Raw genomic sequence first — 112,214 nt, 5'->3', positions numbered from 1 at the left:
GAGCGCGGCGAACGCGCCACCATCGTCGGCGCAACCTCGGGCGATACCGGCGGCGCAGCGATCGACGCCTTTGCCGGGCGCGAGCGCACCGACATCTTCATCCTCTTTCCGAACGGCAAGGTCTCTCCGGTGCAGCAGCGCCAGATGACGACCTCGACGGCTTCCAACGTGCACGCGCTGGCGATCAACGGCAATTTCGACGATTGCCAGACGCTGGTCAAAGAGATGTTCAACGACGTGAAGTTCCGCGACGGCGTGAAGCTTTCCGGCGTCAACTCCATCAACTGGGCGCGCATCATGGCGCAGGTTGTCTATTATTTCACCGCGTCGCTGTCGCTCGGCGGTCCGGACCGGAAGGTGTCCTTCACCGTTCCGACCGGCAATTTCGGCGATATCTTTGCCGGTTACGTCGCCAAGAAGATGGGCCTGCCGATCGACAAGCTGGTCATCGCCACCAATGACAACGACATTCTGGCGCGGACGCTGAAGACCGGCCGTTACGAGATGCGCGGCGTCAAGCCCACCACCTCGCCGTCGATGGACATCCAGATTTCGTCCAACTTCGAGCGGCTGCTGTTTGAAGCCTATGGCCGCGATTCCGCTGCGGTGAAGGCGTCGATGGACGGCCTCAAGCAGTCGGGCGCGTTTGAAATTCCGCCGGCGGCGCTGAAATTCATCAAGAGGGATTTCCGCGCCGGCCGCGCCACCGAAAAGCAGGTTGCGGCCACCATCCGCGATACGCTTGCAAAGACCGGCTATCTCATCGACCCGCATACGGCAACCGGTGTTTTCGTGGCGGAAAAGCACGAAAAGGCCTCAAGTCCGATGGTGGTTCTGTCGACCGCCCATCCGGCTAAATTCCCGGCCGCTGTAAAATCCGCTTGCGCAATCGACCCGGCGCTTCCAGTATGGTTAGCTGACATTATGAACCGGGAGGAGCGTTTCGACATTCTGGATGCGGAGCTTAAAGCCGTGGAAAGCTTCATCGGCAAACATGCACGCGCCGGCAAATAGAGACGCGGAAAGACGTTGAGTATGAGAGTAAATTTGACCCGGCTTTCGTCCGGGTTGACCGTTGTGACGGAAAGAATGCCGCATCTCGAAAGCGTCGCTCTTGGGGTGTGGATTAAATCCGGGTCCCGCAACGAGACGACTGCCGAACACGGCATCGCCCATCTTCTCGAACATATGGCGTTCAAGGGCACGGCGCGCCGCACCGCCCGGCAGATCGCCGAAGAAATCGAAAATGTCGGCGGCGAGGTCAACGCCGCGACATCGACGGAAACCACCTCCTACTACGCCCGCGTCCTGAAAGACCACGTCCCCCTCGCCGTCGATATCCTTGCCGACATCCTGACGGAATCGCTGTTCGACGAAGACGAGCTGGAACGGGAAAAAAACGTCATCCTCCAGGAAATCGGCGCCGCGACCGATACGCCCGACGATGTGATTTTCGACAATTTCTCCGGCGTCGCCTATCGCGACCAGACCATCGGCCGGCCGATCCTCGGCACGCCCGACACCGTGCAATCCTTCACCACCGGCCAGATCCGGCATTATCTCGCCCGCAACTACACGACGGACCGCATCTTCGTCGTCGCGGCCGGCGCTGTCGATCACGAAAGCTTCGTGAAGCAGGTGGAAGAGCGTTTCGCCTCGCTGCCGCTGGTGCCGGCGGCAACGCCGGTCATGGAAAAGGCGATCTACACCGGCGGCGAAATCCGCGAGACTCGCGACCTGATGGATGCGCAGGTGCTGCTTGGCTTCGAGGGTAAGGCCTATCACGCCCGCGATTTCTATTGTTCGCAGATTCTCGCCAATATTCTCGGCGGCGGCATGTCATCGCGCCTGTTCCAGGAAGTGCGCGAATATCGCGGCCTGTGCTATTCGGTCTATGCGTTCCACTGGGGCTTTTCCGACACCGGCATCTTCGGCGTGCATGCGGCCACCGGCGGCAACGACCTGCCGGAACTGGTTCCCGTCATTCTCGATGAGCTGCGCAAGTCCTCGCAGACCATCCATCAGGAAGAAATCGACCGCGCCCGCGCGCAAATCCGCGCGCAGCTTCTGATGGGGCAGGAAAGCCCCGCCGCCCGCGCCGGACAGATCGCCCGGCAGATGATGCTTTACGGCCGGCCCATTCCCAACGAGGAGATGATGGAGCGTCTCGGCGATATCACCCGGGAACGTCTGACCGATCTTGCGGGACGGCTGTTTTTCGATACAGTTCCGACATTGTCCGCAATTGGCCCGCTCGAGCATCTTCCGCCTCTTTCAGACGTCACTGCGGCGCTTTCCGCGCAGCAGCCCGCAAGGATAAAGGCAAACGGATAAATCACCATGAGAGCGGGGGTTGAAGGCGAAAACCGCTCTCATTTTTCGCTATCCCGCTCAAGGGTGGCGATATCTGCCGCACAGGGATCGTGAATGCTGCGTTTTCTTTCCCGACATCACGATACGCCCGAATTGCGCAGCGCCGATCATCTTCTCAGACTGCCGCGCTACAGCGATTTCAGGCAATGGCATGTGTTGCGCTCGGAAAGCCGGCAGTTTCTGCAGCCCTGGGAGCCCACATGGCGTCCGGACGAGCTGACCGAAGCCTCCTTCCGTTTGCGCGTGGTGCGCAACGGCCAGGAATTTTCCTCCGGCACGGCCGTGTCTTTCCTGCTGTTCGAGAAGGAAACGCTGCTGGTCGGCGGCATCACCATCGGTTACATCCGCCGGGGCGCCGCACAGAGCTGCATGATCGGCTACTGGATCGGCGAGCGCCACGCCGCCCAAGGCCATATGTCTGCCGCATTAAAATTGGTAATACCATACATCTTTAACGGACTTCAGTTGCACCGTATCGAGGCAGCCTGTATTCCGGAAAACTTCAAAAGCATCCGGCTTCTCGAAAATGCCGGGTTCCAGCGGGAAGGTCTCTTGCGGGAATATCTGAAAATCAATGGCCAATGGCGGGATCATATGATGTTTTCCCTTCTTGCCGACAAGCAAAGCTCCGGCGGAACGAAGTACGATACATGACCTACACTCACACTGCGCCGTGCCTTGCGAAACGTCTGGCGGCAATTGCGCTGGCTGCGCCGTTTTTCCTGCTGTTTCTGCTTTTCTCCTCCTCTTCCTACGCCTTCGAACCGGTGAAGATTTCCCGTGACGACACGGCGCTCGATCTCACCGCCACCACCGATATCTATGCCAACCAGGGCGAAGCCTTTCAGGTTTCGACCGCGCCCGGCCCCGACGGCATCCGTCGCCGCATCGAGGTGCGCGCCAGCTCCGCCGATCATCAGGGCGACTGGGCAGTCTTTGCGCTCGCCAACGTGTCGGAAGAGCAGCTGGAACGCGTGATCGTCGCGCCGCATTTCCGTCTCGTCAATTCCAAGCTGTTCTGGCCCGATCTCGGCTCGCAGCGCATCATCGCCATCACGCCGAGCGAAGGTTTCGCGCTCGACCGGCAGCCGAGCCCGGATGCGGATGTCTTCCGCATCACGCTCAATCCCGGCTCCGTCATCACCTTCGTCGCCGAGCTTTCCACGCCGCAGCTGCCGCAGCTTTATCTGTGGGAGCCGGAAGCCTACAAGGACACGATCAACGCGTTTACGCTCTATCGCGGCATCGTGCTCGGCATTGCCGGCCTGCTGGCCGTGCTGCTCACCATCCTGTTCGTGGTCAAGGGCACCTCGGTCCTGCCGGCCTCGGCCGCACTCGCATGGGCGGTGCTCGCCTATATATGCGTGGATTTCGGCTTCCTCGAAAAGCTCATCACCGTCACATCCAGCGACCAGCGAATATGGAGGGCGGGCGCCGAAGTTGCGCTCGCCTCCAGCTTCGTGGTCTTCCTCTTCACCTATCTCAATCTCAACCGATGGCATGCGCATCTGGGTTATGCGACCTTTGCCTGGGTGGTGGGACTGGCGCTGCTGTTCGGCGTGGCGATCTACGATCCTTCGGTCGCCTCCGGCATCGCGCGTGTTTCCTTCGCGCTGACGGCAACCGCCGGCATCGCGCTCATCATCTATCTCGGCTTCAACAAATATGACCGGGCCATTCTGCTCGTCCCATCCTGGGCGCTGATCCTCGTCTGGCTGTTCGGCAGCTGGCTGACGGTGACGGGGCAACTGGACAACGACATCGTGCAGCCGGCGCTCGGCGGTGGGCTGGTGCTGATCGTGCTGCTGATCGGTTTTACCGTCATCCAGCACGCCTTTGCCGGCAGCGCCTATCAGCAGGGGCTGTTCTCCGATCTCGAACGGCAGTCGCTCGCCCTGACCGGCAGCGGCGATACCGTGTGGGACTGGGATGTGACACGCGACCGCATCGTCACCACACCCGATATTTCCAACCGGCTGGGGCTGGAGCCCGGCGCCATGCATGGTGCGGCGCGCAACTGGTTGCCGCGTCTGCATCCTGACGACCGCGACCGGTTCAAGGCGACGCTCGACGTACTGCTCGATCACCGCAAGGGCCGCCTCAACCACGAATTCCGCATTCGCGCCGAAGACGGGCATTTTCACTGGCTGCAAATCCGGGCGCGGCCGGTTCTCGGCTCCAACGGCGAAATCATCCGCTGCGTCGGCACCATCACCGACATTACCGAGCAGAAGAATTCCGTCGAGCGGTTGCTGCAGGATGCGATGAACGACAATCTGACCGGGCTTCCGAACCGGCAGGTCTTCCTCGACCGCCTGCAATCGATCCTCAACCTGTCTTCCGACAGCGACGGGGTGAAGCCGACGGTGATGGCGATCGATATCGACCGCTACAAGCTGGTCAACGATACGCTCGGCATTGCTGCCGGAGACAATATCCTCATCGCGCTGACACGGCGTCTGCGCCGCCTGCTCAAACCGCAGGATACGCTGGCGCGTCTCGGTGGCGACGAATTCGGCCTGATCCTGACCTCGGAACGCGATCCGCAGCGGGTGGCCGATTTCGCCGATGCGGTGAACAAGGCGATCATGGTGCCGATCAATTTCGCCAATCGCGAAATCATCCTCACCGCCTCGATCGGCCTCGTCTCCTGGATCGACCAGCAGGAAAGTGCGGCCGGTCTGCTCAGCGACGCCGAACTGGCCATGTACCGCGCCAAGCGCGCCGGCGGCAACCGCGTCGAGCCGTTCCGTCCCGCCTTCCGCACGTCCGGCACCGACAGGCTGCAGATGGAAAGCGACCTGCGCCGCGCCATCGAACGCAAGGAACTGTCACTCGCCTATCAGCCGATCGTGAAGCTGGATGACGGCGAACTGGCCGGTTTCGAGGCGCTGATGCGCTGGGAGCATCCCAAGCGCGGCAATATTCCGCCGAGCGAGTTCATTCCGATTGCCGAGGCCTCCGGCCTCATCGAACCGCTCGGCATGTTCGCGCTGGAACGGGCGGCGACCGACCTGATGGACTGGCAGCACGCCATCGAGAAGATGCCGATCTTCATCTCCGTCAATATTTCCAGCGCACAGCTGCTGAACAACGAATTGTACAATGACGTGCGCGGCATGCTGACCCGCACCCGCTGCAATCCGCAGCAGCTGAAGCTGGAACTGACGGAATCCGTCGTCATGGAAAATCCGGAACAGGCGCGGCTGGTGCTGTCCAAGCTCAAGGAAACGGGCTTAAGCCTCGCCATGGACGATTTCGGCACCGGCTATTCCTCGCTCGCCTATCTCACCCGCTTCCCCTTCGACACGATCAAGCTCGACAAGGCGCTGGTGGCCAATACCAGCGACAAGCGCAACGTGCTCCTGCGCTCCGTCATCGCCATGGCGCGGGCGCTCGACATGCAGGTGGTGGCGGAAGGCATCGAAACGCCGGAGGACGCGGCGGAACTTTCACGGATGAACTGCCATTTCGGCCAGAGCTTCCTGTTCGGCACCCCGGTTTCCGGCGATGCGGCGCTGAAGCTTCTGCGGGAACGGTTCCAGCCGACGAAGCGGGCTTCGTGAGTGAGACGGAGTGGGGTGATACACCTTTCGACAAATGCGACGTCATCCTCGGGCGTGACCCGAGTACCTAATCACATGTCATAAATCAAACGGCGGCAGATCCTCGGGTCAAGCCAGAGGATAACGGAGGAGAGGTTGCAGCCCTCCTCGACCTCTCGAATTTTCAAAGCCGCAAGCCTACGGGCAAGGCACGTCTGCGCCGAATTCACTGAACCGCGGCAGCTTCTTGCACCGGTGTTGACGCATCCGCCGCCACCCGCCCATGCAGCAGATCGTGAACGAACTCCATCTTCGCCACCACGGGCGGCGTCAGCACGAAGGGATAGAGGTCCGCCTCCCCCATGCTGCGCTGGATGGAATTGATGGCGACGCTGAGCGGGATCCAGGCTTTGACCAGCTGCGCGGCGCTGCGGGCGTTATAGGGATCGAACGTCACCTCCGCCGCCATTTCCTCGTGTCCGTCGGGATCGATGGCGACGCCGAAGGCGCGTGCGGTCTCGAGCGTATCGACGATGTGCAGATAATGGGCGAAACATTCGGCGAAGTCTTCCCAGGGATGAACCGAGGCATAGGAGCTTATGAAGCTTTCCTGCCAGTCGGGACGCGGCCCCTGTTCGTAATTGCGTTGCAGCGCCGCGCCGTAATCCTCGCGGTCGTCACCGAAGACGGCGCGGCAGGGTTCCAACCGGTTGCCATCGCGCACCAGCTTGTTCCAGATGAAATGCCCGACCTCGTGGCGGAAATGGCCGAGCATGGTGCGGTAGGGCTCGTTCATATTGGCGCGCACCTGCTCGCGCGTCACATCGTCGGCCTCCGCCGCGCGGATGGCGATCAGGCCCTCATCATGGCCCGTCATGGCGGGGATGACCGAACCGTCCGGCGCCACCGCATCGACCAGAAAGTCGAAGACAAGGCCGCCAGCCGGATCGGCATCGCGGTTGGGATGCGGCAGGCCGAACCGCAGGATCGAATAAAACAGATGCCGCTGCGCCTGGCTGATGCGGCGCCATTGCCCGATCCCCTCTTCGGTCGCAATATCCGGCACCAGACGGTTGTGGCTGCAGGCAGGGCAAAAGGCGCTGTCGCTTTCCGCCGGCACCGACCAGTTGCAGATGTCATTCACCTCATTGGCGCAGAAGCGCACCTGCCTTTCCGGCTGGGCGACGATCTGCCAGTTGGGTTCGCCCGCGGGTGCAAGCGCTTCCATGGAAAGGCGCTCCGGTACGAAGGCCAGACGGTGGCCGCAGGAGACGCAGAAACGATTGTCGAAATGGACCGGCTGGCCGCAGGAAGCGCAGGAGAAAAGCCTCATGGATGAAACCCTTGCGATGGTTCAGTGGGGTGAAGGCAAACATACGACATCAATGTGAACGGTGTTGCGACCCGGTCGGCATGGCCGCTCAGACGACAAGAGCGCATGTGCGGTAACACATGCGCCCCAGGCGCCGCATCGTTGGAGAGGCGTACCCCTCAGGCGGGGTTACATGCGGTCGACAGCGCCCTTGACGGCGTCCTTCGCCTTGCCGACGCCGGTCTGTACCTTGCCCTTGGCTTCCTGGGCGGCACCCTTGGCGCGCAATTCATTATTGCCCGTCGCTTCGCCGACGTTCTTCTTTACCTTGCCAGCAACTTCATTGGCTTTACCGGCGATCTTGTCAGATGTGCTACCCATTTTACTGCTCCCTAGTTGAGCCGTACTGTCTGTCCGGCTTTCCGGATTAGTAACGTCAGGGGTCAGGATTTGGTTCCCGCCAAAAACGGCGGAACACGAGAGCGCTCAGGCGTGCCCGGCATCCGTGGACAGCATGCGGGCGTCAACGCCCATCAGGGCCAGCGCCCGCTCGTATTTATTGTCCAGCCCCCGGTCGAAGATCAGCTCTTCCGCGGCCGGGCAATTCAGCCAGCCATTGTTGGCGATCTCGTTTTCCAGCTGGCCGGGACCCCAGCCGGCATAACCGAGCATCATGGTGGCCCTTTGCGGGCCGCGGCCGTTGGAAATGGCGCGAACGATATCGAGCGTCGCCGTCAGAGAAATGTCATCGCTGACGGGAATGCTGGATTCACTGAGGTAGTCATCCGAATGCAGCACGAAACCTCGGCCGGATTCCACCGGGCCGCCGCATTGGATCGGAAATTCACGGGTGCGGTTGGGCAGCATGATCGCGTCGTTGCTGTCCACCAGTTTCAGATGCAGCAGAATATCGGTGAAGGTGATCTGCTGCGGCCGGTTGATGATGAAACCCATGGCGCCGGCGTCCGAATGGGCGCAGATATAGATCACCGAACGGGCAAAATTGCCGTCGTCCAGCCCCGGCATCGCGATGAGGAACTGGCCATCGAGAAAGCCACGTTCGCGTTTGTCCATCAGGGTTGAAAAGCTCACCGGCGCCTCCAGCAGACCGCATTCCGTGGTTCGACGGAAAACGGCGTTCGCACTTCGACAAAGGACAGGATGCGGCATAGCGTGCCATCAATCAACCGAAAATGATGGGCCGCACGAATTCGTAACTGGTCCGCCGGCCGATGTTGGGTTAGACGGGACATATGAGCGTCAGGATATTGTTTCGATTTTCACATCTTCCCCTTGCGGCTGCTTTTGCCGTCTTCCTCGGCGGCGCTGACGCCGCCCGGGCCGAAATTACCGACTGGGCAAGAAGCGAAGGCGGCCAGATGCGCGTGGCGAGCCTTGCCATGGATGCCGACGGAATCATACGCGGCGTGCTGCAGATCGAACCGAAGGACGGGTGGATAACCTATTGGCGCGAGCCGGGCGAAGCCGGCATACCGCCCAAGATCACCCCCGATCCGGCAAGTGGCGTGTCGCTTGCCACCATGGCCTATCCCGTTCCCAAGCTGATCGAAAACGGTGATATCACCGATATCGGCTATGACCACGCCGTCAGCCTTCCCTTTCAGCTGAAAGCCACCGACCCGGCGGCAAGCGGGACAATCGACCTCACCGCCTTCATCGGCGTGTGCCAGAATATCTGCATCCCCTTCGAGGCGACATTCTCGATCGACCGCGGCAAGGCGGGCGACGACGACCACGAGGAGCGGCGCCTGCTGGAGGAGGCGCGCGAGACGCTGCCAGAGGCGGCATCGGACGATTTCAAGGTCACCGATTTCCACATCACGCCCGACAAGACCATGCTTGGCGTGCAGCTGCAATTGCCGGAAAACGCGCCGAAGGAAACCGAAATCTTCATCGCCGGCCCTTCTGGCTTTGCCTATTACGAACCGCAGAACATGGTGCGCGACAAGCGCAAGCTCTCCTTCTACATGAACATCAAGGGCCTGCCGAAGACCTATCAGGTACAGGGCAACAGCTGGCCCATCCTGGTCAAGTCCGGCGACCGGGCAATGGAGACGGTGCTGAATTTTCCAAAGCCATAAACGGCGTTTCGGCGGTGGAATTTACGTCGAAAACCGCATGACAGATTTCATTTCCGTGCCCTATAGTCGCGCGAACCAAACGGCCATAGGAGCATGGACATGACCATCAAGATCGGCGAAAAACTGCCTTCCGCAACCTTCAAGGAAAAGACGGCCGACGGCCCGGTGGAAACCACCACCGATCAGCTTTTCGGCGGCAAGAAGGTGGTGCTTTTCGCCGTACCCGGCGCTTTCACCCCCACCTGCTCGCTGAACCACCTGCCGGGCTATCTCGAAAACCGCGACGCCATTCTCGCCAAGGGCGTGGATGACATCGCCGTCGTCGCCGTCAATGACTGGCATGTCATGGGCGCCTGGGCGCAATCTTCCGGCGGCCAGGGCAAGATCCATTTCCTTGCCGACTGGGACGCTGCCTTCACCAAGGCGCTCGGCCTCGACGCCGACCTTTCCGCCGGCGGCCTTGGCGTGCGCTCCAAGCGTTATTCGATGCTGGTCGAGGACGGCGTGGTGAAATCGCTGAATGTCGAAGAAAATCCCGGCCAGGCGACCGTCTCGGCGGCTGCGGCGATGATCGAGCAGCTTTGAGAAAATAAAAATCATCGAAGAATAAATATTTTCTCTACAGTAAAAAATTAAGCAACCCGGTGGATAACATGTCCGCCGGGATTGACGCCTCCTATAAATCCTCGCAAATTCCATCTCAAAATAAATTAAAAACTCTTTCTATATTTTTAAAAATATATCGCAGCAGTTCAAATATATAAAAATATATTTTGATATTCTAAATATGAGATGCGTGTGCAGAGACATCCATTTGTTCCGGCTGGCATTTTATGGCCGGCAGGTGATTTTCCTCTTAGCAAATTTTTTCCAACCGGATGCGAAGGGCCGCAGACGGCATCCTTCAGCCTGAGATCGCTGCTTACCGTTGAGGGCACGCGCCGGAAAATCCATTTCAACCGTGGCTCGGCTGTAGATGCGAGCCTGCCCCACCGACGTGCAGGGTGGCTTCGCGCTTTCACAAGAACCGGAACCTCGTTCAGGCGTCTTTCTGCCCTGTCGGTTCTCGTTGCAATGATGGGATCGAACGATAGGGCGAAGGCCGGGGACCCGACCGCGTCTTCATACACCCGGACACTCAGCGACAGCCCCGGTACCATCTTCCGCGGGATCAGCGCCGATGGCTCTGTCGTGGTGGGATATTCCGTGGTCGATGGCTACCAGTTCTCATTCCGATGGACCGTGTCAACCGGTGACTTTGAATATCTCAGAAACCTTCCCGGCGTCATATACTCCGGTGCCTATGACGCCAGCGCCGACGGCTCCGTCATCGTCGGACGATACGATATCGGCAGCAGCATGCGGGCATTCCGATGGACTCCAGCAAACGGCGTCATGCAGGATCTCGGCACGCTGCCCAACGCGACGGGTTCCGTCGCCAATGCCATCAGCGCCGACGGCTCCGTCGTTGTCGGCGGATCGGGCTATCACGAGACATTGCGGGCGTTCCGATGGACCGCGGCAAACGGCATGCAGAGTCTCGGCGTCCCTCCCGGAGGGACATTGCCTATCGCCTATGGTGTCAATGCCAATGGTTCGGTTATCGTCGGGGAATATTATGCCCTGGGCACGCGGGCATTCCGGTGGACCGAGACAGACGGTATCATGCGGGATCTCGGCGCGTTGCCCGGCTCAACCGGGTCCACCGCCTGGGCCGTCAGCGACGACGGCTCCGTGGTCGTCGGAGATTCCAGGTTCGCCATCGGTCCCAATTCCCATGAGTGGCGCGCCTTCCGCTGGACCGCGGCGACCGGCGCGATGGACCCCCTCGGCGCGCTTGCCGGCGGAACCGCATCCGTAGCCTATAACCTTAGCGCCGACGGTTCCGTGGTCATCGGGCAGGCGAAATCCGGCAACGGGCAGCGGGGCTTCCGCTGGACGGAGGCCACGGGCATGGTTTCCGTCGAGGACTGGCTGCGCGGCAACGGCGTCACCGTCGACGGCGATTTCACCCTCAATGCCATGGGCGTCAGCGCCGACGGCAATATCATTGTCGGCGAGACGCAAAACGGCACATCTTATATCGCGCGTGTCGTACCCGGGGAGACCGCCGCACCGCAAGAAAGCGGCTCGGCGGGAACGAACCCGCCTCAGAGTGAAAACAATCCCTCCTCCACGGCCGGCACGCCCACGCGTTCCGCCGTGTCTACCCGTTCCGGCATCATCGACCGCGATCAATATGCCCGGACGCTGGCCACAAGGCCGAATGCCGGTATCGGTCTCGATCGCGCCAATACCGTTCTCGACGGCGCCCATGGCGCGCCGATGCGCAACCTGCTGGAGCCGGGCCGGCAATCCTTTTCCATCGTCAGCGACATCGGTTATAGCGAGGGCCAAGGGTCGGCCGGCGGTTTCGGCATTGCCGACATCGGCTACGGCATCGGTCTGGAAGGCGGCGCGACCGCGCGCATGGCCTTTGGCAGCCTTTACGAGGATCGCGACATCGATACCGGCGGCGATCTCATCCATAAGGGTTTCTACATCGCCCCCGAGCTCAGCCTGCCGCTCACCGGCGGCCTTCACGCCACCATTGGCGGTTATTATGCGCCCGGCAGGGCGTCGATCGAGCGCGGCTACATGAATGGCGGGGTGATGGACTTTTCGCGCGGGGAAGCCGATCTCGACATCTGGGCGGCGAAACTGCGTCTCGACTGGCTTGACGCGCTTGCCATCGGCAACTGGAAACTGACGCCCTATGCCGGCCTGACCTATGCAAAAGCCGAGATGGCCGCTTATACGGAAACCGGCGGCGCGTTTCCGGCCCGTTTCGATGCGAACCGCGAAAAATCCACCATCATTCGCGCCGGTCTCGATGGCATAACCGATCTCGGCGGCTCGACCCGCCTGCTTGCGCGCGCCGAAGCGGCTTACCGGCTGGAAAAGGCGACAGCGGCAACCACGGGCGCCATTGAGGGGCTGATGGGATTTTCTTTTGCCGGGCAGGAAACAGACCGTTTCTGGCTGCGCGGCGGCCTTGGCGCGGAATTCGACATTGCCGGTGGAACGGCCTCGGTGAACCTCAACGTCACCACACAGGGCGATGATCCCACCGTCTGGGTTCGCACCGGGTGGAAGATCACCTTTTGACCGCCCGTCCGTTTACACGTTCATGTCAAACACCAGAAGCCCGGCCAGACCGCCATCGGTCAGCGACACCAGGCGTTCCCCCACATCCATGTGTTTGGGATGGGCGAGATAGTCGTCGCGGGCTTCCGGGCTTTCCAGCGTCACGATGAAACCGTCGACAAAACCGCCATTCAGGCCTTCCGGCGAGATATTCTGGCCGTATTTCACGTCCACGATCCCCGGTATATCGTCCTTCAGGGCCGCAATCGCCTCGAAAATCGCGTGTTTTTCAGAGGATGCCGTCGCAGCCTTGAACCGTAGAAATACACAATGCAGGATCATGAAAATGTCTCCTCCGTTGAAACGCCGCTCGGCTGTTTGACGACAAGATAAGTCGGGTTCCCGTTTTCACAACCCCCGATCGGAATGGCGCGTCGCGGCCGTCGCGCCGACCAGCCCTGCCGCAGCAAGGCAGGCTTGCGTTACCGCCTTTTGAAAGGCTCCATGCCCTTGCGCGCCAATTCGTCGGCGCGCTCATTTTCAGGATGGCCGGCATGGCCCTTGACCCAGTGCAGGGTCACCTTGTGACGCTCCTGCGCCGCCTCCAGCGCCTGCCATAACTCGACATTCTTGACCGGCTTGTTATCGGCCGTCTTCCAGCCCTTCTTTTTCCAGCCGAAAATCCACTTGGTGATACCGTCCTTCACATAGGCGCTGTCGGTGTAAAGATCGACCTCGCAAGGGCTTTTCAATGCATTGAGCGCCGAAATCGCCGCCAGCAGCTCCATGCGGTTATTGGTCGTCTCGGCTTCGCCGCCGGACAATTCCTTCTCCACCTCGCCGTAACGCAGCACGGCACCCCAGCCGCCCGGACCGGGATTACCGGAGCAGGCGCCATCGGTGAAAATATCGACGTGCTTCATTCGCCCGCCAGCCCGTATTCGGCGACGGTGGCGATTGCGCGATGGAACCGCAGCTTGCGCAGATATTCCAGCGGGTCCTTTTTCACCACCAGCGCGCCTTCCGGCGTCGTCAGCCAGTCGTAAAGCCTGGTCAGGAAGAAGCGCAGCGCCGAACCGCGCGCCAAGAGCGGCAGCGCTTCCAGCTCCGCTTCACTCAGCGGACGCACCGACTGATATCCTTCCAGCAACGCCTTGCCCTTGGTGACGTTGTAAGCGCCATCCTTTTCGAAGCACCAGGCATTGAGGCAGATCGACACGTCATAAGCGAGCAGGTCGTTGCAGGCGAAATAGAAATCGATCAGGCCGGAGAGCTCGTCGCCGAGGAAAAACACATTGTCCTGAAACAGATCCGCATGGATAACGCCGGCCGGCAGATCCTTCGGCCAATGGGCGGCGAGATAATCGATTTCCGGACGAATCTCGTCCTTCAGGCCCTTTTCCACCTCGTCGGCGCGGGCTTCGGACTTGTCCCAAAGCACCTTCCAGCCCTCGACGGAAAGCGCGTTCGGACGCCTGATCTCGAACCCCTCGCCGGCCAGATGCATGGCCGCCAGCGCCTTGCCGACCTCCCGGCAATGTCTGGCTTCCGGCTTTCTCAGCCACATGCCTTCCAGGAAGGAGATGAGCGCCGCCGGTCGGCCCGACAGTTCCCCCAGCAGTTCACCATCCCTGCGCGGCAGGGGCAAGGGGCAGGACAGGCCCTCGGCGGCCAGATGCTGCATGAGGCCGAGGAAAAACGGCAGATCGTTTTTCTCCACGCGCTTTTCATAAAGCGTCAGGATCAGCGGCTCCTGGGTGGTGTGCAGCAGGAAATTGGAGTTTTCGACGCCTTCGGCAATGCCCTTGTAAGAGGTGAGGCTGCCGGTGTCGTACTGCGTGAGGAAATTCCTCAGATCATCTTCGGTGATGTCCGTATAAACTGCCAATTTCAAATCTCTTGATGAAGGATGGAGTGGAAATCTTGGATGAGGACGACACTGGCGAGGCGAAAAACGCCCACATCAGCGCCATCCCGTTTCAGATGCCGGCGGCGGCTTTCGGCGGCAGGGCGTTGCTGGCATTGCCGTTGACGAAAGCCATGTCGTCCGTCGTCAGCTCGATGCTGCGCAGCTCGCGATTGACGAGGAAATGTTCCGTTTCCTCAACCGTCACGGCAAGATCGAGCGTGGTATCGAAACGCGCCTTGAAGGCCTCGATGATCTCATCAACGATGACCTCGGGCGCCGAAGCCCCGGCCGAAAGGCCAACGGTGCGGATATCACCGATTTCGTTCCAGTCAATTTCCGAGGCCCGCTGCACCAGCACGGAGCGCTTGGCGCCGGCGCGCAGCGCCACTTCCACCAGCCGCTTGGAATTGGAGGAATTGGGTGCGCCGACCACGATGAACAGGTCACAGCCGGGGGCCGCCTGTTTCACCGCATCCTGTCGGTTGGTGGTTGCGTAACAGATGCTGTCGGCGGCGGGCGCCTGAATGGCGGGAAAACGTTCCTGAAGCCTGGCGATGACACCGGCGGTATCATCGACCGACAGCGTCGTCTGGGTGACGAAACCGAGATTTTCGCGGTCCACGGGTTCATATGTGCCGGCATCTTCCACCGTTTCGATGAGCGAGACGGTTCCTTCTGGCAGCTGGCCCATGGTGCCGATGACTTCCGGATGGCCGGCATGGCCGATCAGCACCACATGGCGGCCAAGGCGCTGGTGGCGCATGGCCTGCTTGTGAACCTTGGAGACCAGCGGGCATGTGGCATCGAGATAAAACAGGTTGCGCGCCTGCGCATCCTCCGGCACGGATTTCGGCACGCCATGGGCGGAAAAGACCACCGGCTGTTCGCGGTGCTCGGCGGGAATTTCGTGCAGCTCCTCGACAAAAACCGCGCCCTTGGCTTCAAGCCCTTCCACGACATAACGGTTATGTACGATTTCATGGCGGACATAGACCGGCGCGCCATAGGCCTTCAGCGCCAGCACGACGATCTGGATCGCCCTGTCCACGCCCGCGCAAAAGCCGCGCGGTCCGCACAGCCTTATCGTCAAAGGGGGTTTGGAAACGGCGATGTTCATTCCAGCTCCTTGGCGTGCTTCTCGGCCTTGCCCGATAACCTGCCTTACCGGACGGCGCGCGCTTTATTCACCCTGCGCCCTGCCGTTCCGGAAATAGGCAAAACCGGCGACGATGACAAGGGCCGCCGCCAAGCCATACCACGTTATCGCATATTGCAGGTGATTGTTGGGCAAATCTATCAACGTCACGCCGCCCTGCGGCCAGCCGCCCGGATTTGGCGCATTATCAGCATCCACGAAGAGATTGACCAGCCGGTCGGGCGGGATATCGGCACTGGATGCCATCGCCGCCTGATCCTTCCAGTAAAAGATGTTCTTGGCGATATCATTGTCCGGCAGCAGCGAGGACGGTTTTGCAACCAGGGGCGCGCGGGCCAGCCCTGTTATCGTGACCTCGCCGGAAACCTGCCCGTCAGGCCGTTTGGCCGGATCTTTCAGCTCGAAGGGCACGAAGCCGCGATTGACGAAAAGGATGCGGCCATCGGCAAGCGTCAGCGGCGTATAGATGTAATAACCGGTCTGGCCCTGATGGGTGGCGAAGAAATGCCGCTCACGGGCATGATCGAAAACCCCGGAAAGGTTGACCCTGCGATATTCGATATCGCCGCCGCTTTTCGCCATCGCCTCGATATCGGCAAGCGTGGCCGGGCTGGCGCTGCGCCGCTCCTCGATATCGGCCAGCAGGGCCTCTTTCCAGTAAAGCCGCTTCACCTGCCAGGTGCCGAGCCCGAGAAGGATGGCCAGCGCCAGGAGCACCAGCGGCGCGGCGAACCACACCCGCCTTTCCGCCGCCTTCATGTGGGACACGTCATTCACGATCAAGCCTGCCTTCACTTGCATTGTTGCGGTACTGCAGCGCAATCATGATTCCTTTCAGCTTGCGCAGCAGCACGAGGGAAACAATTACCGTGAACGGCAACCACAGCATGACATGCACCCAGACGGGCGGGGCAAAACGCTGATCGACCCAGAGCGCCAGCCCGACGACCAGAAAACCGACGATCAGCATGACGAAGACGGCCGGACCATCGCCCGCATCGGCAAAGCCGTAATCCAGCCCGCAGGCGCTGCAAGCCGGCTTCGGGGTCAGGAAACCGTCGAAAAGCCGGCCATTGCCGCAACGCGGGCAGCAGCCTTTGAGGCCCACCTTGATGGGGTCGACCGGTGCGAAATTGCTGTTTGATGGTTCAGACATGGCGACCTCCCGCTTCAGCTTGCAAAACTCCCTGCTGGAGAGGGCTTCAAGCACGAGGGGCGGCATCGCCGCCCGTGAAGTGTTGACGAAGGACTAACCTCCCTCCTCCGTCATCCTCGGGCCTGGCCCGAGGATCCAGATTGACGGCGCAGCGACACTCCGGGCAAGAACCCGAAGACGACGCAAGGCGTACCGGACGCCGTCCCGATCTCCGGGCGGCGGGCAGCGGGCGCCGCCCTTCCGCGGCCCGATCGGTTAGCCGTGCACCGGCGCGCCCCAGCCACCCCAGATATAGATGGCGAAGAACAGGAACAGCCAGACGACGTCGACGAAATGCCAGTACCAGGCAGCCGCCTCGAAACCGAAATGCTGCTTGGGCGTGAAACCGCCGGCAATGGCGCGGAACAGGCAGACCAGCAGGAAGACCGTGCCGACGAAGACGTGGAAACCGTGGAAACCGGTGGCCATGAAGAAGGTCGCGCCATAGATGGAGTTCTTGAAGTCGAACGGCGCGTGAACGTATTCGTAAACCTGCACGGTGGAGAACAGGACACCGAGGGCGACGGTGAGCGCCAGGCCGGTGATCAGGCCCTTGCGGTCATTATGCAGCAGGGCGTGATGCGCCCAGGTGACGCAGGTGCCCGACAGAAGCAGGATGACGGTGTTGTAAAGCGGCAGGTGCCACGGATCGATGACCTCGATGCCCTTGGGCGGCCATTGCCCGCCGGTATATTCAAGGCGGGAGGCCTGAATGGCTTCGTGCGGATAAAGGCTGGCGTCGAAATAGGCCCAGAACCACGCCACGAAGAACATCACCTCCGAGGCGATGAACATGATCATGCCGTAACGCAGGTGCAGCGAAACCACCCGGGTGTGGCTGCCCTCATTGGCTTCCTTGATCGTATCCGCCCACCACGCATACATGGTGTAGAGCACGATGACGAGGCCGATATAAAACAGCCAGGGATTGGCGAGTTCCGCACCGAACAGCTTGAAGGAGCCGCCCGACAGGTAACGCATGTAACAGACGCCGCCAAAGGTCAGGATGAAGGCGCCGATCGAGGCCAGAAGCGGCCACGGGCTTGGATCGATGATGTGATAATCGTGGTTCTTCTGATGCGTATCTGCCATTGCGACAATCCCCGAATGTCTCTTCCCTGACCCGGCCTCACGAAAAAGGCCAGGTCTCCTCTCACAATTTGCTTTCGCCAGATTCAGTCTTTACCGGCAAGGACGCAACCGGTTTTTCGGTTTTGGCCGGATAAAACGTATAGGACAGCGTCAAAGTATGAATGCTCTTGGTTTCGCGCGCCGTGGCGATGTCGGGGTCGACAAAGAAAACCACTGGCATTTCCAGCGTTTCGCCCGGCTGCAGCGTCGTCTCGGTGAAGCAGAAACACTCCACCTTGTTGAAATAGGCGCCCGCCTCCATCGGCGTGACGTTGAAGACCGCCGTGCCCGTGGTCGCGACTGCGGAGCGGTTGGTCGCCTTGAAGGTGACCTGCACCGTCTCGCCGATCTTCGGCGTGACCTTCTTGTCGACCGGGCGGAAATCCCAGTTGAGGCCATTCGACGTATTGGCGTCGAAGGTGACGTTGATGGTCTTGTCGAGAATGACGTCGGAATATTGCTCGACGCGCTGGGTCGTGCCGTTATAGCCGGTGACGCGGCAAAACAGGGTGTAGAGCGGAACGGCGGCATAGGCCATGCCGATCATGCCGCAGAAAAACACGAGACAGAGCACGAGGATGGAGCGATTGCTCACCCGCTGCTTGCCGGTCCCTGCCGTCTGCGTTTCCATATTCGCCATGTCCTCCTCCTCTCCCCCTCAATCAGCCCGTCAATGCGAGCCGATCTTGATGATGGTGATGATATAGAACAGCACCACCAGACCGGCGAGCAGGACGCCGAGCGCAATGTTGCGCCCGCGTCTCGATTTTTTCTGCGCCGCGCTCAGTTCCACCGTTTCCATCACAGAACTCCCGAAATCGCGGCCTTCAGGGCCGGCGCGAAATGATCGGCCAGAAGGCCGGAGAAAATCGCAAAAAGATAAAGCACCGAATAGGCAAACATCTTCTTGGCGGGCAGCATCTTCTCGTCCCCTTCGGGCATGCGCCGGACATCGAAGGAACAGTAAACGAAGATCGCGCTCAGGACAGCGGCGAAAATGCCGTAACCGGCGCTCGCCAGACCGGTGAACCAGGGGGCGACGGCCGCCGCCGCGGTGAGAATGGCGTAGACGATCATCTGGTTCTTGGTCGAGCGTTCGCCCGCCACATTCGGCATCATCGGAATGCCGACGGCGCCGTAATCGCGCATCTTGAACAGCGCCAAGGCCCAGAAATGCGCCGGCGTCCAGAGAAAGATGATGAGGAAGAGGATGATGCTGTCCAGCGAAACGCCGCCGGTGACGCAGGCCCAGCCGAGCATGGGCGGGAAGGCGCCGGCAGCACCGCCGATGACGATGTTCTGCGGCGTCGAGCGCTTCAGCCACATCGTATAGATGACCGCGTAAAAGAAGATGGTGAAGGCGAGCAGCCCGGCGGAGAACCAGTTGACCGCGAGCCCGAGGATGACCACCGAAAAGGCCGACAGGGTGAGCCCGAAGGCCAAAGCCTCGCGCGGCGCGACGCGGCCGGACGGGATCGGCCGCCTGGCGGTGCGGCTCATCACGGCGTCGATATCGGCATCGTACCACATGTTGAGCGCGCCGGACGCGCCGGCGCCGACGGCGATGCAGAGGATCGCGATGATGCCGAGAACCGGGTTGATTTCCCCCGGCGCCAGCACGAGACCCGCAAAGGCGGTGAAGACGACGAGCGACATGACGCGCGGTTTCAGCAATTCGAAATAATCGCGTGCGCCTGCCTCCGACAGTTCGGAGCTTTCTGCACCCAGCATTTCGCGATTGTCGATAACGGTCATTTCCTGTCCTGTTTTCCTGCAGATGCCACTTGCCGCGACATCCCTTGCACCGGGCCGAAAAACGAATGCGCTTTCCGGCATGCGCGATGCGTCAATTCATTGGGTCCGAACGTTTCGGCATGGGCCGCATCGGCCAGAACCGATGTCATCTGCCCGGCCTGTCACCGCGCCCACCCGCCATTCGTCTGCGCCTGCTCATTCATAAAGGCCAAACTTGGCATTTATCACATCCGGGCATGTATCATGTCGGACGACGCGCTTCGCTTGGACAAAATGTCACGCGGCGGCGGATAGGACCCACCCGCCTTCGGAAACGGCACGGACGAAACCATGCCGTCCCGCTTTTCAGCCACCGGACTGCGCAAGTCTCGCCTTGCGCCTTCCGGTCCGCGCATCAGCGAATGCGCGGAAGCTGTTCCCACTGATGGTAAGGCGGCGGCGAGGACAGCTGCCATTCGAGCGTCGTCGCACCTTCACCCCAGGGATTGTTGCCGGCGATCCGCTTCTTGGCGAAGGCTTCCCAGACGCCGAAGAGGAAGATGCCGACGGCAACGGCCGAGATATAGGAACCGTAGGACGAGACCATGTTCCAGCCGGCATAGGCATCGGGATAATCGATGTAGCGGCGCGGCATGCCGGCGAGACCGAGGAAGTGCTGCGGGAAGAAGATCAGGTTCACACCAACGAACATGACCCAGAAATGCAGCTTGCCGATGAACTCGCTGTACATGTAGCCGGTGATCTTCGGGAACCAGTAATACCAGCCGGCAAAGATGGCAAAGACGGCGCCGAGCGACAGCACGTAGTGGAAGTGGGCCACGACGTAATAGGTATCGTGCAGCGAACGGTCGAGACCGGCATTGGCGAGCTGCACGCCGGTGACGCCACCGACCGTGAACAGGAAGATGAAGCCGATCGCCCAGACCATCGGGGTCGAGAAGGTCAGCGAGCCGCCCCACATGGTCGCGATCCACGAGAAGATCTTGATACCCGTCGGCACCGCGATGACCATGGTTGCGAAAACGAAATAACGCTGCGCCTCGAGCGACAGGCCGACCGTATACATGTGGTGCGCCCAGACGATGAAGCCGACCGCGCCGATGGCGACCATGGCATAGGCCATGCCGAGATAACCGAAGACCGGCTTCTTGGAGAAGGTGGACACGATGTGGCTGATGATGCCGAAGCCCGGCAGGATCAGGATGTACACTTCCGGATGGCCGAAGAACCAAAACAGGTGCTGGTAGAGGATCGGATCACCGCCGCCTTCCGGCGAGAAGAACGCCGTGCCGAAGTTGCGGTCGGTCAGAAGCATGGTGATGCCGCCCGCCAGAACCGGCAGGGACAGAAGCAGCAGGAATGCCGTGACCAGAACCGACCAGGCAAACAGCGGCATCTTGTGCAGCGTCATGCCCGGGGCGCGCATGTTGAGAATGGTGGTGATGAAGTTGATCGCGCCGAGGATCGAGGATGCGCCGGCGACGTGCAGCGAGAAGATCGCCAGATCCACCGCCGGTCCGGGCATGCCGCTGGTCGATAGCGGCGGATACATGGTCCAGCCGCCGCCGACGCCGTAAGCGCCCGCCGGGCCTTCGACGAAGAGCGACAGGAGCAGCAGGATGAAGGCCGGAACGATCAGCCAGAAGGAAATGTTGTTGAGGCGCGGGAAAGCCATGTCCGGAGCGCCGATCATGATCGGGATCATCCAGTTGGCGAAACCGCCGATCATGGCCGGCATGACCATGAAGAAGATCATGATCAGCGCATGCGCGGTGGTGAACACGTTGAACATGTGCTTGCCGCCGTCGATGGCGGCGTCGCCCTCGAAACCGTAAACCATGGAGGCCAGACCGTGGAAGATCTGGATACCGGGTTCCTGCAGCTCCATGCGCATGACGACGGAAAGCCCGCCGCCGACGATACCGGCGATGATCGCGAAGATCAGATAGAGCGTGCCGATGTCCTTGTGGTTTGTGGACAGGAACCAGCGGGCGAAAAAGCCCGGCTTGTGGGAATGATGCGCGTCATGCGAATGATCGTCATGCGCGTGCGCATCGTGTGCGGATTGACCATGCGAGTGATGATCGTCGTGTGCGGAAGGTCCAGCCATTGTCGTCACTCCAGTCGTCAGTTGGTTTCGTTGGCGGCAACGTCAACCGTGCGCGGAGCGCCGTCGACGGAGGCCATCAGCGCCCGGTTCGCGCCGTTCAGATCGGAAGCGGCGGCGGCGTGCCAGGCATTATATTGCTGTTCGGAAACCACCCGAATGGCGATGGGCATGAAGGCGTGGTCCTTGCCGCAAAGCTCGGAACATTGCCCGTAATAAAGGCCTTCCTTCTCCGGCTTGAACCATGTTTCGTTAAGGCGGCCCGGAACGGCATCGATCTTGACGCCGAAAGCGGGCATGGCGAAGGCGTGGATGACATCGGTCGGAGCCGCCGTCACCAGCAGGCGCACGGTCTTGCCGACCGGGACGACCATTTCATTGTCCACTGCAAGAAGACGCGGATAGCGGGCCTTGTCCTCCTTGCCCGCTGCAGCGCGGTCCTGATCCTTCAGCATGTAGCTGTCGAAGGAGAGCGGCTCGGCGCCCTCGGCGGCGGCATATTCATAGCTCCACAGCCATTGCGTCGCAGTGGCCTTCAGCGTCAGGTCCGGGTTTTCCGGCTGCGTCAGCTGCGCGTTCAGAAGATTGAACGAGGGGAAAGCGAGGAACAGGAGAATGAGAACCGGCGCAAGCGTCCACACCACCTCGATCGTGGTGTTGTGGCTGGTCTTGGAAGCCACCGGATTTTTCGCGGCGCGGAATTTCAAGGCGACGATGATGAGCAGCGCAAGAACGAAAAGCGTAACCGGAACAATGAACCACAATGTATATTGTTCGAACCAGCGTATTTCGTGCATGATCGGCGTGGCGGCCTCCTGCATGCCCATTTGCCAATGCACCGGCTGATCGGCGTGGGCGCCGACAGCCGTGAGCAGACAGGTCATCCCCGCCAGTGCTGCGTAAATCCTATTCGTCACGGTACCCTCTCCCTCACGCGTCTGATCCAGATCAATCACAGACGCAGAATCCATGCTTATGGTACTAACTTCAAACCACAGTTTGCCCTCTGCCGCAATATGCGTCGGGACACGGATGCGCCCCAATTTTGCCATTGATCAATCCGCGACCGACTTTCCTGCACCCTGTATCCGAGCTGACCCACTGAGCGCGATTTCGAGCGGCCCAGATGCGACAAAGCCCCGTCTTCCAGCCGGTTTGATCGCCGGATGACGCATGACACACCGACAAATCAGAAGGCCAGGCGTGCCGACAGGTCCTATTTCCGCCCAACTCCGCTGGAATTGAAGGCCCGAGGCTTTTTTTTCCGGATTATGGCGTCAAAATAGCCGCACTGATTCGAATCCCAGAGGTATCCATGCGTCTTTCCCCGCTCGCGCGCACTTTTCTTGCCGCCGCCGGTCTTGCCATCATCGCCCCCGCCGCCACGGCGCTGGCGCAACAGCAGCCGCCCGGCACGCCGAAGTCGACGCATGGCGCATGGTCTGTCATCTGCGACAAGCCGGCCGGCGCGTCCGAAGAACAATGCGCCCTGATGCAGAACGTGATTGCCGACGACCGCCCGGAAGTCGGGCTTTCGGTGGTGGTGCTGAAGACCGCGGACCGCAAGTCGCGCATCCTGCGCATCCTCGCGCCGCTCGGCGTGCTGCTGAAAGACGGCATGGAGCTTTATATCGACAACAACAATATCGGCCGCGCCTATTTCACCCGCTGCTTCTCCGAAGGCTGCTATGTGGAAGTGGATATTGACGACGAGCTGCTGAAGGTGCTGCGCGCCGGCAAGAACGCCGTTTTCGCGCTGCGCGAATCCGTCGACCAGGACCGCGTCGGCATTCCGATCGAGCTGACCGGCTTTGCCGAAGGCTACGACGCGCTTCCATGAGCCCTCGCCGTTAACGCGCAAGCCTTGCGTCCGCCCGCTCCAGTGCCTAAATCGGTCATTGAACGATAATGACTGGAGCCTCCCATGACCGACGATCTTGTAAAACTCTTCGATTGCGATGAAACGCAATTGCGCAAGCTCGTCGGAGAGGCGCTTGCCGGCGCCGACGACGGCGAACTCTTCATCGAACATGCCCAGGCCGAATCGCTGACCTTCGACAATGGCCGGCTCAAGGGCGGCTCCTTCAACACGGATCAGGGTTTCGGCCTGCGCGCCGTTGCCGGCGAGACGGTGGGTTACGCCCATGCGGGCGAGCTTTCAGAAGGCGCGCTGAAGCGCGCCTCGGACGCGGTGGGCGCTGTCACCAGGGGTTACGCCGGCTCCTACGCCGCCGCACCCCAGCGCACCAACACGAAGCTCTACGGCGACGAAAACCCGATCGGCAGCCCCAGCTTCGAGGAAAAGGTGAAGCTGCTCACCGATATCGACGCCTATCTGCGCGACAAGAACGAGGATGTCCGGCAGGTGACGGCGACCATTTCCGCCAGCTGGCAGGTGGTGGATATTCTGCGCGCCGACGGCCATCGCGTCAGCGATATCCGCCCGATGACCCGCATCAATATTTCCGTCGTGGCCGGTGAAGGCGACCGGCAGGAAAGCGGCTCCTACGGCATTGGCGGCCGCGTCGGTTTCGGCGATTTCATCACCACGGAAAACTGGCAGCGCGGCGCGGATGAGGCGCTGCGCCAGGCGCTCGTCAACCTGACCGCCATCGATGCCCCGGCCGGCACCATGGATGTGGTGCTCGGCTCCGGCTGGCCGGGCGTCATGCTGCATGAGGCGGTGGGCCACGGCCTCGAAGGCGATTTCAACCGCAAGAAGACCTCGGCCTTTGCCGGCCTGATGGGCGAGATGGTGGCCGCCCCTGGCGTGACCGTGGTGGATGACGGCACCATCGACAACCGCCGCGGCTCGCTCACCATCGACGACGAAGGCACGCCGTCCGGATATAATGTGCTGATCGAGAATGGCAGGCTGGTGGGCTACATGCAGGACCGGCAGAATGCCCGGCTGATGGGCGCCAGGCCCACCGGCAACGGCCGCCGGCAGGGTTATGCCCATGTGCCGATGCCGCGCATGACCAATACCTACATGCTGTCGGGCGACAGGACGCCGGAAGAGATCATCGCCTCGGTCAAAAAGGGTATCTATGCCGTGTCCTTCGGCGGCGGCCAGGTGGATATCACCTCCGGCAAATTCGTGTTCGGCTGCACCGAGGCCTACCTCATCGAAAACGGCAGGATCGGCGCGCCGGTAAAGGGCGCCATGCTGATCGGCAACGGGCCGGACGCGATGAAGCGCGTGTCGATGATTGGCAACGATTCAAAACTCGACACGGGCATCGGCAATTGCGGCAAGGCCGGGCAATGGGTGCCGGTCGGCGTCGGCCAGCCGCATCTGCGCATGGACCAGATCACCGTCGGCGGCACCAAGGCGTAAGATGCCGGCCTGCGGCCGTCGGCCGGTGAGCCCGTCCATGGCTGCCATGATGCGGATTCCTCTGGCACCCTGCCGAGAAGACGATAAGATCAGCGTCACGGCAGGCCCATTCCTCCCATCGTCTGGCCTGCGCGGCAAAGGAGACCATGACTATCATACGCAATGCCCTCGTTCCTGAACTCGCCGTCAGCGATTGGCAGAAAAGCCGCGCCTTTTATTGCGACCTGATCGGTTTTCATGTGGTCTATGAGCGCCCCGAAGAGGGCTTCGCCTATCTGGCGCTGGGCGATGCGCAACTGATGATCGACCAGATCGGCGCGACCCGGACCTTCGTGACCGAGAATGCCGCCCTGGAGTTTCCGCTTGGCCGCGGCATGAACCTGCAGCTTGCCGTCCCTTCCCTGCAACCTATTCTCCATCGGCTGGAGCGGTCGTCCATCGACCTTGTCATGCCGGTGGAAGAAAAATGGTACAGACGCGGCACCGTCGAAGTCGGCAACCGGCAATTCATCGTCGCCGATCCGGATGGATATCTGATCCGTCCGTTCGAGAGCCTGGGCGAACGCCCCTTCCGGTTCGGTTGAGCGACCATGCTGCCTTTTCTGCCGCACGCCGTGGTTTTCGACATGGACGGATTGCTGATCGAGAGCGAGCGGCTTTATCGCGATTCGTTTCTGGCGGCCTCGGATGAAGGCGGCCATGGAATGAAGGTCGAGACCTATCAAAAGGTCTGCGGCAGCCCCTGGGATGTGATTACCGGCACGATCCTTGCCGACTACGGCGCGGATTTTCCCATCGACAGCTTCCGCGACGCCTGGCTCAGGCATCTGGGCGTGATGATGGCGGAGGGTGTGGCTCTGAAACCCGGCGTCATCGACATTCTCGATCTTCTCGACCGGCTCGACATACGCCGCGCCATCGCCACGTCTTCGCGGCACGATTCAGTCATCCGCCATCTCGGCCCCCACGACCTTCTCAGGCGTTTCGACACCATCGTCGCGCGCGGCGACTATACCGAGCCGAAACCCGCGCCCATGCCGTATCTCACCGCCGCAACGCGCCTCGGTCTCGATCCGGGACGCTGCCTTGCGCTTGAGGATTCCTATTCCGGCGTGCGCTCGGCCTCATCGGCCGGCATGATGACAATCATGATACCGGATGTCGCGCCGCCGACCGAGGAAATGCGGGAAAGATGCGTCGCCGTTGCGCGCGATCTTCATGCGGTGGCTGACCTTCTGCAACAGATGCGGCCCTCAGGCGCTTGAAAGCAGGCCGCAGCACCGTCACATGGCTTTCTCCATTGGCCGCTAACAGGCTTCATAGGGGGCGGAACACCAACCTGTTTCGGTCCGGTTGCCGGCACATTCATAATGCGGAGTTGTCATGCAGCTTTTTGCCGTGTCGCTTGCGACCATGATATTGCTTTTCCTTGCCGCATTGCAGATTGCGCTTGCAGCCGGTGCACCCTTCGGTCGTCTTGCCTGGGGCGGCGAGCACCGGGTTTTACCGTTGAAGCAGCGCATTGCCAGCGTCGCGGCAATCGCGATCTACGCCTTTGTCGCGTCTTTTCCACTGCAGAAGGCCGGCATCGCCACTATCTGGCCGGCAAGCTGGATCGAGCCGGGCATCTGGATCATCGCCTGCTATTTTGCCGTGAGCATCGGATTGAACCTCATATCCCGCAGCCAACCGGAAAGGCTGGTAATGACGACGGCGGCGACCGTTCTTGCAATTCTCTTCTTTATCGTCGCGCTCTCATGACGGCGCGAGGCGACCTGTCATTTCGACGGCCTGAAACGCCACTTCCGCTCGATCGCCTCTTCGATATCGAGGCCGTTGCGATGGGCGAGCAGCAGAACATGGCCGAGAAGATCGGCGGTTTCGTCGGCCAGATCCCGTTTCATCTCCTCTTCGCTGCGGCCCTTGCCGCGCCCGCGCCCCGTCAGCCGGTTCCAGGCCTGCGTCACCTCGCCGACCTCCTCCTGCAGCTTCAGCATGTACCAGTCCGGGTCGCGGACAATTCCGTTTTCATCGGCATATTTCTGCGAGGCAGACTCGAACTGATGCATCATGACAGCAAGCATTTGTTCATCCTTTGTTCTTGAGCTACTCTAACCACGATTCTCGCCCGGCGTCGATCCGAAAGCGCGTCATGCGGCGGTGAACGGAAATTTCCGCGACAGACGCCCACCGTCGCGGTAGGAACAGCTATTCGCTAAAAGTGCCTCGTCCCATGTCCTTCCTCGATTTTTTCTCATCGCTCATCACCGCCCGCAGTCCGATGCTGCTCGCCATGTTCGCGGGCGCGGCCTTTCTGGCGGGTCTCGCACGCGGCTTTTCGGGCTTCGGCGCGGCGCTCATCTTCATTCCGCTTGCCAGCGCCATTGTCGGACCGCGCATCGCGTCAGCGGTGCTGCTGGTGGTGGACGGCGTTCTGACAATCGGCATGATACCGCCCGCCTACCGCATGGCGGACCGCCGCGAGGTCTTCACCATGGCGGCGGGCGCCCTTGTCGGCGTGCCGCTTGGAACGGTGTTGCTGTCCCATGGCGATCCGCTGACCCTGCGCTGGATCATCTCGGTCATCGTCGTCATATTGCTGATGTTTCTGATTTCGGGCTGGCGTTACAGCGGCCGCCCGAAAACGCCGCTCACCTTGCTGACCGGGCTTGTCGCCGGGCTGTTTTCGGGTGCCGCGCAATTGGGCGGCCCGCCGATCGTCGCCTATTGGCTCGGCGGCGCTCTCAAAGGGGCTTTCGTGCGCGCCAATGTCGTTCTCTATTTCGCGATTTCGACCGTCATCTCAGCCGCCAGCTATTTTTTCGGCGGCCTGTTCACCGCCGAGGTCCTGATCTTTTTCCTGCTCGCCCTCCCCTTTTATGGAGCAGGCCTTTATGCTGGCGCGCGCTTGCACGGGCTTGCCGATGAGACGGCCTTCAGACGCATCTGCTACGGCCTGATCGGCATTTCCGCGATCATCGGCCTGCCGCTGTTCGATTCGCTGCTGAAATAGGCAGGCCGGACGGCCTGCCCGCTCCGCAGCCTCACGGATACATGCGGACCTTGGTCCAAGGGGCATCGGGCGTCTCGCGGCGGAACTCGATACGGTCGTGCAGACGGAACTTGCGGTCGTGCCAGAATTCGATGCTGACCGGGCGGATGCGGAAGCCGGACCAGTAGGACGGGCGCGGAATATCGCCGATGGCATATCTGGCGGTATATTCGGCCACGGCCTTCTCCAGCGCGAAACGGCCCTCCAGCGGCCGCGACTGCTTGGACGCCCAGGCGCCGATGCGGCTGCCGCGCGGGCGCGAGGCGTAATAGGCATCCGCCTCCTCGTCGCTGACGATCTCCACCTCGCCGCGCAGACGCACCTGCCGCCGCAGACCTTTCCAGTGGAAACACATGGCCGCTTTTTTCTGGCCGAGGATCTCGCGGCCCTTCTGGCTTTCGAAATTCGTGTAGAAAACAAAGCCGCGGTCATCCACGCCTTTCAGCAGCACCATGCGCACGTTCGGCAGGCCGTTTTCATCGACGGTGGCGAGCGCCACCGCGTTCGGATCGTTGATTTCGGAAGCCGTCGCATCCTTCAGCCATTCGGCAAAAAGGGCGAAAGGTTCATTTTCTTCCGTGAAGTCACTGGATGTTAACCCCGTTTCCGACATATTGACTAAAATGCTCCCGAGCTGATTTGGACCCCAGAGATGATCTCTGGTGAAAGATGGTGACCGTCATAGCAAAGTCGAACAGTCGAACAAAGAGCCTCCTTTCGTCGATCGCGGAAGTTTCCGCCGTCGTGTCAATGCTCGTGGTGCTGAGCGGATGCGTCAGCCTCGATCTGTTCGGCGGCGACAAGGTCGACCGCTCGCTTTCCACGGCCTCCGTTCCCAGCCAGCCCAACAATGCGCCGCAAACCGACGATGCGACCATCCGCAACGCCGTAACATCGGCCGATCTTGCCAAACTCGCCGACCAGCCCCTGCCCTGGGCCAATGCGGCCACCGGCAGCGCCGGCGTCGTCACCGCCATTCACGAAGACAGGTCCAGCGGCTTCGTCTGCCGCGATTTCAGGACGACGCGCCACTCCTTCGAGGGCGTCGCAGCTTATGCCGGCCAGGCCTGCCTGTCGGAAACCGGCGAATGGCTGCTCACCCGCTTCGAGCAGAAATAATCTATTTACCTTGGCGCATGGAATAAAGCCGGCCGCTGTGCGGCGCGCTTGCTGCGTAAAGGAGTGATTAGCAACTTATTGCAACAGTCGACGTTGATTAAACCGAGGGCGTGCAGGCGAATGATCGCGGCATCCCTTTTCGGAGGGGTTAGTTTCAGGATTGCGCCATGAAAGGCGGCAGGCACCTGAGCCAACGTAACTGGTGTTTCGCATGCGCGATCCATATTCGATCCTCGGCGTGAAACGTGACGCCCGCCATGAGGAAATCAAGGCCGCCTGGCGCACGAAGGCGAAAACCGTCCACCCGGACGCCAATCGCGACGATCCCGACGCATCGGCGCGATTCGCCGAGATCGGGCAGGCCTATGATCTCCTGAAAGACCCGAAAAAACGCGATCTCTACGATCAGGCCCGCAGGGCGGCCGAAAAGAAGCAGCGCGGCGAAACCATCATGCAGCAGCGGGAGGCGGCGCGCGAGGCGGCCGAACGCGCCAGAGCCGCTGAAAAGCTGATGGAGGAACTGGCCCGCGCGGATGCCCGCAACCGGGCGCAAAGCGGGCAGAAAGCCGACGCGAAGGCGGAGACGGCCGAAGATGTGGTCGAGCGGATTTTCGGCGCGGAGGCGCAGAACGATCCCAAGGTGCAGCAGGCGGCGGAAGCGGCAAAGGCTGCGGCGAGCGCAGCCAAAAGCGATGCGCCGGCAACCGGCGAGGCTTTGCAGCCAGGCGCGGCCGACGACAAGTCAGCAGCCGCCGCCTCGCTTGCCGCCAATCTCTTCAGCGCTCTGGTGCGCCGGTTCCGCACGCCGCAGCCGGTTCCCGAAAAAGCGCCGGACATCACCGCGGAAGCCACGGTCACGGTCGCCGACCTTTTGGAGCACAAGTGGATTACAGTGCCGCTCGCCGACGAACGCGAGGTTCGTTTCCAGCTCGAAGCGGGCATGACCGACGGACATGTCGTGCGGCTGAAGGGACAGGGCCTGAAGCTTCCCAACATGGCGCGCGGCGACCTTGCCGTGACATTGCTGACCGCCCGCGACGACGCCTTTTCCCTTCGCGGCTTCGATATTCACACCACGCTGGCGATCTCGCTCGGCGATGCGGTTCTGGGCTGCGACGCGAAAGTCAGGACCCCGCTCGGCGAGGAGAACGTCACGATTCCTGCCTGGTCCGGCTCCGACCGCGTGCTGAGGCTGGCCGGCAAGGGCCTTGCCGACGGCAACGGCGGCGCGGGCGATCTCGTCATCGAATTGCGCATCATCCTGCTGGAAAAACCGGATGAAAAGGTAACGGACCTGATGCGGCACATGCGCGAAGGCCTTTATTTGTGAAAGTTTTGCAAATAGCCGGGACAAAGCACCCTTTGTTACGTTCCCTAACAGTTGATGATCTTTGGCAATCTTGAACAGGATTGCAGCCTATGCCATAGGCAGGACCGATCAAAAGTACTAGGGAGCACAAAATGGCTCAGGCATCCGGCCTCATGGCTGGCAAACGCGGCCTCATCATGGGCGTCGCCAATAATCGTTCCATCGCTTGGGGCATCGCCAAGGCCTGCGCGGATGCGGGCGCGGAAGTTGCGCTCACCTGGCAGGGCGACGCACTGAAGAAGCGTGTCGAGCCACTGGCACAGGAACTCGGCGCCTTTATGGCCGGCCACTGTGATGTGACCGATCTCGAGACGATCGACGCGGTTTTTGCCGGGCTGGAAAAGCACTGGGGCAAGATCGACTTCGTCGTGCACGCCATTGCCTTTTCCGACAAGGACGAGCTGACCGGCCGTTATCTCGACACCAGCCGCGACAACTTCAACCGCACCATGGATATTTCCGTCTTCTCGCTGGCCGCGGTGGCCAAGCGCGCGGAGCCGGTGATGAATGACGGCGGCTCGATCATCACGCTGACCTATTACGGCGCCGAAAAGGTCATGCCGAACTACAACGTGATGGGCGTGGCCAAGGCCGCTCTCGAGGCCAGCGTGCGGTATCTCGCCGTCGATCTCGGCAATCGCGGCATCCGCGTCAACGCCGTTTCCGCCGGCCCGATCAAGACGCTCGCCGCTTCCGGCATCGGCGATTTCCGCTATATTCTGAAATGGAACGAATATAATGCGCCGCTGAAGCGCACCGTTTCCATCGAAGAAGTCGGCAAATCGGCGCTTTACCTGCTGTCCGATCTTTCGACCGGCGTGACCGGCGAAATCCACCATGTCGATTCCGGTTACCATACCATCGGCATGAAGGCGGTGGATGCGCCCGATATTTCGGTGGTGAAGGACTGACCACCGGCGGACATGCTTGAAACAGGGGTATCGCCTTGCTCGTCTATGTGATCCGGCACGGACAAACGGACTGGAATGCGATACGCCGGCTTCAGGGCCAGAAGGACATTCCGCTCAACGATTTCGGCCGCCAGCAGGCGGTCGGCAACGGCAGGCTTCTCGCGCGCCTGCTGGGAGACCGGGCCACGGATTTCGATTATGTGGCAAGCCCGCTCGGGCGTACGCGCGAAACCATGGAACTGATGCGCGGGGCGATGGGTCTCGATCCCGACGCCTACCGCACGGATGACCGCCTGATCGAAGTCTCCTTCGGCGATTGGGAGGGGCAGACCCTGCCGGAGCTGAAGAAAGAATTTCCGGACCGGGTGAAGGCGCGCAAGGCCAACAAGTGGGATTTCATCCCCCCCGGCCAGGATGCCGAAAGCTACGAAATCCTTTCCTGGCGCATCGGCGCGTGGCTATCCTCCGTGGAGAAACCGACAATCTGCGTCTGCCATGGCGGCGTGATCCGCTCGATCTTCCGGCTCGTTTCCGGCATGGACAAGGACGAGGCGTCGAGGACGCAGATTCCACAGGACCAGATCTTGAAGGTCGAGATTGATGGAAATACCGCGGAGTGGATTTCGTGAGGGAAGTGCGGCAACGGCTGGCTCAATCGCGGAAAGAGTCGCGACGTAAAAATCAATAGCAGCGGGCGACTTCAATCCGGCCGGTTTTTCTGAGAACTCCCTCATTCCTGCGCTTGTCACAGGAATGAGGGTGGATACCACTACTGCCTGGGAATTTACTCGACGACCTGAAGATCGTCGACCACGCGTTTCCCATCCACTTCGGTGTAGAAAACCACGACCTTCACGCCCGCTTTCAAACCTTCGAAATTGAACTCTTCCGGCACGCGATAGGTCTTGCCGTCGCTCAGCGTGATACTCAGGCCGTTCGCGTCGATCTTGCTGATCGTGCCTTCCACGTCGACACTCTGGGCGAAGCCGTTGATCGGCATCAGGAGGTTGGCGGTGGCCAGAAGGGCGGCAATCATCATACGCATCGATCTAGCTTTCGTGGATTTGCGTGAAAACCTTACATGCATGAAGAATTGCCTTTCGAATGTGGCGGAAATTGCCCGCAACCATGACATTTTCGGCCCAATTGATGAACGGATTTGGGATCGCGTTCAAGCCGTTAGTGATTTTTACACCGCATTTCGCAGCAATATTGGAAAACGTCGGATTAGCGTGGAAAACGGCGGTGCTTTTACAATTTCGTCATCCCGGCAAACCCTTGCCGGCCGCTGCGAATCGCCATCCCGCCCTCATTGCCGTTCCCCGCAACAGGTCCGGGGAACGGCAATGAGGGCGGAGACGCACCATCGTCACGCACACCGCACTTATCCCGCCGCATCGAAAGAAAGGCTTTTGCCTTGCCCGGATTTTCCACTAAGACAAATCCGCTTGTTTTAAACGGCGCCACCCGCAGGCGCCCTGTTTTCCGGTCTTGAGAATATGTCGCATAACAGCTTCGGTCATTTATTTCGCGTTACCACCTGGGGAGAAAGCCACGGGCCTGCGCTCGGCTGCGTGGTGGATGGCTGCCCGCCCGGCCTCCGCTTCACCCTTGCCGAGGTGCAGCACTGGATGGACAAGCGCAAACCCGGCCAGAGCCGTTTCGTGACCCAGCGTCGCGAGGAGGACATCGTCAAGGTTCTCTCCGGCGTGATGCTGGATGAGGACGGCGAGACCATGATCACGACAGGTACGCCGATTTCCATGCTGATCGAAAATACCGACCAGCGCTCCAAGGATTATGGCGAGATCGCCAAACGGTTCCGTCCCGGCCATGCGGATTTCACCTATGACCTGAAATACGGCATTCGCGACTATCGCGGCGGCGGACGCTCTTCCGCGCGTGAGACGGCGGCGCGTGTCGCCGCCGGCGCGATCGCCCGCAAGGTGGTGCCGAGCCTCAATGTGCGCGGCGCGCTTGTCCAGATCGGCAAGCACAGGATCAACCGCGACAACTGGGATTGGGATCAGGTCGACCAGAACCCGTTCTTCTGCCCCGATGCAGCGATGGTACCGGTCTGGGAAGACTATCTCGACGGCATCCGCAAGGCGGGTTCCTCCATCGGCGCCGTTGTCGAAGTGGTGGCGGAGGGCGTTCCCGCCGGCATCGGCGCGCCGATCTATGCCAAGCTCGACCAGGATATCGCCTCCAGCCTGATGTCGATCAACGCGGTCAAGGGCGTGGAGATCGGCGAAGGTTTTGCCTCTGCCGAGCTGTCCGGCGAGGACAATGCCGACCAGATGCGCATGGGCAATGACGGCAAGCCGATCTTCCTGTCCAATCACGCCGGCGGCATTCTGGGCGGCATATCGACCGGCGAGCCGGTGATCGCCCGCTTCGCCATCAAGCCGACGTCCTCCATTCTGACGGAGCGCCTGTCGATCGATACCGACGGCCACAATGTGGACGTGCGCACCAAGGGTCGCCATGACCCCTGCGTCGGCATTCGCGCCGTGCCGATCGGCGAGGCGATGATCGCCTGCACCGTCGCCGACCATTATCTGAGGGATCGCGGCCAGACCGGCCGGTTGAAGTGAGGTAGACTGGAAATGGCATATGATCAGAAACGTGTCGTCGACGCCATCCGCGCTTTCGAAGCCGGCGAAATCGTTGTCGTCACCGATGATGACGACCGCGAGAACGAAGGCGATCTGATCATTTCGGCGGTTCACTGCACGCCGGAAAAAATGGCGCTGATCGTGCGCCACACCTCCGGCATCGTCTGTGCGCCCATGCCGCGCGAGGAGGCCAAGCGGCTGAACCTCAACGCCATGGTGGCGGAAAACGACAGCGCCCACACGACGGCCTTTACCGTCAGCGTCGATTTCAAGCACGGCACCACCACCGGCATTTCCGCCGACGACCGCACCCTGACGGTGCGCAATCTCGCCAACCCCAATGTCGGCGCTTCCGACTTTACCCGCCCGGGCCATATCTTCCCGCTGATTTCCCGCGAGGGCGGCGTGTTGATGCGCTCCGGCCATACCGAAGCGGCGGTCGATCTCTGCCGGCTCGCCGGCCTGCCGCCCATCGGCGTCATCAGCGAGCTGGTGAATGACGACGGCAGCGTGATGCGTGGCCCGCAGGTCCTGGACTTCGCCGAAAAGCATGGCATGAAGCACGTTTCCGTCGCCGATCTCATCGCCTATCGCCAGCGCAAGGAAACGCTGGTGGAGATGGAATCCGCCTTCACCATCGACACGCCCTTCGGCCCGGCCAAGGCGCAGACCTATTCCCTGCCCTGGGATCCGATGCAGCATATGGCGGTGATTTTCGGCGACATCCGCGACGGTGTCGACATTCCCGTCCGCCTGCATCCGGAAAACGTCGCCGACGACGTGTTCGGCGACCGCCAGCCGGTGCGGCACTATATGCAGAAGATCGCCGAGGAAGGCCGCGGCGTCATCGTCTATCTGCGCGAGGGTTCCGTCGGCGTCGGCCAGGTGGCCGGGCGGCGCAAGGCGCGCGATCCCGACGAGGCGCATGCCCAGGCCCGTTCGCGCGAGAATGAATGGCTGGAAATCGGCCTCGGCGCGCAGATTCTCAAAGACCTCGGCATCAGCTCCATCAAGCTGATGACCACGCGCGAGCGGCATTATGTCGGGCTTGAAGGGTTCGGCATCAAGATTTCGGCGACGGATATCGGGTGATTTAAGGCACTGAAAGTGCCGTCACCCCGGACCCGATCCGGGGTCCAGCACGATCAAGTCCTTGATCGTGAGAGACTCTTTCGCCGCACAGACGTGCGGCGTCTGGATGCCGGGTCATCCTCGGACTTGTGCCGGGGACCGGCATGACGGAAGCAGAATTGGTGCGAATATGGCTCTAGTCCCGCCAGCCCTCCAGATAATTCACGCTCTCAACTCCGGTAAACTTCGCCAGCCTCACCAGTTCCGCGTCGAGCTTCTCCAGCCGTCCAGCCGAGGCGCGCACGCCCGGCTCCAGCCAGAGACGACGAACATCCAGCGTGCCGCCCTTGCGCTCCGCCTTCATGTCGATGCGGCCGATCAGCCGGTCTCCTTCCAGAAGCGGGAAGACATAATAGCCATATTGCCGTTTCGGCTCCGGCACGAAAACTTCGATGCGGTAATAGAAGCCGAATAGCCGCTCCGTGCGATTTCGGTCGCGCAGCAGCGGGTCGAATGGGCTCAAGACCCGGACGCGGGCGGAGGGTTCCGGTACCTCGCTCAGGTCGGCGGTGAAACCGGCAAAAGCAAAAGACGGACGGGCGGTGTCTCCGTCGCTTGCAAGAAGCGAGACCTCGCAGAGTTCATCGCGATGGCTTTTGACCCAGTCCCTCGCCTCCTGCGGGGTAACGAGGTCGAAAAAGGCGGCGATTTCGCCGTGGGTGGCAAAACCCAGCCGCTTCAGCGCCTGCCGGCAGGCCCAGTCGACAAATTCGGCATGTTCCACCTCGGTTTCGTGATGCTCGCCGGGAATGACCCGTTCGGCGAGATCATAGACCTTCTGGAAATTCACGCGTCCGGCAATCGCGAGCTTGCCGGTGTGCCAGAGATATTCGAGCGCGGTCTTGGACGGATGCCAGTTCCACCAGCCGCCGGACTGGTGCCCCTCCTCCTTCAGTTCCCGCGCCAGAACCGGTCCGCTTGCGGCAATGCGCTCCAGCGTTTCGCCGAAAGCCGCATCGAAGCCCTCGCCGTGCCACTTGCGCCAGCGCTCCTGAATGATCGGCTCACGGCGGCGGAAGCGATGTTTCCAATAGGGATAAAACTCCGTCGGCAGAATGGAGGCGTCATGCGTCCAGTGCTCGAACAGCGCCCGGTCCTTTTCCAAAAGCGTGGTCAGGTGGCCGCGCCTGTAGGTCTGGTTGCGGGAGAAGATGATCTGGTGGTGGGCGCGCTCCACCGTGCCGATGCTGTCCACCTGCACAAAACCGATATCGGTGATGAGCTGCAGCAGGTCGCTCTTGGAAAGCGCCTTGCCGGGCGGCGAGGAAAGCCCCTGCCGCGCCAGAAAAATCCGCCTTGCCGCTTCGTTCGAAACCTTGATCGTCATGGACGTGAAGGTAGAACGGCTTTTTTGCGATTGCAATGTTCTTTTTTTGTTCCTTGTTTCACTTCTGTTGATGACGGGGTATAGAACCGGAAAACGAGCGCGAGGATAGAAGCTTGGACATCCGTTTTGACGCCGCCGGTGTCGCTTTCGAGGGCCGGCAGGCCCTGCAGCCGCTGTCCCTGACATTGGCGGAACGGCGCATCGGCGTGATCGGCCTCAATGGTTCCGGCAAGACCACATTTGCGCGGCTGATCAACGGGCTGACCAAGCCGAGCGGGGGCAAGGTGACGGTCAACGGGCTCGATACCGTGACGGATGCGAAGGCAGTGTTGCAGACGGTGGGGTTCATCTTCCAGAATCCGCAGAACCAGATCATCCTGCCGATCGTGCGAGACGATGTCGCCTTCGGTCTCAAGCGGCTCGGTCTCGGCAAGGCGGAAACCGAAAGCCGGGTGAAGGCCATTCTCGCCCGGCTGGACATTTCCCATCTGGAGGACCGGCGCGCGCATGAGCTTTCCGGCGGGGAGCTGCAGCTTGCGGCGCTAGCCGCGCTTCTGGTCACCGAACCGCAGATCCTCATTCTCGACGAACCGACCAACCAGCTCGATCTCAAGAACCGGGCCATCGTGGAAAAGACCATGGCGGCGCTGTCGCAGGCGCTGATCGTCATTACCCATGACCTGCCACTGCTTCAGGGTTTCGACCGCGTGCTGGTTTTCCACGGCGGCGCGCTGATTGCCGATGCTGCGCCCGAAGAGGCGGTCGCGCGCTATCTGGAGGTGGCATCGCGATGAAATCGCTGCATGTCGAAGGCACGGGCTGGCTCTATCGCGTTTCGCCGCGCCTCAAGCTCGTGACGCTCATGGGCTTCAGCATCGCGCTGTTCCTCACCCGCGATCTGCCGGTTCTCGGATGCGCCGTGGTTCTCGCCGCCATCATCCTGCGCGAGACGCGGCTGTCCTTGCGGGAGTTCGGCCTGCGGCTGCGGCCAGCAATGCTGACCATCTTCCTCGTCGCCGCCTTCAGCTATCTGCTGCTTCCGGCCCAGGATGCCAGCGTCAATCTTTTGCGGCTGACGGCGCTGGCGCTGCTTGCCACCGCCGTCACCATCACCGTCAGCATTTCAGAGTTCATGGACGAGATCGCGCTTGCCGCGGCACCTCTGGAAAGGCTGGGGCTGGTCAAGGCCGCCGATATCGGGCTTGCCGTCGGGCTCGTCGTGCGCTTCGTGCCGGAGATCGTCAACCGTTACCATGCGGTGCGCGATGCGCATCGCGCCCGCGGTCTGCCGGTGCGGATGGCCACGATCATCGTGCCGCTTGTCATTATGACGTTGAAGGATGCCGATGCCATTGCCGACGCCATTGACGCGCGCGGTTTCAGAGGCCAAAGCTTGGCGCCAGACAACCATCCGGAGTTTTGAGCGCCATGACGACCCGCGACCTTGTGCTGATTTCGTTATTTTCCGCCATCATCATCGCACTCGGGCTTTTGCCGCCGATCACGCTCGGTTTCATTCCGGTGCCGATCACCGCGCAGTCGCTCGGCGTCATGCTGGCCGGCGTCGTGCTGGGGGCAAAGCGCGGCACGCTGGCCGTTCTGCTGACGATCCTGATCGCCGCCATCGGCCTGCCGGTGCTTTCGGGCGGACGCGGCGGCCTGTCGATCTTCACCACGCCGACGACCGGCTTCCTGATCGGCTGGATCGCGGCCGTCTTCGTGACCGGCTTCCTCTCGGAAAAATTCGTCCATCGCGGCCAGTCGGCCCTGGCGCAGGGTATCGGTTTCTTCGTCGCCAGCCTGATCGGCGGCGTGGTCGTGCTTTACGCTTTCGGCATCACCTATCTGGCCGTGGTCGTCGGGCTCGGTTTCGAAAAGGCCTTCATGGGTTCGCTCGCCTTCATTCCGGGCGATGCGCTGAAGGCCGTGCTTGCGGCGCTGGCCGGCCGCGCCGTGATGGCCGGTTATCCGCTTCTGCCGCAGCGCGCCTGAACACACTTTCTTCGGGAGGAAAAGAATGGCGACGCGTTTATACGAACATCCGATCTTCCTGGAGCATATCACGCCTTCCGGCCATCCCGAGCGGCCGGATCGCCTCAGGTCGCTGAACATCGCCCTTGAACATCCGAATTTCGAGCGGCTGAACCGCAAGCAGGCGCCGCAGGCCAATGAGGATGCGGTGCTTCTGGCGCATCCGGAAGAACATCTGCTTGCCGTCATGCGCCAGGTGCCCGAAGAGGACGGCGCGATCAACCGCATCGAGGCCGACACCTATGTTTCGCCAAAAAGCCTGCAGGCGGCGCTGACCGGCATCGGCGCTGCCATGGCGGCGGTGGACGACGTGTTTACCGGTGCCGCCGACAATGTCTTCGTCGCCGCCCGCCCGCCCGGCCATCATGCGGAAACCGCCAAGGCCATGGGTTTCTGTCTTTTCAACAATGTGGCGATTGCCGCCCGTCATGCGCAGAAGGCGCATGGGGCGGAACGCATCGCCATCATCGACTGGGACGTGCATCACGGCAACGGCACGCAGGATATCTTCTGGGACGACACCTCCGTGCTGTTCTGCTCCACCCACCAGATGCCACTTTACCCGTGGAGCGGCGACAAGAACGAAACCGGGGTGAAGAACAACGTCGTCAACGCCCCGCTTTCGCCTAATACCGGCAGCGAACATTTTCGCGAAGCCTTCAAATCGCGGGTCCTGCCGGCGATCGCCGATTTTTCGCCCGATCTCATCCTCATCTCCGCCGGTTTCGACGCGCATCACCGCGATCCGCTGGCGCAGATCAACCTGGTGGGCGAGGATTTCGACTGGGCGACGGGCCGGCTTCTGGAAATGGCCGACAAATACACATCGAACCGGGTCGTCAGCCTGCTGGAAGGCGGTTATGATCTGGAAGGGCTGGCGGAATCGGCAGCCATGCATATTTTGAGAATGATGAAGGGTTGAACATGACGGAAAATGCCAACACAGCCGATGTCAGCGGTTATTCTTTCGAAAAAGCCGTCGCCGAGCTGGAAAGCATTGTCGCACGTCTGGAACGCGGCGACGTGGCGCTGGACGAATCCATCGCCATCTACGAGCGCGGCGAAGCCCTGAAGAAGCATTGCGAAACCCTGCTGAACGCTGCCGAAAAGCGGATCGAGAAGATCCGCCTCGATCGTGCGGGCAAGCCTCAGGGCGTGGAGCCGCTGGACGGGGAGTGATTGGGCCACTCAACTCCTTCATTCCTGTGCCTGTCACAGGAATCCAGTCGACGCGCGTCTGCGCGGCGGAGAGAGTCCTTTCAGCCCAAAAACTTGGGCTGGCTGGATTCCTGTGACAAGCACAGGAATGAGGGAAGCGGTAGGTCAAGCCGCATTCAATTCGCCCCTCGCATGGGGTGACAACACACAAACACAGCGTTCGATATCCCGACACTCCCCCTCCCCATCCGTTATGCTAAACTCCGCCACTGACGATACGAGGAGCGAGCCATGTCCTTCTTTCCCGGTAACGATCCCGTCGCGGGTGATGCCTTTGCCTGCGATGCCATCGAAAACCTCATCATTCCCCGCACCAGCGATATTGGCGGCTTTGCGGTACGGCGCGCGCTTCCCACGCGGCAACGGCGGCTTGTCGGTCCCTTCATCTTTTTCGACCGTATGGGTCCGGCGATCCTGAAGGCGGGAGAAGCTCTGGACGTCAAGCCGCATCCGCATATCGGGCTTTCCACCGTCACCTATCTGTTCGACGGCGAAATCAAGCATCGCGACAGTCTCGGTACCGAACTCGTCATCCGCCCCGGCGACATCAACCTGATGACGGCCGGGCGCGGCATCGTGCATTCGGAGCGCACGCCGGAGAACCTGCGCGGCCATCCGCTATCCATGTCCGGCCTGCAAACCTGGCTTGCCCTGCCGGACCATATGGAAGAAATCGCCCCGGCCTTTGCCCATACGGCCAAGGAAGACATGCCGCTGATCGATATCAAGGGCGCGTCCGGCCGGGTGGTGATCGGTGAATTCGAAGGTCTCACTTCGCCCGTTTCGGCCTTTACCGATACGCTTTATGTCGATCTTTCGCTGGAGCCGGGGGTAAAATTTCCCTTCTCCGCCGATCATGAGGAGCGGGCGATCTATATCCTGTCCGGTTCGCTGGATGTCGCGGGCGATATTTTTGCCGCCGACCAGCTGCTCGTCTTCCGGCCGGGCGACGACATCACGCTACAGGCCGGCAGCAATGGCTGTCACATCATGATCTTCGGCGGGGCGGCGCTCAATCAGCGCCGTTACATCTGGTGGAACTTCGTTTCGTCATCAAAAGAACGCATAGAACAGGCCAAACAGGAGTGGAGAACAGGACGCTTCGACATCGTCCCCGGCGACGAAGAAGAGTTTGTCCCTTTGCCGGAGGGTTGAAATTCGATAGAAGTGTACGACATGCAGGGCTGACCCGCCGGCTTTCGCGATAGAGGGCACCCTGCGGACCACCAGAAAAGGCCGAACGATTGACCGGAATGCCACAGACACCCTTGCTCGACCGGGTAAATTTCCCCTCCGATCTCAAGGAGATCGATGATCGCGACCTGCCGGAACTGGCGCGGGAACTGCGCGACGAGATGATCGACGCGGTGTCGAAGACCGGCGGCCATCTGGGCGCCGGTCTTGGCGTGGTGGAATTGACGATTGCCATTCACAAGGTCTTCAACACGCCCGAAGACCGGCTGATCTTCGATGTCGGCCACCAATGTTATCCGCACAAGATCCTGACTGGAAGACGTGACCGCATCCGCACGCTGCGCCAGGAAAACGGGCTTTCCGGTTTCACCCGCCGCGCCGAAAGCGACTATGACGATTTCGGCGCCGGCCATTCCTCCACCTCGATTTCCGCCGGTCTCGGCATGGCGGTGGCGGCGGGGCTGGACGGCAGCGACCGCAAGGTGATCGCCGTGATCGGCGACGGCTCGATGTCGGCCGGCATGGCGTTTGAGGCATTGAACAACGCCGGCGCGCTCGATGCGCGGCTGATCGTCATCCTCAACGACAACGACATGTCGATTGCGCCGCCCACGGGCGCGATGAGCGCCTATCTGGCGCGCCTTGCCTCCGGCCGCACCTATATGGGCTTCCGCGATTTCGGCAAGAAACTGACGGCCTATCTCGGCAAGACCATCGACCGCGCCATTACCCGCGCCGTGACCCACGCGCGCGGTTACGTGACCGGCGGCACGCTGTTCGAGGAGCTTGGCTTCTATCACATCGGCCCGATCGACGGTCATTCCTTCGATCACCTCCTGCCGGTGCTGCGCAATGTGCGCGACAACCAGAAAGGCCCCGTCCTCATCCATGTGGTGACGCAGAAGGGCAAGGGTTACGCGCCGGCGGAAGCCGCAGCCGACAAATATCACGGCGTCAACAAGTTCGACGTCATCACCGGCGCACAGGCAAAAGCCAAGCCGAATGCGCCGAGCTATACCAGCGTGTTTGCCGAGGCGCTGATTCAGGAAGCGACGCTCGACGACAAGATCATCGGTGTGACGGCCGCCATGCCGAACGGCACCGGCCTCGACAAAATGGCCGAGCTTTTCCCCGCCCGCACCTTCGATGTCGGCATTGCCGAGCAGCATGCCGTCACCTTTGCGGCCGGGCTTGCAGCCGACGGTTACAAGCCGTTCTGCGCGCTATATTCCACCTTCCTGCAACGCGGTTACGACCAGCTGGTGCATGATGTGGCGATCCAGAGCCTGCCGGTGCGTTTCCCCATCGACCGCGCCGGTTTTGTCGGCGCGGACGGACCGACCCATGCCGGCTCCTTCGACACGACGTTCCTTGCTACCCTGCCAGGCATGGTGGTGATGGCGGCCGCCGACGAGGCGGAGCTGAAACATATGGTCCGCACGGCGGCGGCTTACGATGAAGGCCCGATTTCCTTCCGTTATCCGCGCGGCGAAGGCGTTGGCGTCGAGATGCCCGCGCGTGGCGAGATTTTGCAGATCGGCAAAGGCCGCATCATCAAGGAAGGCACCAAGGTTGCACTCCTCTCCTTCGGCACCCGGTTGGCGGAATGCCTTGCGGCCGCCGAAGACCTTGAAGCGGCCGGACTTTCCACCACGGTTGCCGATGCGCGCTTCGCCAAGCCGCTCGATCTCGACCTCATCCGCCAGCTGGCCAGCCATCACGAGGTGCTGGTGACCATCGAGGAAGGCTCCGTCGGCGGCTTCGGCGCGCATGTGCTGCATTTCATGGCCAGCGCCGGATTGCTCGACCATGGCCCGAAGGTCAGGACAATCACGCTGCCCGATCTGTGGGTGGAGCAGGCAAAACCCGAGACCATGTATGCCAATGCCGGACTTGACCGTGCCGGCATCGTTTCCACCGTGTTCAATGCCCTTGGCCAGCGTCAGGCCGGCGTCGGTTTCGCCGGCTGACAGCATTTGCCGGGCGGGAGACGGGATTGTTTCGCCTCCGTCTCCACCTCCGCCTCAGGCCGCAGCGCCATCGAGAAAACCGACGACATTGTCGATCCGACCGTCGGCATCGCGGCTGACGACATCGGTGCCGCCCGCAACATCGTCTCCTTCGGGTGAAATGAGACGCCATGAGAAACGGGTGAAGTTGCCGTGGCCGTCCGGCGTGCCGGCAAGAACGAAGCGATATCCCGGAAATTTCTGCCGCGCCGCCTCGATCATCGCGGCAATCCCCTGCTGTCCTTCGCTTTGCATCAGCGGATCGATATAGCGAGTATTTTCTGCCCATGCCTGGCTGACGAGATGCCTGCGGCGGTCTGCATCTTCCTCGTTCCAGGCGGCGAGATAGGTTTGGGCGATTGCGAGATGTTGCGTCATGATTGCGCTCCTTCTGGTTGACGGCCCAAACATGGCGGGGATCGATAAGCGAAACAATTACCTCAGAGGTAATCGCATTGCCGCTATGTTCTGCTAGTCTGCAGGGCATGACACATCATCGAGAACATGTCGGCCAGGTATTGAAGGAATGGCGTGCCCGTCGCAGGCTGAGCCAGCTCGATCTGGCCTTTGAAGCGGAGATATCCGCACGCCATCTGAGTTTCGTGGAAAGCGGGCGATCATCGCCCAGCCGCGACATGCTGGTCAGGCTGGCGGAGCAGCTTTCCATGCCCGCCCGCGCCGCCAACCGGCTGATGCTGGCGGCGGGCTATGCGCCGGTCCATTCCGAACGCCCGCTGGATGCGCCCGACATGGCGGCGGCCCGCCAGGCCGTCGAAACCGTGGTCGAGGGCCACATGCCCTTCCCCGCCCTTGCCGTCGACCGGCACTGGAACGTCATTCTCGCCAATGATGCGATCACCTCGCTTCTGGCCGGCGTGTCCGGGGACCTGCTGCATCCGCCGCTCAATGCGTTGCGGCTGAGCCTGCATCCGCAGGGTTTGAGTTCCCGCATCGTCAACCTTGCCGAATGGCGCCATCACCTGCTGGAGCGCCTGCACCGTCAGGTCGAGGAAACGGGAGACGAGGTGCTTTGCCGCCTGCATGCCGAGCTTTCGGCCTATCCCGCGCCGAAGGCTTCGCCCCGTGCCGCCGGAGCCGATCCGCTGGCCATACCATTGCAACTGCGCGATCCGGCATCGGGCGCCGTTCTGAGCTTCATTTCCACCACCACGGTTTTCGGAACCGCAACGGATGTCACATTGTCCGAACTGGTGCTGGAATGTTTCTACCCCGCCGATGCGGCGACGCGCGCCGCCCTGATGCCAGGCACAAAGGAGTAAGACCCGTGCACACCACCTATCTCATCGGTTTTCAGGTTCGCGCCGGACAACGTGAGCGCTTTCTTGATCTGCTGAATGCGCTTCTCGATACCATGCGGCACGAAAGCACCTTCGTGAACGCCACCCTGCATCAGGACGGCGAAAACGAGAACCGCTTCCTGCTGCACGAGACCTGGAGCGACCATCAGGATGTGATCGACGTCCAGATTCACCGGCCCTATCGCCAGGCATGGCACGATGCCATGCCCGAGCTTCTGGAAGCTCCACGGGACATCTCCGTCTGGCATCCCATGCGGGCCGATCACGCCTGATCAGGCGAGAGGCTGGCTCCCGTCGAAAATCTCGACCGCGTCTAAACGAGCGAATGCCCCGCATCTGCCAGAAGATGGGATGCTTTTTCGATATCTTTCGACTTCACCAGCAGGTGGTCTCCGTCAAATGTCGAGACCACAAATATTCCTATTTCATGGCTCGATAAGGGCTGGATCACGGACAGGACGATACCCGTCTCATCAAAGGCAAAAGGCCCCTGAAACTTGAAACAGGCCCAACCGGCATCGACCTGCACATCCTGCGGAATACGGTCCTGTCGGCAAACGACAGAAAGTTCGTCATCGCTCCGGCTGATGCTGACGAACCCGCCGCCATCGGCCCATGCCGGAATGGCGGCATCCGCATGAAGCCGCGCCACGCCATAGACCCCTTCCAATAGTTTTAACGTTACGCGCGCTGCCATTCAGTCGTTACCTTTCCAAAAATGCGGTGACCTCTGGTCAAAGCCGAATGGCCGTTTCCTCTTTCGCCGTCTTGATGACGACCATGGTGAAGAAGCGTGCGACATTGTACTGGTCACGGAACAGACGGTCGCACAGGGTGTCGAATTCCTCCATGTCGCGCAAGCGCAACATCAGCACGACATCGGTTGCGCCGGTGACGGCATAGGCGTGCGAAACCGCCTCCTCGGCAACGGCAATATCGAGAAAGCGGCGCATATGCTGCTCGCCATGCAGTTTCAGCTCCACCGTCACCAGGGCCTTGATCACACGCCCGGCCTTCGCCGGATTGAGGATCGCCACGATGCGGTCGATCATCCCCGATTTGCGCAGCCGCTGCAGGCGGCGCAGGCAGCTGGAGGGAGACAGCCCCACCTCGTCGGCCATATCCACATTGGTGCGCGAGGCATCGCCCTGCAAGAGGTTGAGAAGTTTCCGGTCGATCCGATCCATGCCGGCAGCATATCGCGCAAAGACGGATTTGCAATAAAATTGCATAAAGATGCAATCTTTGACCGCAAATGCGAATGGGTTGGGCCTAGTGGATAGGGACAAATTTCGAGGAGCCTCACATGCCCATTTTCACGACCGTCCGGCAAAAGACCCGGGAAACGCTTGATATCTACTGGGTGCTGGCACGGGTCACCGTTCCGATCGCGATCCTGACCGAGCTATTGTCGAGAATGGGGGCGATCGAGGCTGTGGCGCCGGCCTTCGCGCCTGTCATGAACCTCGTCGGGCTGCCGCCGGAACTCGGTCTCGCCTGGCTGACGGCGATGCTGGTCGGCATATGGGGCGCCGTCCCGCTCATCTTCACGCTTGTCCCCGCCTCTTCGCTGAGCGGCGCGGATATCACGGTCTTTTCGGCGCTCATCCTCTTCGCGCATGGCCTGCCCATCGAACAGAAGATCATCGAGAAGGCGGGACCCGGCATGCTCGTCACCACGGCGCTGCGCATTGGCGGCGGATTGCTCTACGCCTTTCTGCTGCACCGGCTTCTGGCGGTAACGGGGTGGCTGTCGGCCCCGGTAAACCCCGCCTGGATCGCCATGGGCGCCACACCGGAATGGACAGACTATTTTCTGGGTCTCGGCGAAACCATGGTGTGGATGTTTGTCATCCTTCTCGTCCTGTCTCTCGGTCTCGAAATCCTCAGGCTGACAGGCCTGCTGGCACTGCTGATGAAAGCGCTTTCGCCGCTGCTGCGCCTTGCCGGCATTCGCGGCGAGGCCGAACATCTGACCGCAATCGGACTGTTCCTCGGTATTTCCTATGGCGCGGGTTTTCTGATCCGCGAAGCACAATCGGGGACGATCTCGCCGCGTCAGGTGTTTCTGTCCTGCGTGTTCATGGGGTTTGCCCATAGCGTGATCGAAGACACCCTCGTCGTGATGTCGCTGGGCGCCGATATTTACGGCGTTCTGGCCGGGCGGCTGGTTTTCGCCATTGCCGCAACCGCCATTATCGCCGCCCTGCTTCACCGTCTGTCCGATGAGGTGTTCTTTCAGCGGATGTTCCGGCTTCAGGGCACCTAAGCGGCGCTCCCCACCTGAAACGGCCGATGCAAAAGGGGGCCTTTCGGCCCCCGATCCATCTGTTCAATTGGAAAATCCGGCTCAGAACTCCGTCCAGTCCTGATCCTTCGCGGCGGGTGCTTCCGAAGCGCCGCCGAAGGCGCGGGCGAGGCTCTGGCCCAGTGCCCTGGCCGGTGAAGCAACCGGCCTTGCGGTGCCGGACGCCGACTTCACGGGTGCCGCCCTTTTTGCCGGCGCTGCCGGCGCGGACTGGAAGGCAGGTCTGGCCGAAGACTGGCGCGGGGCCGCATAACCGCCGGCACCGGCAACGGCAGCGCGGGCGCCGCCCATCCTGAACTGGCCAAGCAGGCTGTTCAGCGCTTCCGCCTCACGGGCGAGCGAATGGCTGGCAGCGGTCTGCTGTTCCACCATGGCGGCATTCTGCTGCGTGCCCTGGTCCATGGTGTTCACGGCCGTGTTGATTTCCTGCAGGCCGGTCGCCTGTTCGCGTGACGCGACAACGATGGCGCTGACATGGGCGTTGATCTCTTCGACTTCCGCCACGATGAGTTCCAGCGCCTTGCCGGTCTCGTCAACCAGGTTGACGCCGTTTTCCACCTGCTGGCTGGAAGCGCCGATCAGCGTCTTGATTTCCTTGGCGGCATTGGCGGAACGCTGGGCCAGTTCGCGGACTTCCTGTGCGACCACCGCAAAGCCCTTGCCGGCATCGCCGGCGCGGGCGGCTTCCACGCCGGCGTTCAGCGCCAGCAGGTTGGTCTGGAAGGCGATATCGTCGATGACACCGATGATATTGCCGATTTCACCCGAGGATTTCTCGATCTCGCGCATGGCGGCAACCGCCCGGCGGACGACGACACCGGACTTCTCCGCACCGGCGCGGGCGCGCTGGACCAGGTTGCCGGCATCTTCCGCGCCGCGGGCGCTGTCACGCACGGTGGTGGTGACCTCTTCCAGGGCTGCGGCGGTTTCCTCGATGGACGCCGCCTGCTGTTCGGTGCGGCGCGACAGGTCGTCGGCGGCGGACAGCATTTCCGAAGCGCCGGCATTGATGGCGGCCGCATTTTCTCCGACCGTCCTAAGGGCCTGCTGCAGCTTTTCGACGGCGCTGTTGAAATCGATACGGATCGGGTCGATGTACGAAGCGAAAGGCGTTTCGATCCGGTAGGCGAGATCGCCATCCGCAAGGGCGGCAAGGCCCTTGCCAAGCTCTTCCCGTGCAAAGGCATTGGCGGCTTCGTCCTTGGCCTTTTCTTCCTCGTTGCGGCGGCGTTCGGTTTCGGTGGCGGAACGCATGCGCTCGGTCTCGCCGGCAAGGCGGGATTTTTCCAGCCCGGCTTCCTTGAAGACCAGAACAGCCTTCGCCATCTTGCCGACTTCGTCGCCGCGATCCGTGGCGGGCACTTCCGTCGTCAGATCGCCATCGGCGAGCCGGCTCATTGCCGCCGTCATGCCGACGATCGGCGTGACGATCGAGCGCGACAGCGCCCAGATGAGGGCAACGGCCAGAAGACCGGCAACGGCGCCGCCACCCAGAAGCGCGTATTTGAGGTTCAGCGCCGCCGCCTGCTGCTGGGCCGCATAAGCGGTGGACAGGCCGTTCAGCTGTTCCTTGATCTTGGCGGCGGAGGCGCGGAAGCCGTCGAGCTGACCCTTGGCCTGATTGCGGCCGATCTCGATGATTTCGGAAATCGGCGCTTCCGTCGTCTTGCGGGCGGCGATCTGCGGTTCCGCCAGTTCCTTGAAGAACACGGTGGCGGATTTCTGCATGTCATCGATGGAGTTGAGGATATCCGGCTGACCGGCGGCCAGCACGCGGGCTTCGTCGAGCTTCTTCAGCATCAGCTCGCGCTGGGCGAAAACGTCATTATAGGTGCTGTCGCTGCGAAACAGCAGGAAGCCGCGCTGGTTGACGGCCTGTTCCAGCATGGCGGCCGTCGCACCATCCACCGCCTGGATGATATCCTTGGTCCGGTTGTTGTCGATCGTGACGCGCTCGCTTCCCAGCGTCTGCCAGAAAACGACCGCAGAGGCGAGCAGACACACGCTCATCAAGGCACAGAAGGTGGCTATGAGCTTCAGGTTGATGGGGAGGTTTTTCAGCGACATCGCAAACTCTCTCGGCGACCCGATGCCTCGAAGCCAGCGTCTGCGCTGCAACGGTCGCAATTTTGTGGATTGGAGGAGATGCCGTCATGGCAGGTTCCGGTGGCCGCACGGGCCTTGTGCACAAAGTGCAATACAAGCCTTTATATTGGATTAATCGAACATTCTGACTTTGCGGTGCAATACGACCCTGCCCGGCGGCAACGGCATTCCAGGCCATTTCAGCGATAAATCGCTTGCATCGGCGGGGTTTGGCGGTCATTGACACGGGACCATGTCCAAACCATCTGAAAATGAACGGCTTGACCAGCTTCTTGTGTCGCTCGGCCACTTTGCCAGCCGCTCGCGTGCGCGCGACGCGATTGCGCGCGGCACCGTGAGCGTCAACGGCAAGATCGTCACCAAACCGAGCCAGAGCGTCGCCGGCAATGCGGAAATCGCCATCAGCGACCCGGCGCAGGCCTATGTATCGCGCGCCGCGCTGAAGCTCGTGGCCGCGCTCGATCATTTCCGGCTCGACCCTTTGGGCCATGACTGCCTCGACGTCGGCGCTTCCACCGGCGGTTTTACCGAGGTGCTGCTGGAGCGCGGTGCAAAACATGTCACCGCCATCGATGTCGGGCACGGGCAGATGCATGCAAGGATCGAGAACGATCCGCGGGTGACCAATCTGGAAGGGCTGAATGCCCGTTTCCTGACGGCGGAGGATATCGATGACCGGGCGATCGGCTTCATCGTCTCCGACGTGTCCTTCATTTCGCTGAAGCTTGCGCTTGCGCCGGCGCTCGAGCTTGCGGAAGCAGGCGCGCTGGCGGTTCTACTGGTGAAGCCGCAATTCGAGGCGGGGCGCGACGCCATCAGCAAGGCCGGGCTGTTGAAAGAGCCGGAAACGGCGCCTGCCGTGGCCGCCGAGCTGGAACGCTGGCTGACGCAGGACATGGGCTGGAAAAGCCTCGGCCTCATTCCATCGCCGATTTCCGGCGGCGACGGCAATATCGAATTTCTTCTCGGAGGCGAAAAGCCATGAGCACACAGACCGTCACCATCAAGAGCCTCGGCGCGCAGGGCGATGGCATCGCGCACTGTCCCGACGGCCCGGTCTATGTGCCCTTCGCGCTGCCCGGCGAGACGGTGGCCATCGCCAAAGTGAAGGACCACGGCACGGTCATGTCGATTGCGGAAGCTTCGGCGGACCGCCGCGAACCCGTCTGTCGTCACTTCGGCCCTGAAGGCGTCAACGGCACCTGCGGCGGCTGTTCGCTGCAACATCTGGCCGACCAGCCCTACCACGCCTTCAAGCGGGAGCTGGTGGTTTCAGCGCTGAAATCGAAGGGCCTGACGCCGCCGGTCGACGATCTCCTCCTCTGTCGCCCCGGCGAGCGCCGCCGCGCGGTATTCGCCGCTCGCAGGACGGAAAAGGGCCTGCTGCTTGGTTTCAGCCAGGCGAACAGCCATCACATCGTCGCCATCGAGGAATGTCCCGTCACCTCGCCCGGCATCGTCTCGCGGCTCGATGCCATCCGCGCCATCGGCCTTTCGATGGTGGCGAATGCCGAGCCGTTCCGCATTACCGTTCTCGAAACGCTCTCGGGTCTCGATATTTCCGTCGAGGGCATCAAGTCGGTCAGCGACAGGCAGCGGCGGACGCTGACGGAAACGGTGCTGGCCATGCGCGGCATCGCCCGCGTCTCGCTGTCGGGTGAAATCCTGATCGAACCGCAAAAACCGATCATCGACTTTGGCGGTGTCCCGGTTTCTCCGCCGGCCGGCAGTTTCACGCAGGCCACCAAACAGGCGGAAGACGCCATGGCCGAGCTGGTGCTTGCCCATGTCGGCAAGTCCAAGCGCATTGCCGATCTTTTCTGCGGTTCCGGCACGTTCGCGCTGCGGCTCGCGCGCATCGGCAAGGTGCATGCGGTGGAAGCGGAAGACAAGCCGCTGAAGGCGCTGGATTTCGCCGCCCGCAATACGCAGGGCCTGAAGCCGGTCAGCGTCGAAAAGCGCGATCTTTTCCGCCGGCCGCTGATGGTCAGCGAACTGAAGAATTACGACGCCGTGGTGTTCGACCCGCCGCGCGCCGGTGCGGAATTCCAGTGCAAGGAACTGGCCCGCAGCACGGTGAAAAAAATCGTTGCGGTGAGCTGCAATCCGCTGACGCTTGCGCGCGATCTCGCCCTTCTCACGGAAGGCGGATATCGCGTCATTCGCGTCACGCCGGTCGACCAGTTCCTGTGGTCGCCGCATGTGGAAGCGGTGGCGGTGCTGGAGAAATAATCACCAGGCCGTATCGACCGTGCCGTTGCCGACCACGCCCGAGCAGCGGCAGGCGCCGCCCACACGGCCGCGCTCCAGCGGGCAGATATAGGGCCGGCGGCGATTGGCGCTCTCCGGAGGGGTGATGACGCAAACGAAACGGGCGCGGCGCTGGCGGTCGCGATTGTTGCCGGAATAGTAGTCCTGACCGTCATCATAAGACTGCGCCAGAATGATATCGTTGCCGGACACCACCGGCGTCGGCGTAATCGCTGCCGCTTCGCCAAGGGCTGCGCCGGAGAGGAAAACGGACAGGGCGAAAACGACGTGACGCATGCGGAGGCCTTCGGACAGAGTGTCGCGATCCATCTTTGCGGGACCGGCTGGATCGACCATACATAATCCGCATGCACAAGCACAGCGATCTTGCTCGACATCGCCGCACGCCGGCAAGCAATTCCTCGTTTTCTGCAGGCCTCAGCGGCGCATGAACGCCTCAAAGGCAGCCCGCGCTTCCGCACTTTGCAGCTGCGCGGTGAAATGGCGGGCTTCCTCATCGATGCGGGCGAGAACATCCTGAGGGTGGCCGCGAACCAGATCGCGGGCAATCTTCAGCGCCTGCTGCGGTTTGGCGGCAAGGCGGGTGGCAAGCGCCAGCGTTTCGCTTTCGACATGCTCGGGCGCAACGGCTTTCCAGATCAGGCCGGCCTGCACCGCCTGCTCGGCGGAGAACCCCTCGCCCATGGCAAGCAGCGCAAAGGCGCGCTGGTGGCCGATCAATTTTGGCGCAAGCAGGCTGGAGGCCGCTTCCGGCACCAGCGCCAGATCCACAAAGGGCGTCTTGAACAGGCTGCGATGGGAAGCGACCGTGAGATCGCAATGGAGATGCAGCGTCGTGCCGATGCCGATGGCGAGACCGTCGACGCCGGAGACAAGCGGTTTTTCGAAGGTCGTCAGCACCTTCAGGAAATCGAGCACGGCCAGCTTGCCCCTGCCGCCGGACATGGCGAAGGCGAGGAAATCGGCCATGTCGTTGCCGGCTGAAAAGCAGCCTTCCGTTCCGAGAAAGGCGACCACGCGAATCTCCGGGTCGGTATTGGCGGCCTGCAGCGCCTGCGCCATGCGCAGATACATGGCATCGGTGATGGCGTTTTTCTTTTCCGGCCGGTTGAAGCGGATGGTCAAGACGTCCGGCGCATGGCCGACCCGCTCGACGAGAATGTGATCGTCCGACATCTGAACCTCCTCAAGCCAACATGGTGCGGGCGGCGGCAAGGCTTGCCGCGCCTGTCACGACGCGATCCTTCAGCGCCGCCGTTTCCGCCAGCAGGTTTTCCGCCGCGAAACGGCAAAGTGCTGCGCGATGTCCGCCCCTGCCGTCATCGACGGAGGCCAATGCGCCCTTGGCGAGATAGGCGCCGGTGAGCGCCAGACCGAAGAGGCGCTGATAGGGCGTGGCGCCCGCGAGCGCCGTTTCGGTTTCGCCTGCCTTGATACGGTCCAGCAGCCAGCCGGTCGCCGTTTCCAGATCGGCGAGGCTGGCTTCCAGATAACGGGCGGTTTCGCCGAGATCGTCGCGGTTCGAAGCGGCTGTCCGGCCAGCAATCTCACGCAGTTCGGCGATGAAACCGCGCACCTGCGCGCCCTCGGAAAGCGGCAGCTTGCGCAGCACCAGGTCGATGGCCTGAATGCCGTTGGTGCCTTCATAGATCGGCGCGATACGGGCATCGCGCAGATAACGCGCCGCACCGGTTTCCTCGATGAAGCCCATGCCGCCATGCACCTGAATGCCCATGGAGGCGACATCCACACCGGCATCGGTGGAGAAGGACTTGGCGATCGGCGTCAAAAGGGCAGCGCGCTCCTGCCAGTGAGCGCGCTGGGAGGCGTCTTCGGTCGCATGCGCCATGTCGATGGCATGGGCGCAGCTGAAGGAAATCGCCCGCGATGCTTGCGTCAGCGCCTTCATCGTCAGCAGCGTTCTGGCGATATCCGGGTGCTCGATGATCGGGCTCATGCCGGAACCCTGCCAGCCGGGCGCCTTGCCCTGCGTGCGTTCTTTCGCGTATTCGATCGCCTTCTGGGTCGCCGCTTCGCAGATCGCCACGCCCTGCATGCCAACGGCAAGGCGGGCATTGTTCATCATGGTGAACATGCAGGCGAGACCCTTGTTCTCCTCGCCGACCAGCCAGCCGAGAGCGCCCTTTTCGTCGCCGAATTTGCCGTCGCCGAAGATCATGGTGCAGGTGGGGGAGCCGTGAATGCCGAGCTTGTGTTCCAGCGAGTGGCAGAACAGATCGTTGCGGCTGCCCGGCGCGCCGCTGTCATCGGGCAGGAATTTCGGGACGAGGAACAGCGAGATGCCGCGCGTGCCCGCCGGCGCATCCGGCAGGCGGGCGAGAACGAGGTGGATGATATTGTCCGCCGCGTCGTGTTCGCCCCAGGTGATGAAAATCTTCTGGCCGAAGATGCGATAGGTGCCGTCACCATTGCGCTCCGCCCGGGTCTTCAGGACACCAAGGTCCGAACCCGCATGCGGTTCTGTGAGGTTCATGGTGCCGGTCCATTCGCCGGAGACGAGTTTCGGCAGATAGGTGCGCTTCAACGCATCGCTGCCGTGGGCGACAATGGCTTCCACCGCGCCCATGGTCAGCGTCGGCGCCAGCGCAAAGGCCATGGAGCCGGAATTCCACATTTCGAGTGCGGCGACATTCAGCATATGCGGCAGGTTCTGGCCGCCGAACTCTTCCGGCGCAGTGAGGCTGTTCCAGCCCGCTTCCGCCCAGCGGCGATAAAGATCGGCCCAGCCATCCGGCGTCGTGACCTTGCCGTCGGCAAGCTTCGCGCCCTGGCGGTCGCCGATATCGGCGAGCGGCGCGACCTGTTCGGTGGCGAAACGGCCGGCTTCCTGCAGAATGGCGTCCACCAGATCTTCACCGAGATCGCCCAGCACACCCTTTGACAGCGCGTCTTCAAGACCCGCCACATGTTTGAGTGTAAAGGCGATATCATCCACCGGCGCGCTATACATGCTGCCTCCTCCCGAAGCTCTGGCATCTTGCTACTGCCTTCGGGCTAAATGATTTTTACGTAAACGTCAATTTGAAAATTCCCGCCATTTCGGCGGGATTGTTATAAAACTGTCATATGAATTTGCTCAGCATGCGCTGAAAGGCGCCTCGCCGCCGCCGCTCCCACAGCGGGAACGAAGGACGCCTCCCTCCTCCCATCCAGCCGGTCAGGACTGCCACGATGGATCTCGTAACACCCGTTATTCCCGGCCTTGTCTGGGCCTATCAATTCCACCCCGGCACCGCCCCATGCCGCCGGCTTGCGCCCGATGCCGGTTTTCACGAAATGGCGGAGTGCGAAGGCTTCTTCTGGCTGCACCTCAACCTCGCCGATCAGCGCGTCGCGGGTTTTCTCGAAACCATCGACGGGCTCGATCCGGCGGCGCGCGCAAGCCTCACTACTCATGAGACACATCCGTCCATCGTGGTCGACGAAAAATCACTCTATGGCACGCTGGTGGATTTCCAGCGGGAATTCGACAAGGAAACGCGCGATTTCGGCTGGCTGCATTTTGCGGTCAGCGACCGTTTCATCATCACCACCCGCCTGCAGCCGCTGCATTCGGTGGACCGGCTGAGGGCGGCGGTCGACAAGAATTCCAACCGCTATCTCACGCCATCCCATGTGTTCGAGGGGCTGGTGGCGGAATTCCAGCGTTCGCTCATCAATCTGGTGATGGAGACGACGGAGGAGCTGAACGCCATCGAAGACATGGTCTATGACAGCGAGACCCGCGACGAGCGGCGGCGGCTTGCCCCGCTGCGCCGCACGGTGGTTCGCCTGCACCGGCACCTGCGCACCGTGCTGACCCTGATGCGGCGGGCCTCCGCCGTCGACGAGGACGAAATGCCGGACGGTTTCGAGGATGTCGCCTCCCGCCTGATGGGCCGTCTGGAGGCTGTCGATCACGATGTCTACGCCCTGCAGGAGCGTGCGAGGCTGCTGCATGAGGAAATCGATTCCAAACTCTCGTCCGAAACCAACCGTCACCTCTATATCCTGTCGCTGATGACGGCCTTCCTGCTGCCGCCGTCGCTGGTAACCGGCTTTTTCGGCATGAATACGGACGAGCTGCCGTTCACCGTCGGTACGGGCGGCACGCTGTCGGCCGGCGTCTTTATCGTGATTTCGGTCGTGCTTGCCTGGTTCGTGCTGAAGCGGGCACGGATCCTGTAACAAAAAGCCGCCCGGTAATGACCGGACGGCTCTGTCAATGTCAGCCGGGCAATCTATCAGCTGTAAGGCGAATAGCAGGGCTGGCGCGGGCCGTGGTACGGCTGGAACGTGTTGCTATAGGCATCGTAGGAACGATAGCGGCCATAGCACCAGTTCACATGCGCCTGGCTCAGACCGCCGCGGGGGACAGGGCGATATTCGCGATAGACCGGGCGCGGACGATATTCCGGAACCGGACGGTAGACTTCACGCGGCTGCGACAGGGCACCGCCGATGATCGCACCCGTCGCAAAGGCTGCGAGCGGGAACCAGTAACCGTCATGGTGGCGATAACCCGGGCGGTAATCGCGATAACCGCGATGGCCGCGATACCAGCCACGGCGGTCGCCCCAGCCGTCGCGGTCACGCCAATATTGCACGTTGACGATATTCTTGCCGGCATCATTGCCCGCGGTCTCGACGCTCTTCGGCGCCAGCGGCAGGGGCATTGCCGCTTCCGCCGGAACAATCGCTCCTGCAACCACGATTGCAGAAAGACCGACAGCCAGGATATTCTTCACATAGCTTTTCATCTGACTTCCTCCATTCACGACGGTCGACAGGCCGTTCTCCGTGAATTCTTCGTTTTTCTCTCTACGCCGCCTGCGGTGAGGCAGCTTACCTTTGCAGCCTAGGGACGTGTGGCTGAACCCACGATTAACGGAGCGATCACGCTTCGTTTATCAAAAACCATGCGTTTCCCGCAGAAAACAGGCCGGGAACACAAAAGCCCGGATTGAACCGGGCTTCTGCATTTATGCAATTAGCGGCTGTAGGGCGATACGCATATGCGGCGCGGACCGCTGTTCGGCTGATAGGTGTTGTCGTAAGCGCGATACGAGCGCCAACGGTTCTGGCACCAAGAGACGTGGCTGCCGCCATAGGCCGGGCGCGGCTGCTGCACGGCGCCGCCAATGATCGCACCGGCCGCAAAGGCTGCCAGCGGGAACCAGTAACCATTGTGGTAACGGTAACCGGGGCGGCGGTCGCGATAGCCGCGATGACCATTATACCAGCCGTCACGCGGCGGGCGCGGACGGTACATGCGGTCACCGTGGCGGTATCTGCGGTCCCATTCACGGTACTGAACCGGCACGACGTTATCGGTCGAAACCGCCGGCTTCGGCATCGGAACAGGCACCTGGAACGCCTGAGACGGCGTAAAGCTTGTGAGGAACACGACGATCGCTGTAGCGACGCTCGTTGTCCGGAAATTCATCATGATCTTCCTCCATTTGCTTCAGCGCGTTGACCGCGCTTTTCACCCACTCGCTCTTGTCGGAGATCAAGGGTCAGCCCCCGTTTCTATGCCCGAAAAGAATTCGATGACGTGCAAACGAGTTTAGGGAAATTTGGTTCCATGACAACCATCCGGTGAAAGAAGGGGCGTATAAAACGCCCGCTGGCGTCAGGCCTCCACCTTCACATCGGTCAAGGGCCGCGAGCAGCAGGCAAGGATATAGCCCTCCTCGATCTCGTCATCGAGAATGCCGCCATTGTGGTTCATCTCCACTTCACCGGAGAGCTTCAGCACCCGGCAGGTGCCGCAAATGCCGGATTCGCAGGCGGCGCCGATGCGCACTCCGGCCGCACGCGCCGTCATCAGAACCGTCTGGCCGGGCTGGCAGGCCATTTCCTTTCCGGAAAGGGTGAAACCCACCATCGCCAGCGTTTCGCCATCCGCAGCGGCGAGAGCGCTTTCGCCGACCGTGACCGGAGCGGCGGGAGAGAAACTTTCCTGATGGTAACGGCCCATGTCGAAGCCGGACGCATCGAGCATGGAGCGGACGGCGGCCATGAACGGTTCCGGCCCGCAGCAAAACACGGTGCGGTCCATGAAGTCAGGGGCCAGAAGCGCGATCTTGGCCTTGTCCACCATGCCCTTCAGGCCGGACCATAGATCGGTGCGTCCGCAATTTTCCACGATGAAACCAAGCGACAGCTTCGGCATGAAGCGGGCGAGATATTCAAGCTCGTGGCGGAAGACGATATCGGACGGCGAGCGCGAGCAGTTGATGAAGGCGATATCGCTCTGCGGCGCGCGGTCGCTCATGTCGCGCACCATCGACATCATAGGCGTGACGCCCGAGCCTGCCGAGATGAACAGATATTTGTCGCCCGGATGCTTGACGTAGGAGAAATCGCCGAGCGGGCCGAGCGCCCGGATCTTCATGCCGGGCTTCAGATTGTCGAACATCCAGCGCGTGCCGATGCTGCTCGCCTGCGCCTTGACCGTGACCGAAAGCGCATAGGGCCGGGACGGGCTGGAAGACAATGTATAGGTGCGATAGAGCGGCTCCCTGCCCACCGGAAGTTCCAGCGTGACGAACTGGCCCGGCAGATACCGGAACCAGTTCTGATCTTCGGAGCGGAACAGGAACGTCATCACGTCCTGCGTCTCGGGCGTCACCGAAATGCATTCCAGCAGCTGGAGCTTGTCGCTCCAGGGCTTCATCTCGTCTATGTGCTTGTAGGTCACAACCATATTCATCTTCGCGTCACGCTACTGCCGAAAGGCGGGCCTTGTCGCCGGAAAGCCGGTCGATCATGAAATCGGCATACCAGTTGACGAACTGCATCACACCGCCCTCGTCCTCCATGGAGTAAGGGCCGGGCTCATAGGCCGGCGAGCGGATGCCGAAGGCATTTTCCTCGACGATGCGGCGGTCCTGGTCGTTGGTCTCGTTCCAGACGTGGGTGAGGTCCTCGAGATCGTAATCCACGCCTTCGACAGCGTCCTTGTGCACCAGCCATTTGGTGGTGACCATGGTTTCATTGGCGTTGAGGGGCAGCACCCGGAAGGAAATGGTGTGATCGCCGAGGAAGTGGTTCCAGGTCGTCGGATAATGGAACAGGAGCAGCGCACCGATATGGCTGATGCTGACATCGTCAGACAGCGGCCGGCGCACGGCGCGCTTGCCCGACATGGTGTAGCTTTCCGCCTCGCCGATCAGCGGCATGCGGGCGACGCGGAACTGGCCCTGCGGATCGATCTTGAAACGGCTGGGCAGGCCGGCGGCCTCGCAGCGCGCCCAGTGGCCGCCGATTTCGGGATCGCTGGCACCGCCATCCGTTCCCGTCACGCTCGGGTTTTCAGGATAAGTGCGGCAGAGCTCCGGGTGATTGGCGGCGCAATGGTAGCACTCACGGTTGTTTTCCCAGACGAGCTTCCAGTTGCCCTTTTCGATGATGGTGCTTTCATGCGCGACCTTGGCTTCCCAGATGCGGTGCGGCGCCATGTAGCTTTCGACTTCGGCGCGCATGGGCGCAAAATCCGCCGGCTGGTCGGCAAGGCAGATGAAGACGTAACCGGCGACGGTCTCGCAGGCGACGGGCTTCAGGCCGAAATCGCCCTTGTCGAACTCCTCGCCCATATGGCGGGCGAACAGGAGCTTGCCATCGAGATCGTAGGTCCACTGGTGATAGGGACAGACGAGGCGGGCGGACTGGCCCTTGTGGGCGGAGCAGACGCGGGAACCGCGATGGCGACAGGAATTGTGAAGGGCGCGAATTTGCCCGTCGCGTCCGCGGACGATGACGACGGAATAGGAACCGACCTGCACGGTGAAATAATTGCCGGATTTGGGCACTTCGCAATCGTGACCGACGAACAGCCAGTCGCGATACCAGATGGTTTCCATATCCAGCTTGAAATAATCCGGGTCCGTGTAGAAGGGCTGTTCCAGGCTGAAACCTTCGCGGCGGTTCTTCAGCTGGCGCAATACGGTATCACGCAATTCCATGGCCAAATCCTCGATCAAACCGCCCTGCCCGGCACCATTTACCGGGCTGCGGAAGCATAAGCCCATCTAAACACCGGCGCCTATTTGCAGCAGCACAGACAGCGACATCGGCTTCCGCATTGGCGACAAATTTGCGACATGCGCCAATGGCCGCCGCGGGCCATTCCGCTGCGAAATCCGGCAGCTATTCGGCAGGCGGGCCACGTCGCAATATGACGCATGACGGGACGCGATCACCTTCCACCCCTCAGAAAACAGGGGCTGCCGCGCAACGGAGTGTTAACGCGGACCAAATTATCTTGCCGAATCGACGGCAACGAGGGCGTTCCTGGTGGAGAAGGCGACACGCATACGTTATTTCGATGCAGGCAGACATTCCGTCGCGCCGATACGGTCGAAGACCGCGCATTCGGATTTTCTCCGCACCGGCCGGATCAGCCGCTATGAAGAACGCTGGCTGCCGAGGGAGCGCGTCTATTACAGCCACGACGAGGTGGCGGCGCTGACGGGACGCAAGCTGGAAGCCGCCGCCGATGCCACCCACAGCCGTCTTAATGCCTTTCACGAGTCCATCCGGTTCCCGAAGATGGTGTTCCACCATCTGCTTAACGACCGGCCGCATCTCGGTTATTGTCACGTCACCGCGTCAAAAACCAGTTTCGATGCCGAGCGCCACGTGCTTTGGTCCTTCTATTTCGCGAATTTCTTCGCCGAACTGAGCGGGGCCGACAACTTCTTCGAAAATATCGATGCGCGCTATTCGCGCATGTATTTCGCCGTCGCCATCAATGCGCTTCCCGATCAGGAGATCGCCGTCGATACATCCTTCCATCGCGGCGGCCTGCTGTTTCAGACCCATGATCCGCGGGTGGCGCTGAAAAACGTGCTCATGCTCGGCGCGCGTTCGCAGGAGATGCGCAAGATCATCAAGGCGATATAAAACGCCCTCGGGCGCTTTGTCTTTTTTTCCTTGCATGCCCTCATCCAGAAACCGCAGACCACTTTCTGGCGACATGCATTATTTGTCTTATGCATGTCGTTATCCAGAAACCGCGGACCACTTTCTGGCGACATGCATTAGCGCTTCCCACTTCGCCCTGAAATACGCTATTGACCGCCGTGAAAGGCAGCATCATGGCGCGTCACATCACTATCGAAAACGAGCGGGAAACGGCCCTGCAGGCATCCGTGGCGGAGCTTGCGGAAGGACGCCCGATTGCCCTGCCGACGGAAACCGTCTATGGCCTCGCGGCCGACGCCACCAATCCGGCGGCCATTACCCGCATTTACGAGACGAAGGGTCGGCCGCAGTTCAACCCCTTGATCTGCCACATGGCCGATATCGCCATGGCTGAACGTTATGCCGTTTTCGACCCCGTCTCGCTGAAGCTCGCCCAGGCCTTCTGGCCCGGCCCGCTGACCCTGGTTCTGCCGTTGAAACCGGCAAGCGGCATCCATTCTTTGGCGACGGCCGGTCTCGATACGGTCGGCATCCGCGTGCCGCAGGGTTTTGCCAGTGAGCTCATCCGCCGCTTCGACAGGCCGCTGGCCGCCCCGAGCGCCAATAGTTCCGGCAAGATCAGCCCGACAAGCGCTGCCCATGTGGAGGCCGATCTCGGCCGGAAGATCAATCTCATTCTTGATGGCGGCGCCGCCGCCGTCGGTGTCGAATCCACCATCGTCAAGGTGGAAGAGGATGGACGCGTGCGGCTGCTTCGCCCGGGCGGCATCGTCACCGAAGATATCGAGCGTGTGGCCGGCAGGCGGCTCGAACGGCCGAAAAAAGCCGCCGCCGCCATTGAAGCACCCGGCATGCTGGCCTCGCATTATGCGCCAGGCGCCCATGTCCGCCTCGGCGCCACATCGGTTCTGCCGGGCGAAGCGCTGATCCGCTTCGGCGGCATCGCGATTTCCGGTGAAGAGACGGCGCGCGCGGTTCTCGACCTCAGCCCCGCCGGCGATCTTGCCGAGGCGGCCGCCAACCTCTTCGATTATCTGAAAGCCGCCGATGCGAGCGGTGCGGAAACCATCGCCATCACCGCCATTCCCAGCCATGGTCTCGGAGAGGCGATCAACGACCGCCTGTCCCGCGCCGCCGCGCCGCGAGGCTGACGGCATTCAACCCTTTCGCCCATGTTTCAAATGACAGCGAGACGCCCATGACCGCCATTCCCTCCTCCGATATCCTCGACCGCTTCACCGCCATTGTCGGAGACAAGAATGCGGTGCGCGACGCGGCGGAAATGGCGCCGCGCCTGGTGGAAAATCGCGGGCTTTATCGCGGTACTTCGCCGCTGCTCCTCAAGCCGGGTTCGGTTGAAGAGGTTGCCGCCATCCTGAAGTTCGCCAGCGAGACCGGCACGCCGATCGTGCCGCAGACCGGCAATACCGGCCTTGTAGGCGGCCAGACGCCGCGCGCCGGCGGCAGCGACATCATCCTGTCGCTGGAGCGCATGAACCGCATCCGCGACATCGACCCCGTTGCCAATATCATTGTCGCCGATGCCGGCTGCATTCTCGACGACATACACAAGGCCGCCGATTCCGTGGAGCGCATGTTCCCGCTGTCGCTCGGTTCCCAAGGGTCCTGCCGCATCGGCGGCAATCTCGCCACGAATGCCGGCGGCACGGCGGTGCTTGCCTATGGCAATATGCGCCAGCTCTGCCTCGGGCTTGAGGTGGTGTTGCCCACCGGGGAAATCTGGAACGGGCTGCGGCGGCTGAAAAAGGACAATACGGGTTATGATCTGCGCGATCTCTTCATCGGCTCCGAAGGCACGCTCGGCATCATCACCGGCGCGGTGCTGAAGCTGTTTCCGAAGCCGCTCGGCCATCAGGTGGCCTTTGCCGGGCTTAGCTCCACCGAAGACGCACTAAAACTGTTCGAAACGGCCTCCAACCTTTGCGGCGCGGCGCTGACCGGTTTTGAACTCATGCCGCGAATCGGCGTCGAATTCACCACGAAACATATTCCCGGCGTGCGCGACCCGCTGCAGACGCCGCATGACTGGTACGCGCTCATCGATATCTCCACCTCCGATTCGGCCGAAACCGCCGAGACGATGATGCAATCGCTGCTGGAGCGCGGTTTTGAGGCCGGGCTGGTTGAGGACGCCGTGATCGCCGCGTCGGAAGCCCAGCGGCAGGCGCTGTGGCACATGCGCGAAAGCATGTCGGATGCGCAGAAGCCGGAAGGCGGATCGATCAAGCACGATGTTTCCGTTCCGGTGTCGAAAATACCGGATTTCATGGCGGCGGCGGAAAAGGCGGTTATCGCCGCCATTCCCGGCGCCCGCGTCTGCGCCTTCGGCCATCTCGGCGACGGCAACATCCATTACAATATTTCCCAGCCTGTCGGTGCCGACAAGGCCGAATTCATCGGCCGCTGGCGGGACATGAACGAGATCGTGCACGGCATCGTGCTGTCGCTCGGCGGCTCCATTTCCGCCGAACATGGCATCGGCCAGCTGAAACGCGACGAACTGGCCGCCATTCGGCCCGGCATCGAAATGGACCTGATGCGGCGCATCAAACACGCCTTCGATCCGGCCGGCATCATGAACCCCGGCAAGGTTCTGGCGGGATAAAACAGTCTTCCGGTATTAGGCCGAGGCCCGCAATGCCCAGGCGGGCACGATTTCAGCATTCAGACGGCGCGGTTTCTGCGCGCCGACAAATTGCGTCAGGCTCATGCCCGATTTCGCAATCGACACGGCATGTTTCTTCGGCAAGAGATACCCATGTTCCAATGGCGGAATGCGGCGCAGCATACGGCTGAAGACATTGCGGCGATGATAGCGCGAGGGCGAAAAGCGGGCCGGCTGCGCGCAGATCGCCACATATTCGAGGATTTCATCGATCCAGCCCGCCTGCGGGCGCGCGCCCGCTTCGATCAGAAGCAGCCAGCCGCCGCGTGCGGACCTCACCACCTCTTCAATGTCCCATTGCCCATAAAAACGGCAACCGGCAGCATCGGCGACGCGCGAGGATCCATCGCGCGAACCGTGATCGAGAATCACAACATCGCTTACAAGCCCTTCCACAGCCCCGGTGACAAGCGCAGACAGCGTGTGCGCCAGTTCCGGTTCCTGATCCCGGCATTCCATTATCACTGTCAACATCCGCATAGCTCTAACGCATCGCACAATAAATTGCCACTGTGCTCATCGTGGCAAAATCCAGGGCTGTCCGCGCCGCCGACCGTATAGTCTGCGGACGTGGCCTTGCCTGTGACGGCCAGGCATCCATCTCTGGAGAACGACCCGAATTTGCAATTTTGTTCTTGTATTGTTCTCGTTCCTGATGTAGGAATTTAATCATTCGGACGGCGATCAGAAGCCTGCCCGGATGGAAACGGTTTAGGGCGTTGAGCGTGCCTCGGGAGGTATGCGACGTCCTGGGAGCATCCAGATGAGAAACCATACGCTTTCGGGGCAGGCTGCCTTCCAGCCGAGCCATATGCCGGATATTGCCAATGCGCTGGCCGATGCGTCGGGCCTGCGCATCGAGATCGACCGCCGTCGCGGCCGCGGCGCCGGGCTTAACCCGGATGGGCGCTTCGAGACCCTGCAGCGCGAGGTTTTCGACGATGGCTGGCAGACGCTGGAGGACATGCCGGAATTCCGCACCGAGGTGCAGGTGGAAAAGCCGCGCAGCATCATCACCCGCAATGAATCGCCCGACATTCCCTTCGACCGCTCCATCAACCCCTATCGCGGTTGCGAACATGGCTGCATCTATTGTTTCGCCCGCCCCACCCACAGCTATATGGGCCTTTCGGCCGGGCTGGATTTCGAATCGAAACTCTTCGCCAAACCGGATGCGGCGAAGCTTCTGGAACGGGAACTGGCGAAACCCGGCTATAAGCCGCGGGTGATCGCCATCGGCACCAATACCGATCCATACCAGCCGATCGAGCGCGAATGGCGCATCATGCGGCAGATACTGGAAGTGCTGGCCAAGGCCGAGCATCCCGTCGCCATCGTCACCAAATCGGCGCTGATCAAGCGCGATATCGACATTCTGGCGCCGATGGCCCAAAAGGGGCTCGTCAAGGTCGGCATTTCCGTCACGACGCTGGACCGCAAGCTTTCCCGCAGCATGGAGCCGCGCGCCGCCACGCCGGAAAAGCGGCTGGAGGCGGTCAAGGCGCTGACGGAGGCGGGCATTCCCGTGGCCGTGATGATGGCGCCTGTCATTCCGGCCCTCAACGATCATGAGATCGAACGCATTCTCGAGGCCGGCAAGGCAGCGGGCGCAACCGAAGCGTCCTACGTGCTGCTGCGCCTGCCGCTGGAGGTAAGCCCGCTGTTTCGCGACTGGCTGCTGCGCAACTATCCCGACCGCTACCGCCATGTCATGTCGCTGGTGCGCTCCATGCGCGACGGCAAGGACTACGACGCGGAATTCGGCAAGCGCATGAAGGGTGCCGGGCCTTATGCCTGGCAGATCGGCCGGCGCTTCGAGATGGCGACAAAGCGGCTCGGCCTCATCCGCCGCGGCATTCATCTGCGCGACGATCTCTTCGTGCCGCCGGGCGGCACGGGCGTGCAATTATCGCTGCTTTGAAGACCGGTGCTGAGAACGGCCGGGAAGGATGAATGTCCGAGCCGTGGGCGACGTCGTCCTCGGACTTGACCCACGGAGCTGAGCCGAAAGCGACAATGGCGCCCCGGACCAAGCCCGAGGATGGTTTTGGCCAGGAAGGACGATGCGTCAGCGACCGGAGGCGATCCGAGCCTTTGATGGCGTGAACTCAAAAGGATAAGGGGCAGCCTCCCCATCTGGCTGCTGCGACGACATGCCCGGCGGGTTTTCCCTGGCCCGCCGGACATCACCCCCGGAACCGCCGCCTCGCGTGCGATCGTTTTTCCTCCGCCGCCCCGCTGGAGGATCAGAGGTCATGACGACCTTGAGGGCACGGTGAGCCACGCCCCTTGACCCCGGCTCACCCTGCCTGTCATCGCCCGCCTCCGGGGGCTTGCAGGAGATCGGGTGTGTGTGCAAGTTTCGCCGCATGAAACGCCGCACCACACCCGATTCTCCTGCCCTCTTCGATCTTGCCGATACCGGCCCGGATTTCTCCTTCGAACTGGAAGCGAAAAACAGGGGTCTCTGGCCCGTGGCCGGCACCGATGAGGCCGGCCGGGGGCCGCTCGCCGGACCGGTGGTCGCGGCCGCGGTCATTCTTAACCCGGATAATATTCCTGCGGGCCTCGACGATTCCAAGAAGCTGACGAAGCAGAAGCGGGAAAGCCTGTTCGTGCTCATCATGGAAAGCTCGATCGTTTCGGTCGCTTCCTCCGGTCCCGGCCTGATCGACAAGATGAACATCCTGCGCGCCAGCCTCGACGCCATGCGCCGCGCCGTGCTCGGTCTCGAAACCGCCCCCGCCCTCGTGCTGGCCGACGGCCGCGACAGGCCACCGGGCATCCCCTGCGAAGCCAAGGCCGTCATCAAGGGCGATTCCCGCTCCCTCTCCATCGCCGCCGCCTCGATCATCGCCAAGGTGACCCGCGACCGGATGATGGAACGCGCCGGCGTGGTGCATCCGTCTTATGGTTTCGAAGGCCATGCCGGTTACGGCACGCCGGCCCACCTGCGCGCCATCGAAAGCCATGGCCCCTGTCCGCTGCACCGGATGAGTTTCAGGCCGCTGAAGCGGGGTTGATTGCGGCTGAGAATGGAGGTTGAGCGATAACTTCCGTTACTAGGTCGCTGTTCGACGGTCCGGCTTTAGGCACCGAAGAGGAGCTGGTCGTCATTCACCCCAACAACTACTTCCGGCCCATTGCCTTCGACTGACTATGCTTCCCTCGACTAAGATGTCCGGGTCTGCGAATTTTGTTTCAGGTATGAAACAAGTGTTTCTAATGGTACCGTCTGCGGTCTATTAAAGCTCTTTTGCCGTCAACAAATCTTCGATCCGCTGTCTTATGTCACCATCAGTTTCAAATTCCTTCAGCCGCTTTAATGCAACAACGGCTTCCTGGGGCCATTCTTTTCGATCCCAGCTAGATAGAGCCCGAATTGACATGTTGCGGTTTCTTATCACTGGGCTTTGCAAACCCGCAGAAATGAAGGCCCAACCTTTTCCGGGAAACTTTTCAAGGTCCTGTAAAATGAAATCCAAAGCGGCATGCGCTGAGTATCCCGGGCCGAGGCCCATTTCGGTGCTCGGGCCTGTCGCAATTTCATCGAGGGGAATGCATTTCAAGCCAAGCTCAAGCACTTGATCAATACGATCCACATCAGAGCTGCGCATCAAATCCCACCAATATTCCTCACCCGCTTCCGTTCGAGCATAACAGTAAGGCCATGGATCGATGCCAAATTTCTGGCATACCCTGCTTGCATTCCAGAACTCTTGCCTGTCACCGCCTTCCAAAGCGCTGCATATCGCCGGCTTCCAGTGATCTCTGGCGAGCAGGTTAGAGACATTCGCAGAGATTTGATCGACCGCGTCGGTAGACCAATCATGCCGCAGTTTCCCTTCACCGGACTGATGCTCATCCAGCCTGTCTCGAAGCCGGGAAAGGAAAGAATAGTGTGAAACGGAATCAAATCTGTCTTTTCCATGCTCCAACAGTGCCCCAACGACCGCGCAACCGTGTTCGTAATCAGATAATCCTTCAGCCGGCCCACCTTCGCCGAGTATTAGGGTATCGACGATTTCGAAGGCTGAATTGAACAAGTCGTCATCTATTCGCGCCGCCTGAAGTGCAATGTGAAGGTCACCCGCTCTGGCACAAATACAGGCCAGATATTCATACATTATTACGTTCTTATAGCCTTCACGAATTAGCCAACTCTTGATTTCGGGGTCAACTGTATTGACAAGCCGCTCCACTGCGTGAATTCGTCCCCATCCTTCAACGGCCTTGGCCAACTTCCACAGTACTATTTCGCCGTAGCTATCGTTACCAGCGATTGCAACTGCCGCATAAAGTGTGAACTCGTCGTGTCGACCAAGCGTCAGAAAAGTCATTGTTTCATCGCTACCACGTAACAGGCCGAGCAATGCCATTGAAAACTTCACTGGCTCTCTGTGAGCTGCGTGTGTCGTGAACCAATGCACGATCTCATACAGCCGGTCGGCGTCCAAATCCCTTTCGAGCCGAATTCTCTCGACCAGTGGATCGATGATGCCGAGGGCAAAGCCCTCCTTGATCATCAAATACAAGGATTTTATGTTGCTTTCCGACGCATTTTCAGTAGCGCGCTTCAACGCCGCATATAGTTCTGCGACAATCTGGTCTTCCTGTTTTGAAACACCATGATGGCTCATCACCCCGTCCATAGCACCCGGTGCGAATGAAATTTTATTCGGATTACTGGCAGGCTCATCGGGAAGCCGATACCCCTCTTCCAACAGGCCTGCCGGCTTTGCCGGATCAATATGTGTAGCGATATGGGTATAGATAGACGCAGCGCTTCCCCAAGGTGGGTTCTGCTTGTTAGGAGGCCATATCTTTTTCTTGAAGAAGCTAAACATGAATACCTCTATGCAATTTCAGATTTTCAGTCTGCTTACTTAAATAGCAGATCGATTGCAATTTTTGCCGGTTCTTGAGTAGATTACTAGGCTCGGTGGTGAAGTAGAACAACTTTGTTGCGAGCATTTAAGTATTGTGTAGTGACTGAGAAAAGGTATCAAAGCGGAGATGTATCTGGGTATACGCGTTGCGAATACAAAGCGCGCTGCCAATGATTGCACGGCGACGCATCCCAAACTCGCCTCTAAAGGCCAAACAAAAAACCCCTCGCGGCTTGCGCCGGAGGGGCTTTGAACAATACCGAGATAAATCTCAGTTCAGCTTCGACTTCACTTCGCCGATCGTGGCGGTGAACAGCTTGGCCTTTGCGGCAGCCGTGGTCTTTTCGGCCAAGAGCTTCTCGGAAGCGGCGATGGCGATGTCGACGGCGGCGGCGCGGACGGCGCCGATGGCGTCGTCCTCGGCCTGCTTGATCTTCTGTTCCGAAAGGGCCGTGCGACGGGCGACGAATTCTTCCGTCTTCTGTCTGGCTTCCTCGGTAAGCGCTGCGGCTTCGCGTTCGGCGGCGGCAACGATGCCGGCGGCTTCGGCTTCAGCTTCCTTGCGCTTGCGCTGATATTCGGCCAGCAGGTGCTGGGCCTCTTCACGCAGGCGCTTGGCTTCGGCCAGCTCGTCCTGAATGTTCTGCGCGCGCTCGTCCAGAGACTTGGAGAGCATGCCCGGAACCTTGAGATAGGCGATCAGGACGAAGAAAAGGACGAGACCGACGAGAGCGAAAAATGATGCATCAAATGCCATGTCAGGCTCCCTTCACGGTCGAAGCGGCGGCGATGGCGGCCTTGACATCGGTATCCTTGACCTTGGCGCCGACCAGCTGGTCGACGATCGCGGTCGCGGTTTCCTCGGCAATGGCACCGACATCGGCGAATGCCTGTTCCTTGATGCCGGCAATGCGCTTTTCGGCGGCGGCAAGCTTTTCGGCAAGACCAGCTTCGATGGCGGCGCGGTCGGCATCGGCCTTCACCTTGGCGGCGTCGCGTGCGGCAGAGCCGATCGAGCTTGCCTTGGCGCGGGCTGCCGCGAGTTCTTTTTCATAGGTTTCGACGGCTGCGTCGGCTTCGCTTTTCAGCCGTGCCGCTTCGTCGAGATCCTGTGCGATGCGTCCATGACGGTTTTCGAGAATGCCGCCGACGCGCGGAACGATGACCTTCTGCATGAGCAGGTAGAAAAGGCCGAACGTGATCGCCAGCCAGAGAACCTGCGACGCATAAGTAGACTGGTCGAACGGCGGGAATACGCCGGAAGCGCCGTGTTCGGCGCCATGCGCCACACCGGTTTCCGTGTGCGTGGCTTCCGGTTGCGGCTGGCCGACAGCCGGAGTTTCCGTATGCGTTTCACCTACGGTCGGTGCTGACTGGGCATAAGCCTCGGTCACGAACATGCTCACCTCCAGGGGGACTGCAAATGCGAAGGATCACGGCACGCCATTTGCGGGCCGTGATCCAGACCTGATGCCGTTATCAGACAGCGAACAGGAGAAGGAGAGCAACGAGCAGCGAGAAGATGCCCAGAGCTTCCGTAACGGCGAAGCCGAATACCAGACGGCCGAACTGGCTGTCGGCAGCAGAGGGGTTGCGCAGTGCGCCGGACAGGTAATCACCGAAGATACGGCCGAGTGCGAGGGACGTACCAGCCATGCCGAGGCATGCGAGACCTGCGCCGATGTACTTTGCTGCTTCCGCTTCCATGTGAGACTCCTTGAGATATTGGTTGTTGCGGCTGTTTTTGACGCCCGTTGCCGGGGCCAGCGACTTTACTTCTCAGTGACCACCATGCACGGCGTCGTTCAGGTACATGCACGTCAGTACCGCGAAGACATAAGCCTGCAGGAAGGCAACGAGAAATTCGAGGGCGGTCATGGCGACCGTCATGATGAGAGGCAGGACCGCGCCGCCGACGCCGAGCGCGCCGAGCGCGCTCATGGAGGCGACGAAGCCCGCGAAAACCTTGAGCGTGATGTGGCCGGCCAGCATGTTCGCAAAAAGACGAACCGAAAGGCTGATCGGGCGCGACAGGAACGAGATCATTTCAATCGACGCCACCAGCGGCAGAAGCGCCTTTGGCACGCCGGAAGGCGCGAAGATGCCGAAGAAATGCAGGCCGTGCTTGTAGAAACCGTAAACGACGACCGTGCCGATGACGAGGCAGGCGAGCGCGAAGGTGACGATGATCTGGCTGGTAACCGTGAAGAAATACGGGAACATGCCGAGAAGGTTGGCCGTCAGCACGAACATGAACAGCGAGAACACGAAGGGGAAGAACACCATACCCTTCTTGCCGGCGCCTTCGCGCAGCATGGAGGCGATGAATTCATAGGACATTTCTGCGACGGACTGCATGCGGGTCGGGATCAGACCGCGGTTCGACGTCGCGAAATAAAGGAAACCGGAAGCGGCGGCCACGGTCGCGACCATGAAGAGCGACGCATTGGTGAAGGAAAAATCGACGCCGCCAATTTCGATCGGAATGATCGGCTGCACCAAGAACTGATGGGTCGGATCGTTTGCCACCGGCTGCCCTCTTTACCTGTCGCCGCGCTTGGCGGCATCTCAACTGCAAGAAAAAACAGCTTAAACGCCGCCTTTTCCACCCTCGTTCTGCTTGTCCACCTTCTCGAGCAGCGGTGGCTTGGCCACAGCACCCGTCGAGCGCAACACATTCAATACGCCTGCGCAGAAACCGAGAAGAAGAAGAACGATCATCCCCCACGGCGTCGTGCCGGCAAAATAGTCCAGAAGATAACCCAGCATAGCGCCGACCACGATGGCCGAAATGAACTCCGATGAGAGCTTGACCGCCATCGCAAAGCCCTTCCGGCTTTCCGCAGCGTTGGTTTCCGCCCTCACTTCCGCCTCATCCTCCGCCTTCACCTTTGCCAGCTCTTCGGCAAGGCGCCTGCGGCGCTCGTCCAGACTATCGTCACGGTTGCCAGTCATCTTAAAATCCCACCCATTTTCTCCGTTCCAGCCATGCCAGAACCCTTTGGAGTTGTAAACGGTGACGGATTAAGCCTGTTCCAGCCCGCTCTGAAGTCGCGCGCAACATAGTTTTAGGGGCTTCTCTAGTCAAGGCACTGATGGCGGTTGTTTCAACACAAATTAATCGTTGAAAAACAATAGCTTGACATCATCACACCGTTTGACGGCGATGTTTCCGCAGGGAATCGGCATTTTTGACACGCAAAATGCGGCAAATCGGCGGTGGTATCAGCTCCAGCCGCCACCATAGGTACGGTAAAACACGTGCAGGCCGATCCTGCCGACCTTCTTCATTGACTTGCCCCAGGCGGGACGCACGTAAACGGCATGATAATGGGTGGCAGATCCCACTTCCTTCAGCCAGATCTTGCCGGCCGTGGTGGCCATGGCCACTTCGCGTGCCATTTTCCAGTGGCGCTCGGAATTCACGCGGTCCTTGATATTGTCGCAGGCGAAGGAAAACTGGCAGCGGTTGCGCCAGTCCTTGTTCTGGTAAACCACGCCGCAGATGGTTTTGGGATAGGCGGGATTGCGCACGCGGTTGAGAATGACCTGCGCTACCGCCGCCTGTCCCTTGACCGATTCTCCACGCGCCTCGAAATAGATGCCGGATGCCAGGCATTGCTGCTCGGCTGCGGAAAACACCTCGGCCGGCAGCGGGGTTGCCGCCCATGCATGGTCTTCGGCGCCGATCTGCGGCACGAAACGGCCAGCCTCGGGCTTCTTCAAAATCGCGTCGAACGGCGACTCGCGGGCGAAATCCGGTGCGGCCGGCGCGTAAGCCGTGGCGAGGATGTCGGGCGTGCGGTTGGTGACGAGTTCCGCGAGCATCGGCGAGACGCTCTTGTCCATCTTCTTTTCGTCACGGCGGAAATAGAAGGAGGCAAGCTCCACATCCTTGCCGCGTTTCGGCTTGACGAAGGCCGTGCGGTCCTTGCGCTTCAGCGGCTCGATATCCAGCATCGAGGTACGCTGCAGCACGGAGCCGGCCGTAAAAGCCTTGGGCGGCTGCATGATCTCGGTCGCGACGATGCGACCCTTCTTGGCGGCGCGATTGATGCGCTCGCTATCCGGCGTCGTTGCTTCGCCCTTTTTGTTGGTGACGAAGGCAACCTTGCGGCCATCGGGCAGGGTCATGCCGCCGCCCTGCAGCGCCGCCTCCCCCGCCGTATCGTTGAAGGTCAGCGAGGCATTGTGCACCGAGCCCGCCGGAGAGGCCGTCAGCACCATGCGCCATTGCTCGCCGCCATTGTCGAGCCCGGCCAGAAGCGAGGCCAGATCGGCGCGGGCAGCGAGAGACGGAAAGACGAGCCAGGCGGCAAGGCCGAAGACGACGGGGGAGCTCCATTTGGACGCCCACCCCTGAAGGGACACCGGGGACCGACGACGCATTACTCTTTTCGAACGCAAAACCAGCACTCCGAACACCGACAACCATATTTGCTACAGGTGTTCGAGAATCTCTTATTAACCTTGATGCTTGGTTAACGCCGCGCCTGGACGCGGCTTCACGTTAATGTGTGATCATATTCTAATGGTCGTGGCGTTGCGTCGGCTTCCATGTGCGGACCATGTGCCTGCCCCCCCTCTTCCGTCAGTCCGGCCCCTAGCCGGAATGACGGAGACAGGAAGTGTCACGCCTCCCGGCGCACCGGCCGGGGAGGCTTGCGTCATCAGACGACGACGTGCGAACCCAGTTCCACCACGCGGTTGGCCGGCAGGCGGAAATAGTCCGAGGGATCGGCGGCGGTTTCGGCAAGCGCGATGAACAGGCGGTTCTGCCAACCCGGCATGCCGGACTTCGGATCCGGCACCAGTTTGCGGCGGCCGAGATAAAACGAGGTCGACATGATGTCGAACTTGTAGCCGGTGCGCCTCAGATAGCCCAGCGCCTGGGTGACGTTCTGGGTTTCCATGAAGCCGAAATGCAGCTCGACCACGGCAAAGCGGTCGCTCATCTTGGTCAGCGTATAACGCTCTTCCGGGCGAACGCGCGGCTGGTCCTCGGTGCGGATCGTCAGGATGACGTTCTTGTCGTGCAGGACATGGTTATGCTTGAGATTGTGCAGCAGCGCCGCCGGCGCGGTCTCCGGATCGCCGGTGAGGAAGATCGCCGTGCCGGGCACGCGCACCGGCGCATGGGCGCTCTCCTTTTCCACCGAGGCGACGAAGGCCTTCAGCGGTACATCGGTGCGGCGGGTCTTGGCGAAAAGGATCTTCGAGCCACGCTGCCAGGTGGTCATGATGATGGTGAAGGCAATCGCCAGAAGCACCGGCACGTAACCGCCGTCGTGAATCTTCAGGAGGTTCGCGCCGAGGAAGATCAGCTCCAGCAGCAGAAGCGGCGCCAGCACGGCAATTGCCAGCCAGACCGACCATTGCCAGCGCTTGCGCACGAATTCGAAGAACATCAGGCTGGTGACGACCATCGCGCCGGTGACGGAAATGCCATAGGCGGTGGCCAGCGCATCCGAACTCTTGAAGGTGAATACGAGCGCAACGACGCCGAACAGCAGGATGGTGTTGACGGCCGGCAGGTAGATCTGCCCCGTATTGGTTTCCGAGGTGAAGAGGATTTCCATGCGCGGCAGATAACCGAGATGAATCGCCTGGCGCACGAGCGAAAACGCACCCGTTATCACCGCTTGGCTGGCGATGATGGTGGCGGCGGTGGCCAGGATGACGGCCGGCAGGATCGCCCATTGCGGGAACATGAGATAGAACGGATTGGACATGGCCGCGGGGTCTTTCAGCACCAGCGCTCCCTGCCCCAGATAATTCAGCGTCAAGGCCGGGAAGACCAGGCAGAACCACGCCCACTGGATGGGACGGCGGCCGAAATGCCCGAGATCGGCATAAAGCGCTTCCGCGCCCGTGATCGTCAGGAAGACGGCGCCGAGCACGATAAAGCCGTGGAACCCCTCACTGGCCAGAAACTCCACCGCATGCCAGGGATTAAAAGCGAAGAGAATGCCGAAATCATCGGCGATATGGACAAGGCCGGCAAGCCCCATGACGAGGAACCAGACCGCGGTGATCGGTCCGAAGAATTTCGCCACCGTTCCCGTTCCGTGCGACTGGATGGCGAAGAGGCCGATGAGAATGCAGACGGATATCGGAATAATGAATTCGTCCATGGCCGGCGTGACCAGTTTCAGGCCTTCCACCGCCGACAGCACCGACAGCGCCGGCGTGATCATCGCATCGCCGAGGAACAGGGCCGCGCCGATGAGGCCGAGCACGATGAGAACGCTGCGGTGGGTGCCCGCCGTCTTCATCAGCAGCGCAAGCAGCGAAAGCGTTCCGCCCTCGCCGTCATTGTCGGCGCGCAGCAGAAGCGTGATGTATTTGAACGTCACGATGATCGTCAAAGACCATATCATCAGGGATGTCAGGCCAACGACCTCCTCCCGCGTCACGCCGTCATAGGCGATCGGCCGCAGGGCTTCGCGGAAGGCATAAAGCGGGCTGGTGCCGATATCGCCATAGACGACGCCGATGGAACCAAGGATGGCGGCATAAAGCCCCTTGTTCTGATGCTTGTCATCCGCATCCGGTTTCTCGGCAACGTCCTTGTCGACGATTTGAGACATGATGATCCTGGCTCCTCAGAGCCAGCCCTTCCAACGAAAAAAGAGAAACGGAATGATTGCGGACATCAGCATGACGATGAGCGCGAGTGGATAACCAAATGTCCAGTTCAACTCCGGCATGAGCTGAAAGTTCATTCCATAAACCGAGGCCACCAGCGTCGGCGGCAGGAACACCACCGAGGCGATGGAGAAAATCTTGATGATGCTGTTCTGCTCGATATTGATGATGCCGAGCGAGGCATCCAGCAGAAAGGTCAGATTACCGGAAACGAAAGAGGCATGTTCGTTCAGCGACTGAATATCGCGCCCGATCGACTTGCCCTGCTCGCGCGCGCCCTTGTCCTCGCGAACCTGATCGCTGGTGGACAGAAAGGTCTGAAGGCGCGCCAGGGATGCAAGGCTCACGCGGACCTTCGAGATCAGCCGGTGATAGGCGGCGATGTTGCTCAGGCGGTCTTCGAGATAACGCGGCGCCTTGCGTTTGGAGCGGGCCTGGCTGCCGAGAATGTCGGCGGCGAGATTGTCGATCCCCGTGACCGAATTTTCGAGAATCTCCGCCGTGCGGTCAACGATGGTTTCAAGCAGCTTCAGAAGCAGCGCCGCGCCGCTGCGCATTTCGTGCGGCACGCGGGTGATGGCGGCGATGAAGAGATTGAAGGACTTGGGTTCGGCATAACGGATCGTCACGAGGCGCCTGCCGGCGAGAATGAAGGCGACGTCGGTAAGGCGCGGATCGTCGGAATCCGCCTTCCACACCAGGGAAGCGGTCATGAAGACATTGCCGTCTTCCATGTAAAGCCGGCTGGAGGGTTCGATATCCTTCAGGTCCTCGCGGGTGGGCAGATCGAGCCCCAGCAGCTTTTCCACATGCTGCTCTTCCACCCTGTCGGGATTGACGATGTCGATCCAGACGATGTCGTCGGGAATCTGTCCGGAGCCATCGTCAGGCGACAGGCTGATCGCCTCGCAATTGGCGCGATAGGCTTTTATCAATCCGCTTCTCCGCTCCACATCGCAGGCTTCAGCCGCAATGCTGCTTAACATAACCTGCTCAAGGTCGGCAAACCTTTGGACGACACTTCAGGGCGCTCCGGAACGCGCAGGACATCATATCCCGCCAGCCCGATGGACCAAGAGCCAAACGGCGCAGGCGTATGCGCCCAAAGCGGGACGCAATCAAGCAATATTTTTTCGCGACAGCCTTGCAGGCGAAGCATCTCTGGAGTTCAAATCCGGAAATCCCACCCGATACTGGCGACCAATCTCCTGTTTTCAAAAGACTATCCGGAGCGGTTACGGCCTGTCCGGTTTTGCGCCGCAAGCGGCTGTGCTATTCGAAAACGATCTTCGGTGCGGCTTTTCTCTCGCCCGCGCCGATGCGCGCCCAGACTTTTTCCGCGATATCGCGATAGATCGCGGCCTGCGCGCCATCCGGCTCCGCGGCGACGACCGGCGTTCCGGCATCCGACATTTCACGGATGGAAATGGTAAGCGGCACCTCGCCGAGGAAGGGCACGCCGATCCTTTCGGCTTCCGCCTTCGCGCCGCCATGGCCGAAAATATCGTAACGAGCGCCGGTATCCGGCGCGATGAAATAGCTCATATTCTCGATGACGCCGAGCAGCGGCACTTCCACCTTGCGGAACATGGTGATGCCCTTGCGCGCATCGATGAGCGCCAGATCCTGCGGCGTGGAGACGATGACGGCGCCGGCAAGCGGCACCTGCTGGGCGATGGTCAGCTGCGCGTCGCCCGTGCCGGGCGGCATGTCCAGCACCAGCACATCCAGTTCGCCCCAGGCCACTTCGCGCAGCATCTGCATCAGCGCGGACTGCACCATCGGCCCGCGCCAGATCATCGCCGCTTCCTCATCCACCAGAAAGCCCATGGACATGACCTTCAGGCCATAATTTTCCATGGGCAGGATGATGCGGTCTTCCTGCTGCTGCGGGCGGCCCGAAATCTTCAGGAGCCGCGGCAGCGACGGGCCGTAAATATCGGCATCCAGCATGCCGACCTTGAGGCCGAGCGCCTGAAGACCGAGCGCCAGATTGACGGCGGTCGTCGACTTGCCGACCCCGCCCTTGCCGGAAGCGACGGCGATGATGGCGCCGACACCCGGAACGCCGACCTTTGCCGACCGCGGCTGCGCGGCCGGCCGGCCGGCTGCGGCTGCAGGACGGGGCGGCTGCTCCTGGCCGGGCTTGCGATCGGCCGTCAGCGCCACGACCGCGCCGGCGATACCGTCCACGCCCTTGGCGGCCCGTTCGGCCGCAAGCCTCAGAGGCTCCATTTCCGACGCCCTGTCGGACGGCACGGTGATCGAGAAATAGGCCTTGGCATCGGCGATGAAGATTTCCGAGACCATGCCCAGCGCAACGATGCTTTGGCCGCTGCCCGGATAGATGACGGCGTCCAACGCCTTTTCGACCTGGTTCTTGCTGACTTCTGCCATTGTCTTACTCCGTTGCGTCGTCCGGCCGGATATGGGCTCAATTCCGCGTCATCCATAGACAAGCGGGAGCGCTTCGCCAATGCCAAAGCGTAAACGACAAAGACCGGTGACGATTGAACGCCGCGATTTCAGATTTCGTCGTCCATATCGAGCGTCTCGGGATCGAAGATACGGCCGTCGAAAAAACAGTCCGGCCCGAGCACGAGCCCCGTGCGCGATGCGCCGACGTGAACCGGCGTCCTCAGCGTGCCCTCCAGCTTCAGGTTCGCCCCCGGCACCGGCACGAAAAGCGGTTTCATGGCCTTGCGGAAAATATCCGGACGGTAGGCATTGCGGGCGGCCTCCAGCACCGCTGCATCGAACCGATGCCCGGCGGGCACCTCGCCCCAGCGCAGCATCTGGCTGAAGAACCACAGAGCGTGGCTCTGCCAGGGAAAATTGGCGGCCTTCGCACTGGTCACGAAAAATTCCGGATAATGCTGCATGTCCCGCTGCGACGTGGAAATATAGCCCGTCAGCGCCGGCAACAGGAACTCGCCGTTTTCGTCCATATATTGAGGGGCGGCAAGGATGCCGGCCAGTTCCTCGATATTGGCGGGGTTGGCGCACCATTCGCCGGCACGGTAAAGCGTGCGCAGCAAACCTTCCAGGAGGGGCGCGTTGTCCGCCGCCCAGCCTTTTCTCACAGCCAGTATCTTTTCCGGCGCGTTGTGCCAGATCAGCGCCCCGGTGGTGACGATGCGACCGGCGCCGCCCAGCACCGCGGCGCTGCCCGCCGGTTCGGCGCTGCAGAGCGCATCGACCTTGCCGCTTTCCAGGAGGGCCGGCATCTCTTTCGGCAGGGCCTCGACGATTTCCATGTCCCGGCCAAGCAGCACGCCGCAGCTTCCGAGCAGATAACGCAGGGTATAAAACGGCGTCGAGACAATATCCTCAACCGCAAAGACCGGCGGGTTTTCACCCGCCGCACGGCGCGCCGCGCAGACACGCGCCATCGCCCGCCCAAAGGCCGCCGGATCAGGCAGCTTCAGCCCTTCACGGTAAAGCTCATCGTAAAATCCGTGCGACACGGTGGTCGCCGAGCCGCCGAGGGACAATGTGAAGACACCGACAATATCAGCCGGCAGATCGTCGAGGCCGACGGCGGAGCCGACGGGAACCGGAGCGGGCAGATGCGCGATATGGACGTCATCACCACCCAGCGCGGCAAGCACGGCGCGCGCGGACTGCTTTCGGAAAAGCTCCAGTTCAATGCCTTCATCGGCAGCAAAGCCTTTTTCGGCAGCGGCTATCAGCACGGCGCAGTCGATAGTCGGAGAAAATCCCGCTTTTAGCTTATGCCGTTCCGGCAAACGATTTCTCCTTTCCGGTGATTCGAAAGGAGGATCGCCCAGGAAGCGGTTTATCACAATGATAAAATTACGATTTCGCTATTTTATCAGACCGACCCGCAGCGCCTTGGCGACGGCCTGGGTGCGGTTGACCGTGTCGAGTTTTTTCGTGGCGCGGTTCAGGTAATGATTGATGGTATGTTCCGACAGCATCATGATTTCGGCGATTTCGGCGCTGGTCTTGCCGGCGGCGGTCCAGTTGAGACAGTCGATCTCCCGCTCGCTCAATGTTTCGGGAACCCTGAGGTCAAGGCGTCTGATTTCAGACAGCCGCGCAAACACATGGCTGGAAATGTAAAACAGCTCCGCCAGCCGGCTGGCGGGCAGGGCCGTCTTGTTGCCGGAAAAAGAAACCGCGCCGCGCGTCATGGTAATGTCGTGAACGGGAAACCAGACTGAATTGATCATTTCGAACCGCTCGAAGAGGCCGATCACGGTTTTTCTGGCAATATGTTCGTCGCCTTTGACGAGAAAATCCATGGAGACGGAAAAAGGCACGGTCGTTTTTTTCAGCTGCGCCATGACCCGGCTGTTCTGCAGCATGCCCTCTTCATCGTAACGCTGCAAAAGCTCCGCCGGCCAGCTGGTGATGATCGTATATTGCGACAGCTCGCTCGCCACTTCCGATGACAGGTCGAGCACCATGAAGGCCCTGAATTCCCAGGCTTCCGTCAATCGTTTCAGGAAGCGGAATATATCGAACTGCGTGTTCAGATCGGCGATCTCTCGAACGCAATCAACACCAATCGACTGAACGGCGGCCGTCTCTGTTTTCTGCATCAAAGCTATTCTTCGAGAATGAGAAAATGCCGCCGCAAAGACCTGTCCTTGCCCGGAAATCGGGGGGATGTTACTCAGCAAAATGATTCATGCAAACAAAAGTTGAAAACTTAAATCAGAATAATCGAAAATAATGTGAAACTTACATTAAAACGCGCATGCCGGGCTGTTTTCGCCGGGAAATCCACAGGAGCAGCCTCTGTATTTTCTTCAACTATCCGCAACCGGGGATAATCTGCAGGCAAGTTCCGCAGAAATTCTATCGGCGGTTCCGCGGACCAGGGCGGCCCATTTGCGAAGCTGTTGCGCATCCACCCGATAGGCGGGACCGGTGACGGAGATCGCCGCGTGAAAATTGCGGCCGGGCGCCCGAACCGGGGCGGCAACGCAGTGAATTCCGATCTCATGCTCCTCAAGATCGAAACCATAGCCATTCTCCCGAATGGCCGTTACATCCGCCATCAGCGCTTCCGGCGTCGTGATCGTGCTTTTCGTGAAACGGTGAAAATCCAGCCCGGCGACGACGTCTGCCAGATCATCGGCGGAAAGCAGCGACAGCGCCGCCTTGCCCACCCCCGTACAATAGGAAGGCGAACTCTTGCCGACCTGTGAGTGCATGCGCAATGTGTGCCGGCCTTCCATCTTGTCGAGATAGGTGACCTGCCCGCCGTTCAATACGGCGAGATGCACGGATTCCTGCGTCTCCTCCTGCAACGCCGCCAGATGGGGCGCAGCGACACTGCGCAGATCATTGCCGCTCCAGGCCTTCGCCGCAAATTGCAACAGCCTCAGGCCCACGGCGTAGGTCTGGTCGGCGGCATGGTCCACCAGTCCCTCGGCAACAAGATGGGCAAGCTGGCGGTGCACGCTGCCACGCGGTTGGCCACAGGCCTCCACCACATCGGTAAAACGCATCGGTTTGTCGGCGCAGGCAATCAGTTCCAGCAGGGCGACGGCCTTGCCGAGCGTGCCCGTCTCCCCCGCGGTTTTCTGCGGTTGCGCCGGAACCGCATCAGGGGTTTCGCCATTGGGCTTTTTGTCATCGGACATGGCAGCATCCACCGTCATCTGCCTTGACATCAGCACAATGCCAAGGGAATAATTCCAATTAATAAAATCTAGTTCCGTATAATGGAACAATCAAGCCCCTGCCGGATGAGATGACGCCAATGACGCAAGCCCAATTTCCCGATCTCCAGGATACGGGCGTGCTCATTACCGGCGGCGGCTCCGGCATCGGCGCGTCGCTGGTGGAAGCCTTCGCGATGCAGGGGGCGAAGGTTGCCTTCATCGACATCGCCGAGGAGCCGAGCGCGGCTCTCGTCCGGAGGCTTGCGGGCGCGGCGGCCCATCCGGTTCATTTCTTCAAGGCCGACCTGCGCGACATTGCGGCGATCGCACGCACAGTGGATGTGGCGGCCTCCGCCACCGGCGGCATCAAGGTGCTTGTCAACAATGCCGCGTGGGATGACCGCCACGACATCGACACCGTGACGGAAGCCTATTGGGACGCCAATCAGGCGATCAATCTGAAGCAGATCGTCTTCACGGTTCAGGCCGCGCTGCCGCATCTGCGCCGGGCGAAGGGCGCATCGATCGTCAATTTTTCCTCCATATCCTTTCTGCTGAATATGGGGGACCTTCCTTCCTATGCCGCGGCCAAGGCCGGCATCATCGGCCTGACGAAAAGCCTTGCCGGCCGGCTGGGGCCGGAGAATATCCGTGTCAACGCGCTTCTGCCCGGCATGATCGTGACGGAGCGGCAGAAGCAATTGTGGCTGACGGATGAGGGTATCGCCGCGACCACGGCGCGGCAGTGCCTGAAAAGCACGCTCGCCGCCGCCGACCTGGCCGGTCCGTGCCTGTTTCTCGCATCATCGGCATCGAGCGCCATCACGGCGCAATCCATAATCGTAGACGGAGGCCTCTTGTAATGTCTGAACCCGCTTTCATCGCCGTCGACTGGGGTACGACCAGCTTCCGGCTCTGGCTCATGGGCCGGTCGGGCGCGGTGCTGGCCGAACGGCGCAGCGCGGAAGGCATGACCACCGCCATGCGGACCGGCTTTGCCGAGGTGCTGCAATCGCATCTCGACGCCATCGATGCCCCGGAAAACCTGCCGGTTCTCGTCTGCGGCATGGCAGGCGCCCGGCAGGGCTGGGTCGAAGCGGGGTATATCGACGTACCGGCATCGCTTTCGGCGGTTCTGGACGGCGCAGTCCGCGTGCCGGGCCAGGCGCGGGATGTGCGCATTCTGCCGGGGCTGGCGCAGCGCGATAAAAACGCGCCCGACGTGATGCGCGGCGAGGAAACGCAATTGCTTGGCGCGCTCACTGCCGCCGACAGCGGCGACAAGCTTGTCTGCATGCCCGGCACCCATTCCAAATGGGTGACCGTGCGCGGCAACGACGTGACCGGCTTCGCCACCTTCATGACCGGCGAACTGTTCGAGGTGATCTCGAAACAGACGATCCTGTCCCATGCGGTGGCCGAAGCCGCAGCCTTCACCGCTGCACACGAGGCTTTCCGGGCGGCCGTGCGCGATATCTACGCCAATCCGCAACTCGCCACCAATCGCCTGTTTACCCTGCGGTCCGGGCAATTGCTGCACGGCCTGAGCGCAACCGATGCGAAGGCCAGACTTTCCGGCACCATGATCGGGCTGGAAATCGCTGGTGCGCACTCCAATGCGCGGCGGGACACGCCTGTCGTGCTGATCGGCTCCGGCGTGCTGGGCGCACTTTACGAAGGCGCCTTCACCGCCCTTGATATCCACTATACGGTCATTGACGCAGACGACGCCGTGCGGCGCGGCTTGCTGGCCGCTGCAAATGCCATCTGGCCATAAACGAAAGAGCCACCATGCGTATTCCCTTTCCTGCCATCCAATATCCGCTGATCGCCATTCTGCGTGGCCTGAAACCCGAGGAAACCGAGGGTGTGGTCGGCGCGCTGATCGAAACCGGTTTCCGCGCCATCGAAATCCCGCTCAACTCGCCCGATCCGTTCCGCTCGATCGAGATCGCCGCGAAGATGGCCCCCGCCGATTGCCTGATCGGCGCCGGCACCGTGCTGAGCGTGGAAGACGTGGCATCGCTGGATGCGGCCGGCGGCAAGCTGATGGTCAGCCCCAATGCCGATGCCGAGGTCATCATTGCCGCGCGCGAAAAGGGCATGGTGACGATGCCCGGCGTTCTCACCCCCACCGAGGCGCTGGTGGCCGCAAAGGCCGGGGCCACGGGACTTAAATTCTTTCCCGCTAGCATCATCGGCCCTTCCGGCATCAATGCGATCCGCACGATCCTGCCGAAGGATCTCGTCATTGCCGCCGTCGGCGGCGTCTCCGATAGGAATTTCGCCGATTACACCTCGGCCGGGATCGTGGCTTTCGGGCTTGGAACCAGCCTCTACAAGCCCAGCATGACGGCCGCGGCAGTGCGCGAACGCGCCGCCGTCACGCTTTCCGCCTATGACGCAGCGATTGGAGGATAAGAGCATGGCGACCGTTTTTCCCTTTGCCGGACGTGTCCTTGACGAAACGCCGATGACGCTTGGCGAAGGTCCGACCTTCGATCCTTCAACCGGCACCGCCTGGTGGTTCAATATTCTCGGGCGCGAATTGCATGAGCTGCATCTCGCTTCCGGCCGCAAGGCCGTACACGCCCTGCCCTTCATGGGCAGCGCGCTCGCCGTGATCAGCGACAGCAAGCAGTTGATCGCCTCCGACGACGGCCTTTTCCTGCGCGACACGGCGACCGGTGGGCTGACGCTGCATGCGGCGCTGGAAAACGACCTGCCCGGCAACCGCTCCAATGACGGGCGCATGCATCCCTCCGGCGCATTCTGGATCGGCACCATGGGCCGCAAGGCGGAAATCGGTGCGGGCAGCATCTATCACGTCGCGAAGGGGGTTGTGACCAAGCTGATCGGCGATATCAGCATTCCGAATTCGATCTGCTTCTCTCCCGATGGCGCCAGCGGATATTATGTCGATACCAAGGTGAACAGGCTGATGCGGGTGCCGCTCGATGCGCAGACCGGCCTGCCAGCCGGCAAGGCGGAGCTGTTTATCGATTCCACCGACGGCAAAGGCGGCGTTGACGGTTCCGTCTGCGATGCCGAAGGACATATCTGGAACGCGCGCTGGGGCGCGGGTGCGGTCGATCGTTACGATGCGAATGGCAATCACATCGCCCGGTACGAGGTGCCCGGCCGGCAGACGACCTGCCCGGCCTTCATCGGCGCCGATGCGTCGCGCCTTCTCGTGACCTCGGCGCGGGAAAATCTCGACGAGGACGCCATCGCCGCCAATCCGCAGCACGGCATGACGTTCGAACTCGGGGTCGAGGTCAAGGGCCGGTTCGAGCCGCTTTATCGGTTGTGAGGAGCGGCGCGGACCGCCCGCTCCTCATTGCCGTGCTCGTGACAGGAGTGAGGGCTGCGGGAGTCCGCTCCCGCGCTATATTCACAATCACCCGTTTTCAGGACATATCCGGCAGGATTTCGCGATAGTTCTCGTGCAGGTAACGCTGTGTCGCCGCGGCATCGGCGGGGCGACCGTAAAAATAGCCCTGCCCCATGGCGCAGCCGAGCGCGCGCAGCTTTTCCTCTTCCGCCCGCTCCTCGATCCCTTCGGCCACCACCTCGAGATCGAGCCCTTCGCACATGGCGACGATGGCCTTGATGATGTGTTCCGAGGGACGGTCGCTGCTGATACGCGAGACGAAGGCGCGATCGATCTTCACCTTGTCGAAGGTGAAGTCGCGCAGGCGCCCGAGGCTCGACTGGCCGGTGCCGAAATCATCCAGCGAAATGCGGACACCGGCGCTCTGTAATTCGCTGATGATGCGCTGGGCGGTATCGGCGGATGTCATGACCGCCGTTTCGGTGATCTCCAGCTCCAGCCGATGCGGATCGAGGCCGACCCGCGACAGGATGGAAAGAATATTGTCCGCCGTGCTGGGGTCCATCAGCTGCGCGGAAGACAGGTTGAAGGACAGGAAAAGTTCCCGCGGCCAGAAAAGAGCCGCTTCCGCCGCCTTTCTGAGCAGGGCTTCCGACAGGGCGTCGATGAAACCCCTTTCTTCGGCGAGCGGCACGAAAACGGCGGGCGATACAAAACCGAGATCGGGGTCGTTCCAGCGGGCCAGCGCCTCGAAACCGATGACCTTCGCCTCTTCCAGCCTGACGATGGGCTGGAAGTGCACGTCGATCGCATCGGTGATGATGGCGTTTCGCAGCGCCTGTTCCAGCTGCGTGGCACGTTTCATCTCCTGGGCGATCTCACGCGAATAGACCGTTATCTGGCCACGTCCGCGCCGCTTGGAACGGTAGAGCGCCGTCTCGGCGCTTTTCAGAAGGTCCTCATACTCATCGCCGGCGAAGGGATAGATGGCGAAGCCGAAGGAAGAGGAGAGCCGCACGTTGCGATCGCCGAGATCGTAAGGGGCGGAAAGCACGTCCTTGATCATGTTGCCGATGCGTTCGGCGCCGGTGCGCTCGAACACCAGCGGCAATACGAAGGCGAATTCATCGCCGTCATGGCGCGTCACCACCGCGCCGTCGGGAATGCAGGCCTTCAGCCGGTGCGCCACCTGACAGAGGATTTCGTCGCCTGCTTCCGCGCCGAAAAGATCGTTGATGGGTTTGAAGCCGTCTATGTTGGCAATGCCGACCGTGAAGGGGGCGGGATCGCTGGAGCGCTCGCTCGCCAGCATGCGAATCTTGTCCCGCAGACGGTAGCGGTTGCCGAGCCCCGTCAGCGGGTCGCTGTAAGCCATCGCCTGCAGCTCGTTCTGGCTGACCTGCAACGATTGCGGCTCTGCCCGTTTCATTCCTGCATCTCGTGAATCCTGTGTCGACCGCGCTCACAATGCAGGGCAAGTATTAAAAAAGCCATAGCCTTCCGACAAAGGCAATTTCAGGCCTGGAGCTGCAGGGTTTCCTTGCCGAAAAGCCGCAGGAAAACCGCCTCGACCATATCCGGGCTCACCGGTTTCAGCAGCATGTCGTCCATGCCGGACGCCAGACATTTGTCGAGATCGCCCTCGAATGCGTGGGTAATGACGCCGACGATGGGGATGTGAACGTCAGCCTCCAGGCCGCGCATGCGGCGGGCCACCTCGAAACCGTCTATATCGGCCAGCGTCGTGTCGAGCAGGACGGCGGAGGGCGGCTGTTCGGCAAAGAGCCGCAGGGCTTCCTCACCCGAGGTGGCGAGCCGCCACGACAGCCCCAGCCCTTCGAGTATCTGCGAAAAGACGATCTGGTTGACCCGGTTGTCCTCAACGAGAAGTATCTCGCAGACGCCGCCCGTCCTGAGGATTTCCGGCAGGTCGTCCGTCATGATCTCCCAGTCTTCCTCCGGTGATTTTTCGTTCGGAGACGATCTGAGGCCAACGGCGACATAATGCAGCAGCGATGCCTCGATCTCCTCTTCCTCTATGGTGACGACGGGCAGTTCATGCGCGGCGGCGATATCGAGACATGTCACGCTCATCTGGGCGTCGACGACCACGAGATCGATGCACACGCCGGCGGAAGCGGCAACATCGATGAATGCCTGCTGTTCCTGCTCGCTCGTCACCGCCGCATGATCCATGCCGCCAGCGGCCAGACGACGGCCGGCGGCTTCGGCAAAACGCCCGCTTTCGGACACGACCAGCACCGCCTTGCTTTTCAGCATCTCACCGGCCGGGGTGTCGTCCCCATCCTTGCCATAGGTCGAGGCCACGAAGGCGACGTGTTCGAGCGAGGGAATGACGGGCCTGCCGGCCGCATCGACGGTGGCGAGCGCCGTGACATCCTCCATGGTCGTGACCAGGAAATGCCGGCCTGGCCGGCCCACGCGCTGCTTGCGGGTGATCGCCAGCACTTCCTCGCCGTTCAGGCGTCTCACCCTTTCGGGAACGACGCTCGGCGTGCCGCTATCCATCACCATGCGGTCGGCGATATCGATCTGCGCGGCGACCTTGCGCGAATGCAGGTCGAAGACCGTCTTGCCGAGAATGATCTCGGGACTGGTCTCGACCAGGGCGCAGGCGGATTTGTTGACGGCCGCATAGGCCATGTTCCTGTCCTTGACGAAGACGGGAAATGGCAGATTGTCGAGAATATCCTCGATGAGCTGTACGCGCTCGAGATCGATGCGCCACTGCTCCTCCCGCTTCTTCTGTTCGGAAATATCGGCGACGACACTGATGCCGAGGCCGGAAGGCAGGCGGTTCATGACGAAGCGCAGGAAACGCTCGCCCTTCAGGCGTTCGGTCTTTTCCGATCTTTCCTTCCAGTGCAGCGCCAGCCGTTCGCCGATCCATTCTTCGCGCCCGAGCTGGCGGGCGTTGGCGGCGAGGTTTTCCGTCTCGACCAGGTAACAATCGTAGAGCGCGCTCAGATAGTCGCGCAGCCGCGCGCCCGGGCCGATCGCGGCCTCCTCCAGCGGAAAAAAGCTCAAGAGTTTCCGGCTTGCGAAAATAATGTGATCGTTACGGTCGCAAACGACGATCGCCGCGCCAAGCGCGTCGCAAAGGGCATCCAGCATCACCGTATGAACGCCCGCGCCAGAGGACGCCAAATCACTCAACTGCAAACTCCCGCCTGTTTTTCAGGGGTCAGGCTTATGCTTCTATTGGAATCGTCCGGGGCCGATGCCGGGATGAAACGAAAAATTCCGGAAAAAAGACATCAGGGTTTGCCACTTGAAGCAGTCTTGAGGGGTCGATGACGCTCACCCAAAGTCGACGTCACACACCACCCGGCGAAGGCAGCCCCGTTCCTGCGGTCATTTCAAGCCGCCCCACCATAGTCACGGCCGATTAAAGGCGGATTAACGCTTATCCGGATGTTGACGAAAATGATCAAATGCCAGACAGGCCGTAAAACATGTGCAAATGTTTGCGACCCGAGTTTTTTGCTTTCGAAGCCATGCCGAATCCGCGAAAATGACGATCATGGCCATCAAGCAGCTTTCAGAAACCCTCATCAACCAGATCGCCGCCGGCGAGGTCATCGAAAGACCGTCCAGCGCGACCAAGGAACTGGTGGAAAACGCCATCGACGCGGGCGCGACCCGGATCGAGATCGCCACGGCGGGCGGCGGCAAGGGGCTGGTGCGGATCACCGACAACGGCTCCGGCATGTCGCCCAGCGATCTGGAGCTTGCGGTCAGGCGTCACTGCACCTCGAAAATCTCCGATACGCTGGACGATATTCGCACGCTCGGATTTCGCGGCGAGGCGCTGCCCTCCATCGGCTCGGTCGCCAAGCTGACGATTACCAGCCGCCAACAGGGCGCGGAACAGGGGTCGGTGATTTCCGTTACCGGCGGCAAGGTTTCGGATGTGCGGCCCGCCGCCGCAAATGCCGGCACCGTCGTCGAGGTGCGCGACCTGTTCTTCGCCACGCCGGCGCGGCTGAAGTTCCTGAAGACGGAACGCGCCGAGGCGGCCGCGATCACCCAGGTCGTCAAGCGCATGGCGATCGCCTTCCCGCATATCCGCTTCGTGCTGTCCGGCACCGACCGTTCGACGCTCGAAATCCCTTCGACCGGCGACGATCATCTTGCCCGCATGGCGCAAATCCTCGGCGCGGAGTTCAAGGACAACGCCATCGAGATCGATGCCGGGCGCGAGGATGTGACGCTGACCGGCTTTGCCGGCGTGCCGACCTTCAATCGCGGCAACTCGGCGCATCAATATGTCTTCGTCAATGGCCGCCCGGTGCAGGACAAGCTGCTTTTATCCGCCATTCGCGGCGCCTATGCCGAAACCGTGCCGCATGGGCGATATCCGGTCGCGGTGCTGTCCATCACGCTCGATCCCGCCTTTGTGGATGTAAACGTGCATCCGGCGAAATCGGACGTGCGTTTTCGCGATCCAGGCCTCATTCGCGGGCTGATCGTCGGCGCGATCCGGCAGGCGCTGACGCGCGACGGCGACAGGGCTGCGACAACCGGCGCCAGCCAGATGATGAACGCCTTCCGCCCCGGCTACAGCCCGTCCGGCCTCAGGCCCTCGCCCTCGATGGCAGCAGCGCCCTGGTCCGCCGCCACCTCGCCTTCCCGGCCGCTTACCGTTTCGGGCGGGGCGCAGTTTGCGGAACCGGTGCAATCGCGCTTTTCCGACATCACCATGCCGACGGCGCGGGCCGAACCGCGGGAGGTTTACGAAGCCGCCGCGAGCCCTACGACCGAACCCGTGCTCTACCCGCTTGGAGCCGCACGGGCGCAGCTGCACGAGAACTATATCATCGCGCAGACGGAAAACGGCCTCGTCATCGTCGACCAGCATGCCGCGCATGAACGGCTGGTATTCGAGGAAATGCGCAATGCGCTGCATTCCCGGCGTCCGCCGTCGCAAGTACTGCTCATTCCCGAAATCATCGACCTGCCGGAAGAGGATTGTGACCGGTTGATGGAGCATGCGGCCGGGTTCGATGCGCTGGGCCTCGTCATCGAGCGTTTCGGTCCTGGCGCGGTCGCCGTGCGGGAAACGCCCGCCATGCTGGGCGAGGTCAATGTGCAGGGGCTGGTGCGCCAGCTTGCCGACGAGATCGCCGAATGGGACGCGGCCTCCACGCTTGCCAACAAGCTGGAATATGTCGCCGCCACCATGGCCTGCCACGGTTCCGTGCGGTCCGGCCGGCGCATGCGGCCGGAGGAGATGAACGCGCTTCTGCGGCAGATGGAAAATACGCCGGGCTCGGGACAGTGCAATCACGGCCGGCCGACCTATATCGAACTGAAACTTTCCGATATAGAACGGCTCTTCGGCCGAAGCTGATGCCTTTATCCGCCCGCAAGGGTGTGGGTCTGGCCTTGTGCCGCGCCGGACTATATAAATTCAGGACACTGGAGCATCCGGATTGTTCAGGAAAACGCTACGCCGTTTCGGACTGGGTGCGCTCACAGGACAGAGCAGGAGACGAAAACGGATGAACAGATTTGAAGGAGGCGGCAACCGCCTCGCCGTCATCGAATATCTCGACGGTGACTTCCGCATCGTCCAGACCGGCTCGCACGTCATCTGCGCCATCACCGGCAAGGCCATTCCGCTCGATGAGTTGCGTTACTGGAGCGTGGCGCGGCAGGAGGCCTATGTGGACGCGGGGGCGTCTCTGGAGGCGGAACGGAAGGCTGGCGATTTGCCGGCTTAAGTTGGGATGCGGCGCGTTGGGTAGGTCAGCAAAAGGCAGCATCCGCTACGCCCCACTTTTTCACAGTGCGCGTTCCTTTCACACCCCTCATCCCTGTGCTTGTCACAGGAATGAGGAAGAAGTGCTCGACGGTTTGCCTTCTTCGGCACTCTAAATTAACGACCGCCCATTGTCCCGCAGCAGACGCGCCCGGCAGTTCCCCACCGCCGTCTCGATGATCGTCGCGGCCGCGTTGGGGTCGTCGAACACCATGTCGATTTCGATCACCTGGCTGTTCCACAGCAGTTCTTCCGCCCGGCCGTGGTGCCCGTTGAGCCGCACGGCGTCCTTGGCCGTCGTCACCAGCTGCAGGTTCTGCCTGCCGGCATCATTGAGGAGATCGGCGATCTCATCGTCGCTGAAATGGTGGTGATCGGGGAAGGAGCGCTGCAGCACGATGTCGCCGCCAAGCGCCTCGACGGTTCGATAGAATTTCGCGGGATCGGCGATACCCGCGAAAGCCAGCACACGCTTTCCCCTGAAATCCTCCGGCTCCTGCGGCGTGATCGCCGCCACGAAGACGGGTTTGGCGGCCTTTGCCGCCTGTCTTACCAGCGGATCGGCCGCATGGCCTTTGCCGACCTTCAGCAGTCCGGTCATCTGCCGCATCTGTTCCGCCAGCGGCGCCCGGACGGGACCACCGGGCACGAGATGGCCGTTGCCGATGCCGCGGACCGTATCGATGACGACCAGCGCATAATCCAGTGTCAGGCGGGCGCTCTGGAAACCGTCATCCATGATGATGAGATCGACACCCTCCTTCACCAGCCGGTGCGCGCCCTCCACGCGCCGGCGCGAAATCACCGTCACCGCCTCGCGCGCCAGAAGCAGCGGCTCGTCGCCGACATCGGCGGCGCGGTGGTGCTGCGGATCGACAAGGGTGGTGACATCCAGCGTGCCACCGTAACCGCGGCTGAGGAAGCCGGGTTTCATTCCCCTGGCAACGGCGGCCTGGGCGATTGCTATCGCTGTCGGTGTCTTGCCCGCACCACCGACGGTGAAATTGCCGATGCAGATCACGGGGGCGGCAACGCTTGCCCGTTTCGCCGTCCGCATCCGCCGTCCGGCGACCTTGCCGTAAAGAAGCGAGAAAGGCGACAGGAGCCATGCCTGCCAGCCCGCTTTCTGCCACCAGAAGGGTGGCGCTTCAGAAACCATCTATTTCCGCTCCCGGCCGCGTCGCCACGGCATTCCGTTCGGACATCTCATATCAGGGAAGTTGTTTGCCAGAAAAAACCGTAAATTGCAAAAATGCAATATACGGATCGGACATCCTTGCCGGACCGGTGCTGCGAAGCCCGGTCAGGCTACCCGTTCCGGCAGCAGGGCTTCAAGCGCGGTAATATCGTCGAAACAATAATCCGCATCCGCGCCGAGGCTCTCGCGGGAACCGGTTCCGGTCAGAACGGCGATGCGCAGCCCCGCACCCGCGTTCCTTGCCATGTGCAGGTCGTGATTGTTGTCGCCGACCACCGCCACTCGTTCCGGCGGAAAACCGATCGCCCGGCAGAAACCGAGGACCATGCCGGGCTGCGGCTTGGTGCCGTAACCGCTGTCATAACCCGCGACGAAATCGACATCGCTCTCGAAACCGAAGCGGATGGCTGTCTGGCGAATGGAATTTTCATTGTCGCTGGAAGCAATACCGAGCTTGTAACCACGCGCCTTCAGCCGTGCAAAAAACGCCTTGAGATCGGTGACGGGCACGGATTTATCCGCGGCCTCGGTGAAGAGCCGGTCGAGGCGCTGCGTCAATTCGCCGACATCGCAGGGCGAGCCGGCGGCGACCAGACCGGCGGCGATTTCCGCCGTGTTGCCGGCGGCCAGCAGGCTGTCCGGCACCACATGGCCGGTGACAGGGTCCATGCCGCAGGCGATGAGAAGCCGGTCGGCAAGGGCCGCGTCGCCTTTGGCGGCGATTGCCGCAAGTTCGCGGTTCACCGGCCCCCAGCTGGCGTCATAGCCCAGAAGCGTTCCATCCTTGTCGAAAAGGACAGCGGCGATCGACTGCGCCGCCTCGAGTTCGATATTCGCTACCATGAACCGATGGCGCTCCGCGGTTGCAGCTTGGCCGAAACGGTCAGCGGGTTGATGTAGGGTTCGAGCGCCTTGACCGTGGACGACAGCGCGCCCCGCATGTCCTGAATGACGCGATTGCCCGCATCGATCATCTTGTAACGCTCATTGTCGTTGACCAGCAGATAATGCACCGCCTTGGCCAGCATCTCGATATCGCGGATGATGCGGCCGCCGCCGGCGCGGATCAGCTTCTGATAGGCCTCGCGGAAATTCTGCACATGCGCGCCCGACAATACGGCGCAGCCGAGCATGGCCGGCTCCAGCGGGTTCTGCCCACCTTCCGCCGTCAGCGACCGGCCGACAAAGGCAAGCTCGGTCAGGCGCAGGTAAAGCCCCATTTCGCCGATGGAATCGCCAAGGAAAATATCGGTTTCCGGCGTGATCACGTCATTTCTGCTGCGGCGCGCCACGGTGAGCCCCATGCCCTTCAGCATGGCTTCCACGTCGTCGCCGCGCTCGGGATGGCGCGGCACGATGATGGTCAGCTGACCGTTGCGCGACTTGATCGCGGCATGCACGGTGGCTGCGGCCTTTTCTTCACCGTCGAAGGTGGAGATCGCCGCCCAGGTCTTGCGATTGCCGATCTGCTTGCGATAGGTCTCCAGAAGCGCCTCGTCACAGGGCGGCGGGTCGGTATCGCCCTTGAGATTACCCGATATCACCACCGGCCACGAGCCGAGATCGCGGAAGCGCTCGGCATCGAGATCGGATTGCGCCACCACCAGCGCCAGCTTGGAAAACAGCGATTCCGCAATGTCGTGCCGGTTTTTCCAGCGGTCGAAGGACCGGTCGGACAGCCGGGCATTGACCCGGATCTGCGGGATGTGCCGGCGCTCCAGCTCCATCATCGTCACCGGCCATATTTCCGATTCAGCGGTAATGGCGGCATCCGGCGCCCAGTAGGCGAGAAAGCGGTTGACCGCGATCTTGATGTCGAGCGGCACATATTGATGGATCACATCATCGCCCAGCCGCGTGCGGGTCAGTTCGGCTGACGTGACGGTGCCGGTGGTCAGCAGCACGAAAATGTCGCGTTTGCGGATTTCGCGGATCAGCGGGATGAGGGCAAGCGTTTCGCCCACGCTTGCGGCATGGAACCAGACGAGCGGCCCGCGCGGGCGCTCGGCGCTGGCATAACCGAACCGCTCCAGCCTGCGGCGCTTGTCTTCCTTGCCCTTCGCCGCCCGATAGGACAGATAGGGCCGGGCAAAGGGATAGGCGGCAATACCGGCGATCCGGTAACCGGAAAGAGCGAAACGTGCGATACGGCTGCTCATGACATTCTGCCCCTGATCATTCCGCGCAATGCCCTTCCCCTGTTCTTGATTGTTATCGCCGCCTACTTCTTCTCAAATTGCGTCATTTTTTGTCATCGGAAACGAAAGCGCGATCACATTTTCCCGTGCCGGAACTGCCAGCCTGCGCATTATCGGCAGGAATCACGGGAAAACTGGCCTTCACCCGATAGTATTACAACGCAAGGGCAAAAGGACTCAATTTTTGTCGTCAGGATTGAGAAGACGGTGCATATGCACGATAAAATAACGCATATGGGCGTTGTCGACCGTCATCTGCGCCTTGGACTTCCATGCCGTGAGCGCGGAAGCATAGTCCGGATAGATGCCGACGATATCGAGCGCATTCAAATCCCGGAACTGGACATCCTGAAGGTTTTCCAGTTCGCCGCCGAAGACGAGGTGCAGCAGCTGTTTCGGTTTGCCGGATTCCGTCATGTCTTTATCTCTTTCTTAAACGCTGAGAGAGGCCTTCATCTGCGGGATTTCCCGGCAAACGTCAACTGTCGGAAAGGTGTGAAAACGCTTTCAAAAGTGCGGGCAGCGCATAATCTGCTGCGGCGCACAATGCGGGGTGGTTCACCTGGCGGCGATTATACATCAGAGGTTTTCCATCAAGCCCGACCAACTGCCCGCCGGCTCTTTCCAGAATGAGGTCGGCAGCGGCCAGATCCCACTCGTGCGAATTGGCCTTGACCAGCGTTCCGTCGATGCGGCCATCCGCCACCATGGCCAGCCGGTAGGCGAGCGAGGGCACATGCGGAATGCGCTTTACGCCGCTCCGCACCTCCTGCGGCAGATGCGAGACCACGTCTTCGGGCGCCGCCAGATGGAAGATGCCGGCATTTTCGCGCACGGCGAAAATGGGCTCTCCGTTCTTCAGGGCTTCACCACCTTCAAGCGCGGTAAACTCCTCGGCAAGCGCCGGTGCAACGAGAACGCCCACCACCGGCCGCCCCTCATGCACCACCGCGACGCTGACGCACCAGGTATCCCGCCCGCCGATGAAGGCGCGGGTGCCGTCAATGGGATCGACGACGAAGACGGTAGAGCGGGAAAGCCTGTCCGTATCGTCATCGGTCTCTTCGGAAAGCCAGCCGTAGTCCGGCCGGGCGGAGCGGAGAATAGTTTCGAGAATTTCATTGGCGGCATAGTCAGCCGCGCTCACCGGCGAAAGACCGCCATTCTTCCACCAGACCTCGGGGTCCTTGCGGAAGAAACCGAGGGCCGTCTCGCCGGCCTTGCGCGCGGCTTTAAGGACCAGCCTCAAATCGGAGGCCCAGCGGGCCTCAGCCATATCGTTCATTTTGCCGTCTTTTCCGCGCGCCTCGACCGGCGCGCCCGTTTTTCTCTTCGCACTTGCACATAAAGCACCGGCGAAAACAACCCGCAGGCCGCATCACTTGCCGGCGATCGTCATGCCTTCGATGGCGAGCGTCGGGGCGGCAATACCGTATTTGCGGTCGATATCACTGGCCGGCGTCACCCGCATGAACATGTCTTTCAGGTTCGAGGCGATGGTGACCTCGGAAACCGCGAAGGTCTTTTCGCCGTTCTCGATCCAGAAACCGCTGGCGCCGCAGCTATATTCACCCGTGATCATGTTGGCGCCGTGGCCGATCAGTTCGGTGACGTAAAAGCCGGTTCCGACCTGTCGCAGCAAGTCCTCCGGCGAGAGATCGCCCGGCTCCAGCGCCAGATTGGTGGAGGCCGGCGAAACCGCGGTGCCGCCGCGCACGCCGCGACCATTGGTTTCAAGGCCGAGTTCCCGCGCCGCCGAGGTGGACAGAAACCAGTGCTTGAGAACGCCGTCCTCGATCATCGTCATCTTCTCGCCCCTTACCCCTTCGCCATCGAAGGGACGCGAGGACGGGCCGCGCACGATCTGCGGATCATCGGTAAGGTAAAGGCCCTTTTTCAGAACCTGCTGGCCCATTTTGTCGCGCAGGAAGCTGGTCTTGCGGGCGACCGAAGCGCCGTTGATGGCGCCGGCAATGGCACCGACGAAACCGCGGGCGATGCGCGGATCAAAAACCACCGTGATGTTGCTGCCGGTATCGACCTGACGCGGGCCGACGCGCCGTACCACTTTTTCACCGGCGCGGCGACCAATCTCCTCGGCCGCGTCCAGGTCAGCGTAATAAAGCCGGCTGTCGAAATCGTAGTCGCGCTCCATCTTCGTGCCTTCGCCGGCGATGACGCTGACGGAGCGGCTGAAGCGGCTGCCCATATAGCTGCCGGAAAAACCGTGGGATGTGGCAAGCACGAGGCCGCCCATGCCGCTCGATGCGCCCGCACCTGAGGAGTTGCTGACGCCCTTGACCGCCAGCGCCGCCTCTTCGGAAGCAAGCGCGGCCTCGCGCAGCTGATCCGCCGAAACCTCGGTCGCGTCAAAAAGCTCAAGATCGTCGTAGGAGGTCGCCAGCCTTTCCCTGTCGGCAAGGCAGGCAAACGGATCTTCCGGCGAGACTTTCGCCATGGCCACCGCCCGTTCGGCCAAGGTCTTCAGATCAAAGCCGGGATTGGCCGAAACGCTCGCCACCCGGCGGCCAACGAAGACGCGCAGGGAAAAATCGTCGCTTTCGGAGGATTCGGTGCTTTCCACCTTGCCGAGCCGAACGCCGACCGATTGCGAGCGGGAGCGGACGACAACGGCATCCGCCTCATCCGCGCCGGCGGCGCGGGCAAGATCGACAAGTTCGCTGGCGCGATCGAGAAGTTTGGAAGAATCTATTTCTGAGGACATGAGTTGGCCTTTCATTCCTGTTCCATTTATTGTGCCAGCAACCCCGCATCAAGGGCGAAACGCCGCTTTCTCCATCAGACGGCTCCATCGCCACCCTATTTGAAAGTCCGCCCGCATGACCGAGCACGACGCTCTCTTTTCAGAACCCTTGCTGCTTCTGGCCGGCGCGGTCATCGCGGCCTCGGTTTTCCGCAAGCTCGGGCTTGGCACCGTGCTCGGTTATCTGGTGGCGGGCATCATCATCGGGCCGTTTCTGCATCTGGTCACGGATGCCAAGGACATCTTCAACGTCTCGGAACTGGGCGTGGTTTTCCTGCTCTTCATCATCGGCCTCGAACTGAAGCCCTCGCGCATATGGCAGATGCGGCGCGATATTTTAGGCCTCGGTCTGGCGCAGGTGCTGGTGACGGGCAGCGGGCTGGCGGCCATTGCCTGGTGGGCGGGGCTGATCGATGCACGCGGCAGCGTTGTCGCGGGCTTCGGGCTGGCGCTTTCCTCCACCGCCTTCGCGCTGCAAATCCTTGAAGATGACGGCGACATGAACACCCGGCACGGCAATCGCTCCTTTTCGATCCTGCTGTTTCAGGATCTCGCCATCGTGCCGCTTCTCGCCCTCGTCACCATTTTATCCAACCGGCCGGATGTGCCGACGGATTCGATGTCCTACGATCTCGTCGCGTCGATCCTCGCAGTGGCGGGCATGGTGCTGGCCGGGCGTTACCTGCTGACGCCGATGTTCCAGATCATTGCCCGCACGGGTGCGCGCGAGGTGATGATCGCGGCGGCGCTCTTCGTTGTCATCGGCGCGGCCGCCATCATGGAGGCCGTCGGGCTTTCCATGGGCATGGGCGCGCTGCTGGCCGGGTTGATGTTGTCGGAATCCTCCTACCGGCATGAGCTGGAAGCCGATATCGAGCCGTTTCGCGGACTGTTTCTGGCGCTGTTCTTCATGGCCGTCGGCATGTCGCTGCATGTAAACATCGTCTACGAGCACATTCTCCTCATCCTGATCGCCGTGCCGGCGATGATGGCGGTGAAGGCGGCGCTGATCTATGTTCTGTGCCGCGTTGCCGGTTCGTCGCGTTATGCATCGAGCCGCATCGCACTGCTTCTGGCCCAGGGCGGAGAATTCGGTTTCGTGCTTTTCACCACGGCCGCGGCCTCCGGACTGTTTCCGCAGGCGACCGCGTCGATCCTTGTCGCCATTGTCACGCTTTCCATGGCGCTGACGCCGCTTCTGGCGGTGGTTTCCCGCCGGCTGACGGCGGAGGATGCGGAGGAAGACAAGCTGGAAGAGGATTTCGACGGCGCGGGTGCGGATGTGCTGATGATCGGCTTTTCCCGCTTCGGCCAGATCGCCTCGCAGATTCTTCTGGCCGGCGGGCGCGACGTCACGGTGATCGACAGTTCCGCCGACCGCGTGCGTCAGGCCGCCCGTTTCGGCTTCCGCATCTTTTTCGGAGACGGCACCCGCAAGGATGTGCTGATCGCCGCCGGAATAGAGCGGGCCGATCTCGTGGCCGTCTGCACCCACAAGAAGGAGATCACCGACCGCATCATCGACATGATCCAGTCGGAATTTCCCAGTGTGCGCATCTATGCCCGCTCCTATGACCGCGTGCATTCCCTGTCGCTCCGGAAAAAAGGCGTGGAATATGAAGTCCGCGAAACGCTGGAATCCGGCCTGCTGTTCGGCAGACGAATCCTGGAAGGGCTGGACATGGATGGCGAGCGGGCGCTGGCGATATCCGACGATATTCGCGAACGCGACGAGGAGCGCCTGCAGCTGCAGGCCGTGGAAGGCCTCGCCGCCGGCCGGCAGATGCTGCACAACAAGCCGGTGCGCGAGGTGAAGCCGGAGCCGCTGATGAAGCCGAAGAACAAGGCGGAAAAGCGCGAGGAGGAAGAAGAGGATATGGAGGACAGCGAGACGGAGGTGTCGCTGTGATTTCAAAGAAATGGTTGGGATCAGGCGACCTGTCCCCCCCCCGACGGGGAGAGGAAACAGGTGGCAACGCTTTCTCGTACCCGATTGCCCTGAGGCCATAGGGACCGGTTGCGCCAGTCAGGCTTCCACGCCCTGCCCGCGGTGAAACAGCTCCACCTGCATGTCGATCTGCCGTTTCAGATCGTCCTTGATGCCGGCAGAAGCGTTCAGCACCTCTTCGGACTTCAGAAAGTCCAGCACGCCGAAACGGTGCACCGGTGGGCGCAGGAAGATATGCGGCGGGCGTAATCTGAGTTTCAGGGCAATCGCCGCCTGCATCATCAGCTGGCTGGCGCCGAACAGGCTGTCCAGCCGGTTCGGCATGGTGGTGCCGTCGCCTTCCGGCCCGCCGACCACATCGATGCCAATGACGATATCGGCATGATCGAGCAGATGCTCATAGGGAACCGGATTGAAGATACCGCCATCGATCATGATACGGCCATCGATGCGCACCGGCATGAACAGTGCCGGGATGGCGGCGGACGCCGCCAGCGCCTGGATGATCTCGCCGCTTTCCACCACCACTTCGGTCTGGGCGTAATAATCGGTGGTTATCACCTTCAGCGGAATGGCAAGCTCCGAAAACTCCTTCGGCAAAGCCTGCGGCATCAGGGCATGGAGGATGAGCTCGAGATTGAACTGCCCGAGGCGGAAACCATCGACCGCGTGGCGCATCGATGCAGGCCCGAGGCTCCAGAGCCGGTTGGCGACCGAGCCCTTGCGCCCCATGAGTTCGAGCGTGTAGTCGCGGATTTCCCGTCCCGACATGCCTGCCGCCATGCCCGCGCCGATGATCGAGCCGATGGAGGAGCCGGAAATCGCCACCGGCCGGATGCCGAGTTCGTCCAGCGCCTCGATGACGTTGATGTGGCAGATGCCGCGTGCGCCGCCACCGCCGAGCGCCAGTCCGAATGTCGGCTCATGGCTGCCCGCGCCATCGCGCCTGAGGACCTCCTCCCCGGCGCGGACGATGGTGACGCTGTCGTTTATACCCTGCTCCATGCGAATACCCGAATTCTCTCCGCGGAAAAGACTTGCCTATTCGGCAAACAAGACGGGAGCGTGGCCTGACGGGACGCTGTTCCTATCAGGGCGTTTTCGCTTTTCCTCGAACCACGAAAACACTCTAACTTCTTGTTCTGTCGCATTTCCGGACGGAAACCGAGCTCCGGGTTTCCTGGAAATGCTCTAGGGTTCGTAACGGTAGAAATGCATTTTCGTATCGCCGAAGATGCGGCTTTCGAGCGGTTTGAACATTGCATCGACGTTCACCGTCACGTCGCCGCGCTCTTCCAGAATGGCGAGCGCGCCGGGTGTCAGCCAGCCGCCGCCATGCGCTGCCGCAAACGCCTTTTCGCCATGGCCATAACCATAGGGCGGATCGGCAAAAAGAAGATCGAAGGGCTCGATATTGTTGACGCCGCCAAGCTTGGTGGCATCACGCCGCAGAATGCGGGCGCGGCCATGCAGACCCAGAGCATCAATATTTTCCCACAACAGCCCCCTGCCCTCGACGCCGTTTTCGACGAAAAGCGCCACGCGACACCCGCGCGACAGGGCTTCCAGCCCAACCGCGCCGGTTCCGGCGAAAACGTCCAGGACCCGCGTGCCATCCAGACTTTCCGGATAGGCGTGGCTCAGAATGTTGAAGAGGCTTTCCCGCGTCCTGTCGATGGTCGGACGAATGGAATTCGATTTCGGCGCGGCCAAGGTCCGGCCGCGGAACTCACCGCCTACGATCCGCATTACGTGTCATTCCCCTGCCTCCAGAAGGTTTGCCACCCGGGCCTTTGCCGCCCGGCTTGTTTCCGCCGGGACCTTTGCCGCCGGGGCCTTTACCCTTGCCCGAAAAACCCGAACGTTCGCCACGCTCCCCCGATTTGCCGAAGGACGGCTTGCCGAAGCCGGGTTTACCACCCGGTTTTGCGCCTCTGGGCTTGTCCCCGAAAGGCCGGTCGCCGCGCGGACGGTCTCCCTCCTCGCGCGGACGGTCGCTGCGCGGGCGATCGCCGTCTTCGCGAGACCGCTCCTGGAAGGGCCGGTCGCCGAAAGGCTTTTCAGCGCGTGCGGGGCGGTCACCGAAGCTCCTTGCGCCGCGCGCAGGACGCTCGCCACGGGGGCGGTCGCCCTCTTCACGCGGGCGATCTCGGAAAGGCCGGTCGCCGGAGGGTCTGTCGCCAAAGGATTTGCCGCCGCGTCCGCCGCGGTCGCCAAAGGATTTGCCGCCGCGGCCAGGACGGTCACCGCGTCCGCGGCCACCTTCTTCTTCACGGGGGGAGTCCGAACGAATCCACTCGCCTTCGGCGTCAGCATGCCGCACGACGTTACGGCGGGCTTCATCCTGGGCGGACGGCTTCTTGAACAGGCTTTCGGCTTCAGCGCGGGCAGACGACTTGCGTTCCTTGCCGTCGCGGGTGGGCTTTGCACCGGGCGCCATCCAGACATTGGCGGTGCGGCTGGTGCCGGCGGGCGGGCGTGGGCGGCGGTCGTCGCCATCATCCTCGCTGCGGCCCTTGGCGCCAAATTTGCCGGCGGGCTTGGAGCCGAACTTGCCGGCAGGCTTGTCGCCACGCTTGGTGTCGAGACGGCCGAGCGCCTTTTCACGACGATCCTCGGACTTGCCGCCCTTTTCGAAGCGCGGCTTGCCTTCCGGCGCATCGCTCTTTGCCCATTCGGATTTCACGGGCCGCTTCGGCGCGTTGTCTTCCTCATCCTCAACGGGAGCATTATAAATCGGCGCATCGAAATTGGCGCCGGCCTCTTCGATCAGACGCGGGCCAAGCTGGTCGCGCAGCATGCGGCCGCGCACTTCCAAGACCTTGCCCTCGGCCAGATCGCCAAGCTGGAACGGGCCGTAGGAAACGCGGATCAGGCGGTTGACCTCAAGGCCAAGCGCGCCGAGCACGTTCTTGATCTCGCGGTTCTTGCCTTCACGCAGGCCCATGCTGATCCAGACATTGTGGCCCTGGGTGCGGTCGAGCGTGGCGTCGATCGCGCCATAAAGCACGCCGTCGACAGCGATGCCGTCCTTCAGCTTGTCGAGCGCGGCCTGATCGACCTCGCCATGGGCGCGCACGCGGTAACGGCGCAGCCAGCCGGTGGTCGGCAGTTCCAGCACGCGGGAAAGGCCGCCGTCATTGGTCAAAAGCAGCAGGCCTTCGGTGTTGATATCGAGGCGGCCGATGGAGAGCACGCGGGGCAACTCGCCCGGCAGATTGTCGAAAACGGTCGGGCGGCCTTCCGGGTCGGAATTGGTCGTCACCAGGCCGGCAGGCTTGTGGTAGAGCCACAGTCGCGTGCGCTCGGCGCCGCGAATCGGCATGCCGTCGACTTCGATCTTGTCCGCGAGCGTCGCGTTGACCACCGGCGTATCAAGCTTGACGCCGTTCAGCGACACGCGGCCTTCCATGATCATGCGTTCGACATCGCGGCGCGAAGCGACACCGGCGCGCGCCATGATCTTGGAAATCCGCTCGGGCTTGCCGCCGCCAACGGTTTCGGGCGCCGGGGCGGCCTTTGCCTCGGCCGGCTTCTTGTCGCGCTCTGCGGCGGGTTTGCCGGGGCCTTTCGGCTTCTTGTCGCGGCTAAATGTCTTGCCGCCGTCACGCTTCGGCTTGTCTTTAAAAGTCATTTGCTGTTTGCCTGTTGTTTGGGCTGTCCTATCAGGTCCAAGCACAAGGGTTAAGAGGAAATTGAAACGCAATGGCCGAAAGGACGCATTTCATGGAACTGGCGCTTGCGGAAGCCCGTGCCGCCGGCGAGCGGCAGGAGGTTCCAATCGGCGCGGTACTGGTTCTGGACGGCCGCGTCGTTGCCCGTTCCGGCAACCGCACCCGTGAATTGAACGATGTGACGGCGCATGCCGAAATCGCCGTGATCCGCATGGCCTGCGAAGCGCTGGAGCAGGAACGCCTGCCCGGCGCCGATCTCTACGTGACACTGGAACCCTGCACCATGTGCGCGGCGGCGATTTCATTCGCCCGTATCCGCCGGCTCTATTATGGCGCGGAAGACCCGAAGGGTGGCGCGGTGCATAATGGCGTGCGCTTTTTCAGCCAGCCGACCTGCCACCATGCGCCGGACGTCTATTCCGGGCTGGCGGAAAGCGAAAGTGCTGAAATCCTGCGGCAATTTTTCCGCGAGAAACGTCTCGACGATTGAGCGGCCGGCGGGAGGCTCAGTCTTTCCCGCAGGCCATCAGCCCTTTGTTACTGGAAGGGGTTCCACCAGCTCTTGCCGGTGTTTGCCACGGCCGCTTCTTTCTTGCGGCGCTTTTCCTTCTTCTGCTCCGGCTCGCCGAGATCGGTCAGCTGGTCCTGCGGGACGCTGCGATATTCAGCCGGCGGATCGGTCAGGAATCGGCGCTGGGCATTGACCACGGAACCGCCCTGGGCGTCGGCCTTGGCCTTGCGGAAGGCTTCCCATTTCTGGCTTTCGGTCATCTGACCGGCCGTGCCGTTGCCGGCAAGCAGCGGCGAGCGGTAATGCGGGTTGTTCTTGTTGGCGTCCGCCTCTTCGCGCAGGCGTTCGCGGGTTTCCTCCGGCGATTCGACCCATTGCGGGTTGTTTTCGCGGCTGGCCATGTTCTGCTGCGGCGCGGCCAGCTGTTCGGCGCGGGCTTGGGCGGGAACGACGAGACCGGGGCGCGGGCCGTATTTCAGGTTGCGCTTGTCCTGGTCGTTGCCGGTGATCGAGGTCGCGCTGCCGAGATCGTCGACCAGCTGTTCCGCCGCCGTCTTGCCCGTCCCATAGGTCGGGCTGGTGCATGCACCGAGCAACACGCCTATCGCCGTGACGCCGACAACCGTGCGAAACATGCCCAAACTCTGCGCATTACCCTGCATCATCTTCATTGAAACCCTTCCAGCCGTCCGTCCCACTTCGCCAGACATCGTCTTTCGGCAGGCGGCAGCCCGCATTGCCGTGTAAATCCGGCCATTTTCAGGCAGGTGTACCGGATGAAGAGGCAAAGCGCAATTCGTCCGGCCATTTTCATCGCACATCGGCCAGAAACGCGGAATCGAGTTTCAGGCCGATGCGCAGCTTCAAATCATCCGAGTGCGGCAAGCTCCCGCAGCGCCGCCGCATCGCGCGCCGATACGTCGGGATATTGCGGATCGGAACCGACATCGGTGGTGATACGCCAGGAACGGGCACATTTTGCGCCTTCCGCCAGCTTCTGCTCGACCACGACCTTCGCGACTTCCGGCAGGCGGAAGCCATCGGCGGGGCCTTCATCGCCCACCACCGAGATGGCCGAGGTGATGCAGATTTCGGCGAAATCCTGCCCCTTCAGCGCCGCCAGAAGATCGGCATCGGCGATGTGGACGACCGGCGCGGCCTCCAGCGAGGAGCCGATGCGCTTTTCACGGCGCTCGACTTCCAGCGCGCCGGTGACGACGGTGCGGACCTTGCGGATTTTTTCCCACTTCGCTTCCAGCGCGTCGTTTTTCCATTCCGCCGGGATTTCCGGGAACTGGACGAGATGCACCGATTCCGCATCCGGATACCGCGACAGCCACGCCTCTTCCGTCGTGAAGGGCAGCATCGGCGCCAGCCACGAGACGAGGCAATCGAACAGTTTGGCGATGACGGACAACGCCGCCCGGCGCTTCAGCGACGACGGCGCGTCGCAATAAAGCGTGTCCTTGCGGATATCGAAATAAAAGGCCGAAAGCTCGACATTGGCGAAATCCACCAGCGCGCGGGCGATCTTCTTGAACTCGAAACCGTCATAACCTTCGCGCACGACCTTATCCAGATCGGACAGGCGGTGCAGCACCAGCTTTTCCAGCTCCGGCAGATCGTCATAGGCGATCTCCTCGCCCTTGTAATGGGCAAGGGTGCCGAGCATCCAGCGGATGGTGTTGCGTAGCTTGCGATAGGCATCGACATTGGTCTGAATGATGGCCTTGCCGAGGCGCTGGTCATCCCAGTAATCCGTCGTCATGACCCACAGGCGCAGGATATCCGCACCGGCGTCCTTCATGACTTCCTGCGGGGAAACCACGTTGCCCTTGGACTTGGACATCTTCTCGCCCTTCTCATCCATGGTGAAACCATGGGTGACAACGGCGTTATAGGGCGCACGCCCACGCGTCGCGCAGCTTTCGAGCAGCGACGAGTGGAACCAGCCGCGATGCTGGTCGGAGCCTTCGAGATAGACATCCGCCGGCCATTTCATGTCCGGGCGGTCTTCCAGCGTGAAGGTATGGGTGCAGCCGCTGTCGAACCAGACGTCGAGGATATCCATGACCTGCTGCCAACGGGCGTGGTCGTGGTCGTTGCCGAGAAAGCGTTCCTTGGCGCCTTCGGCGAACCAGGCATCCGCACCTTCGGCCTCGAAGGCCTCGAGGATGCGGGCGTTGACGGCCTCGTCCACCAGAACCTCGCCCTTCTCGTCGGCGAAGACGGCGATCGGCACGCCCCAGCTGCGCTGGCGCGACAGAACCCAGTCGGGACGACCTTCGATCATGGCGCGCAGGCGGTTCTGGCCGGAGGCCGGCACGAAACGCGTCTGGTCGATGGCGGAAAGCGAACGCGAGCGCAGCGTGGTGCCGTCACCCAGTTCCTTGTCCATATAAACGAACCATTGCGGCGTGTTGCGGAAGATGACGGGCTTCTTGGAGCGCCAGCTGTGCGGATAGCTGTGCTTCAGGCGGCCGCGGGCAAAGAGGTTGTTTTCGGCGATCAGCGCCTTGATGACGCGGTCGTTGGCATCGCCCTTCTTGCCGTTATCGTCCATGACGCGGGCCGCGCCGCCTTCGGCGGACGGGCCGAAACCGGGGGCGTCCTCGGTGTAGAAACCGTCGTCGCCGACCGGGAACGGGATGGCCGACGAAACGCCGCGGGCTTCCAGCTCACGCTGATGCGCGATCCAGACGTCAAAGTCCTCGCGGCCATGGCTCGGCGCGGTGTGCACGAAACCCGTACCGGCATCGTCGGTGACGTGATCGCCATCGAGAAGCGGAACCGGGAAGTCGTAGCCGAGCGATGCCAGAGGATGGGCGCAGGTGATGGCGGCCAGTTCTTCGGTTTTGACATCGCGAACGAGCTTGAAGGTCAGCTTCGCCTTGGCCGCTGCCTCATCGGCAAGCTTCTTGGCGAAGATCAGCTTTTCACCCGGCTGCGGGCCGAAATCGTTCTCAGCGCTTTCCACTTCGTAGAGGCCATACTCGACCCGCGACGAAAACGCGATGGCGCGGTTGCCGGGGATGGTCCACGGCGTGGTCGTCCAGATGACGACGGCGGCGCCGGAAAGAGCGGCGGCCGCATCCACGACCGGGAATTTCACCCAGATCATGTCGCTCTCGACATCGGCATATTCGACTTCGGCTTCCGCCAGCGCCGTGCGTTCCACGACCGACCACATGATCGGCTTCGAGCCGCGATAGAGCTGGCCGCTCTTGGCGATCTTCAAAAGTTCGCCGGCGATGCGGGCTTCGGCATGGAAGTTCATCGTCGTATAGGGGTTTTCAAAGTCGCCCTCGATGCCGAGGCGCTTGAACTCTTCCGACTGGATGGCGATCCAGCCGCTCGCGAATTCACGGCATTCCTTGCGGAATTCGTTGACCGGGATGTCGTCCTTGTTCATCCCCTTCTGGCGATATTTTTCCTCGATCTTCCATTCGATCGGCAGGCCGTGGCAATCCCAGCCCGGCACGTAATTGGCGTCGTAGCCGCGCATCTGGAACGAGCGGGTGATGACGTCCTTGAGGATCTTGTTCAGCGCATGACCGATGTGGATGTTGCCGTTGGCATAGGGCGGGCCGTCATGCAGCACGAATTTCTCGCGGCCGGCGGCGGAGGCGCGCAGGCGCTTGTAGAGGCCCATCTCCTGCCAGCGCTTCACCGTTTCCGGTTCTTTCTGCGGCAGGCCGGCGCGCATCGGAAAATCCGTCTGCGGCAAATAGAGGGTGGCGGAATAGTCGAGTTTTTCTGCGGTGTCGCTCATAATCGTACCGTTGTTGCGCGCCGTGTCGGTCGCGCCGTCTCAATTTCAAAGAGGGCAAATACGGAAAGCGCCATGACCAACGTCATGACAAGCGCCAAAAATCCCGGACCTTCCGGCTCGTCAGAGCGGGCGGAAGGCCGGGCCAATAATTCGGCCAATCTGAATTCCAAACATCAACCGGTATTGGGACATGGCCGGTTGTTTATGCGGTTTTCCGGCAAAAAGGAAGAGAAAAGCGACAGCAAACCGGGCCGGAATAACGGCAGGCAGGTCCCGCCAGATCAAAAGGCGATCTTCGCGTCCAGTTCACTCAGCGGCCGCACGCCGGCCAGCATCGCCCGCGCCTCCTCCTCATCGCGCCTGATCTGCGCCACCAGAGGATCGAGGCCATCGAATTTCAGCTCGTCGCGCAGATGGCCGAAGAAGGACACCGAACAGACCTCGCCGTAAAGATCGCCGGAGAAATCGAAAACGAAAGTTTCAAGCAGCGCCGCGCCGTTTTCGGTGACGGTCGGGCGGTAACCGAAGCTTGCGACGCCGTCGCGGATCGAACCGTCGGGGCGGCGGAACCGCGCGGCGTAGATGCCCGCCTTCAGTTCCGTCTCCGGCGCCAACGCCATGTTGGCGGTGGGGTAACCCAGCGTACGGCCGAGTTTCTGGCCGCCGATGACTTCGCTTTCCACCGTGAAGCGATAACCGAGCAGGCCTGCGGCGCCCGCCACATCACCTTCGCACAGAAGCGAGCGGATGCGGCTGGAGGAGACGACATCCGCGCCCTCGTCGCGGAAGGCATCCACCAGCGTCACGTCGAAGCCATGGCGTTTGCCGGCCTCCATCAGGAAGGCCGGACCGCCCTCGCGGCCATTGCCGAAATGAAAATCGAAGCCGGTGACGACGGCGCTGGCGTGAAGCCAGTCGACCAGAATGGACTGGACGAATTCCTCCGCCGAGCGCTGCGAAAATTCCCGGTCGAAGGGATATTCGATGACGGAGCGGAAACCGATCGCTTCGAGAATGCGCGCCTTCAACGGCGCCGGCGTCAGGCGAAAGACCGGCGTTTCCGGACGGAAGACGGAACGGGGATGCGGCTCGAAGGTCAGCACCAGCGCGGGAACGCCGCGTGCTTCCGCCAGTTCCAGCGCCCGGTCCAGCACTGCCCGGTGGCCGCGATGCACGCCGTCGAAATTGCCGATCGCGATGACGCCGCCGCGAAGAGCTTCCGGCAGCGGCTCCTTTTTTTCATTGCGGTGAAAGACGGTCATGGCAGTCGATCCATTTTTTTAGCCGGACACGGTTCAGGCCAGGCGGGGCATCCACCAGCCGGGAGCAGCACCCTGACCCTTCAGATAGGCGTTGAGAAGCGCCTCGTCCGTGTGGCCGTTCAGCGTATATTCGGCGGCGTGAATGCCGCCGCTGATATAAAGAAGGTTGAGGCCGCTCGCAATCGCGCCCTTCACATCCGTCGGCATGCCGTCGCCGATGGCGAGCACGCGATCCTTGGCGAAGGCGCCGCGCACCTCCCTGGCCGCCGCAAGGCAGGCCTCATAGATCGGCGCATGCGGCTTGCCGGCAATGCGGACTTCGCCGCCGAGCTGTTCGTAATAGGCGGCCATGGCGCCGGCGCAGGGGATGATGCGCTCGCCGCGCTCCACCACCAGATCGGGGTTGGCGCAGATCATCGGCACCTTGCGGGCAATGAAGCCCTTGAGCATTTCGGTATAATCCTCGGGCGTTTCCGTCTCGTCGTCGAAAAAGCCGGTGCAGACCACGGATTGTGCTTCCGTCTCGCCGACGCGCTCGACATCGAGACCGTCGAGCAGCGGCAAGTCCCGCTCCGGGCCAAGCAGGAAGACTTTTTTCGGGCCTTCCGCGATCAGGCCGCGGGTGACATCGCCTGAGGTGATGATACGGTCATAGGCCTCGTCAGGCACGCCGAGAACACGCAACTGGGCGATGACGCCGGGAGCCGGACGCGGCGAATTGGTGATGAGCACCACCGTCTTGCCGGCCTTGCGCGCTTCGTGCAGCGCAATCGACGCATCCGGAAAGGCGCTGACGCCATTGTGCAGCACGCCCCAGACATCCGAAAGAATAACGTCGAACCCATCAGTGATTTCGCCGAGGGTGAGAATGCGATGGGCCATGAGATGCTTTCCGGCTGCGAGAAGAGGGTGAGCGTCACATCGCAAAGCGGGACGCCGATGGCAAGGAAAAAAGCGGTGCAGATGTGCGTTCCGCTCCGCCCGAAAACAATGGGCCGCAAAAGATGTGGCTTCATCGCGCCCCACGTTGTTGACTGACGTCACGGCGCCTTCGACGTCATCCTCGGGCCTGTCCCGATGATCTGCAACCTATTGATTTTATTCGACGTAGATAGATCCTCGGGACAGGCCCGAGGATGACGTCGGCGACCTTTTCTGATGCTGTCACTCCCCTCACACCCGGTTTGGCCGTATCCGCCCGCCTCTCGGAAATTTCTGTCATGGAACGCTGATAACCATAAGCCATGAAATTTTTCAGACAGGGCGTTCTTGACTCCGGCAGAAGCCCTCCTTATCTCGGTTCCGCTGGCACTCGATGAACGAGAGTGCTAACACCCATCACGCGAGTTCCAAAAGCTCGCGCAGTCATTTGATCGAGGGATTAGACAATGACAAGCACCAATTTCCGCCCGCTTCACGATCGCGTCGTCGTTCGTCGCGTTGAGTCCGAAGAAAAGACCAAGGGCGGCATCATCATTCCCGACACCGCCAAGGAAAAGCCGCAGGAAGGCGAAATCGTCGCCGTCGGTTCCGGCGCCCGTGACGAGGCCGGCAAGGTCGTCGCTCTCGACGTCAAGGTTGGCGATCGCGTTCTGTTCGGCAAGTGGTCGGGCACCGAAGTCAAGCTCAACGGCGAAGACCTTCTGATCATGAAGGAAGCCGACATCATGGGCATCATCGGCTGATTCCGGCCGACCCGTCCTTCTTTAAATTTCAAGCCGGACCCGGTCCGGCCATTCGAAACCAGGAGTTTTGAAAATGGCAGCCAAAGAAGTAAAATTCGGCCGCACAGCGCGCGAAAAGATGCTCAAGGGCGTCGACGTTCTTGCTGATGCAGTGAAGGTCACCCTCGGCCCGAAGGGTCGTAACGTCGTTATCGACAAGTCCTTCGGCGCACCGCGCATCACCAAGGACGGCGTTTCCGTCGCCAAGGAAATCGAACTGGAAGACAAGTTCGAAAACATGGGCGCACAGCTCGTTCGCGAAGTTGCCTCCAAGACCAACGACATCGCCGGTGACGGCACCACCACCGCGACCGTTCTGGCCCAGGCCATCGTTCGCGAAGGTTCCAAGGCAGTTGCTGCCGGCATGAACCCGATGGACCTGAAGCGCGGTATCGATCTGGCCGTTGCCGAAGTCGTCAAGGACCTTCAGGCCAAGGCCAAGAAGATCAACACCTCTGAAGAAGTCGCGCAGGTCGGCACGATCTCCGCAAACGGCGAGCGTCAGATCGGTCTCGACATTGCTGAAGCAATGCAGAAGGTCGGCAACGAAGGCGTCATCACCGTCGAAGAAGCCAAGACCGCCGAAACCGAACTCGAAGTCGTCGAAGGCATGCAGTTCGACCGCGGCTACCTGTCGCCCTACTTCGTGACCAACCCGGAAAAGATGGTTGCGGACCTCGAAGACGCCTACATCCTCCTGCACGAAAAGAAGCTCTCGAACCTCCAGGCCATGCTGCCGGTTCTCGAAGCTGTCGTTCAGACCGGCAAGCCGCTCGTCATCATCGCTGAAGACGTCGAAGGCGAAGCTCTCGCAACGCTCGTCGTTAACAAGCTGCGTGGCGGCCTCAAGATCGCTGCCGTCAAGGCTCCGGGCTTCGGCGACCGCCGCAAGGCCATGCTGGAAGACATCGCCATCCTGACCGGTGGTACCGTCATTTCCGAAGACCTCGGCATCAAGCTCGAAAACGTGACCCTCGACATGCTCGGCAAGTCGAAGAAGGTTTCGATCTCCAAGGAAAACACCACGATCGTTGACGGCGCCGGCCAGAAGTCCGACATCGAAGGCCGTGTTGCCCAGATCAAGGCCCAGATCGAAGAAACCACTTCCGACTACGACCGCGAGAAGCTGCAGGAACGTCTTGCCAAGCTCGCTGGCGGCGTTGCCGTTATCCGCGTCGGCGGTTCGACGGAAGTCGAAGTGAAGGAAAAGAAGGACCGCATCGACGACGCTCTCAACGCGACGCGCGCTGCCGTTCAGGAAGGCATCGTACCGGGCGGTGGCGTGGCTCTGCTGCGTTCGTCCACGAAGATCACCGCAAAGGGTGAAAACGACGACCAGGAAGCCGGTATCAACATCATCCGCCGCGCCCTGCAGGCTCTGGTTCGCCAGATCGCAGACAACGCAGGTGACGAAGCTTCCATCGTTGTCGGCAAGATCCTCGAGAAGAACGAAGACAACTACGGCTACAACGCCCAGACCGGCGAATATGGCGACCTGATCCAGCTCGGCATCGTCGACCCGGTCAAGGTTGTCCGCACGGCTCTGCAGAACGCAGCTTCGGTTGCTTCGCTGCTGATCACCACCGAAGCCATGATCGCCGAGCTTCCGAAGAAGGACGCTCCGATGCCGGCAATGCCGGGCGGCGGCATGGGCGGCATGGACTTCTAATCAGTCCTGTCACTGGAATGAGGAAAGGGCGGTCTTCGGATCGCCCTTTTTCGTTTGCCGCCCATGCCCTTTGAGTGGTCCGGCGTCGCAAGCGCGCCAGACGGGCGGCATGGACCTCCAATCAGTCCTGTCACCGGAATGAGGAAAGGGCGGTCTTCGGATCGCCCTTTTTCGTTGCCGCCCATGCCCTTCGAGTGGTCCGGCGTCGCAAGCGCGCCAGACGGGCGGCATGGACCTCCAATCAGTCCTGTCACTGGAATGAGGAAAGGGCGGTCCCCGGATCGCCCTTCTTCTTTGCCACCCAGGTCCTTTGTTGATCCGGCTCTGCGAGTACGCCCGAATCCGCGTCAAATATTGTGTCTTTTTGGAACAAAGCCAACTTTAGGCGGCCTGTTTTCGACAGCCATGCAATAGTAGCGCATCGAGACGGCGAATCACCATGGCCAACGGGCCGGACATCAGCCGCGGCAAGCTTATAAGCTCGACATTTAGTTGTCTTTTTTCATATATTTCGCGATTACGATGAAGGAATACATCATATTTTTGATTTTCTCACTGGCCGGTTGTTGTCGATAGAGGAAAATAAACTATAAGTCAGCGCCCAAAGGGTGCCGCGACAGGATGCACGCATTGAAGGGGTTTCGATGCGGGCAAAGACGTCCAGCTGCGGATGGTGGTGAAAGTTCAACCTGACGGCGATGCTTGACACAGCAGCGCCGGCTCGATGTTCATGCGGGGGCGCGATTTGTTTGAAATATCAAGACGCAACGATGCTCTGCCGATGGCTGCGGCAACCATGCCCGATCCGCACACCCTGTCGCATTTCTTCATTTCGGAGGAATGGAGCAGCGATCTTGCAAGCGGCGTGATAAGGCTTGGCGAACACGCCTCTTTCATGCATGGCCTGCCGCCGGGCGAATGCGGGCTGCTCAGCCTTGTCCGCTGTTATGACCGTGGCGACCACGCGCGCGTGCTTGAACTTTTCGAGCAGGCTTCCACGGCCCCCTCGCGCTTCTGTTTTTCAACCGGAGTCTCCATCTTGCCGGCCATGCGGCAGCCGGTCATCTGCATGGGTGAATCCTCCGGCTTCGACGGCGGCCAGCAGGGCTGGATTTCCGGGCTGTTCCTGTTTCCGCGTTTCGAAGATATTCGCTTCGCCGCCTGACCATGCCGTCCGAGCCGAAGATTGTTCACAGAATGAAGACGATTTGTCTCCTGTCGTTCATCTTTATGGATGGGTGATTTTCGGGCATTGATATCTGCAGACATTGCCTTGCAGCTCACCGGCGACACGCCGATCATCTACCGGAGATATCCATGTCCAGCAGCCAGAACGTTCTCGTTCTCATCGCCCGCCTTCTGCTTTCCTTCATCTTCATCTCGTCGGGCTTTGGCAAGCTCGTCGATCCGGCCGGCACGGCCGGCATGATCACCGGCGCCGGCCTGCCCGCCGCAACCGCGCTTGCCTATCTCGCAGGCCTGTTCGAACTCGTTGCCGGCCTTGCCATTCTCGTCGGTTTCCAGACCAGGATCGCCGCCTGGGCGCTTGCCGTCTTCTGCGTTTTCACCGGCCTGGTTTTCCACAGCGGCACCGTTGCCGTTCCCGGCTGGCCTGAGCCGGCTCTTGGCTGGATCAACACGTTGAACGGCATCATGATGGTGAAGAACATCACCCTTGCCGGCGCTTACATCCTGCTTGCCGCCTTCGGCCCCGGGGCCTATTCCGTCGATGCGCGGCGCGGCGCGGCTGTTGCCCACGCATAAGCCAAATAAATCGATCAACAAAAAGCCGCCGGATCACTCCGGCGGCTTTTTGTTTTCCGTCGTCAGACCGCCGCCCTTATGCGCGAGGCGATCTCCTGAACCGTCGCATCGCCATCATGTTCCGGCTTGCGGGCACGCACGAAGCAGGCTTCCGAACGGACGATGATGCCATCGGAGAGGATTTTCAAATGGTTGGCCTTGAGCGTCGAGCCGGTTGAGGTGATATCGACGATGATATCCGCCTGCCCCGCCGCCGGCGCACCTTCGGTGGCGCCAAGGCTTTCGACGATGCGGTAAAGCTGAATGCCGTGCTGGCGCGAAAAGAACTGCTGCGTCAGCCGCCAATATTTGGTGGCGATCGCCAGTCTCCGGCCATGGCGGGCGCGGAATTCCGAGGCTACGTCGCCGAGATCGGCCATGCTGTCCACATCGAGCCAGATTTCCGGCACCGCGACCACGACATCGGCATGGCCGAAACCGAGGCGGGCGCAGAATTCCACCTGCGCATCGGCATTGGTCAGCCCCTCGCGCACAAGGTCCTCGCCCGTTACGCCGAAATCCACCGTGCCGACGCCGATCTCGCGAGCGATCTCGGAAGCCGACAGATAGGCGATCTCGATATCGTCGCGCCCTTCGACGCGGCCGCGATAGGAGCGGTCATTGCCGACGGCCGCGACTTTCAGCCCGGCGCGTTCGAGAACGGCGGAGGCGTCCTCCTTCATCCGGCCCTTGGAGGGCAATGCGATGGTGATCATGGCCTGTTGCTCCCGCGCACCGCTTCGAT

The 112,214-nt window shown here is 61.4% G+C and carries 112 protein-coding genes (2 of these 112 cut by a window edge); 50 read left to right on the top strand and 62 right to left on the bottom strand.

Translation table 11 applies throughout. The features are described from left to right. The 4 genes from thrC to ACI2KA_RS07840 form a co-directional block, all read left to right on the top strand. A protein-coding gene (thrC, locus tag ACI2KA_RS07855; protein ID WP_404500803.1) for a threonine synthase crosses the window boundary here: on the top strand, positions 1–1,014 show its 3' portion. It extends 384 nt beyond the left edge of the window; 1,014 of the gene's 1,398 nt are visible here — the last part of the coding sequence; its start codon lies beyond the left edge, outside the window; the stop codon is at positions 1,012–1,014. Positions 1,015–1,035: 21 nt separating this feature from the next. Then, positions 1,036–2,334, top strand: coding sequence for a M16 family metallopeptidase (locus tag ACI2KA_RS07850; protein WP_404500801.1), 1,299 nt, complete (start codon positions 1,036–1,038; stop codon positions 2,332–2,334). Positions 2,335–2,427: 93 nt separating this feature from the next. Next, positions 2,428–3,027 carry a GNAT family N-acetyltransferase gene (locus ACI2KA_RS07845; RefSeq protein WP_404500799.1) on the top strand — a complete coding sequence of 200 codons (600 nt, stop codon included), beginning with the start codon at positions 2,428–2,430 and terminating at the stop codon, positions 3,025–3,027. Continuing rightward, on the top strand, positions 3,024–5,939 hold the full coding sequence (locus ACI2KA_RS07840; RefSeq protein ID WP_404500797.1) for an EAL domain-containing protein: 2,916 nt from the start codon (positions 3,024–3,026) through the stop codon (positions 5,937–5,939). The genes ACI2KA_RS07845 and ACI2KA_RS07840 overlap by 4 nt, the downstream gene beginning before the upstream one ends. A 205-nt stretch (positions 5,940–6,144) precedes the next feature. Here the strand turns inward: ACI2KA_RS07840 and ACI2KA_RS07835 are convergent, their stop codons facing one another. The 3 genes from ACI2KA_RS07835 to ACI2KA_RS07825 form a co-directional block, all read right to left on the bottom strand. Beyond that, positions 6,145–7,251 (bottom strand): putative zinc-binding metallopeptidase, encoded by a 1,107-nt coding sequence (locus ACI2KA_RS07835; protein WP_404500796.1) that lies wholly within the window; start codon positions 7,249–7,251, stop codon positions 6,145–6,147. 168 nt (positions 7,252–7,419) lie between these two features. After that, positions 7,420–7,611 carry a CsbD family protein gene (locus ACI2KA_RS07830; protein WP_404500794.1) on the bottom strand — a complete coding sequence of 64 codons (192 nt, stop codon included), beginning with the start codon at positions 7,609–7,611 and terminating at the stop codon, positions 7,420–7,422. Positions 7,612–7,716: 105 nt separating this feature from the next. After that, the gene (locus ACI2KA_RS07825) at positions 7,717–8,322 is read right to left on the bottom strand and encodes a YqgE/AlgH family protein (protein WP_003521117.1); all 606 of its coding nucleotides are present in this window, start codon (positions 8,320–8,322) and stop codon (positions 7,717–7,719) included. A gap of 161 nt (positions 8,323–8,483) precedes the next feature. Here ACI2KA_RS07825 and ACI2KA_RS07820 point away from each other — a divergent pair, with 161 nt between their 5' ends. The 3 genes from ACI2KA_RS07820 (at position 8,484) to ACI2KA_RS07810 (ending at position 12,479) form a co-directional block, all read left to right on the top strand. Beyond that, the gene (locus ACI2KA_RS07820) at positions 8,484–9,332 is read left to right on the top strand and encodes a protein-disulfide reductase DsbD domain-containing protein (RefSeq protein ID WP_404500792.1); all 849 of its coding nucleotides are present in this window, start codon (positions 8,484–8,486) and stop codon (positions 9,330–9,332) included. A gap of 99 nt (positions 9,333–9,431) precedes the next feature. Then, positions 9,432–9,917 carry a peroxiredoxin gene (locus tag ACI2KA_RS07815; protein WP_404500790.1) on the top strand — a complete coding sequence of 162 codons (486 nt, stop codon included), beginning with the start codon at positions 9,432–9,434 and terminating at the stop codon, positions 9,915–9,917. A 657-nt stretch (positions 9,918–10,574) separates the two neighbouring features. After that, on the top strand, positions 10,575–12,479 hold the full coding sequence (locus tag ACI2KA_RS07810) for an autotransporter domain-containing protein (RefSeq protein ID WP_404500788.1): 1,905 nt from the start codon (positions 10,575–10,577) through the stop codon (positions 12,477–12,479). Positions 12,480–12,491: 12 nt separating this feature from the next. On the opposite strand, the gene ACI2KA_RS07805 is transcribed toward ACI2KA_RS07810, so the two are convergent. From ACI2KA_RS07805 to coxB, 12 genes are all read right to left on the bottom strand, one after another. Further along, positions 12,492–12,800: a Dabb family protein gene (locus ACI2KA_RS07805; protein ID WP_404500786.1), complete on the bottom strand. Its 309-nt coding sequence runs from the start codon at positions 12,798–12,800 to the stop codon at positions 12,492–12,494. Positions 12,801–12,940: 140 nt separating this feature from the next. Further along, positions 12,941–13,381 carry a ribonuclease HI gene (gene rnhA, locus ACI2KA_RS07800; protein WP_003494262.1) on the bottom strand — a complete coding sequence of 147 codons (441 nt, stop codon included), beginning with the start codon at positions 13,379–13,381 and terminating at the stop codon, positions 12,941–12,943. After that, on the bottom strand, positions 13,378–14,346 hold the full coding sequence (locus ACI2KA_RS07795; protein WP_404500783.1) for a homoserine kinase: 969 nt from the start codon (positions 14,344–14,346) through the stop codon (positions 13,378–13,380). The genes rnhA and ACI2KA_RS07795 overlap by 4 nt, the downstream gene beginning before the upstream one ends. Before the next feature lie 91 nt (positions 14,347–14,437). Further along, positions 14,438–15,484, bottom strand: coding sequence for a 4-hydroxy-3-methylbut-2-enyl diphosphate reductase (gene ispH, locus ACI2KA_RS07790; protein WP_404500781.1), 1,047 nt, complete (start codon positions 15,482–15,484; stop codon positions 14,438–14,440). 63 nt (positions 15,485–15,547) lie between these two features. Beyond that, complete coding sequence (locus tag ACI2KA_RS07785; protein WP_404501202.1) at positions 15,548–16,282, bottom strand: SURF1 family protein; 735 nt, start codon at positions 16,280–16,282, stop codon at positions 15,548–15,550. A 10-nt stretch (positions 16,283–16,292) separates the two neighbouring features. Then, on the bottom strand, positions 16,293–16,679 hold the full coding sequence (locus tag ACI2KA_RS07780) for a DUF983 domain-containing protein (protein WP_404500779.1): 387 nt from the start codon (positions 16,677–16,679) through the stop codon (positions 16,293–16,295). A gap of 255 nt (positions 16,680–16,934) precedes the next feature. Next, positions 16,935–17,810: a cytochrome c oxidase subunit 3 gene (locus ACI2KA_RS07775; protein ID WP_404500777.1), complete on the bottom strand. Its 876-nt coding sequence runs from the start codon at positions 17,808–17,810 to the stop codon at positions 16,935–16,937. A gap of 61 nt (positions 17,811–17,871) precedes the next feature. Then, positions 17,872–18,489 (bottom strand): cytochrome c oxidase assembly protein, encoded by a 618-nt coding sequence (locus ACI2KA_RS07770; RefSeq protein WP_404500775.1) that lies wholly within the window; start codon positions 18,487–18,489, stop codon positions 17,872–17,874. Positions 18,490–18,519: 30 nt separating this feature from the next. Further along, the gene (locus ACI2KA_RS07765) at positions 18,520–18,651 is read right to left on the bottom strand and encodes a hypothetical protein (protein ID WP_003521105.1); all 132 of its coding nucleotides are present in this window, start codon (positions 18,649–18,651) and stop codon (positions 18,520–18,522) included. Further along, the gene (locus ACI2KA_RS07760) at positions 18,651–19,604 is read right to left on the bottom strand and encodes a heme o synthase (protein ID WP_404500773.1); all 954 of its coding nucleotides are present in this window, start codon (positions 19,602–19,604) and stop codon (positions 18,651–18,653) included. Before ACI2KA_RS07760 ends, ACI2KA_RS07765 begins: the two co-directional genes overlap by 1 nt. Before the next feature lie 394 nt (positions 19,605–19,998). Beyond that, on the bottom strand, positions 19,999–21,714 hold the full coding sequence (gene ctaD / locus ACI2KA_RS07755; RefSeq protein WP_404500771.1) for a cytochrome c oxidase subunit I: 1,716 nt from the start codon (positions 21,712–21,714) through the stop codon (positions 19,999–20,001). Between the two features lie 17 nt (positions 21,715–21,731). Continuing rightward, positions 21,732–22,595, bottom strand: coding sequence for a cytochrome c oxidase subunit II (gene coxB, locus ACI2KA_RS07750; protein ID WP_210347371.1), 864 nt, complete (start codon positions 22,593–22,595; stop codon positions 21,732–21,734). Positions 22,596–23,026: 431 nt separating this feature from the next. On the opposite strand from coxB, the gene ACI2KA_RS07745 reads away from it, so the two are divergent. From ACI2KA_RS07745 to ACI2KA_RS07725, 5 genes are all read left to right on the top strand, one after another. Continuing rightward, entirely contained in the window at positions 23,027–23,551 is a 525-nt protein-coding gene (locus ACI2KA_RS07745) for an invasion associated locus B family protein (RefSeq protein ID WP_404500769.1), read from the top strand. 84 nt (positions 23,552–23,635) lie between these two features. Next, on the top strand, positions 23,636–25,051 hold the full coding sequence (gene tldD, locus ACI2KA_RS07740) for a metalloprotease TldD (RefSeq protein WP_404500767.1): 1,416 nt from the start codon (positions 23,636–23,638) through the stop codon (positions 25,049–25,051). Positions 25,052–25,197: 146 nt separating this feature from the next. Continuing rightward, entirely contained in the window at positions 25,198–25,635 is a 438-nt protein-coding gene (locus ACI2KA_RS07735; RefSeq protein ID WP_404500765.1) for a bleomycin resistance protein, read from the top strand. A gap of 6 nt (positions 25,636–25,641) precedes the next feature. Continuing rightward, positions 25,642–26,316 (top strand): HAD family hydrolase, encoded by a 675-nt coding sequence (locus ACI2KA_RS07730; protein ID WP_404500763.1) that lies wholly within the window; start codon positions 25,642–25,644, stop codon positions 26,314–26,316. A 118-nt stretch (positions 26,317–26,434) separates the two neighbouring features. Further along, positions 26,435–26,812 (top strand): hypothetical protein, encoded by a 378-nt coding sequence (locus tag ACI2KA_RS07725; protein WP_404500761.1) that lies wholly within the window; start codon positions 26,435–26,437, stop codon positions 26,810–26,812. A 17-nt stretch (positions 26,813–26,829) separates the two neighbouring features. Here the strand turns inward: ACI2KA_RS07725 and ACI2KA_RS07720 are convergent, their stop codons facing one another. Continuing rightward, a complete protein-coding gene (locus ACI2KA_RS07720; protein WP_404500759.1) occupies positions 26,830–27,135 on the bottom strand; it encodes a MazG nucleotide pyrophosphohydrolase domain-containing protein in 306 nt (101 codons plus the stop codon). Positions 27,136–27,284: 149 nt separating this feature from the next. Between ACI2KA_RS07720 and ACI2KA_RS07715 the strand changes: the two genes are divergently transcribed. Further along, the gene (locus ACI2KA_RS07715; RefSeq protein WP_404500757.1) at positions 27,285–28,064 is read left to right on the top strand and encodes a sulfite exporter TauE/SafE family protein; all 780 of its coding nucleotides are present in this window, start codon (positions 27,285–27,287) and stop codon (positions 28,062–28,064) included. Between the two features lie 31 nt (positions 28,065–28,095). Here the strand turns inward: ACI2KA_RS07715 and pdxH are convergent, their stop codons facing one another. After that, positions 28,096–28,716 (bottom strand): pyridoxamine 5'-phosphate oxidase, encoded by a 621-nt coding sequence (gene pdxH / locus ACI2KA_RS07710; RefSeq protein WP_404500755.1) that lies wholly within the window; start codon positions 28,714–28,716, stop codon positions 28,096–28,098. 56 nt (positions 28,717–28,772) lie between these two features. On the opposite strand from pdxH, the gene ACI2KA_RS07705 reads away from it, so the two are divergent. The 4 genes from ACI2KA_RS07705 to ACI2KA_RS07690 all read left to right on the top strand — a co-directional run bounded on the left by ACI2KA_RS07705 (position 28,773) and on the right by ACI2KA_RS07690 (position 32,131). After that, on the top strand, positions 28,773–29,222 hold the full coding sequence (locus tag ACI2KA_RS07705) for an RT0821/Lpp0805 family surface protein (RefSeq protein ID WP_404500753.1): 450 nt from the start codon (positions 28,773–28,775) through the stop codon (positions 29,220–29,222). A 211-nt stretch (positions 29,223–29,433) separates the two neighbouring features. After that, positions 29,434–30,552, top strand: coding sequence for a DnaJ C-terminal domain-containing protein (locus tag ACI2KA_RS07700; RefSeq protein WP_404500751.1), 1,119 nt, complete (start codon positions 29,434–29,436; stop codon positions 30,550–30,552). 131 nt (positions 30,553–30,683) lie between these two features. Next, on the top strand, positions 30,684–31,502 hold the full coding sequence (fabI, locus tag ACI2KA_RS07695; protein WP_003521090.1) for an enoyl-ACP reductase FabI: 819 nt from the start codon (positions 30,684–30,686) through the stop codon (positions 31,500–31,502). A gap of 35 nt (positions 31,503–31,537) precedes the next feature. Next, positions 31,538–32,131, top strand: coding sequence for a histidine phosphatase family protein (locus ACI2KA_RS07690; protein WP_404500749.1), 594 nt, complete (start codon positions 31,538–31,540; stop codon positions 32,129–32,131). Positions 32,132–32,286: 155 nt separating this feature from the next. Here ACI2KA_RS07690 and ACI2KA_RS07685 read toward each other — a convergent pair whose 3' ends face one another. Then, a complete protein-coding gene (locus tag ACI2KA_RS07685; RefSeq protein WP_188128886.1) occupies positions 32,287–32,547 on the bottom strand; it encodes a DUF1344 domain-containing protein in 261 nt (86 codons plus the stop codon). Positions 32,548–32,630: 83 nt separating this feature from the next. Here ACI2KA_RS07685 and ACI2KA_RS07680 point away from each other — a divergent pair, with 83 nt between their 5' ends. From ACI2KA_RS07680 to ribB, 3 genes are all read left to right on the top strand, one after another. After that, positions 32,631–32,852 (top strand): hypothetical protein, encoded by a 222-nt coding sequence (locus tag ACI2KA_RS07680; protein ID WP_404500747.1) that lies wholly within the window; start codon positions 32,631–32,633, stop codon positions 32,850–32,852. A 149-nt stretch (positions 32,853–33,001) separates the two neighbouring features. Continuing rightward, positions 33,002–34,099 carry a chorismate synthase gene (gene aroC / locus ACI2KA_RS07675; protein ID WP_404500745.1) on the top strand — a complete coding sequence of 366 codons (1,098 nt, stop codon included), beginning with the start codon at positions 33,002–33,004 and terminating at the stop codon, positions 34,097–34,099. A gap of 12 nt (positions 34,100–34,111) precedes the next feature. After that, entirely contained in the window at positions 34,112–35,212 is a 1,101-nt protein-coding gene (gene ribB, locus ACI2KA_RS07670) for a 3,4-dihydroxy-2-butanone-4-phosphate synthase (protein WP_404500743.1), read from the top strand. Between the two features lie 175 nt (positions 35,213–35,387). Here the strand turns inward: ribB and ACI2KA_RS07665 are convergent, their stop codons facing one another. Then, the gene (locus ACI2KA_RS07665) at positions 35,388–36,578 is read right to left on the bottom strand and encodes a winged helix-turn-helix domain-containing protein (protein ID WP_404501200.1); all 1,191 of its coding nucleotides are present in this window, start codon (positions 36,576–36,578) and stop codon (positions 35,388–35,390) included. Positions 36,579–36,691: 113 nt separating this feature from the next. Here ACI2KA_RS07665 and ACI2KA_RS07660 point away from each other — a divergent pair, with 113 nt between their 5' ends. From ACI2KA_RS07660 to dxs, 7 genes are all read left to right on the top strand, one after another. Continuing rightward, positions 36,692–37,372 (top strand): energy-coupling factor ABC transporter ATP-binding protein, encoded by a 681-nt coding sequence (locus tag ACI2KA_RS07660; RefSeq protein WP_404500741.1) that lies wholly within the window; start codon positions 36,692–36,694, stop codon positions 37,370–37,372. Then, positions 37,369–38,001, top strand: coding sequence for an energy-coupling factor transporter transmembrane component T family protein (locus tag ACI2KA_RS07655; RefSeq protein ID WP_404500739.1), 633 nt, complete (start codon positions 37,369–37,371; stop codon positions 37,999–38,001). Before ACI2KA_RS07660 ends, ACI2KA_RS07655 begins: the two co-directional genes overlap by 4 nt. 5 nt (positions 38,002–38,006) lie before the next feature. Continuing rightward, complete coding sequence (locus ACI2KA_RS07650) at positions 38,007–38,570, top strand: biotin transporter BioY (protein WP_400819944.1); 564 nt, start codon at positions 38,007–38,009, stop codon at positions 38,568–38,570. A 25-nt stretch (positions 38,571–38,595) separates the two neighbouring features. Beyond that, complete coding sequence (locus ACI2KA_RS07645) at positions 38,596–39,531, top strand: histone deacetylase family protein (protein ID WP_404500737.1); 936 nt, start codon at positions 38,596–38,598, stop codon at positions 39,529–39,531. Between the two features lie 2 nt (positions 39,532–39,533). Then, on the top strand, positions 39,534–39,788 hold the full coding sequence (locus ACI2KA_RS07640) for an exodeoxyribonuclease VII small subunit (protein WP_003503059.1): 255 nt from the start codon (positions 39,534–39,536) through the stop codon (positions 39,786–39,788). 270 nt (positions 39,789–40,058) lie between these two features. Further along, the gene (locus ACI2KA_RS07635) at positions 40,059–40,982 is read left to right on the top strand and encodes a pirin family protein (RefSeq protein ID WP_006309798.1); all 924 of its coding nucleotides are present in this window, start codon (positions 40,059–40,061) and stop codon (positions 40,980–40,982) included. An 89-nt stretch (positions 40,983–41,071) separates the two neighbouring features. Further along, positions 41,072–42,991, top strand: a complete 1,920-nt coding sequence (dxs, locus tag ACI2KA_RS07630) for a 1-deoxy-D-xylulose-5-phosphate synthase (RefSeq protein WP_404500734.1) — start codon at positions 41,072–41,074, stop codon at positions 42,989–42,991. Positions 42,992–43,045: 54 nt separating this feature from the next. Here dxs and ACI2KA_RS07625 read toward each other — a convergent pair whose 3' ends face one another. Then, positions 43,046–43,408, bottom strand: coding sequence for a nuclear transport factor 2 family protein (locus ACI2KA_RS07625; RefSeq protein WP_404500732.1), 363 nt, complete (start codon positions 43,406–43,408; stop codon positions 43,046–43,048). A 107-nt stretch (positions 43,409–43,515) separates the two neighbouring features. Here ACI2KA_RS07625 and ACI2KA_RS07620 point away from each other — a divergent pair, with 107 nt between their 5' ends. Together ACI2KA_RS07620 and ACI2KA_RS07615 are read left to right on the top strand one after the other, a co-directional pair. After that, positions 43,516–44,310 carry a helix-turn-helix domain-containing protein gene (locus ACI2KA_RS07620; RefSeq protein WP_404500730.1) on the top strand — a complete coding sequence of 265 codons (795 nt, stop codon included), beginning with the start codon at positions 43,516–43,518 and terminating at the stop codon, positions 44,308–44,310. 5 nt (positions 44,311–44,315) lie between these two features. Next, the gene (locus tag ACI2KA_RS07615) at positions 44,316–44,621 is read left to right on the top strand and encodes a putative quinol monooxygenase (protein WP_404500728.1); all 306 of its coding nucleotides are present in this window, start codon (positions 44,316–44,318) and stop codon (positions 44,619–44,621) included. 41 nt (positions 44,622–44,662) lie between these two features. Here the strand turns inward: ACI2KA_RS07615 and ACI2KA_RS07610 are convergent, their stop codons facing one another. Together ACI2KA_RS07610 and ACI2KA_RS07605 are read right to left on the bottom strand one after the other, a co-directional pair. Continuing rightward, positions 44,663–45,046: an ACT domain-containing protein gene (locus ACI2KA_RS07610; RefSeq protein ID WP_404500726.1), complete on the bottom strand. Its 384-nt coding sequence runs from the start codon at positions 45,044–45,046 to the stop codon at positions 44,663–44,665. Positions 45,047–45,083: 37 nt separating this feature from the next. After that, positions 45,084–45,536 carry an Lrp/AsnC family transcriptional regulator gene (locus tag ACI2KA_RS07605; protein WP_404500724.1) on the bottom strand — a complete coding sequence of 151 codons (453 nt, stop codon included), beginning with the start codon at positions 45,534–45,536 and terminating at the stop codon, positions 45,084–45,086. 119 nt (positions 45,537–45,655) lie between these two features. On the opposite strand from ACI2KA_RS07605, the gene ACI2KA_RS07600 reads away from it, so the two are divergent. Beyond that, positions 45,656–46,618, top strand: coding sequence for a nucleoside recognition domain-containing protein (locus ACI2KA_RS07600; RefSeq protein ID WP_404500722.1), 963 nt, complete (start codon positions 45,656–45,658; stop codon positions 46,616–46,618). Between the two features lie 81 nt (positions 46,619–46,699). Here the strand turns inward: ACI2KA_RS07600 and ACI2KA_RS07595 are convergent, their stop codons facing one another. Further along, on the bottom strand, positions 46,700–48,724 hold the full coding sequence (locus tag ACI2KA_RS07595) for a methyl-accepting chemotaxis protein (RefSeq protein WP_404500720.1): 2,025 nt from the start codon (positions 48,722–48,724) through the stop codon (positions 46,700–46,702). A 271-nt stretch (positions 48,725–48,995) separates the two neighbouring features. On the opposite strand from ACI2KA_RS07595, the gene ACI2KA_RS07590 reads away from it, so the two are divergent. Then, entirely contained in the window at positions 48,996–49,748 is a 753-nt protein-coding gene (locus ACI2KA_RS07590) for a TlyA family RNA methyltransferase (RefSeq protein WP_404500718.1), read from the top strand. Then, complete coding sequence (locus ACI2KA_RS07585; protein ID WP_404500716.1) at positions 49,745–50,995, top strand: class I SAM-dependent RNA methyltransferase; 1,251 nt, start codon at positions 49,745–49,747, stop codon at positions 50,993–50,995. The genes ACI2KA_RS07590 and ACI2KA_RS07585 overlap by 4 nt, the downstream gene beginning before the upstream one ends. On the opposite strand, the gene ACI2KA_RS07580 is transcribed toward ACI2KA_RS07585, so the two are convergent. The 3 genes from ACI2KA_RS07580 to ACI2KA_RS07570 form a co-directional block, all read right to left on the bottom strand. Then, complete coding sequence (locus ACI2KA_RS07580) at positions 50,996–51,310, bottom strand: hypothetical protein (protein WP_404500714.1); 315 nt, start codon at positions 51,308–51,310, stop codon at positions 50,996–50,998. It abuts the gene before it with no gap. Positions 51,311–51,451: 141 nt separating this feature from the next. Then, entirely contained in the window at positions 51,452–52,210 is a 759-nt protein-coding gene (locus ACI2KA_RS07575) for a crotonase/enoyl-CoA hydratase family protein (protein ID WP_404500712.1), read from the bottom strand. Between the two features lie 10 nt (positions 52,211–52,220). Next, complete coding sequence (locus ACI2KA_RS07570; RefSeq protein ID WP_404500710.1) at positions 52,221–54,005, bottom strand: acyl-CoA dehydrogenase; 1,785 nt, start codon at positions 54,003–54,005, stop codon at positions 52,221–52,223. 221 nt (positions 54,006–54,226) lie between these two features. On the opposite strand from ACI2KA_RS07570, the gene ACI2KA_RS07565 reads away from it, so the two are divergent. Then, positions 54,227–55,222: a transporter gene (locus tag ACI2KA_RS07565; protein ID WP_404500708.1), complete on the top strand. Its 996-nt coding sequence runs from the start codon at positions 54,227–54,229 to the stop codon at positions 55,220–55,222. A gap of 56 nt (positions 55,223–55,278) precedes the next feature. Here the strand turns inward: ACI2KA_RS07565 and ACI2KA_RS07560 are convergent, their stop codons facing one another. The 5 genes from ACI2KA_RS07560 to ACI2KA_RS07540 form a co-directional block, all read right to left on the bottom strand. After that, on the bottom strand, positions 55,279–55,794 hold the full coding sequence (locus ACI2KA_RS07560; protein ID WP_404500706.1) for a BA14K family protein: 516 nt from the start codon (positions 55,792–55,794) through the stop codon (positions 55,279–55,281). A 230-nt stretch (positions 55,795–56,024) separates the two neighbouring features. Beyond that, a complete protein-coding gene (locus ACI2KA_RS07555; protein WP_404501198.1) occupies positions 56,025–56,441 on the bottom strand; it encodes a BA14K family protein in 417 nt (138 codons plus the stop codon). Further along, the gene (locus ACI2KA_RS07550) at positions 56,362–56,550 is read right to left on the bottom strand and encodes a hypothetical protein (protein ID WP_404501225.1); all 189 of its coding nucleotides are present in this window, start codon (positions 56,548–56,550) and stop codon (positions 56,362–56,364) included. Before ACI2KA_RS07550 ends, ACI2KA_RS07555 begins: the two co-directional genes overlap by 80 nt. Before the next feature lie 119 nt (positions 56,551–56,669). After that, on the bottom strand, positions 56,670–57,752 hold the full coding sequence (locus ACI2KA_RS07545) for a 2Fe-2S iron-sulfur cluster-binding protein (protein ID WP_404500704.1): 1,083 nt from the start codon (positions 57,750–57,752) through the stop codon (positions 56,670–56,672). A 7-nt stretch (positions 57,753–57,759) separates the two neighbouring features. Then, the gene (locus ACI2KA_RS07540; protein WP_404500703.1) at positions 57,760–59,004 is read right to left on the bottom strand and encodes an aromatic ring-hydroxylating dioxygenase subunit alpha; all 1,245 of its coding nucleotides are present in this window, start codon (positions 59,002–59,004) and stop codon (positions 57,760–57,762) included. Between the two features lie 331 nt (positions 59,005–59,335). On the opposite strand from ACI2KA_RS07540, the gene ACI2KA_RS07535 reads away from it, so the two are divergent. The 3 genes from ACI2KA_RS07535 to ACI2KA_RS07525 all read left to right on the top strand — a co-directional run bounded on the left by ACI2KA_RS07535 (position 59,336) and on the right by ACI2KA_RS07525 (position 62,591). Next, positions 59,336–59,944 carry a DUF6656 family protein gene (locus tag ACI2KA_RS07535; protein WP_404500701.1) on the top strand — a complete coding sequence of 203 codons (609 nt, stop codon included), beginning with the start codon at positions 59,336–59,338 and terminating at the stop codon, positions 59,942–59,944. A gap of 194 nt (positions 59,945–60,138) precedes the next feature. Continuing rightward, entirely contained in the window at positions 60,139–61,116 is a 978-nt protein-coding gene (locus tag ACI2KA_RS07530) for an L-threonylcarbamoyladenylate synthase (RefSeq protein WP_404501196.1), read from the top strand. Positions 61,117–61,163: 47 nt separating this feature from the next. After that, positions 61,164–62,591, top strand: coding sequence for an FAD-binding oxidoreductase (locus ACI2KA_RS07525; RefSeq protein ID WP_404500699.1), 1,428 nt, complete (start codon positions 61,164–61,166; stop codon positions 62,589–62,591). A gap of 15 nt (positions 62,592–62,606) precedes the next feature. On the opposite strand, the gene ACI2KA_RS07520 is transcribed toward ACI2KA_RS07525, so the two are convergent. Continuing rightward, positions 62,607–63,125 (bottom strand): glycosyl transferase, encoded by a 519-nt coding sequence (locus ACI2KA_RS07520; RefSeq protein ID WP_404500697.1) that lies wholly within the window; start codon positions 63,123–63,125, stop codon positions 62,607–62,609. 289 nt (positions 63,126–63,414) lie between these two features. On the opposite strand from ACI2KA_RS07520, the gene ACI2KA_RS07515 reads away from it, so the two are divergent. Both ACI2KA_RS07515 and ACI2KA_RS07510 read left to right on the top strand, forming a co-directional pair. Next, positions 63,415–64,572 carry a PA0069 family radical SAM protein gene (locus tag ACI2KA_RS07515; protein WP_404500695.1) on the top strand — a complete coding sequence of 386 codons (1,158 nt, stop codon included), beginning with the start codon at positions 63,415–63,417 and terminating at the stop codon, positions 64,570–64,572. A 448-nt stretch (positions 64,573–65,020) separates the two neighbouring features. Then, entirely contained in the window at positions 65,021–65,674 is a 654-nt protein-coding gene (locus tag ACI2KA_RS07510; protein ID WP_404501194.1) for a ribonuclease HII, read from the top strand. Positions 65,675–65,896: 222 nt separating this feature from the next. Here ACI2KA_RS07510 and ACI2KA_RS07505 read toward each other — a convergent pair whose 3' ends face one another. The 13 genes from ACI2KA_RS07505 to ACI2KA_RS07445 all read right to left on the bottom strand — a co-directional run bounded on the left by ACI2KA_RS07505 (position 65,897) and on the right by ACI2KA_RS07445 (position 79,836). After that, complete coding sequence (locus tag ACI2KA_RS07505; protein ID WP_404500693.1) at positions 65,897–67,498, bottom strand: hypothetical protein; 1,602 nt, start codon at positions 67,496–67,498, stop codon at positions 65,897–65,899. A gap of 313 nt (positions 67,499–67,811) precedes the next feature. Beyond that, on the bottom strand, positions 67,812–68,297 hold the full coding sequence (locus ACI2KA_RS07500; RefSeq protein ID WP_404500691.1) for a F0F1 ATP synthase subunit B: 486 nt from the start codon (positions 68,295–68,297) through the stop codon (positions 67,812–67,814). 1 nt (position 68,298) lies between these two features. Further along, positions 68,299–68,940: a F0F1 ATP synthase subunit B gene (locus ACI2KA_RS07495; protein WP_404500689.1), complete on the bottom strand. Its 642-nt coding sequence runs from the start codon at positions 68,938–68,940 to the stop codon at positions 68,299–68,301. Between the two features lie 79 nt (positions 68,941–69,019). Continuing rightward, entirely contained in the window at positions 69,020–69,247 is a 228-nt protein-coding gene (locus ACI2KA_RS07490) for a F0F1 ATP synthase subunit C (protein ID WP_003494147.1), read from the bottom strand. A 72-nt stretch (positions 69,248–69,319) separates the two neighbouring features. After that, a complete protein-coding gene (locus ACI2KA_RS07485; RefSeq protein ID WP_004440258.1) occupies positions 69,320–70,069 on the bottom strand; it encodes a F0F1 ATP synthase subunit A in 750 nt (249 codons plus the stop codon). 60 nt (positions 70,070–70,129) lie between these two features. Beyond that, positions 70,130–70,495 carry an AtpZ/AtpI family protein gene (locus ACI2KA_RS07480; protein WP_404500687.1) on the bottom strand — a complete coding sequence of 122 codons (366 nt, stop codon included), beginning with the start codon at positions 70,493–70,495 and terminating at the stop codon, positions 70,130–70,132. A gap of 270 nt (positions 70,496–70,765) precedes the next feature. Continuing rightward, entirely contained in the window at positions 70,766–71,929 is a 1,164-nt protein-coding gene (locus tag ACI2KA_RS07475) for a cell wall hydrolase (RefSeq protein WP_404500685.1), read from the bottom strand. A gap of 281 nt (positions 71,930–72,210) precedes the next feature. After that, positions 72,211–74,130, bottom strand: a complete 1,920-nt coding sequence (locus ACI2KA_RS07470; RefSeq protein WP_404500683.1) for a potassium transporter Kup — start codon at positions 74,128–74,130, stop codon at positions 72,211–72,213. Positions 74,131–74,145: 15 nt separating this feature from the next. Further along, positions 74,146–75,123 (bottom strand): magnesium transporter CorA family protein, encoded by a 978-nt coding sequence (locus ACI2KA_RS07465; RefSeq protein ID WP_404501192.1) that lies wholly within the window; start codon positions 75,121–75,123, stop codon positions 74,146–74,148. 337 nt (positions 75,124–75,460) lie between these two features. Further along, on the bottom strand, positions 75,461–76,585 hold the full coding sequence (locus tag ACI2KA_RS07460; protein WP_404500681.1) for an Mrp/NBP35 family ATP-binding protein: 1,125 nt from the start codon (positions 76,583–76,585) through the stop codon (positions 75,461–75,463). Positions 76,586–76,713: 128 nt separating this feature from the next. Next, positions 76,714–77,937 (bottom strand): CmpA/NrtA family ABC transporter substrate-binding protein, encoded by a 1,224-nt coding sequence (locus tag ACI2KA_RS07455; protein WP_404500679.1) that lies wholly within the window; start codon positions 77,935–77,937, stop codon positions 76,714–76,716. Between the two features lie 78 nt (positions 77,938–78,015). Then, complete coding sequence (locus ACI2KA_RS07450) at positions 78,016–78,756, bottom strand: autoinducer binding domain-containing protein (protein WP_404500677.1); 741 nt, start codon at positions 78,754–78,756, stop codon at positions 78,016–78,018. 210 nt (positions 78,757–78,966) lie between these two features. Further along, the gene (locus ACI2KA_RS07445; RefSeq protein ID WP_404500675.1) at positions 78,967–79,836 is read right to left on the bottom strand and encodes an IclR family transcriptional regulator; all 870 of its coding nucleotides are present in this window, start codon (positions 79,834–79,836) and stop codon (positions 78,967–78,969) included. An 80-nt stretch (positions 79,837–79,916) separates the two neighbouring features. Here ACI2KA_RS07445 and ACI2KA_RS07440 point away from each other — a divergent pair, with 80 nt between their 5' ends. From ACI2KA_RS07440 to ACI2KA_RS07425, 4 genes are read left to right on the top strand one after another with little or no spacing between them, the layout of a single operon-like run. Beyond that, on the top strand, positions 79,917–80,690 hold the full coding sequence (locus ACI2KA_RS07440; protein ID WP_404500673.1) for an SDR family NAD(P)-dependent oxidoreductase: 774 nt from the start codon (positions 79,917–79,919) through the stop codon (positions 80,688–80,690). After that, positions 80,690–81,604 carry a 2-dehydro-3-deoxygalactonokinase gene (locus ACI2KA_RS07435; RefSeq protein WP_404500671.1) on the top strand — a complete coding sequence of 305 codons (915 nt, stop codon included), beginning with the start codon at positions 80,690–80,692 and terminating at the stop codon, positions 81,602–81,604. The genes ACI2KA_RS07440 and ACI2KA_RS07435 overlap by 1 nt, the downstream gene beginning before the upstream one ends. A gap of 14 nt (positions 81,605–81,618) precedes the next feature. Then, on the top strand, positions 81,619–82,248 hold the full coding sequence (locus ACI2KA_RS07430; protein ID WP_404500669.1) for a 2-dehydro-3-deoxy-6-phosphogalactonate aldolase: 630 nt from the start codon (positions 81,619–81,621) through the stop codon (positions 82,246–82,248). Between the two features lie 4 nt (positions 82,249–82,252). Beyond that, positions 82,253–83,140 (top strand): SMP-30/gluconolactonase/LRE family protein, encoded by an 888-nt coding sequence (locus ACI2KA_RS07425; protein WP_404500667.1) that lies wholly within the window; start codon positions 82,253–82,255, stop codon positions 83,138–83,140. Between the two features lie 97 nt (positions 83,141–83,237). On the opposite strand, the gene ACI2KA_RS07420 is transcribed toward ACI2KA_RS07425, so the two are convergent. Both ACI2KA_RS07420 and ACI2KA_RS07415 read right to left on the bottom strand, forming a co-directional pair. Beyond that, positions 83,238–84,590 (bottom strand): putative bifunctional diguanylate cyclase/phosphodiesterase, encoded by a 1,353-nt coding sequence (locus ACI2KA_RS07420; RefSeq protein WP_404500665.1) that lies wholly within the window; start codon positions 84,588–84,590, stop codon positions 83,238–83,240. An 86-nt stretch (positions 84,591–84,676) separates the two neighbouring features. Further along, complete coding sequence (locus ACI2KA_RS07415) at positions 84,677–86,296, bottom strand: response regulator (protein ID WP_404501190.1); 1,620 nt, start codon at positions 86,294–86,296, stop codon at positions 84,677–84,679. 409 nt (positions 86,297–86,705) lie between these two features. Between ACI2KA_RS07415 and mutL the strand changes: the two genes are divergently transcribed. Next, positions 86,706–88,535: a DNA mismatch repair endonuclease MutL gene (mutL, locus tag ACI2KA_RS07410; RefSeq protein WP_404501188.1), complete on the top strand. Its 1,830-nt coding sequence runs from the start codon at positions 86,706–86,708 to the stop codon at positions 88,533–88,535. Between the two features lie 151 nt (positions 88,536–88,686). Further along, positions 88,687–88,908: a DUF2093 domain-containing protein gene (locus ACI2KA_RS07405; RefSeq protein WP_404500664.1), complete on the top strand. Its 222-nt coding sequence runs from the start codon at positions 88,687–88,689 to the stop codon at positions 88,906–88,908. A gap of 150 nt (positions 88,909–89,058) precedes the next feature. Here the strand turns inward: ACI2KA_RS07405 and lpxK are convergent, their stop codons facing one another. The 6 genes from lpxK to ACI2KA_RS07375 all read right to left on the bottom strand — a co-directional run bounded on the left by lpxK (position 89,059) and on the right by ACI2KA_RS07375 (position 95,067). After that, entirely contained in the window at positions 89,059–90,105 is a 1,047-nt protein-coding gene (lpxK, locus tag ACI2KA_RS07400) for a tetraacyldisaccharide 4'-kinase (RefSeq protein WP_404500662.1), read from the bottom strand. A 144-nt stretch (positions 90,106–90,249) separates the two neighbouring features. Continuing rightward, a complete protein-coding gene (locus ACI2KA_RS07395) occupies positions 90,250–90,987 on the bottom strand; it encodes an HAD family hydrolase (protein WP_404500660.1) in 738 nt (245 codons plus the stop codon). Beyond that, entirely contained in the window at positions 90,981–92,303 is a 1,323-nt protein-coding gene (gene waaA, locus ACI2KA_RS07390; RefSeq protein ID WP_404500658.1) for a lipid IV(A) 3-deoxy-D-manno-octulosonic acid transferase, read from the bottom strand. Before waaA ends, ACI2KA_RS07395 begins: the two co-directional genes overlap by 7 nt. Before the next feature lie 216 nt (positions 92,304–92,519). Continuing rightward, positions 92,520–92,759 carry a DUF4170 domain-containing protein gene (locus ACI2KA_RS07385; protein ID WP_046800695.1) on the bottom strand — a complete coding sequence of 80 codons (240 nt, stop codon included), beginning with the start codon at positions 92,757–92,759 and terminating at the stop codon, positions 92,520–92,522. Positions 92,760–92,820: 61 nt separating this feature from the next. Further along, positions 92,821–93,627: a 3'(2'),5'-bisphosphate nucleotidase CysQ gene (locus ACI2KA_RS07380; RefSeq protein ID WP_404500656.1), complete on the bottom strand. Its 807-nt coding sequence runs from the start codon at positions 93,625–93,627 to the stop codon at positions 92,821–92,823. A 93-nt stretch (positions 93,628–93,720) separates the two neighbouring features. Continuing rightward, on the bottom strand, positions 93,721–95,067 hold the full coding sequence (locus tag ACI2KA_RS07375; RefSeq protein WP_404500654.1) for a TldD/PmbA family protein: 1,347 nt from the start codon (positions 95,065–95,067) through the stop codon (positions 93,721–93,723). 115 nt (positions 95,068–95,182) lie between these two features. Here ACI2KA_RS07375 and ACI2KA_RS07370 point away from each other — a divergent pair, with 115 nt between their 5' ends. Continuing rightward, positions 95,183–97,015 carry a monovalent cation:proton antiporter-2 (CPA2) family protein gene (locus ACI2KA_RS07370; RefSeq protein WP_404500652.1) on the top strand — a complete coding sequence of 611 codons (1,833 nt, stop codon included), beginning with the start codon at positions 95,183–95,185 and terminating at the stop codon, positions 97,013–97,015. 117 nt (positions 97,016–97,132) lie between these two features. Here ACI2KA_RS07370 and ACI2KA_RS07365 read toward each other — a convergent pair whose 3' ends face one another. From ACI2KA_RS07365 to ACI2KA_RS07355, 3 genes are all read right to left on the bottom strand, one after another. After that, on the bottom strand, positions 97,133–98,059 hold the full coding sequence (locus tag ACI2KA_RS07365) for a patatin-like phospholipase family protein (RefSeq protein WP_404500651.1): 927 nt from the start codon (positions 98,057–98,059) through the stop codon (positions 97,133–97,135). 186 nt (positions 98,060–98,245) lie between these two features. Next, entirely contained in the window at positions 98,246–98,803 is a 558-nt protein-coding gene (rsmD, locus tag ACI2KA_RS07360; RefSeq protein WP_404500649.1) for a 16S rRNA (guanine(966)-N(2))-methyltransferase RsmD, read from the bottom strand. After that, complete coding sequence (locus ACI2KA_RS07355; protein ID WP_404500647.1) at positions 98,784–100,688, bottom strand: pseudouridine synthase; 1,905 nt, start codon at positions 100,686–100,688, stop codon at positions 98,784–98,786. The genes rsmD and ACI2KA_RS07355 overlap by 20 nt, the downstream gene beginning before the upstream one ends. Before the next feature lie 71 nt (positions 100,689–100,759). Between ACI2KA_RS07355 and ACI2KA_RS07350 the strand changes: the two genes are divergently transcribed. After that, positions 100,760–101,218 carry a nucleoside deaminase gene (locus tag ACI2KA_RS07350; protein WP_404500645.1) on the top strand — a complete coding sequence of 153 codons (459 nt, stop codon included), beginning with the start codon at positions 100,760–100,762 and terminating at the stop codon, positions 101,216–101,218. Positions 101,219–101,265: 47 nt separating this feature from the next. Here ACI2KA_RS07350 and ACI2KA_RS07345 read toward each other — a convergent pair whose 3' ends face one another. From ACI2KA_RS07345 to ACI2KA_RS07330, 4 genes are all read right to left on the bottom strand, one after another. Next, complete coding sequence (locus ACI2KA_RS07345; protein WP_404500643.1) at positions 101,266–101,910, bottom strand: hypothetical protein; 645 nt, start codon at positions 101,908–101,910, stop codon at positions 101,266–101,268. A gap of 197 nt (positions 101,911–102,107) precedes the next feature. Next, positions 102,108–105,011 (bottom strand): isoleucine--tRNA ligase, encoded by a 2,904-nt coding sequence (gene ileS / locus ACI2KA_RS07340; protein ID WP_404500641.1) that lies wholly within the window; start codon positions 105,009–105,011, stop codon positions 102,108–102,110. Positions 105,012–105,292: 281 nt separating this feature from the next. After that, positions 105,293–106,273 (bottom strand): bifunctional riboflavin kinase/FAD synthetase, encoded by a 981-nt coding sequence (locus ACI2KA_RS07335; protein WP_404500639.1) that lies wholly within the window; start codon positions 106,271–106,273, stop codon positions 105,293–105,295. 33 nt (positions 106,274–106,306) lie between these two features. Then, entirely contained in the window at positions 106,307–107,155 is an 849-nt protein-coding gene (locus ACI2KA_RS07330; RefSeq protein WP_404500637.1) for a TIGR01459 family HAD-type hydrolase, read from the bottom strand. A gap of 506 nt (positions 107,156–107,661) precedes the next feature. Here ACI2KA_RS07330 and groES point away from each other — a divergent pair. From groES to ACI2KA_RS07310, 4 genes are all read left to right on the top strand, one after another. Further along, on the top strand, positions 107,662–107,958 hold the full coding sequence (gene groES / locus ACI2KA_RS07325; protein WP_004440196.1) for a co-chaperone GroES: 297 nt from the start codon (positions 107,662–107,664) through the stop codon (positions 107,956–107,958). A gap of 73 nt (positions 107,959–108,031) precedes the next feature. Beyond that, positions 108,032–109,666 carry a chaperonin GroEL gene (gene groL, locus ACI2KA_RS07320; protein WP_063947704.1) on the top strand — a complete coding sequence of 545 codons (1,635 nt, stop codon included), beginning with the start codon at positions 108,032–108,034 and terminating at the stop codon, positions 109,664–109,666. Between the two features lie 730 nt (positions 109,667–110,396). After that, the gene (locus ACI2KA_RS07315) at positions 110,397–110,831 is read left to right on the top strand and encodes a hypothetical protein (RefSeq protein ID WP_404501186.1); all 435 of its coding nucleotides are present in this window, start codon (positions 110,397–110,399) and stop codon (positions 110,829–110,831) included. A gap of 152 nt (positions 110,832–110,983) precedes the next feature. Continuing rightward, entirely contained in the window at positions 110,984–111,430 is a 447-nt protein-coding gene (locus ACI2KA_RS07310) for a DoxX family protein (protein WP_404500635.1), read from the top strand. Between the two features lie 62 nt (positions 111,431–111,492). On the opposite strand, the gene hisG is transcribed toward ACI2KA_RS07310, so the two are convergent. Beyond that, on the bottom strand, positions 111,493–112,185 hold the full coding sequence (gene hisG, locus ACI2KA_RS07305) for an ATP phosphoribosyltransferase (protein WP_404500633.1): 693 nt from the start codon (positions 112,183–112,185) through the stop codon (positions 111,493–111,495). Next, a protein-coding gene (locus ACI2KA_RS07300) for an ATP phosphoribosyltransferase regulatory subunit (protein ID WP_404500631.1) crosses the window boundary here: on the bottom strand, positions 112,182–112,214 show its 3' end. The gene runs 1,095 nt beyond the window's last position; only the last 33 of its 1,128 coding nucleotides appear in the window; the start codon falls outside the window, past its right edge; the stop codon is at positions 112,182–112,184. Before ACI2KA_RS07300 ends, hisG begins: the two co-directional genes overlap by 4 nt.

Origin of the sequence: Agrobacterium sp. NPDC089420, from assembly GCF_044900305.1 — a bacterium.
Classification (GTDB): Bacteria; Pseudomonadota; Alphaproteobacteria; order Rhizobiales; family Rhizobiaceae; genus Agrobacterium.
Note: the sequence above shows the minus strand (reverse complement) of the source record. Positions and strands in the feature narration are given on the sequence as shown.

Excerpts from the sequence above, each read along its gene's own strand:
- ACI2KA_RS07610 (WP_404500726.1), bottom strand. The coding sequence starts at position 45,046 with ATGGCAGCGCGCGTAACGTTAAAACTATTGGAAGGGGTCTATGGCGTG.
- ACI2KA_RS07395 (WP_404500660.1), bottom strand. The coding sequence starts at position 90,987 with ATGGTAGCGAATATCGAACTCGAGGCGGCGCAGTCGATCGCCGCTGTC.
- ACI2KA_RS07545 (WP_404500704.1), bottom strand. The coding sequence starts at position 57,752 with ATGAATATGGTTGTGACCTACAAGCACATAGACGAGATGAAGCCCTGG.
- ACI2KA_RS07635 (WP_006309798.1), top strand. The coding sequence starts at position 40,059 with ATGTCCTTCTTTCCCGGTAACGATCCCGTCGCGGGTGATGCCTTTGCC.
- ACI2KA_RS07520 (WP_404500697.1), bottom strand. The coding sequence starts at position 63,125 with ATGTTGACAGTGATAATGGAATGCCGGGATCAGGAACCGGAACTGGCG.
- ACI2KA_RS07815 (WP_404500790.1), top strand. The coding sequence starts at position 9,432 with ATGACCATCAAGATCGGCGAAAAACTGCCTTCCGCAACCTTCAAGGAA.
- coxB (WP_210347371.1), bottom strand. The coding sequence starts at position 22,595 with ATGACCTGTCTGCTCACGGCTGTCGGCGCCCACGCCGATCAGCCGGTG.
- ACI2KA_RS07730 (WP_404500763.1), top strand. The coding sequence starts at position 25,642 with ATGCTGCCTTTTCTGCCGCACGCCGTGGTTTTCGACATGGACGGATTG.
- ACI2KA_RS07335 (WP_404500639.1), bottom strand. The coding sequence starts at position 106,273 with ATGACCGTCTTTCACCGCAATGAAAAAAAGGAGCCGCTGCCGGAAGCT.
- ACI2KA_RS07665 (WP_404501200.1), bottom strand. The coding sequence starts at position 36,578 with ATGACGATCAAGGTTTCGAACGAAGCGGCAAGGCGGATTTTTCTGGCG.
- ACI2KA_RS07310 (WP_404500635.1), top strand. The coding sequence starts at position 110,984 with ATGTCCAGCAGCCAGAACGTTCTCGTTCTCATCGCCCGCCTTCTGCTT.
- ACI2KA_RS07495 (WP_404500689.1), bottom strand. The coding sequence starts at position 68,940 with ATGTTCGTGACCGAGGCTTATGCCCAGTCAGCACCGACCGTAGGTGAA.
- ACI2KA_RS07365 (WP_404500651.1), bottom strand. The coding sequence starts at position 98,059 with ATGGAGCAGGGTATAAACGACAGCGTCACCATCGTCCGCGCCGGGGAG.
- ACI2KA_RS07725 (WP_404500761.1), top strand. The coding sequence starts at position 26,435 with ATGCAGCTTTTTGCCGTGTCGCTTGCGACCATGATATTGCTTTTCCTT.
- ACI2KA_RS07585 (WP_404500716.1), top strand. The coding sequence starts at position 49,745 with ATGAGCACACAGACCGTCACCATCAAGAGCCTCGGCGCGCAGGGCGAT.
- ACI2KA_RS07575 (WP_404500712.1), bottom strand. The coding sequence starts at position 52,210 with ATGTCGGACGATCACATTCTCGTCGAGCGGGTCGGCCATGCGCCGGAC.
- ileS (WP_404500641.1), bottom strand. The coding sequence starts at position 105,011 with ATGAGCGACACCGCAGAAAAACTCGACTATTCCGCCACCCTCTATTTG.
- ACI2KA_RS07345 (WP_404500643.1), bottom strand. The coding sequence starts at position 101,910 with ATGAAGATGATGCAGGGTAATGCGCAGAGTTTGGGCATGTTTCGCACG.
- rsmD (WP_404500649.1), bottom strand. The coding sequence starts at position 98,803 with ATGCGGATCGTAGGCGGTGAGTTCCGCGGCCGGACCTTGGCCGCGCCG.
- ACI2KA_RS07655 (WP_404500739.1), top strand. The coding sequence starts at position 37,369 with ATGAAATCGCTGCATGTCGAAGGCACGGGCTGGCTCTATCGCGTTTCG.
- ACI2KA_RS07470 (WP_404500683.1), bottom strand. The coding sequence starts at position 74,130 with ATGTCTCAAATCGTCGACAAGGACGTTGCCGAGAAACCGGATGCGGAT.
- ACI2KA_RS07540 (WP_404500703.1), bottom strand. The coding sequence starts at position 59,004 with ATGGAATTGCGTGATACCGTATTGCGCCAGCTGAAGAACCGCCGCGAA.
- ACI2KA_RS07605 (WP_404500724.1), bottom strand. The coding sequence starts at position 45,536 with ATGGATCGGATCGACCGGAAACTTCTCAACCTCTTGCAGGGCGATGCC.
- ACI2KA_RS07445 (WP_404500675.1), bottom strand. The coding sequence starts at position 79,836 with ATGTCAAGGCAGATGACGGTGGATGCTGCCATGTCCGATGACAAAAAG.
- ACI2KA_RS07680 (WP_404500747.1), top strand. The coding sequence starts at position 32,631 with ATGACATTTTCGGCCCAATTGATGAACGGATTTGGGATCGCGTTCAAG.
- pdxH (WP_404500755.1), bottom strand. The coding sequence starts at position 28,716 with ATGTCGGAAACGGGGTTAACATCCAGTGACTTCACGGAAGAAAATGAA.
- waaA (WP_404500658.1), bottom strand. The coding sequence starts at position 92,303 with ATGAGCAGCCGTATCGCACGTTTCGCTCTTTCCGGTTACCGGATCGCC.
- ACI2KA_RS07760 (WP_404500773.1), bottom strand. The coding sequence starts at position 19,604 with ATGACCGTTATCGACAATCGCGAAATGCTGGGTGCAGAAAGCTCCGAA.
- ACI2KA_RS07840 (WP_404500797.1), top strand. The coding sequence starts at position 3,024 with ATGACCTACACTCACACTGCGCCGTGCCTTGCGAAACGTCTGGCGGCA.
- ACI2KA_RS07775 (WP_404500777.1), bottom strand. The coding sequence starts at position 17,810 with ATGGCAGATACGCATCAGAAGAACCACGATTATCACATCATCGATCCA.
- ACI2KA_RS07830 (WP_404500794.1), bottom strand. The coding sequence starts at position 7,611 with ATGGGTAGCACATCTGACAAGATCGCCGGTAAAGCCAATGAAGTTGCT.
- ACI2KA_RS07780 (WP_404500779.1), bottom strand. The coding sequence starts at position 16,679 with ATGTCTGAACCATCAAACAGCAATTTCGCACCGGTCGACCCCATCAAG.
- ACI2KA_RS07700 (WP_404500751.1), top strand. The coding sequence starts at position 29,434 with ATGCGCGATCCATATTCGATCCTCGGCGTGAAACGTGACGCCCGCCAT.
- ACI2KA_RS07440 (WP_404500673.1), top strand. The coding sequence starts at position 79,917 with ATGACGCCAATGACGCAAGCCCAATTTCCCGATCTCCAGGATACGGGC.
- ACI2KA_RS07705 (WP_404500753.1), top strand. The coding sequence starts at position 28,773 with ATGGTGACCGTCATAGCAAAGTCGAACAGTCGAACAAAGAGCCTCCTT.
- ACI2KA_RS07350 (WP_404500645.1), top strand. The coding sequence starts at position 100,760 with ATGGCCGAAAGGACGCATTTCATGGAACTGGCGCTTGCGGAAGCCCGT.
- ACI2KA_RS07405 (WP_404500664.1), top strand. The coding sequence starts at position 88,687 with ATGAACAGATTTGAAGGAGGCGGCAACCGCCTCGCCGTCATCGAATAT.
- ACI2KA_RS07375 (WP_404500654.1), bottom strand. The coding sequence starts at position 95,067 with ATGTCCTCAGAAATAGATTCTTCCAAACTTCTCGATCGCGCCAGCGAA.
- ACI2KA_RS07650 (WP_400819944.1), top strand. The coding sequence starts at position 38,007 with ATGACGACCCGCGACCTTGTGCTGATTTCGTTATTTTCCGCCATCATC.
- ACI2KA_RS07560 (WP_404500706.1), bottom strand. The coding sequence starts at position 55,794 with ATGAAAAGCTATGTGAAGAATATCCTGGCTGTCGGTCTTTCTGCAATC.
- ACI2KA_RS07475 (WP_404500685.1), bottom strand. The coding sequence starts at position 71,929 with ATGCGTCGTCGGTCCCCGGTGTCCCTTCAGGGGTGGGCGTCCAAATGG.
- ACI2KA_RS07600 (WP_404500722.1), top strand. The coding sequence starts at position 45,656 with ATGCCCATTTTCACGACCGTCCGGCAAAAGACCCGGGAAACGCTTGAT.
- mutL (WP_404501188.1), top strand. The coding sequence starts at position 86,706 with ATGGCCATCAAGCAGCTTTCAGAAACCCTCATCAACCAGATCGCCGCC.
- ACI2KA_RS07625 (WP_404500732.1), bottom strand. The coding sequence starts at position 43,408 with ATGACGCAACATCTCGCAATCGCCCAAACCTATCTCGCCGCCTGGAAC.
- ACI2KA_RS07820 (WP_404500792.1), top strand. The coding sequence starts at position 8,484 with ATGAGCGTCAGGATATTGTTTCGATTTTCACATCTTCCCCTTGCGGCT.
- ACI2KA_RS07435 (WP_404500671.1), top strand. The coding sequence starts at position 80,690 with ATGTCTGAACCCGCTTTCATCGCCGTCGACTGGGGTACGACCAGCTTC.
- ACI2KA_RS07430 (WP_404500669.1), top strand. The coding sequence starts at position 81,619 with ATGCGTATTCCCTTTCCTGCCATCCAATATCCGCTGATCGCCATTCTG.
- ACI2KA_RS07580 (WP_404500714.1), bottom strand. The coding sequence starts at position 51,310 with ATGCGTCACGTCGTTTTCGCCCTGTCCGTTTTCCTCTCCGGCGCAGCC.
- hisG (WP_404500633.1), bottom strand. The coding sequence starts at position 112,185 with ATGATCACCATCGCATTGCCCTCCAAGGGCCGGATGAAGGAGGACGCC.
- ACI2KA_RS07720 (WP_404500759.1), bottom strand. The coding sequence starts at position 27,135 with ATGCTTGCTGTCATGATGCATCAGTTCGAGTCTGCCTCGCAGAAATAT.
- ACI2KA_RS07845 (WP_404500799.1), top strand. The coding sequence starts at position 2,428 with ATGCTGCGTTTTCTTTCCCGACATCACGATACGCCCGAATTGCGCAGC.
- ACI2KA_RS07640 (WP_003503059.1), top strand. The coding sequence starts at position 39,534 with ATGACGGAAAATGCCAACACAGCCGATGTCAGCGGTTATTCTTTCGAA.
- ACI2KA_RS07685 (WP_188128886.1), bottom strand. The coding sequence starts at position 32,547 with ATGCGTATGATGATTGCCGCCCTTCTGGCCACCGCCAACCTCCTGATG.
- ACI2KA_RS07620 (WP_404500730.1), top strand. The coding sequence starts at position 43,516 with ATGACACATCATCGAGAACATGTCGGCCAGGTATTGAAGGAATGGCGT.
- ACI2KA_RS07420 (WP_404500665.1), bottom strand. The coding sequence starts at position 84,590 with ATGAAACGGGCAGAGCCGCAATCGTTGCAGGTCAGCCAGAACGAGCTG.
- ACI2KA_RS07370 (WP_404500652.1), top strand. The coding sequence starts at position 95,183 with ATGACCGAGCACGACGCTCTCTTTTCAGAACCCTTGCTGCTTCTGGCC.
- ACI2KA_RS07425 (WP_404500667.1), top strand. The coding sequence starts at position 82,253 with ATGGCGACCGTTTTTCCCTTTGCCGGACGTGTCCTTGACGAAACGCCG.
- ACI2KA_RS07595 (WP_404500720.1), bottom strand. The coding sequence starts at position 48,724 with ATGTCGCTGAAAAACCTCCCCATCAACCTGAAGCTCATAGCCACCTTC.
- ACI2KA_RS07530 (WP_404501196.1), top strand. The coding sequence starts at position 60,139 with ATGGCGCGTCACATCACTATCGAAAACGAGCGGGAAACGGCCCTGCAG.
- groES (WP_004440196.1), top strand. The coding sequence starts at position 107,662 with ATGACAAGCACCAATTTCCGCCCGCTTCACGATCGCGTCGTCGTTCGT.
- ACI2KA_RS07380 (WP_404500656.1), bottom strand. The coding sequence starts at position 93,627 with ATGAACGATATGGCTGAGGCCCGCTGGGCCTCCGATTTGAGGCTGGTC.
- ACI2KA_RS07510 (WP_404501194.1), top strand. The coding sequence starts at position 65,021 with ATGAAACGCCGCACCACACCCGATTCTCCTGCCCTCTTCGATCTTGCC.
- ACI2KA_RS07355 (WP_404500647.1), bottom strand. The coding sequence starts at position 100,688 with ATGACTTTTAAAGACAAGCCGAAGCGTGACGGCGGCAAGACATTTAGC.
- lpxK (WP_404500662.1), bottom strand. The coding sequence starts at position 90,105 with ATGGTTTCTGAAGCGCCACCCTTCTGGTGGCAGAAAGCGGGCTGGCAG.
- ACI2KA_RS07765 (WP_003521105.1), bottom strand. The coding sequence starts at position 18,651 with ATGGAAACGGTGGAACTGAGCGCGGCGCAGAAAAAATCGAGACGCGGG.
- ACI2KA_RS07770 (WP_404500775.1), bottom strand. The coding sequence starts at position 18,489 with ATGGCGAATATGGAAACGCAGACGGCAGGGACCGGCAAGCAGCGGGTG.
- ACI2KA_RS07315 (WP_404501186.1), top strand. The coding sequence starts at position 110,397 with ATGCGGGGGCGCGATTTGTTTGAAATATCAAGACGCAACGATGCTCTG.
- ACI2KA_RS07785 (WP_404501202.1), bottom strand. The coding sequence starts at position 16,282 with ATGAAGGCGGCGGAAAGGCGGGTGTGGTTCGCCGCGCCGCTGGTGCTC.
- ACI2KA_RS07480 (WP_404500687.1), bottom strand. The coding sequence starts at position 70,495 with ATGACTGGCAACCGTGACGATAGTCTGGACGAGCGCCGCAGGCGCCTT.
- ispH (WP_404500781.1), bottom strand. The coding sequence starts at position 15,484 with ATGAACATCGCCGTTTCCAAACCCCCTTTGACGATAAGGCTGTGCGGA.
- ACI2KA_RS07505 (WP_404500693.1), bottom strand. The coding sequence starts at position 67,498 with ATGTTTAGCTTCTTCAAGAAAAAGATATGGCCTCCTAACAAGCAGAAC.
- ACI2KA_RS07570 (WP_404500710.1), bottom strand. The coding sequence starts at position 54,005 with ATGTATAGCGCGCCGGTGGATGATATCGCCTTTACACTCAAACATGTG.
- fabI (WP_003521090.1), top strand. The coding sequence starts at position 30,684 with ATGGCTCAGGCATCCGGCCTCATGGCTGGCAAACGCGGCCTCATCATG.
- tldD (WP_404500767.1), top strand. The coding sequence starts at position 23,636 with ATGACCGACGATCTTGTAAAACTCTTCGATTGCGATGAAACGCAATTG.
- rnhA (WP_003494262.1), bottom strand. The coding sequence starts at position 13,381 with ATGAAGCACGTCGATATTTTCACCGATGGCGCCTGCTCCGGTAATCCC.
- ACI2KA_RS07415 (WP_404501190.1), bottom strand. The coding sequence starts at position 86,296 with ATGCTGGATGCCCTTTGCGACGCGCTTGGCGCGGCGATCGTCGTTTGC.
- ACI2KA_RS07590 (WP_404500718.1), top strand. The coding sequence starts at position 48,996 with ATGTCCAAACCATCTGAAAATGAACGGCTTGACCAGCTTCTTGTGTCG.
- ACI2KA_RS07460 (WP_404500681.1), bottom strand. The coding sequence starts at position 76,585 with ATGGCAGAAGTCAGCAAGAACCAGGTCGAAAAGGCGTTGGACGCCGTC.
- aroC (WP_404500745.1), top strand. The coding sequence starts at position 33,002 with ATGTCGCATAACAGCTTCGGTCATTTATTTCGCGTTACCACCTGGGGA.
- ACI2KA_RS07565 (WP_404500708.1), top strand. The coding sequence starts at position 54,227 with ATGGATCTCGTAACACCCGTTATTCCCGGCCTTGTCTGGGCCTATCAA.
- ACI2KA_RS07385 (WP_046800695.1), bottom strand. The coding sequence starts at position 92,759 with ATGACGGAATCCGGCAAACCGAAACAGCTGCTGCACCTCGTCTTCGGC.
- ctaD (WP_404500771.1), bottom strand. The coding sequence starts at position 21,714 with ATGGCTGGACCTTCCGCACACGACGATCATCACTCGCATGGTCAATCC.
- ACI2KA_RS07835 (WP_404500796.1), bottom strand. The coding sequence starts at position 7,251 with ATGAGGCTTTTCTCCTGCGCTTCCTGCGGCCAGCCGGTCCATTTCGAC.
- ACI2KA_RS07515 (WP_404500695.1), top strand. The coding sequence starts at position 63,415 with ATGAGAAACCATACGCTTTCGGGGCAGGCTGCCTTCCAGCCGAGCCAT.
- ACI2KA_RS07330 (WP_404500637.1), bottom strand. The coding sequence starts at position 107,155 with ATGGCCCATCGCATTCTCACCCTCGGCGAAATCACTGATGGGTTCGAC.
- ACI2KA_RS07745 (WP_404500769.1), top strand. The coding sequence starts at position 23,027 with ATGCGTCTTTCCCCGCTCGCGCGCACTTTTCTTGCCGCCGCCGGTCTT.
- ACI2KA_RS07645 (WP_404500737.1), top strand. The coding sequence starts at position 38,596 with ATGGCGACGCGTTTATACGAACATCCGATCTTCCTGGAGCATATCACG.
- ACI2KA_RS07525 (WP_404500699.1), top strand. The coding sequence starts at position 61,164 with ATGACCGCCATTCCCTCCTCCGATATCCTCGACCGCTTCACCGCCATT.
- ACI2KA_RS07805 (WP_404500786.1), bottom strand. The coding sequence starts at position 12,800 with ATGATCCTGCATTGTGTATTTCTACGGTTCAAGGCTGCGACGGCATCC.
- ACI2KA_RS07490 (WP_003494147.1), bottom strand. The coding sequence starts at position 69,247 with ATGGAAGCGGAAGCAGCAAAGTACATCGGCGCAGGTCTCGCATGCCTC.
- ACI2KA_RS07500 (WP_404500691.1), bottom strand. The coding sequence starts at position 68,297 with ATGGCATTTGATGCATCATTTTTCGCTCTCGTCGGTCTCGTCCTTTTC.
- groL (WP_063947704.1), top strand. The coding sequence starts at position 108,032 with ATGGCAGCCAAAGAAGTAAAATTCGGCCGCACAGCGCGCGAAAAGATG.
- ACI2KA_RS07735 (WP_404500765.1), top strand. The coding sequence starts at position 25,198 with ATGACTATCATACGCAATGCCCTCGTTCCTGAACTCGCCGTCAGCGAT.
- ribB (WP_404500743.1), top strand. The coding sequence starts at position 34,112 with ATGGCATATGATCAGAAACGTGTCGTCGACGCCATCCGCGCTTTCGAA.
- ACI2KA_RS07850 (WP_404500801.1), top strand. The coding sequence starts at position 1,036 with ATGAGAGTAAATTTGACCCGGCTTTCGTCCGGGTTGACCGTTGTGACG.
- ACI2KA_RS07715 (WP_404500757.1), top strand. The coding sequence starts at position 27,285 with ATGTCCTTCCTCGATTTTTTCTCATCGCTCATCACCGCCCGCAGTCCG.
- ACI2KA_RS07450 (WP_404500677.1), bottom strand. The coding sequence starts at position 78,756 with ATGCAGAAAACAGAGACGGCCGCCGTTCAGTCGATTGGTGTTGATTGC.